94 protein-coding genes and 3 pseudogenes (1 of these 97 only partly in view) are annotated in these 99,818 nt (G+C 75.1%); 50 read left to right on the forward strand and 47 right to left on the reverse strand.

Features of this window, described 5'->3' with window-relative positions; genetic code table 11:
• Positions 1 to 515 carry the 3' end of a hypothetical protein gene (locus ACFY0X_RS16285; protein ID WP_387754654.1) on the forward strand. It extends 1,015 nt beyond the left edge of the window, so only the last 515 of its 1,530 coding nucleotides appear in the window; its start codon lies off the left edge, out of view; its stop codon occupies positions 513 to 515.
• 120 nt (positions 516 to 635) lie between these two features.
• Here ACFY0X_RS16285 and ACFY0X_RS16290 read toward each other — a convergent pair whose 3' ends face one another.
• The 4 genes from ACFY0X_RS16290 to ACFY0X_RS16305 all read right to left on the reverse strand — a co-directional run bounded on the left by ACFY0X_RS16290 (position 636) and on the right by ACFY0X_RS16305 (position 3,966).
• Entirely contained in the window at positions 636 to 1,478 is an 843-nt protein-coding gene (locus ACFY0X_RS16290) for an alpha/beta fold hydrolase (protein WP_387754657.1), read from the reverse strand.
• Positions 1,475 to 2,116 carry a dihydrofolate reductase family protein gene (locus tag ACFY0X_RS16295; protein ID WP_387754659.1) on the reverse strand — a complete coding sequence of 214 codons (642 nt, stop codon included), beginning with the start codon at positions 2,114 to 2,116 and terminating at the stop codon, positions 1,475 to 1,477. Before ACFY0X_RS16295 ends, ACFY0X_RS16290 begins: the two co-directional genes overlap by 4 nt.
• A gap of 144 nt (positions 2,117 to 2,260) precedes the next feature.
• A complete protein-coding gene (locus tag ACFY0X_RS16300) occupies positions 2,261 to 2,902 on the reverse strand; it encodes a hypothetical protein (protein WP_387754662.1) in 642 nt (213 codons plus the stop codon).
• 338 nt (positions 2,903 to 3,240) lie between these two features.
• Complete coding sequence (locus ACFY0X_RS16305) at positions 3,241 to 3,966, reverse strand: SMI1/KNR4 family protein (protein ID WP_387754665.1); 726 nt, start codon at positions 3,964 to 3,966, stop codon at positions 3,241 to 3,243.
• A 239-nt stretch (positions 3,967 to 4,205) separates the two neighbouring features.
• On the opposite strand from ACFY0X_RS16305, the gene ACFY0X_RS16310 reads away from it, so the two are divergent.
• The 4 genes and pseudogenes from ACFY0X_RS16310 (at position 4,206) to ACFY0X_RS16325 (ending at position 6,486) form a co-directional block, all read left to right on the forward strand.
• Entirely contained in the window at positions 4,206 to 4,433 is a 228-nt protein-coding gene (locus ACFY0X_RS16310) for a hypothetical protein (RefSeq protein ID WP_387754668.1), read from the forward strand.
• Between the two features lie 324 nt (positions 4,434 to 4,757).
• Complete coding sequence (locus ACFY0X_RS16315) at positions 4,758 to 5,471, forward strand: hypothetical protein (RefSeq protein ID WP_387754670.1); 714 nt, start codon at positions 4,758 to 4,760, stop codon at positions 5,469 to 5,471.
• Positions 5,472 to 5,640: 169 nt separating this feature from the next.
• Positions 5,641 to 5,848: pseudogene (locus ACFY0X_RS16320) on the forward strand (IS5/IS1182 family transposase); the annotation flags it as partial.
• Between the two features lie 119 nt (positions 5,849 to 5,967).
• Complete coding sequence (locus ACFY0X_RS16325) at positions 5,968 to 6,486, forward strand: hypothetical protein (protein ID WP_387754673.1); 519 nt, start codon at positions 5,968 to 5,970, stop codon at positions 6,484 to 6,486.
• Between the two features lie 279 nt (positions 6,487 to 6,765).
• Here ACFY0X_RS16325 and ACFY0X_RS16330 read toward each other — a convergent pair whose 3' ends face one another.
• Positions 6,766 to 7,956, reverse strand: coding sequence for a putative peptide maturation dehydrogenase (locus tag ACFY0X_RS16330; protein ID WP_387754676.1), 1,191 nt, complete (start codon positions 7,954 to 7,956; stop codon positions 6,766 to 6,768).
• Positions 7,957 to 8,093: 137 nt separating this feature from the next.
• On the opposite strand from ACFY0X_RS16330, the gene ACFY0X_RS16335 reads away from it, so the two are divergent.
• Entirely contained in the window at positions 8,094 to 8,426 is a 333-nt protein-coding gene (locus tag ACFY0X_RS16335; protein ID WP_387754678.1) for an NHLP-related RiPP peptide, read from the forward strand.
• A 133-nt stretch (positions 8,427 to 8,559) separates the two neighbouring features.
• On the opposite strand, the gene pntB is transcribed toward ACFY0X_RS16335, so the two are convergent.
• The 3 genes from pntB to ACFY0X_RS16350 form a co-directional block, all read right to left on the reverse strand.
• Positions 8,560 to 10,020, reverse strand: a complete 1,461-nt coding sequence (pntB, locus tag ACFY0X_RS16340) for a Re/Si-specific NAD(P)(+) transhydrogenase subunit beta (protein WP_387754681.1) — start codon at positions 10,018 to 10,020, stop codon at positions 8,560 to 8,562.
• Positions 10,021 to 10,024: 4 nt separating this feature from the next.
• Complete coding sequence (locus ACFY0X_RS16345) at positions 10,025 to 11,629, reverse strand: Re/Si-specific NAD(P)(+) transhydrogenase subunit alpha (RefSeq protein WP_387754684.1); 1,605 nt, start codon at positions 11,627 to 11,629, stop codon at positions 10,025 to 10,027.
• 424 nt (positions 11,630 to 12,053) lie between these two features.
• A complete protein-coding gene (locus tag ACFY0X_RS16350; protein ID WP_387754687.1) occupies positions 12,054 to 12,689 on the reverse strand; it encodes a TetR-like C-terminal domain-containing protein in 636 nt (211 codons plus the stop codon).
• 101 nt (positions 12,690 to 12,790) lie between these two features.
• Between ACFY0X_RS16350 and ACFY0X_RS16355 the strand changes: the two genes are divergently transcribed.
• Positions 12,791 to 14,008, forward strand: coding sequence for an alpha/beta fold hydrolase (locus ACFY0X_RS16355; protein WP_387754690.1), 1,218 nt, complete (start codon positions 12,791 to 12,793; stop codon positions 14,006 to 14,008).
• A gap of 72 nt (positions 14,009 to 14,080) precedes the next feature.
• Here the strand turns inward: ACFY0X_RS16355 and ACFY0X_RS16360 are convergent, their stop codons facing one another.
• The 3 genes from ACFY0X_RS16360 to ACFY0X_RS16370 all read right to left on the reverse strand — a co-directional run bounded on the left by ACFY0X_RS16360 (position 14,081) and on the right by ACFY0X_RS16370 (position 16,406).
• On the reverse strand, positions 14,081 to 14,824 hold the full coding sequence (locus ACFY0X_RS16360) for a DUF4232 domain-containing protein (protein WP_387754693.1): 744 nt from the start codon (positions 14,822 to 14,824) through the stop codon (positions 14,081 to 14,083).
• Positions 14,825 to 15,054: 230 nt separating this feature from the next.
• Positions 15,055 to 16,083, reverse strand: coding sequence for a glycosyltransferase (locus ACFY0X_RS16365; RefSeq protein ID WP_387754696.1), 1,029 nt, complete (start codon positions 16,081 to 16,083; stop codon positions 15,055 to 15,057).
• A gap of 179 nt (positions 16,084 to 16,262) precedes the next feature.
• Positions 16,263 to 16,406, reverse strand: a complete 144-nt coding sequence (locus tag ACFY0X_RS16370) for a hypothetical protein (protein ID WP_387754699.1) — start codon at positions 16,404 to 16,406, stop codon at positions 16,263 to 16,265.
• A 250-nt stretch (positions 16,407 to 16,656) separates the two neighbouring features.
• Between ACFY0X_RS16370 and ACFY0X_RS16375 the strand changes: the two genes are divergently transcribed.
• The 5 genes from ACFY0X_RS16375 (at position 16,657) to ACFY0X_RS16395 (ending at position 21,332) form a co-directional block, all read left to right on the forward strand.
• On the forward strand, positions 16,657 to 16,788 hold the full coding sequence (locus tag ACFY0X_RS16375) for a hypothetical protein (RefSeq protein WP_387754702.1): 132 nt from the start codon (positions 16,657 to 16,659) through the stop codon (positions 16,786 to 16,788).
• Positions 16,789 to 16,792: 4 nt separating this feature from the next.
• On the forward strand, positions 16,793 to 17,356 hold the full coding sequence (locus ACFY0X_RS16380) for a hypothetical protein (protein ID WP_387754705.1): 564 nt from the start codon (positions 16,793 to 16,795) through the stop codon (positions 17,354 to 17,356).
• Between the two features lie 458 nt (positions 17,357 to 17,814).
• Positions 17,815 to 18,429, forward strand: a complete 615-nt coding sequence (locus tag ACFY0X_RS16385) for a DNA-binding protein (RefSeq protein WP_387754708.1) — start codon at positions 17,815 to 17,817, stop codon at positions 18,427 to 18,429.
• 1,116 nt (positions 18,430 to 19,545) lie between these two features.
• The gene (locus ACFY0X_RS16390; protein WP_387754711.1) at positions 19,546 to 20,607 is read left to right on the forward strand and encodes a hypothetical protein; all 1,062 of its coding nucleotides are present in this window, start codon (positions 19,546 to 19,548) and stop codon (positions 20,605 to 20,607) included.
• Positions 20,604 to 21,332: a helix-turn-helix domain containing protein gene (locus ACFY0X_RS16395; RefSeq protein WP_387754714.1), complete on the forward strand. Its 729-nt coding sequence runs from the start codon at positions 20,604 to 20,606 to the stop codon at positions 21,330 to 21,332. Before ACFY0X_RS16390 ends, ACFY0X_RS16395 begins: the two co-directional genes overlap by 4 nt.
• Before the next feature lie 265 nt (positions 21,333 to 21,597).
• Here the strand turns inward: ACFY0X_RS16395 and ACFY0X_RS16400 are convergent, their stop codons facing one another.
• Together ACFY0X_RS16400 and ACFY0X_RS16405 are read right to left on the reverse strand one after the other, a co-directional pair.
• Positions 21,598 to 22,563: an SDR family NAD(P)-dependent oxidoreductase gene (locus tag ACFY0X_RS16400; RefSeq protein WP_387754717.1), complete on the reverse strand. Its 966-nt coding sequence runs from the start codon at positions 22,561 to 22,563 to the stop codon at positions 21,598 to 21,600.
• A gap of 50 nt (positions 22,564 to 22,613) precedes the next feature.
• Entirely contained in the window at positions 22,614 to 23,798 is a 1,185-nt protein-coding gene (locus ACFY0X_RS16405; RefSeq protein ID WP_387754720.1) for a zinc-dependent alcohol dehydrogenase, read from the reverse strand.
• A gap of 163 nt (positions 23,799 to 23,961) precedes the next feature.
• Here ACFY0X_RS16405 and ACFY0X_RS16410 point away from each other — a divergent pair, with 163 nt between their 5' ends.
• Entirely contained in the window at positions 23,962 to 24,459 is a 498-nt protein-coding gene (locus ACFY0X_RS16410; RefSeq protein WP_387754723.1) for a phosphoribosyltransferase, read from the forward strand.
• Positions 24,460 to 24,547: 88 nt separating this feature from the next.
• On the opposite strand, the gene ACFY0X_RS16415 is transcribed toward ACFY0X_RS16410, so the two are convergent.
• From ACFY0X_RS16415 to ACFY0X_RS16425, 3 genes are all read right to left on the reverse strand, one after another.
• Positions 24,548 to 26,245, reverse strand: a complete 1,698-nt coding sequence (locus tag ACFY0X_RS16415) for an Imm49 family immunity protein (RefSeq protein WP_387754726.1) — start codon at positions 26,243 to 26,245, stop codon at positions 24,548 to 24,550.
• 132 nt (positions 26,246 to 26,377) lie between these two features.
• A complete protein-coding gene (locus ACFY0X_RS16420) occupies positions 26,378 to 27,061 on the reverse strand; it encodes a response regulator (protein ID WP_387754729.1) in 684 nt (227 codons plus the stop codon).
• Positions 27,058 to 28,320, reverse strand: a complete 1,263-nt coding sequence (locus ACFY0X_RS16425) for a sensor histidine kinase (protein ID WP_387754732.1) — start codon at positions 28,318 to 28,320, stop codon at positions 27,058 to 27,060. The genes ACFY0X_RS16420 and ACFY0X_RS16425 overlap by 4 nt, the downstream gene beginning before the upstream one ends.
• A 261-nt stretch (positions 28,321 to 28,581) precedes the next feature.
• Here ACFY0X_RS16425 and ACFY0X_RS16430 point away from each other — a divergent pair, with 261 nt between their 5' ends.
• Entirely contained in the window at positions 28,582 to 30,771 is a 2,190-nt protein-coding gene (locus ACFY0X_RS16430; RefSeq protein WP_387754734.1) for an MMPL family transporter, read from the forward strand.
• A 128-nt stretch (positions 30,772 to 30,899) separates the two neighbouring features.
• Here ACFY0X_RS16430 and ACFY0X_RS16435 read toward each other — a convergent pair.
• Positions 30,900 to 32,188 (reverse strand): annotated as a pseudogene (locus ACFY0X_RS16435) (PP2C family protein-serine/threonine phosphatase).
• A gap of 352 nt (positions 32,189 to 32,540) precedes the next feature.
• Between ACFY0X_RS16435 and ACFY0X_RS16440 the strand changes: the two are divergent.
• Positions 32,541 to 33,185 carry a LysE family translocator gene (locus ACFY0X_RS16440; RefSeq protein WP_387754737.1) on the forward strand — a complete coding sequence of 215 codons (645 nt, stop codon included), beginning with the start codon at positions 32,541 to 32,543 and terminating at the stop codon, positions 33,183 to 33,185.
• A gap of 37 nt (positions 33,186 to 33,222) precedes the next feature.
• Here the strand turns inward: ACFY0X_RS16440 and ACFY0X_RS16445 are convergent, their stop codons facing one another.
• Positions 33,223 to 34,179 carry a GlxA family transcriptional regulator gene (locus tag ACFY0X_RS16445; protein ID WP_387754740.1) on the reverse strand — a complete coding sequence of 319 codons (957 nt, stop codon included), beginning with the start codon at positions 34,177 to 34,179 and terminating at the stop codon, positions 33,223 to 33,225.
• 93 nt (positions 34,180 to 34,272) lie between these two features.
• Between ACFY0X_RS16445 and ACFY0X_RS16450 the strand changes: the two genes are divergently transcribed.
• Positions 34,273 to 34,866 carry an MBL fold metallo-hydrolase gene (locus ACFY0X_RS16450; protein WP_387754743.1) on the forward strand — a complete coding sequence of 198 codons (594 nt, stop codon included), beginning with the start codon at positions 34,273 to 34,275 and terminating at the stop codon, positions 34,864 to 34,866.
• Positions 34,867 to 34,954: 88 nt separating this feature from the next.
• On the opposite strand, the gene ACFY0X_RS16455 is transcribed toward ACFY0X_RS16450, so the two are convergent.
• A complete protein-coding gene (locus tag ACFY0X_RS16455; protein WP_387754746.1) occupies positions 34,955 to 36,190 on the reverse strand; it encodes a cytochrome P450 in 1,236 nt (411 codons plus the stop codon).
• A gap of 198 nt (positions 36,191 to 36,388) precedes the next feature.
• Here ACFY0X_RS16455 and ACFY0X_RS16460 point away from each other — a divergent pair, with 198 nt between their 5' ends.
• The 3 genes from ACFY0X_RS16460 to ACFY0X_RS16470 all read left to right on the forward strand — a co-directional run bounded on the left by ACFY0X_RS16460 (position 36,389) and on the right by ACFY0X_RS16470 (position 38,696).
• Positions 36,389 to 37,279: an SDR family NAD(P)-dependent oxidoreductase gene (locus ACFY0X_RS16460; RefSeq protein ID WP_387754749.1), complete on the forward strand. Its 891-nt coding sequence runs from the start codon at positions 36,389 to 36,391 to the stop codon at positions 37,277 to 37,279.
• A 63-nt stretch (positions 37,280 to 37,342) separates the two neighbouring features.
• The gene (locus ACFY0X_RS16465) at positions 37,343 to 37,921 is read left to right on the forward strand and encodes a TetR/AcrR family transcriptional regulator (protein WP_387754752.1); all 579 of its coding nucleotides are present in this window, start codon (positions 37,343 to 37,345) and stop codon (positions 37,919 to 37,921) included.
• A gap of 124 nt (positions 37,922 to 38,045) precedes the next feature.
• Positions 38,046 to 38,696 (forward strand): hypothetical protein, encoded by a 651-nt coding sequence (locus ACFY0X_RS16470; RefSeq protein ID WP_387754755.1) that lies wholly within the window; start codon positions 38,046 to 38,048, stop codon positions 38,694 to 38,696.
• An 82-nt stretch (positions 38,697 to 38,778) separates the two neighbouring features.
• On the opposite strand, the gene ACFY0X_RS16475 is transcribed toward ACFY0X_RS16470, so the two are convergent.
• The 3 genes from ACFY0X_RS16475 to ACFY0X_RS16485 form a co-directional block, all read right to left on the reverse strand.
• Positions 38,779 to 39,345 (reverse strand): hypothetical protein, encoded by a 567-nt coding sequence (locus ACFY0X_RS16475; RefSeq protein ID WP_387754757.1) that lies wholly within the window; start codon positions 39,343 to 39,345, stop codon positions 38,779 to 38,781.
• Positions 39,346 to 39,550: 205 nt separating this feature from the next.
• On the reverse strand, positions 39,551 to 40,006 hold the full coding sequence (locus tag ACFY0X_RS16480) for a DUF6098 family protein (protein WP_387754759.1): 456 nt from the start codon (positions 40,004 to 40,006) through the stop codon (positions 39,551 to 39,553).
• A 79-nt stretch (positions 40,007 to 40,085) separates the two neighbouring features.
• The gene (locus ACFY0X_RS16485) at positions 40,086 to 40,502 is read right to left on the reverse strand and encodes a CBS domain-containing protein (protein ID WP_387754761.1); all 417 of its coding nucleotides are present in this window, start codon (positions 40,500 to 40,502) and stop codon (positions 40,086 to 40,088) included.
• A 284-nt stretch (positions 40,503 to 40,786) separates the two neighbouring features.
• Between ACFY0X_RS16485 and ACFY0X_RS16490 the strand changes: the two genes are divergently transcribed.
• The 4 genes from ACFY0X_RS16490 to ACFY0X_RS16505 all read left to right on the forward strand — a co-directional run bounded on the left by ACFY0X_RS16490 (position 40,787) and on the right by ACFY0X_RS16505 (position 42,671).
• Positions 40,787 to 41,290 carry a metallophosphoesterase family protein gene (locus ACFY0X_RS16490; protein ID WP_387754764.1) on the forward strand — a complete coding sequence of 168 codons (504 nt, stop codon included), beginning with the start codon at positions 40,787 to 40,789 and terminating at the stop codon, positions 41,288 to 41,290.
• 324 nt (positions 41,291 to 41,614) lie between these two features.
• Positions 41,615 to 41,986, forward strand: a complete 372-nt coding sequence (locus ACFY0X_RS16495; protein ID WP_387754918.1) for a phage holin family protein — start codon at positions 41,615 to 41,617, stop codon at positions 41,984 to 41,986.
• Positions 41,983 to 42,399: a DUF3618 domain-containing protein gene (locus tag ACFY0X_RS16500; protein ID WP_387754767.1), complete on the forward strand. Its 417-nt coding sequence runs from the start codon at positions 41,983 to 41,985 to the stop codon at positions 42,397 to 42,399. The genes ACFY0X_RS16495 and ACFY0X_RS16500 overlap by 4 nt, the downstream gene beginning before the upstream one ends.
• A 5-nt stretch (positions 42,400 to 42,404) precedes the next feature.
• Entirely contained in the window at positions 42,405 to 42,671 is a 267-nt protein-coding gene (locus tag ACFY0X_RS16505) for a DUF4235 domain-containing protein (protein ID WP_387754770.1), read from the forward strand.
• Between the two features lie 98 nt (positions 42,672 to 42,769).
• Here the strand turns inward: ACFY0X_RS16505 and ACFY0X_RS16510 are convergent, their stop codons facing one another.
• Positions 42,770 to 43,618, reverse strand: a complete 849-nt coding sequence (locus ACFY0X_RS16510; RefSeq protein ID WP_387754773.1) for an excalibur calcium-binding domain-containing protein — start codon at positions 43,616 to 43,618, stop codon at positions 42,770 to 42,772.
• 97 nt (positions 43,619 to 43,715) lie between these two features.
• Between ACFY0X_RS16510 and ACFY0X_RS16515 the strand changes: the two genes are divergently transcribed.
• The 4 genes from ACFY0X_RS16515 to ACFY0X_RS16530 all read left to right on the forward strand — a co-directional run bounded on the left by ACFY0X_RS16515 (position 43,716) and on the right by ACFY0X_RS16530 (position 47,439).
• The gene (locus tag ACFY0X_RS16515) at positions 43,716 to 44,366 is read left to right on the forward strand and encodes an HAD family hydrolase (RefSeq protein WP_387754776.1); all 651 of its coding nucleotides are present in this window, start codon (positions 43,716 to 43,718) and stop codon (positions 44,364 to 44,366) included.
• 144 nt (positions 44,367 to 44,510) lie between these two features.
• Positions 44,511 to 45,437, forward strand: a complete 927-nt coding sequence (locus ACFY0X_RS16520; RefSeq protein WP_387754779.1) for an NADP-dependent oxidoreductase — start codon at positions 44,511 to 44,513, stop codon at positions 45,435 to 45,437.
• 207 nt (positions 45,438 to 45,644) lie between these two features.
• Positions 45,645 to 46,583, forward strand: a complete 939-nt coding sequence (locus tag ACFY0X_RS16525; RefSeq protein WP_387754782.1) for a cupin domain-containing protein — start codon at positions 45,645 to 45,647, stop codon at positions 46,581 to 46,583.
• A gap of 364 nt (positions 46,584 to 46,947) precedes the next feature.
• Positions 46,948 to 47,439, forward strand: a complete 492-nt coding sequence (locus ACFY0X_RS16530) for a hypothetical protein (protein ID WP_387754785.1) — start codon at positions 46,948 to 46,950, stop codon at positions 47,437 to 47,439.
• Between the two features lie 131 nt (positions 47,440 to 47,570).
• Here ACFY0X_RS16530 and ACFY0X_RS16535 read toward each other — a convergent pair whose 3' ends face one another.
• The 6 genes from ACFY0X_RS16535 to ACFY0X_RS16560 form a co-directional block, all read right to left on the reverse strand.
• Positions 47,571 to 47,894, reverse strand: a complete 324-nt coding sequence (locus tag ACFY0X_RS16535) for an STAS domain-containing protein (protein ID WP_387754787.1) — start codon at positions 47,892 to 47,894, stop codon at positions 47,571 to 47,573.
• A complete protein-coding gene (locus ACFY0X_RS16540) occupies positions 47,891 to 49,213 on the reverse strand; it encodes a PP2C family protein-serine/threonine phosphatase (RefSeq protein WP_387754790.1) in 1,323 nt (440 codons plus the stop codon). Before ACFY0X_RS16540 ends, ACFY0X_RS16535 begins: the two co-directional genes overlap by 4 nt.
• Positions 49,213 to 50,016, reverse strand: a complete 804-nt coding sequence (locus tag ACFY0X_RS16545; protein WP_387754792.1) for an alpha/beta fold hydrolase — start codon at positions 50,014 to 50,016, stop codon at positions 49,213 to 49,215. The genes ACFY0X_RS16540 and ACFY0X_RS16545 overlap by 1 nt, the downstream gene beginning before the upstream one ends.
• A 119-nt stretch (positions 50,017 to 50,135) precedes the next feature.
• Complete coding sequence (locus tag ACFY0X_RS16550) at positions 50,136 to 51,008, reverse strand: phosphatase PAP2 family protein (protein WP_387754795.1); 873 nt, start codon at positions 51,006 to 51,008, stop codon at positions 50,136 to 50,138.
• On the reverse strand, positions 50,998 to 51,990 hold the full coding sequence (locus ACFY0X_RS16555) for a YihY/virulence factor BrkB family protein (protein WP_387754798.1): 993 nt from the start codon (positions 51,988 to 51,990) through the stop codon (positions 50,998 to 51,000). The genes ACFY0X_RS16550 and ACFY0X_RS16555 overlap by 11 nt, the downstream gene beginning before the upstream one ends.
• Positions 51,990 to 53,681: a diacylglycerol kinase family protein gene (locus ACFY0X_RS16560; RefSeq protein ID WP_387754800.1), complete on the reverse strand. Its 1,692-nt coding sequence runs from the start codon at positions 53,679 to 53,681 to the stop codon at positions 51,990 to 51,992. The genes ACFY0X_RS16555 and ACFY0X_RS16560 overlap by 1 nt, the downstream gene beginning before the upstream one ends.
• 624 nt (positions 53,682 to 54,305) lie before the next feature.
• Between ACFY0X_RS16560 and ACFY0X_RS16565 the strand changes: the two genes are divergently transcribed.
• On the forward strand, positions 54,306 to 56,225 hold the full coding sequence (locus ACFY0X_RS16565; RefSeq protein ID WP_387754803.1) for a DUF4157 domain-containing protein: 1,920 nt from the start codon (positions 54,306 to 54,308) through the stop codon (positions 56,223 to 56,225).
• 29 nt (positions 56,226 to 56,254) lie between these two features.
• Here the strand turns inward: ACFY0X_RS16565 and ACFY0X_RS16570 are convergent, their stop codons facing one another.
• The 4 genes from ACFY0X_RS16570 to ACFY0X_RS16585 form a co-directional block, all read right to left on the reverse strand.
• The gene (locus ACFY0X_RS16570) at positions 56,255 to 59,104 is read right to left on the reverse strand and encodes a M48 family metalloprotease (protein ID WP_387754921.1); all 2,850 of its coding nucleotides are present in this window, start codon (positions 59,102 to 59,104) and stop codon (positions 56,255 to 56,257) included.
• Between the two features lie 96 nt (positions 59,105 to 59,200).
• Positions 59,201 to 59,749, reverse strand: coding sequence for a hypothetical protein (locus ACFY0X_RS16575; protein WP_387754806.1), 549 nt, complete (start codon positions 59,747 to 59,749; stop codon positions 59,201 to 59,203).
• Positions 59,750 to 59,953: 204 nt separating this feature from the next.
• Positions 59,954 to 60,604, reverse strand: a complete 651-nt coding sequence (locus ACFY0X_RS16580) for a response regulator (RefSeq protein WP_387754809.1) — start codon at positions 60,602 to 60,604, stop codon at positions 59,954 to 59,956.
• A complete protein-coding gene (locus tag ACFY0X_RS16585; protein ID WP_387754811.1) occupies positions 60,592 to 61,827 on the reverse strand; it encodes a sensor histidine kinase in 1,236 nt (411 codons plus the stop codon). Before ACFY0X_RS16585 ends, ACFY0X_RS16580 begins: the two co-directional genes overlap by 13 nt.
• A 382-nt stretch (positions 61,828 to 62,209) precedes the next feature.
• On the opposite strand from ACFY0X_RS16585, the gene ACFY0X_RS16590 reads away from it, so the two are divergent.
• The 3 genes from ACFY0X_RS16590 (at position 62,210) to ACFY0X_RS16600 (ending at position 65,070) form a co-directional block, all read left to right on the forward strand.
• Positions 62,210 to 63,130, forward strand: coding sequence for a DUF5995 family protein (locus tag ACFY0X_RS16590; RefSeq protein ID WP_387754814.1), 921 nt, complete (start codon positions 62,210 to 62,212; stop codon positions 63,128 to 63,130).
• Positions 63,131 to 63,171: 41 nt separating this feature from the next.
• Positions 63,172 to 64,119 carry a GlxA family transcriptional regulator gene (locus ACFY0X_RS16595; RefSeq protein WP_387754817.1) on the forward strand — a complete coding sequence of 316 codons (948 nt, stop codon included), beginning with the start codon at positions 63,172 to 63,174 and terminating at the stop codon, positions 64,117 to 64,119.
• Positions 64,120 to 64,293: 174 nt separating this feature from the next.
• Positions 64,294 to 65,070 carry a DJ-1/PfpI family protein gene (locus ACFY0X_RS16600; RefSeq protein ID WP_387754820.1) on the forward strand — a complete coding sequence of 259 codons (777 nt, stop codon included), beginning with the start codon at positions 64,294 to 64,296 and terminating at the stop codon, positions 65,068 to 65,070.
• 36 nt (positions 65,071 to 65,106) lie between these two features.
• Here the strand turns inward: ACFY0X_RS16600 and ACFY0X_RS16605 are convergent, their stop codons facing one another.
• The 3 genes from ACFY0X_RS16605 to ACFY0X_RS16615 are packed head-to-tail and all read right to left on the reverse strand — an operon-like array spanning position 65,107 to position 67,874.
• On the reverse strand, positions 65,107 to 65,862 hold the full coding sequence (locus ACFY0X_RS16605) for an HAD-IA family hydrolase (protein ID WP_387754822.1): 756 nt from the start codon (positions 65,860 to 65,862) through the stop codon (positions 65,107 to 65,109).
• A gap of 10 nt (positions 65,863 to 65,872) precedes the next feature.
• Positions 65,873 to 66,865 carry a YdcF family protein gene (locus ACFY0X_RS16610; RefSeq protein ID WP_387754825.1) on the reverse strand — a complete coding sequence of 331 codons (993 nt, stop codon included), beginning with the start codon at positions 66,863 to 66,865 and terminating at the stop codon, positions 65,873 to 65,875.
• A 13-nt stretch (positions 66,866 to 66,878) separates the two neighbouring features.
• Positions 66,879 to 67,874, reverse strand: coding sequence for an NAD-dependent epimerase/dehydratase family protein (locus tag ACFY0X_RS16615; protein WP_387754828.1), 996 nt, complete (start codon positions 67,872 to 67,874; stop codon positions 66,879 to 66,881).
• A gap of 124 nt (positions 67,875 to 67,998) precedes the next feature.
• Between ACFY0X_RS16615 and ACFY0X_RS16620 the strand changes: the two genes are divergently transcribed.
• The 5 genes from ACFY0X_RS16620 (at position 67,999) to ACFY0X_RS16640 (ending at position 73,632) form a co-directional block, all read left to right on the forward strand.
• Positions 67,999 to 69,192, forward strand: a complete 1,194-nt coding sequence (locus ACFY0X_RS16620; RefSeq protein WP_387754830.1) for an MFS transporter — start codon at positions 67,999 to 68,001, stop codon at positions 69,190 to 69,192.
• 1,019 nt (positions 69,193 to 70,211) lie between these two features.
• Positions 70,212 to 70,493 (forward strand): MerR family transcriptional regulator, encoded by a 282-nt coding sequence (locus ACFY0X_RS16625; protein ID WP_387754923.1) that lies wholly within the window; start codon positions 70,212 to 70,214, stop codon positions 70,491 to 70,493.
• A 427-nt stretch (positions 70,494 to 70,920) separates the two neighbouring features.
• Positions 70,921 to 71,919: an ArsR/SmtB family transcription factor gene (locus ACFY0X_RS16630; protein ID WP_387754832.1), complete on the forward strand. Its 999-nt coding sequence runs from the start codon at positions 70,921 to 70,923 to the stop codon at positions 71,917 to 71,919.
• Between the two features lie 397 nt (positions 71,920 to 72,316).
• On the forward strand, positions 72,317 to 73,291 hold the full coding sequence (locus tag ACFY0X_RS16635) for a Mur ligase family protein (RefSeq protein ID WP_387754835.1): 975 nt from the start codon (positions 72,317 to 72,319) through the stop codon (positions 73,289 to 73,291).
• Positions 73,249 to 73,632 (forward strand): glutamate ligase domain-containing protein, encoded by a 384-nt coding sequence (locus tag ACFY0X_RS16640; RefSeq protein WP_387754925.1) that lies wholly within the window; start codon positions 73,249 to 73,251, stop codon positions 73,630 to 73,632. The genes ACFY0X_RS16635 and ACFY0X_RS16640 overlap by 43 nt, the downstream gene beginning before the upstream one ends.
• Positions 73,633 to 73,841: 209 nt before the next feature.
• Here ACFY0X_RS16640 and ACFY0X_RS16645 read toward each other — a convergent pair whose 3' ends face one another.
• The 3 genes from ACFY0X_RS16645 to ACFY0X_RS16655 form a co-directional block, all read right to left on the reverse strand.
• Positions 73,842 to 74,666, reverse strand: a complete 825-nt coding sequence (locus ACFY0X_RS16645) for a TIGR04222 domain-containing membrane protein (RefSeq protein ID WP_387754838.1) — start codon at positions 74,664 to 74,666, stop codon at positions 73,842 to 73,844.
• A gap of 217 nt (positions 74,667 to 74,883) precedes the next feature.
• A complete protein-coding gene (locus ACFY0X_RS16650) occupies positions 74,884 to 75,276 on the reverse strand; it encodes a hypothetical protein (protein ID WP_387754840.1) in 393 nt (130 codons plus the stop codon).
• The gene (locus ACFY0X_RS16655) at positions 75,273 to 75,566 is read right to left on the reverse strand and encodes a hypothetical protein (protein ID WP_387754843.1); all 294 of its coding nucleotides are present in this window, start codon (positions 75,564 to 75,566) and stop codon (positions 75,273 to 75,275) included. Before ACFY0X_RS16655 ends, ACFY0X_RS16650 begins: the two co-directional genes overlap by 4 nt.
• A gap of 525 nt (positions 75,567 to 76,091) precedes the next feature.
• On the opposite strand from ACFY0X_RS16655, the gene ACFY0X_RS16660 reads away from it, so the two are divergent.
• Both ACFY0X_RS16660 and ACFY0X_RS16665 read left to right on the forward strand, forming a co-directional pair.
• Positions 76,092 to 76,229 carry a hypothetical protein gene (locus ACFY0X_RS16660; protein WP_387754846.1) on the forward strand — a complete coding sequence of 46 codons (138 nt, stop codon included), beginning with the start codon at positions 76,092 to 76,094 and terminating at the stop codon, positions 76,227 to 76,229.
• Between the two features lie 4 nt (positions 76,230 to 76,233).
• Positions 76,234 to 76,917, forward strand: coding sequence for a GPP34 family phosphoprotein (locus ACFY0X_RS16665; protein WP_387754849.1), 684 nt, complete (start codon positions 76,234 to 76,236; stop codon positions 76,915 to 76,917).
• A gap of 153 nt (positions 76,918 to 77,070) precedes the next feature.
• Here the strand turns inward: ACFY0X_RS16665 and ACFY0X_RS16670 are convergent, their stop codons facing one another.
• Together ACFY0X_RS16670 and ACFY0X_RS16675 are read right to left on the reverse strand one after the other, a co-directional pair.
• Positions 77,071 to 77,763, reverse strand: coding sequence for a response regulator (locus ACFY0X_RS16670; RefSeq protein ID WP_387754852.1), 693 nt, complete (start codon positions 77,761 to 77,763; stop codon positions 77,071 to 77,073).
• Positions 77,760 to 78,980 (reverse strand): sensor histidine kinase, encoded by a 1,221-nt coding sequence (locus ACFY0X_RS16675; protein ID WP_387754854.1) that lies wholly within the window; start codon positions 78,978 to 78,980, stop codon positions 77,760 to 77,762. The genes ACFY0X_RS16670 and ACFY0X_RS16675 overlap by 4 nt, the downstream gene beginning before the upstream one ends.
• A gap of 271 nt (positions 78,981 to 79,251) precedes the next feature.
• On the opposite strand from ACFY0X_RS16675, the gene ACFY0X_RS16680 reads away from it, so the two are divergent.
• Positions 79,252 to 80,517 carry an alpha/beta hydrolase family protein gene (locus tag ACFY0X_RS16680; RefSeq protein ID WP_387754857.1) on the forward strand — a complete coding sequence of 422 codons (1,266 nt, stop codon included), beginning with the start codon at positions 79,252 to 79,254 and terminating at the stop codon, positions 80,515 to 80,517.
• A 176-nt stretch (positions 80,518 to 80,693) separates the two neighbouring features.
• Here the strand turns inward: ACFY0X_RS16680 and ACFY0X_RS16685 are convergent, their stop codons facing one another.
• Positions 80,694 to 80,915: a DUF6458 family protein gene (locus ACFY0X_RS16685; protein WP_387754860.1), complete on the reverse strand. Its 222-nt coding sequence runs from the start codon at positions 80,913 to 80,915 to the stop codon at positions 80,694 to 80,696.
• Between the two features lie 231 nt (positions 80,916 to 81,146).
• Positions 81,147 to 81,818 carry a TetR/AcrR family transcriptional regulator gene (locus tag ACFY0X_RS16690; protein WP_387754863.1) on the reverse strand — a complete coding sequence of 224 codons (672 nt, stop codon included), beginning with the start codon at positions 81,816 to 81,818 and terminating at the stop codon, positions 81,147 to 81,149.
• 361 nt (positions 81,819 to 82,179) lie between these two features.
• On the opposite strand from ACFY0X_RS16690, the gene ACFY0X_RS16695 reads away from it, so the two are divergent.
• On the forward strand, positions 82,180 to 82,752 hold the full coding sequence (locus tag ACFY0X_RS16695) for a dihydrofolate reductase family protein (protein ID WP_387754866.1): 573 nt from the start codon (positions 82,180 to 82,182) through the stop codon (positions 82,750 to 82,752).
• Positions 82,753 to 82,811: 59 nt separating this feature from the next.
• Here the strand turns inward: ACFY0X_RS16695 and ACFY0X_RS16700 are convergent, their stop codons facing one another.
• On the reverse strand, positions 82,812 to 84,290 hold the full coding sequence (locus ACFY0X_RS16700; RefSeq protein WP_387754869.1) for an alpha/beta fold hydrolase: 1,479 nt from the start codon (positions 84,288 to 84,290) through the stop codon (positions 82,812 to 82,814).
• Between the two features lie 545 nt (positions 84,291 to 84,835).
• Between ACFY0X_RS16700 and ACFY0X_RS16705 the strand changes: the two genes are divergently transcribed.
• Complete coding sequence (locus tag ACFY0X_RS16705) at positions 84,836 to 85,846, forward strand: aldo/keto reductase (RefSeq protein WP_387754871.1); 1,011 nt, start codon at positions 84,836 to 84,838, stop codon at positions 85,844 to 85,846.
• Positions 85,847 to 86,211: 365 nt separating this feature from the next.
• Positions 86,212 to 86,640 (forward strand): hypothetical protein, encoded by a 429-nt coding sequence (locus ACFY0X_RS16710; protein ID WP_387754874.1) that lies wholly within the window; start codon positions 86,212 to 86,214, stop codon positions 86,638 to 86,640.
• Positions 86,641 to 87,076: 436 nt separating this feature from the next.
• On the opposite strand, the gene bla is transcribed toward ACFY0X_RS16710, so the two are convergent.
• The gene (bla, locus tag ACFY0X_RS16715; protein ID WP_387754877.1) at positions 87,077 to 88,036 is read right to left on the reverse strand and encodes a class A beta-lactamase; all 960 of its coding nucleotides are present in this window, start codon (positions 88,034 to 88,036) and stop codon (positions 87,077 to 87,079) included.
• A 164-nt stretch (positions 88,037 to 88,200) separates the two neighbouring features.
• Here bla and ACFY0X_RS16720 point away from each other — a divergent pair, with 164 nt between their 5' ends.
• The 6 genes from ACFY0X_RS16720 to ACFY0X_RS16745 all read left to right on the forward strand — a co-directional run bounded on the left by ACFY0X_RS16720 (position 88,201) and on the right by ACFY0X_RS16745 (position 94,852).
• The gene (locus ACFY0X_RS16720; protein ID WP_387754880.1) at positions 88,201 to 89,148 is read left to right on the forward strand and encodes a LysR family transcriptional regulator; all 948 of its coding nucleotides are present in this window, start codon (positions 88,201 to 88,203) and stop codon (positions 89,146 to 89,148) included.
• Positions 89,145 to 90,113 carry a serine hydrolase gene (locus ACFY0X_RS16725; RefSeq protein WP_387754883.1) on the forward strand — a complete coding sequence of 323 codons (969 nt, stop codon included), beginning with the start codon at positions 89,145 to 89,147 and terminating at the stop codon, positions 90,111 to 90,113. Before ACFY0X_RS16720 ends, ACFY0X_RS16725 begins: the two co-directional genes overlap by 4 nt.
• 346 nt (positions 90,114 to 90,459) lie before the next feature.
• Positions 90,460 to 91,818 (forward strand): discoidin domain-containing protein, encoded by a 1,359-nt coding sequence (locus ACFY0X_RS16730; protein ID WP_387754885.1) that lies wholly within the window; start codon positions 90,460 to 90,462, stop codon positions 91,816 to 91,818.
• 2 nt (positions 91,819 to 91,820) lie between these two features.
• Entirely contained in the window at positions 91,821 to 93,176 is a 1,356-nt protein-coding gene (locus tag ACFY0X_RS16735) for an MFS transporter (RefSeq protein WP_387754928.1), read from the forward strand.
• Entirely contained in the window at positions 93,173 to 94,147 is a 975-nt protein-coding gene (locus ACFY0X_RS16740; protein WP_387754888.1) for a hypothetical protein, read from the forward strand. The genes ACFY0X_RS16735 and ACFY0X_RS16740 overlap by 4 nt, the downstream gene beginning before the upstream one ends.
• 321 nt (positions 94,148 to 94,468) lie before the next feature.
• Positions 94,469 to 94,852 (forward strand): hypothetical protein, encoded by a 384-nt coding sequence (locus tag ACFY0X_RS16745; protein WP_387754890.1) that lies wholly within the window; start codon positions 94,469 to 94,471, stop codon positions 94,850 to 94,852.
• 229 nt (positions 94,853 to 95,081) lie between these two features.
• On the opposite strand, the gene ACFY0X_RS16750 is transcribed toward ACFY0X_RS16745, so the two are convergent.
• Entirely contained in the window at positions 95,082 to 97,754 is a 2,673-nt protein-coding gene (locus ACFY0X_RS16750; protein WP_387754893.1) for a tetratricopeptide repeat protein, read from the reverse strand.
• An 83-nt stretch (positions 97,755 to 97,837) separates the two neighbouring features.
• On the reverse strand, positions 97,838 to 98,287 hold the full coding sequence (locus ACFY0X_RS16755) for a hypothetical protein (RefSeq protein ID WP_387754895.1): 450 nt from the start codon (positions 98,285 to 98,287) through the stop codon (positions 97,838 to 97,840).
• Between the two features lie 157 nt (positions 98,288 to 98,444).
• On the opposite strand from ACFY0X_RS16755, the pseudogene ACFY0X_RS16760 reads away from it, so the two are divergent.
• Together ACFY0X_RS16760 and ACFY0X_RS16765 are read left to right on the forward strand one after the other, a co-directional pair.
• Positions 98,445 to 98,522: pseudogene (locus ACFY0X_RS16760) on the forward strand (IS5/IS1182 family transposase); the annotation flags it as partial.
• Positions 98,523 to 98,827: 305 nt separating this feature from the next.
• Positions 98,828 to 99,727 (forward strand): aminoglycoside phosphotransferase family protein, encoded by a 900-nt coding sequence (locus tag ACFY0X_RS16765; protein WP_387754898.1) that lies wholly within the window; start codon positions 98,828 to 98,830, stop codon positions 99,725 to 99,727.
• Positions 99,728 to 99,818 lie beyond the last annotated feature (91 nt).

The following is a 99,818-nucleotide window of genomic DNA, read 5'->3' on the forward strand; positions in this document are numbered from 1 at the left end:
ACCCCGACGCCGGGGACGACCGGGACCTGCCGGCCCGCCGGAGGCTGGCCCACCTCGCCGACCTCCCCGCCGACGACCGCCACCGGCCGCTGCTCGCCGGCGCCGCCGACCTGCTCGCGGCCGAACCCGACCTCGCGGACGTCAGGTCGGCCGCGCTGCGCCGGCTGGTGGACCCCGCGGCCGGGCCGCAGGCGCTGGCGGCCGCGCTGGGCGCGCTCGCCGACGCCCACCGGGACCGGCCCGCGGCGGCCGCGCTCACCGCGGTGGCGCTGCGGCGCGAGCACGCCACGGGCCCGCTGCCGCCGCCCGGGACACCCGAGGCGCTGGCGCGGACCGCCCGCCGGGACGGGGACACCGGGCCGGCCGCCGGCCTGTTCGCGACGGCACTGACGGAGGCGTTCGGGGAGCGCCTGGGCTGGCCCCCGGAGTGGCGGGCCCTGCTGCGCGAACTGCGCGGCCACCCCTCGGCGGACGTCCGCGAGCGGGCCCTCGCGGCCGTCACGCACCGGGAATGACCCGGGGACGAGCCGAGGACTGACCCGGGGAACGACCCGGGGCCGGGCACCGGGCCCGCCTGGTACCCGCCGTCCGCCGCCCCGCTCCCGCTGCCCGGGCGGGGGGGGGGGGCGGGGCAGCTAGCCGAGCGTGAGCATCGCCTCGGCGACCTCGCCGACCGCCGCGTCGGGGATCGCCGTGGCGGCCTCGGCGAGGACGAGCAGCCGTGCCCCGGGGATCTCGCGTGCGAGCGCCTCGCCGTTGCCGACCGGGAAGAACGGGTCGCGGCGGCCGTGGACGACGAGCGTGGGCACCGCGATCCCGGGCAGGCGCTCGCGCCAGCGCGGTGCGCAGTCGAGCCTGGAGAACACCGCGCCCAGCTGGTTGGCCGTCTGGACCGGGGGAGCGGTGCCGGGGGTGCGGTCCCAGACGCGGGCGGCGGTCGCGCGCGCGGCGGCGGGGTCGTCGCTGCGGATCTCCGCGCCGGCGGCGGCGAACTCCGCGACCGCCTCGCGGTCGCTCCAGTCGGGCATCGGGCGGGCGAACAGCCGGCTCATCGTCGCCCGGTCGTGGTCGGGGAGGTCGTCGTCGGGCGGGCCGGGGGCGACCGGGCGGGTGCTGACCAGGGTGAGCGCCGAGAACGCGTCCGGACGGTCGAGCACGGCCACCTGGGCGACCATCCCGCCGACGCCGATCCCCGCGAGGTGCGCGGGCCCGCCGCCGAGCGCCTCGGCGAGGGCCGCCGCGTCGGCGGCGAGGTCGCGCAGGGTGTAGCCGGGGGCTCCCGGATCCACCGTGGTCGACTCCCCGCTGTCGCGCAGGTCGTAGCGCACCGCCCGGCGCCCGCCGGCGGCGAGGCGCTCGCAGAGCGCGTCGGGCCAGGAGAGCATCGTCGGCCCGCCCGCGAGCAGGACCAGCGGTGCGCCGAGGTCACCGAACGACTCCACGCCCAGCACGATCCCGCCGGCGTTGACGGTCGTCACCGGGCGTCGTCGTGCCCGAGACCGCGGTCGGGGGCGCTCATGTCGCCCGTCCGGGGCGTGCCGTCGGCGAGCCCGTAGCGCAGGTACACGGTGCCCGTGGGGCCGGCCGCCGGCGGTTGGAGGAGCGTGAGGTTCGTGGGCACCGCGCCGCCGTCGAACACCTGCTTCCCGACGCCGAGCACGATCGGGTGCACCCACAGGTCGAGGCGGTCGAAGAGCTTCTCCCGCAGGAGGGTCTGCACCAGGTCCAGGCTGCCGACGACCTTGATGTTCCGGTGCCGGTCGCGGATCCCGCGCACGGCGTCCGCCAGGTCCGGGCCGAGCAGCGTGGACCCGGCCCACGGGAGGTCGGGCGTGCCGCGGGAGGCCACGTACTTCGGGACGCGGTTGAAGAGCTCGGCGATCTCGCCGTCCTTCTGGTGCGGCCAGTAGGCGGCGAAGATGTCGTACGTCCGCCGGCCGAGCAGCAGGGCGTCGGTGCCCTCGTACGCGGCGAGGATCTGTGCCCCGGTGGCCTCGTCGATCAGGGGCGCCTGCCAGCCGCCGTACGGGAACCCCTCCGGGTCCTCGTCGGGGCCGCCGGGCGCCTGCCCGACGAGGTCGAGGGTCGCGAACAGCTCGATGTGGATGAGGCCCATGTCTGCACTCCCGATGAGTTTGGTCGTCCCGGTCGAGATGTAGACCCGCCGGGGCCGGAAAACTCATCGCCACGCCGACACCCGGTTTCCGAACCCGCCGATCGCCCCGCCCGCCCCGCTCGGCCTCCTCGGCCCCCCGTCCCGTCAGAGCCCCACCCGGAGCCGGAGCTGGAGCCGGCAGCCTCCGGGGCGGTCGTCGGTGTCGATGCCGATCGTCGCCGGGCCGCGGTCGGTCTCCGCCCACCGGTACCCGGTGTTCCGGCACTGGGCGGGGTCGCCGTCCGCGTCGTACTGGATGTCGAGGGCGACGTACGTCTGCCTGATCTGCGGCACGGCGAAGGTGAGGCTGCAGCCGCCCGGCCGGTTGTCGGTGTCGATCCGGACGGCGGGGCCGAAGGTCCGGGAGTCCCTGCGGATCGGCATGCCGAAGGTGCCCTGGTTGCCGCACTGCGCCGGGTCCCCGCCGGCGGTGGCCTGGAGGGCGTAGGTGAGGGACACGCCCTCCAGCTCGTCGTCGGGGTCGTGGACGCCGAACGCCAGCTGGCAGCCGCCCGGACGGCTGTCGGTGTCGAAACGGATGACGTCGGTCCAGGCCCCCTCCGCGACCCACTGATCACCCGTCCTCCCGCCGCACTGCCCTGACACTCCGTCGGGGTTGAACCGGATGCCGAGCTCGGCGGGCCGGAACTGCCGGGTCTGCGCCTGCGCCGGCACGGGGGCCACCGTCGCCGCGACCGCCGTGGCGGCCGCCCCGAGCACCGCCAACCCGCGCGCGATTCTCCTCATTGCAGCGATTCCCTCTCGTCCCGAGTCATCCGTACCGGAAGCACCCACGGTGCCACGGGCGTGGACACGCCAACCGAAGCCCGCCGCCCGACATGCCCCGCGCCACCCGAAAGCGCCAACGGCGCCCGAAGGCATGCCCGGCCGGGTCCGGCGGCAGGTGACCAGCGCCGCCCCCGGGCCGGGGAGGGGCCGGTCCCGGCCGGCTGGAGCGCCCGGGGTGCGTGGAGGCCCGCTCCGCAGAGGACTCGGGCCCGCTGTGGCCGGTACCCGGGAGCCGTACGCCTCGACTCAGGTGGCGATGACGACGAGCGCGGCGGCCGCCGGCAGGAGGAGAACCGTCAACGCCGGTGCGCCGGTGCGCCGGGGCGCCCGTCGGGCCCGGAGGTGGCGGCGACCCACGAGACGAGGGGACCGCCGGGGAGAGGACGACCGCCGGCCCGGAAGATCCCGTCACGGGCGAGCCGGACCAGGGCCGGGGTGCCCATCTCGTCGAACCACGCCGGGGGCCGCGCGGAGGTGAAGGCCCCGGCCATCGCCTCGAACCAGGCCGCGAACGAAGGGAAGTCGGGCACGGCGTCGGCCTGCTCCACCCACGCGCCGTCCGCGGCGTAGCGTGCCCGCGGCTCGTCCTGATGGTGGTAGTAGACCGGGTACTCGCCGTCTGCGCCGGGCTTCGTGACGTCGAAACACCAGACCGCCTCGTCACCGGCCCCGGCGAACCCGACCAGGTGATCGGTCGACAGGTCCCGCCCGGGCTCGCGACCGACCCCCTCGGGCAGGTGCACCAGCTCGGCGTTCAGTTCGACGAGCTCCTCCTCGTCCACGAGCACGAACTCGCGCTCGTCCTCGTCCTCCTCCCGACGGCAGTGCAGCCGGTTGTGCTCCGCCAGCAGCGCCCGGTAGCCCGGTGGAACCGACCAGGCGACGGTACCGAAGCGCGGCTCCAGGAGGGTTTCCCGCGCCCGCACCGCATCGCGCGAGGCGGGGCCGGACCCGTCGAGATCGAGCAGTCCCGCCGAGGCGGCCCGGCGCAGGTCCGGGAGGGCGTCGCGAGGTATGGCCATTGTCCGAACTCCTGTATGTCCTCGGGCGCTTTCGGGCGCGGCCAGCATAGGGCTTGCGGGCGCCCGCGCCGGGCTTGGCGCTGCCCTGAGGGCGGTCGACGGCCGGTCCTGAACCACGACCGGCCGCGGCGCGGTGGCGCCGGCCGGGACGGCGGCGAGCGGGTCGGCGCCGGCAGTTCCCGCTCGTCGCGACGCTTCTGCTGCCGCTCTGCCGGATCCTCTACCGGTACTTCGCCCTGGTGCGCGCGGTCGCGGTCGACCAGTGCACGCCGCAGGGTGCGTGCAGGCGGGACCGGGGCCCGCGGTACGACGCCGCCCACGGCCTGACGGGCGTACAGGTGGCGCTCATCGCGGCCGCCTGGGCCCTGCCGCGCCGACCGCGCTGGGCTCCGTGGCGCTTCGTCGCCTCCGCCGTGAGCGTGATGTGCGGCCTGGTGTGCAGCGCGGTGATCCAGGACTTCGGCTGAGGCCGGGTGGCGCCCCGGCGTCGCACTCCGGGCGATTCCGGACGATCGTCCCTCAGGGGAGTTCAGGAAGGCGCGCGGGCCCCGGCGGGGACCTGCGGATGCGGGTCACTCCCCGGTAGCGGCGCCGTCGGGCAGCACCAGCGCCGTCGTGGCGGTCGGGGGCCGGCCGGGCGCGCCGGCCGGGGGTGCCGATCGGCAGGGCGCGGGGGCCGGTGCGAGGGCGAATCCCTGCCGATCGGCACATGTGCGCGAGGGGGCTCGGCGCGCAGGATCGGGGACATCAGAACGGCGGCCACCGGGGCCGTCGGAGGAAGGGAAGCCACCGTGTTCCGCACTCGTACCCGCAACCGTGCCACCGCCCGCGTCGCCCGCACGGCCCGTGCCGCCCGCGTCGCCAGGGCCTCCGTCGCCGGCGGGCTGGTCCTGGCGGCGCTCACGGGCGTCGCCCCGGCCTCCGCCTCCGCCACCGGCGCCGGCGCCGCGTCCGCCGACGCCGTCGCGTCCGACCACCGGGACGGGCGACCCGCGCGTCCGGCGAGCGTCAGCGGCAGTGCCCGGATCTCGTACGCCTTCTCCCCGGACGACGAGATCTGGTTCACCGTCGATGCCCAGGCGGCGCCGTACACCCACCCCCTCCCGGGCACCAACGCGCCCGACGGACTGCCCACCGACGCCCGGGGCACGGTCCGCTACTCCCATCGCGTGGCCGCCACCGGGGAGGTCCGCAGCGCGGAGGCCGAGGTGGACTGCCTGAGCACCGGAGGCCCGGTCGCCACGCTGACCGCCGTGATCTCCACCTCGGACACCGGCAACGCCAAGGAGCGGATCGGTCTGAGCGTCCACCAGGGCAGCGGCCGTGAGGGCGGTCGCCTCGGGTTCTCCTGGGGCGTGGCCAACCTGGACGTGGGGCAGGACGGGAAGCCCTACCAGCCGGTGGTGGGCACCTGCATGGCGCCGGCCCCGTTCGCTCCGGTCATACGCGGCGGCTTCACCGTCCACCACGCCGAGTTGGGGCCCTCGACGCCGGCCGCCCAGTAGCGGGCCCCGCCGCGCCGAGCCCTGCCGCACGCGCTTCTGGCAGCGGCCGACGACTCCGGCGACATCGGCTGGACCGTGTCGGTGGACTCCACCGTCTGCCGAGCCAACCAGCACGCCGCCGGAGGCAGGAAAAGGGGCTCCGGATCTGGCTGAGCGCGACGACCATGCGCTCGGCCGTTCCCGGGGTGGCCTGAGTACGAAAGTCCTTCTCGCCAGCGACAGCCACGCACGGCCCTTGGTCCTCCGTGCCACGGCGGGACAGGCGGGTGACGCGCCGGCCTTCGAGGCGGTCATGGCCGGCATCAGAGTTCCGCGAAGCGGTCTGGGACGGCCGAGGGACTCGGCCGGATGCTGTGCTGGCGGACAGGGCGCATTCGTTCAGCGCCGCTCTTCACCTCGCCGCCGTCCTTCCCTGGGCGCGAGGAGCAAGAAGCGAGCATGAACGGACCTGAGAGAATCCATGGCGCATGCATCCGGGTTGTAGGAGGAGTCGTTCATGTGGCTGGAGCGCGAGGTGGTCCCGGATGAAGACCGGGAGCAGTGGGCCTGGACTCCGCTCGAAGGCGTAGGGCCCTTGAGGTTCGGACAGACCGTTGAGGAAGTCGCTGCCGCACTGCAGGAGCCGATCAGCGGTCGCGACCCGCGTAAGCAGTGGGTTCCCTTCTCCAGCCGGGGCGTCGACACCTACTACCGATCGGAAGACCGGACGCTGGCCGCAGTCGCAATCGATGCCTGCTACGGACCTCAGATCACCTTCGGCGAGGTTCGGCTGGTGGGCCGGCTGCCGTCGGAGCTGACGCCGTGGCTGGAAGCAGGCGCAGATACCCACGAAGGCAGGCTGCGTTTCGGTCTGAACGGGGAGGCCGGACTTCCCGGCCTCGGCCTGGTCATGCGTTGCCAACAGAACGGCGATTTCAACCGCACCCGCCCCGTGATGGTGGCACCCGAGTGGGCTGACATGAGTGTGGACAGTTGGGAAGGCCCCCTACCCAGCAGGGAATGGCTTGTGCACTGACATCGCCGCCCACAAGCCCAGCCGCATCCTGCTTGTGCAGAGACACCGAACCGACCCAAGAGACAGGCCCTAGCCGCCGCCCACCGCACCCCCGGGCCGCCCACCACACCCTGGGGCCGGGTCGGCCCCAGGACGGAACGAGGAAGGAGTCTGCCGTTCGGCGCACCCGCAACACCGCGCTGCGCCGCGTCGGGGCCACAGCCCGGCCGGACGTCAAGATCCGCAAGCTCCGCACGGCGCCGGAGGCCGCTGCCGCCCGGCAGGGGCGGGCGCCCGGACTCAGCCCTCCTCGGCCGCGTCCGCCGTCCGCAGCCAGACCTCCTCGGCCGGGTCGAATTCGCTGGTGGTCATCCGCTGCGCGCGCCAGCCGAAGCCGCAGACCGCCAGCGGGCCTTCGGCCAGCGGGTCCAGGCCGAAGCCGCGCTCGATGTCGATCTCGTTGATCGCCGACGTCACGAACGCGCCGAGGCCGAGTTCGGTCGCGCTCAGGTACAGGGTCTGGGACAGGTGCCCGCTGTCGAGCACCAGGGCGCGGTAGGCCTTGGCGTGCTGACGGTACTTCCAGAAGCTGCGGGCGTACCGCGGCGCCAGGACCGCCAGCACGGCCGCGTCGGAGAACCAGTGCTGACCGGCCAGGGCGCGGCGCGCGAACCGCTCCAGCGGTTCGTCCGGGGAGGGCAGGCGCTCCAGCGCGTGCTCGACCGCGTGGTAGTGGTACAGCCCGGGCGCGAGGCCCTCGACGTTCTGCACGATCAGGTAGGCCTCGGTCGGGTGCAGACCGCCTCCGGAAGGCGTGTGCTTCTTCAGGAACACGGTGTCCTCGCCGACGCGCACCTGCGCCTGCGCGGCGAACACGCGTTGCAGCATGTGCGCGCACAACGCCAGCGGCAACGCCCGCTCGCCGTCGAAGTTGCGGCAGGTCGCACGCCGCGCCAGCATCGCGTCGAACCCGTTGCCTTCGACGCGCGGCAACGGCACCCGCTCCGGCGCGTCCCCGCGTTCGAGCGCGTGGGTGGGCGGCGGGCCGAGCTTGCGCCGCAGGTCGGCGGCGGTGGTCAGCTCGTTGGCTTCCATGCTGCTGACGCTGTCCATGCCCTCCCACCGTGCGAGCCGGTGCACCATCGCCGCGGGCGGCCACCAGTGACCGGCCCGCAGGGCCTCGTCGCGTTCCCGATGGGCGGCATGGCGCTCGTCGTCGGAGATCACCAGGCCGCTGTCGACCAGCCCGGCCACCAGGGCCGACTCCCCGGTGTCCAGCGAGTCGGTCCCGCACCATTCGCCGGGGCTCAGCCGGCCGAGCAACTCGCGCTGCGCCGCGCCGACTTCGACCTCCGCATCGAGATGCGCGGCCAGCGCCAACCAGCGCCTGGTGCGGCTCAGGCCGGTACCGCCGGTCAGCAGCGAGCCCAGGTCGAAGTCCACGTCCTCGCGAGGCTCCAGGAACAGCACGGCACAACGGCGAATTCGCATCGGGATCCGTTCGGCGGACAGCGGACAGCGGACAGCGGACGGTTCCGGAGCACGGCGGATCCGTAGCACGGGGCCCGGTATCGACAGTGCCGCGGAAAGCCCCCGTGCCGCACGGCAGTTGGCTATGGTTTTGTACCATGCGGACTCAGGTACTGGGGAACGAGAAGTTGCACCTTCCGGCCGACGTCGTCGATCGTCTGCTCGATCTGCTGAGCACCGACGACCGCTTCCGCCGGCTGTTCACGCACAACCGTCACGCGGCGCTGGTCGAGGCCGGTTGCGCACTGTCCGAAGAACAGCTGCGGGCGGCATCGCCGCTCAGCTGTCTGACCGTGGACCGGCTGGCCGACAAGGAGGCCATCGCCGGGGCCCGCGAGGAACTGCGCGCGCACCTGCTGGCCGACGCGGCGTACAGCAACCCGCATGCCCTCGAATCCGGGGAGATGCACGCCGTACTGCGCCGGACCTGACGCGACGCCGGCCCCGAACGCCGCGCGGGACCCCCGGCCCGGCGCCGGCCCCGAACGCCGCGCGGGACCCCCGGCCCGGCGGCGGCCCGACCAGGCCGCCGACGGGCCGGGGCCCGTCACGCCGCCCCCGGCGCTACACCCCGGCCCGGTCGGACGGGACGCCGCTGTGCCCGTCCGGACGGCCGCCGTCCAGGGCGCGCAGGATCGACTCGACGCTCTGCCTGGCGTCCCCGAAGAGCATCGCGCTGTTCTCCCGGAAGAACAGCGGGTTCTGCACCCCCGCGTAGCCGGAGGCCATCGAGCGCTTGAACACGATCACCTGCTCCGCCTCCCAGACCCGCAGCACCGGCATGCCCGCGATCGGGCTGGCCGGGTCGTCGGTGGCGGACGGGTTGACGGTGTCGTTGGCGCCGATGACGAGGACCACGGTGGTCGCGGCGAAGTCGTCGTTGATCTCGTCCATCTCCAGGACGATGTCGTACGGCACCTTCGCCTCGGCCAGCAGCACGTTCATGTGGCCGGGCAGCCGCCCGGCGACCGGGTGGACGCCGAAGCGCACCTCGACACCGCGCTCGCGCAGCCGGCGGGTGAGGTCCGCGACCGGGTGCTGCGCCTGCGCCACCGCCATGCCGTAGCCGGGGGTGATGACCACCGACTTGGCCTGCGCGAGCTGCCGGGCCGCCTCCTCGGCGTGGATCTCGCGGTGCTCGCCCTGCTCCCCGCCGCCGCCCGAGGGCGCCTCGATGCCGAAGCCGCCGGCGATGACGGAGAGGAAGGACCGGTTCATCGCCCGGCACATGATGTACGACAGGTAGGCGCCTGAGGAGCCGACCAGCGCGCCGGTGACGATGAGCAGGTCGTTGTCGAGCAGGAACCCGGCGGCCGCGGCGGCCCAGCCGGAGTAGCTGTTGAGCATGGAGACGACGACGGGCATGTCGCCGCCGCCGATCGAGACGACCAGGTGCCAGCCGAGCGCGAGCGCGAGCACGGTCACCGCGATCACCGGGCCCAGGCCCGGGTCGGCGGTGAACCAGACCGCCAGCGCCGCGAACGCCCCCAGCGCGCCGACGTTCAGCGCGTTCTTGCCGGGCAGCACCAGCGGGCGCGAGGCGATCCGGCCGGACAGCTTGAGGAAGGCGACGACCGAGCCGGTGAAGGTGACCGCACCGATGAAGACGCCGATGGCCACCTCGGCGTGGTGGATGCCCGACAGGTCGGCCGGCACGGCGGTTCGGGCCGACCCGTGCGCCTCGACCTCCAGGTAGCTGTTCCAGCCCACCAGCACCGCGGCGAGCCCGACGAAGCTGTGCAGGACGGCGATGAGTTCCGGCATCTGCGTCATCTCGACCCGCCGCGCCCGCCACAGGCCGATCGCACCGCCCAGCGCCATGGCGAGGACGATCAGGGCGACGGCGCCGGCGCTGATGCTCCGCGCCGCCACCACGACGGTGGCGACCAGGGCGAGCGCCATGCCGGCGATGCCGTACCCCACACCGGCGCGGGAGGTGCGGTGCTGGGAGAGCCCGGCCAGGCTGAGGATGAACAGCAGGGCGGCGACCAGGTCCGCGGCGTGGGCCGCGGTGGTGGAGGTCATCGGCTCAGCGCCTTTCGGGGGAGGAGGAGAACATGCTCAGCATGCGGCGGGTGACGGCGAAGCCGCCGAAGACGTTCACGCTCGTCAGCAGGACGGCCGTGGAGGAGAGCACGGTGACGAGCGTGCTCCCGTGCCCGGCCTGCAGCAGGGCGCCGACCACCACGATCCCGGAGATCGCGTTGGTGACCGACATCAGAGGCGTGTGCAGGGCATGGTGGACCTTGCCGATCACGTAGTAGCCGATCACCACGGCGAGCGCGAACACCGTGAAGTTCCGGGCCAGTTGGGTCGGGGCGAAGCCGACCAGCAGGAACATCGCCAGCATCCCGGCGCCGATCAGGCCGAACCGGGCGGGTGGGGTGAGCCGGGAGCGCCGGGGCTCCGCCGCGGCCGCCGCGCCGGCCGCCGCGCAGGCCTGCGGCGCCGTCGCGGGTGCGGCGGAGACGGCCACGGGCGGCGGCGGCCAGGTGACCTCGCCGGCGCGGACCACCGTCACCGCCCGCTGCACCACGTCCTCGAAGTCCAGCACCAGCCGCCCGTCCCGCCCCGGCGTCAGCAGCTTCAACAGGTTGACCAGGTTGGTGCCGAACAGCTGCGAGGCCTGGGCCGGCAGCCGGGAGGCGAGGTCGGTGTAGCCGATGATGGTGACGCCGTTGGCGGTGACCACCGCGCGGCCGGCCACCGTGCCCTCGACGTTGCCGCCCTGCGCGGCGGCCATGTCGACGATCACGCTGCCGGGCTTCATCGCCGCCACGTCCGCCGCGGTGAGCAGGCGAGGGGCGGGGCGGCCGGGGATCAGGGCGGTGGTGACGACGATGTCCACGTCCTGGGCCTGCGCGCGGTAGAGCGCGGCCGCCGCCCGGTCGTAGTCGGCCGAGGTCGCCCTGGCGTAGCCGTCGGCGCCCGTCTCCTGGGCCACCTCCACCGCCAGGTACTCGCCGCCCAGCGACCTGACCTGGTCGGCGACCTCGGGCCGCGGATCGGTCGCGCGGACGATCGCCCCCAGACTGGAGGCGGCCCCGATCGCGGCGAGGCCGGCCACACCGGCCCCGGCCACCAGGACCTTCGCCGGCGGGACCTTGCCGGCCGCCGTCACCTGGCCGGTGAAGAACCGGCCGAACACGTGCGCCGCCTCGATCACCGCCCGGTACCCGGCGATGTTCGCCATCGAGCTGAGCACGTCCATCGACTGCGCCCGCGAGATCCGCGGCACCGCGTCCAGCGCCAGCGCGGTCACCGGGCGCCGCGCCAGCGCCGCCAGCAGCTCGGGCCGCTGGGCCGGGGCGAGCAGGCCGATCAGGGTGGCGCCGTCGCGCAGCCGGGCGAGCTCCGCGGCCGACGGCGCGTTGACCTTCAGCACGACGTCGGCCGCCCAGGCGTCCGCGATCTCCGCGCCGGCTCCGGCGATCTTTGCGCCGGCCCCGGCGTAGGCCTCGTCGGTGAACCCGGAGGCCGCGCCCGCGCCGGACTCGACGACGACCCGGTAGCCGAGGGCGAGGATCCCCCGGACCGTCGACGGCGTCGCGGCGACGCGGGTCTCCCCGGCGGCCGACTCGGCGACCACGCCGACGAGCCGCGGGGGGTGGTGCGTGGAGTGCTGTGCAGACATCACTCGTGCCTCTCTCCTCGAAGGAGCCGATGACGGCGGATCCGCGCCCGGGGGAGCCTCGCTGCCCTCGGGGGCAGGAACCTACCCGCCGCGGCGCCGCCCGGCACCGGGGCGCCACTGTGATGTGCTCCACCGGTTCGCGCCGACACGCCGACACGCCGACACGCCGACGCGCCGACGCGGCGACGCGGCGCCGGCCGGGCCCCGGGAGCCGGGGAGGAATCCGGCTGCGGATCCGCCGACGTGTGCGTGCCCCGGGTGCCCCGCCTGCCCTGCCCCGCCTGCCCGCGTGCCCCGCCGGGCTGCTCACGGCGGGGCACGCGGATTCCGGTGACCGCTGGTCGGCTTCCCGCAGCACCGCCGTCCGGCGCGTCCCCCGCCGGCGGCGCGACGAGGCGCGACGAGGCGCGGCGCCGGCCCGCCGTCAGGCGGCGAAGGCGGCGAGGAGCTTGTCGGTGAGCCGGTCGAGGTAGTCGGGGCCGGTGGGCGTGCGGACGACCGCGAGGCGCCAGTACAGGGGGCCGACGAGGAAGTCGAGCGCGAACTCGCGGTCCACGTCGGCGGGGAGCTCGCCGCGGTCGACCGCGCGCTCCAACAGGCGGGCGGCCTTGTGCCGGCGGGTGTCGCGGACGGCGGTCGTCAGCACCTGGGCCAGCTCGGGGTTGCGGCCGCTCTCGGCGAGCAGGTCGGGGATGATCCTCGACGGGAGCCGGTGGCGCAGGGCCCCGTCGATCTCGGTGAGGAAGGCGAGGACGTCGCCGCGCAGGGTGCCGGTGTCCTTGATCTCGGAGGCGTCCACGGCCACCGAGCGGACCAGGTCGAGGGTCATGTCGAGCTTGGACGGCCAGCGGCGGTAGATGGCGGCCTTGCCGGCCCCGGCCCGCTTGGCGACCGTCTCCAGGGAGAGCCGGGCGTAGCCGACCGCGGCGAGTTCCTCGAAGAACGCGGCCGAGATCGCCTCGGTCACGGAGTCCTGGAGCACCGGCCCGCCGGGCGTGCGGCGCGCGGGCTGCTCGGAGGGGCCGGGGGTCGCGGGCGGGGGCGCGGGTGTGCGGGACATTCCCCGAAACTACACCAGACGGAACGCTTGCGTCTCGGCTAGACACGGCTACCCTTTAGTCGAGACGGAACGGTTCCGTCTCGACAATGTCGGGAGCACCCATGCGATTCCTCTTCGAGGACGAGTCGTTCTCCTTCGAAACGCTCCGGGCCGCCGGATTCGCCACCTACGGCGGCGCCGACCTGGGCGAGGTCATCGCCACCGCCCGCACCATCGGCGAGGGCGACGAGGAGGCCTGGCTGCGCGAGTGGAAGGCCACCGCCGAGCGCGTCCACCGCATCGGCAGCCGCGCCCTGGCGGCCGGGCACCGGGTCAGCGCCCGCGAAGCCCTGCTGCGCGCGTCGAACTACTACCGCACCGCCGAGTTCTACCGCCGCGACGACCCCGCGAACGACCCCGAGGCCAAGCGCCTCTCCGCGCTCTCCCGGGAGACCTTCGCCACCGCGGCGGCCCTGATGGACACCCCGGTCGAGGCCGTGCGCATCCCCTACGGGGACACCACCCTGCCCGGCTACCTCTTCCTCGTCGACGACTCCGGCACCCCGCGCCCCACCGTCCTGTTCACCAGCGGCTTCGACTCCACGCTGGAGGAGGCGTACTTCGCCGTCGCCGCGGCCGCGCTGCGCCGCGGTTACAACGTCCTCGCCTACGACGGCCCGGGCCAGGGCGCGGCGCTGCGCGAGCAGCGGCTGGTCTTCCGTCCGGACTGGGAGGCCGTGGTGACCCCGGTGGTCGACCACGCGCTGACCCGCCCCGAGATCGCCGCCGACCAGCTGGTCCTGTTCGGCTACAGCCTCGGCGGCTACCTGGCCGCCCGCGCCGCCGCCCACGAACACCGCCTGGCCGCCCTGGTGCTGGACGACGGCCTGTACAGCTTCGGCCAGGCCCAGGACCGGTTCCTGCCGCCGTTCCTGCGCGAGTGGGTCGAGGCCGGCCGGGACGACCTCGTCGAGCCCGTCATGCGCCTGTTCATGCAGGCGAGCACCCAGCTGCGTTGGGCCCTGCGCAACGGGGTGTGGACGTTCGGCGCCGCATCGGTGGCGGACTACCTCCGCCGCGCCGCCGACTACACCCTCGACGGCGTCGCCCACCTCATCGACTGCCCCACCCTCGTCCTGGACGCCGAGAACGACCAGTTCTTCCGCGGCCAGCCCCAGCAGGTCCGGGCCGCGCTGACCTGCCCCCACACCCTCGTCACCCTGACCGACGCCGAAGGCGCGGGCGAGCACTGCCACATGGGCGCCATGTCCCGCTTCCACCAGACGGTCTTCGACTGGCTGGACACCACCCTGGCCCGGGCGGCCGCGCCCGCCGGCTGACGGCCGGGGCAGCGGCCCTCCTCCCGGCCGTCACGCCCGGGGGAGACGGTGCCGACGCGCGGCGATCGGGGCCTACTTGCCCGCGCTGGCCATGGAGGCGACCGCTTCGGCGACGGTGGAACGGTAGACGCCCATCTGCGGGTTGAGGACGTGGGCCCCCTTGGGCAGCGGGAAGTTGCGGGTGTTGGCCAGGGGCATGTTGGTGCCGTCGCCGTCGACCAGGACGTTGATCTCGTCGATGCCGGGGGTGGTGCCGGTGGTGGCGCCGCTCGGGTCGAGGTCGATCACCACGTAGGCGCTGTGGCCCGCCGCCACGGGGAAGCGCAGCGTGCCGGCGGCGAGGACCGGCTTGACGTTCTGGCTCCGGTCGCGGGCCGCGGAGTTGCCCAGGTCGACGCCCGGGCTGGAGCTCAGGCTGCAGACGCCGGTGCCGGTGTTGCGGACCTCGATCACCCACTGGCTCGCGGTCCCGGCGCGGGCCGTGGCCTGGACGGTGAGGTGCTCGATGTCGCACGGACGGGCGTCGGTGCCGGCCTCCCCGCCGCCGGGCCGGGTGGCGCCCGACGGGTTCGCGGCGGGCGGGGTCTTGGCCGGGCGGGTGGCGGTCTGCGAGGCGCCGCCGCCCGCGGTCGGCGTGCTCACCGCCGGCCCACCGGAGGCCGCCGCGGACGGCGCGGCGGACGCCGAGGTGGCCGCCGGAGCCGGAGGGGCGCCGGCCGTGTCGGAGTTCTCGGGCCCGCACGCGGTCAGCGCCAGGCCCGCCCCGACGACCAGGGCGGCGGAGGCGAACAGCGGACGACGGTTGCGGACGGACATGGTGACTCCTCGAAAGCGGTGTGCACTGGTGTGCTCGACAGATCAAAGGACTTCAGGAAGGGGGCAGTTGGTGGCACCGTCGGCGTCACAATCACCAGGACATGACAGGGACGGGACCGTGACATTCGACCGGGTGCGGCACGGTTGACAGCCGCCCGGCCCCGGCGGCGAGGCCTCCCGGCGCCTCCCGCACCACGCACCCCCGGCACCCACCCGGTTCACGCCCCGGTTCACGCGCAGGCCAGCAGTTCCGCGAGGTCCACCGGTGGCAGCCGGGACAGTTCGGCGTCGGCGGCGGCCATGGCGGCGGTGTGGCGGGGGTCGCCGAGGAGGGCCGTGACGGCGTCGGCGAGTTCGGCGCGCCTCGCGGTGGGCTCCAGCGCGAGGCCGAGGCCGTGCCGGGCGAAGGCGGCGGTGTTGCCGGGCTGGTCGGCGAGAACGCCCAGGCCCAGGACGGGCGTCGCGCCCTGCACCGCGTCGAGCAGGGAGGCCCGTCCGCCGTGGGTGACGAACAGGTCCACGCGGCGCAGCAGCGCGGGCTGCGGGACGTGCTCGACGACCGCGATGCGGGGGTCCGTGCTCGGCAGGTCCCGCGCGAGGGCTCCGGCGGACACGATCGCGTCGCAGCCGGTCGCGGACAGGGCCGCCATGACCTCCCGGTAGACGTCTCCCACGACACCGCGCAGACCGGGCATCGCGGTGGTCAGGGTGCCCAGGCTCACGTAGACGAGCGGACGGGAGGAGGGGAGGCCGTCCAGCCCGGGGCCGGCGGTCCGGAACGCCGCGACGGTGCGCCCGACCGCGCGGGCCGACGGCGGGGCAGTCCCGTAGAACCAGTGGACCGGTGCGGGGGTGACCATCGGCGGCAGGACGGGGGCGTCCTGCCCGTACCGCTTGTGGAGGGAGGTCAGCGCGGGCGCGACGTCGGTGTCCCAGAGGTCCAGGAGCACCGGGCCCAGACCGTTGTCCGCCGCCCACACCGGCAGCCGCAGGACCGCCGCCGCGAGGTGGGCGCCGAGATCGCTGCACTCGGCGACCACCAGGGCGGGCCGCGCCCTCGTCCACGCGGCGATCAGGTCGCGGGCCTTCGCCTCGGCCCGCTCCGGCCACAGCCGGCCGAAGACGTGGCGGTTGAAGGACGCGTTGCCCGACTTCCTCCAGATCCCGCTCGCCACCCGCTGGACGGCGGGATCGCAGGTCCAGTCGGTGCCCGCCCGGTGGAACCCCACCCCGCGCGGCCGGGCCTCGCGGCGGAACATCGGCGGGGCGTACAGCGCGACGTCGTGGCCCTGCGCGAGGGCCGGGCCGATGACGTAGTCCAGCGCCGAGACGTGCGACGGTACCGGCTCGGCGGTGACGCTATCCGTAAGGCCATGGAGACTCCAAGTGGTGCGTTGCGGGCGGTCCCGGGGGTCCGAGGCCGCCGCGTCACGGGGCGTCAGGCGCCGGCACGGGAGGACGGCGGCCTGCGCGACAGACCCGGGCCGTCCGGGTCGTCCGGACTGCCGAGGACGAGGACCTGGAAGGCCGCTCCGGCGTAGACGACCAGGAGCCGGGCGATCCTGCGGGGTGTGCTGCGCATGGTGGTGACCTGCTTTCGTCGGAGTGCGTTCGACGGACGGCGGTCGGCTCCTCGGGCGGCGCGGGATCCGCCAGGAGACGCGGCGGCCCCAAGCGGCGGGCCGGTCGCCGATCGGACGACCGAAGCCTGCACGCCGATCCGTCCCAGCCGCCACACCTCGCCCCACGACAGGGAAGGTGGGACGCCGAACAGAGGCCTGACCAGCGCGGACGGGACGAGCCTGGAACGCCGGAATGGGACGCCGAAGGCCGTGGGACGGAGACCCGCGGGCCCGGCCCGCCCGCCGGGCCCCGGTCCCGAACGCCGCAGCACGGCGGCCCACCGGCACGCCTACGAACGGGCGCAGGTCACCACCGCCGGCACCACGGGCTGGTACGTGTGACGGCATGACCCTCTCCCGCCGCTCCCGGCGCCGCGCCGCCACCCTCCTGCTGGCCCTGTCCGCCGTGATCCCGCTGCTCACCGGAGCCTCCGCCGGCGCCGACCGGGCCGAGCCCACGACCGACGCCACCTGCGTGCTGAACTCCCACGGCGTCTTCGCCTCCGCCGTCGCCCCGGGGGGCGTCGACCTGCACCTGCCCAACACGCTCGTCCTGACCGGCACGCTCTCCTGCGTGGACGCCGCAGGCACGCCCTCGGCGAGCGGCACCTTCGAACGGGTCGTCACCATGCCGGCCACCGAGTGCACCGGCGACGAACACGGGGACACCGCGACCACGAACGTCCACTGGACCGACCAGACCGATTCCACCTTCAGGTTCGACAAGATCGACGTGGTGAAGGTGAACGGCACCGCCTCGCTGGTCATCACCGGCGCCGTCACGGCCGACAGCGCGCGCTTCGCCGACGACACCATCAACGCCGTGGGCACCGGCACCGGCGCCGGATGCGGCACCCCGGCCGGCCAGACCGTCGTCGACTCGACCATCGTGCTCCGCCTCACCCACTGACCACCCAGCCCGCCGGCAGCGGCCCGCCGGGAAGACGGCGCCCTCGACGCATCCGGCGCCGGTGGGGCGTTGTTCGGCCTGGCGGCGGACGGTGAAGGCCCCGCGCGGACAGCCCGTGCCGGGGCCGCAGCCGATGCTCTCGCTCCAGCATCGGCTCTGCGCGGTCGGGCCCCGCACCGGCGTCCACCCGAACCGCAGCGCTCCACCCCCACAGCACCCGGCCAGCCGGTGCGTGCTGTGCCGCTCAGCCGGGTCCGGTGCCTCCCGGCGGCGCGGCTGACGCCCGTTCACCGTGGCCGTGGTGCCGGTCCCGCCACAGACCCTGACGGACCAGGGCGGACCACCTCCCCGCATGCTTGTGCGACGTACTGAAAAGGCATGGACAGTGTCGGTGGGGAGGCGTAGAGTCGCCTGGCGTTTCAAGTCAGGTGAATAGGCGTGGAGGTCCGGGTGTGTTCGTGACGACCGGTCAAGCCGGGACGGCCCTGGGGTGCTCGATCCCGACGGTGAAGAAGCTGATGGCCACCGGCGTGGTCCCGGGCGTGCGCGAGACGGGCCGGCAGGTGTTCCCGCTGGCCGCGCTCCAGCGGCTGCAGGCCCTCCCGGCCGCCGACCTGACCGGGCTCGGCACCGGCGAGGTGGCGGTGCTGCGCTCGGACGCCCCGGCCAGAGTCGAGGAGCCGGACCGCGAGTGGATCGGCTTCGGCACGGCGCTCGACGGGACGCAGCTGCTGGCCGCGCTGTCCGGCTGGTGGCGGTGCGACCCGGCGCGGGTCGCCGCCGGCGGGGTGCTGCCGGTGACGGTGGCCGGGTTCGTCGTCGCGGTGCTGACCGGCCTGGCCGAGTGGGAGGCCGACGGCACCGTCGGCACCACCGGGCGACACCGCTTCCCCAGGGCCCGCCTGGCCGGCTACCTGACCGACCTCACCGCCCCCGTCAACGCCGCCACCCCCACCGACCCCGAGGACGCCCGCCTGGCGGGCCTGCTGCTCGGCACCCGCCTGCCGTCGGTGTCCGGTGGCCCGATCGCCTACGTCACCACCGACCCGACCACCGACGACGCGGGGGAGTGAGCCCGATGGACCGCAAGACGTACACCACCGAGCTCGCCGGCCTGCGCGAGCTGCGCACCGAGATCACCTCCGCCGAGAAGACGGTCGCGGCCGCGCAGAAGGAGCTGGACAAGCTCACCGCCCGGCGTGCGCGCCGCGTGGCCGGGCTCGCGGGGTACGAGGGCGCGAAGGCCGACGCCGTCGCGAAGGCCTCCGGCCTGTCGGTCGGCGACGTGGTACGGATCGCCCCGCTGCTGGACCCGACCCCGGCCGCCGTCCGGGCCGCCAGGGCCGACGACCAGTCCGCCGGACCCGGGCCCGAGCCCGTCCCCGTCCAGCCGCAGCCGCAGGCGCCGGAGGCCGCGCCGGCCGCCGAGCCCCCGCCCGCGCGCGCCCCGGTGCTGACCCGCCCCGCCACCGTCGCCGAGCCGCCGGCCCCCGCCGCCACCGAGGACCAGTCCACCGCCGAGCGGACCGCCCCGGCCTCGGCCGGGGCGCGCGAGCTGCCCACCCTCCCCGAAGGCCCGGCCGGTGCCCGGTTCGAGGCCGTGACCACCGGCCTGGTCTCCAAGCGCCCCAACTTCACCCAGCAGGCCCGCTCCACGGTGTTCCTGGACGCCGTGACCGGCGACCTCGCGGTGCGCGACCGCGTGGTGCGCCTCGACCTCGGCGCCCGTACGCCCGGCGAGGTCCTGGACGCCGTCCTGCACGCCGCGCCCGGCACCGAGCGGATCTACATCACCGCCGGCGCCCCCTGGCACCACGGCGCCGAGCGGTACTCCACGCTCAAGGACGCCGTCGCCGCCTGGCTGAACACCCCCTCCGAACGCTGGACCACCGCCGTCGGCTCCGGCCGCGACAAGCTCGCCGGCCACTTCCTCCACCAGCGCCAGCCCGTCGGCCGCTACGCCCCCGCCGCCGCCCCGGACGGCGCCAGCACCGAGATCCGCTCCATGGGGGAGTGGTTCGACCCGGACGGCGCCGACGTCGTCACCTGCCGCCAGGCGTTCACCCTGCTGTGGCAGGCGCTGCGCCGCCACTGGGACGACGCCGTCCTGATGGGCTCGCCGTCGCAGACGGGCCGGGACGTGGTCGCGCACCGTCCCGACCACCGGCAAGTGGGCCGGCGGCTACCCGGTGCTGTCCGAGGAACTGCGCGGCCTGCTGCACGCCACCGGAGGCCAGGGCCGCACCGAGCTGATCTCGCCCCCGCGCGTGCCGGAGCAGCTGCCCGCGCTGGTGGAGTACGACCGCACCTTCGCCTACGCCAAGCACCTGTGGAAGTCCCCGGTCGGCACCCCGCGCCGCGTCACCGCCGCCGCGTTCGCCGCGATGACCGAGCAGGAGCAGACGAAGGCGCTGATGTCCTGCTCCCACTGGAACGTCAGGGTCACCGTCCCGCAGGGCTGGAACCACGTCGGCCTGCTCCCCGCCCCGGTCGCCGGCGACCGCGCCTGGACCTACCCGTCCGAGCCCGGCGCCACGTTCACCACCTGGGCGGGCGGCGCCGAGGTCCACCTCGCCCTCGCCAACCACCTCGCGCCGTGGCGGATCGAGGTCCTCGGCGGCCTGCTCTGGGAGGACGGCAAGCCGCTCGACGAGTGGGGCAAACGCCTCAGGTCGGCCTGGGCCGACCTGACCAACCTCTCCCGCGTGCACGGCGACGAACGCCAGCGGCAGGCGGCCTACCTCGCGTCCCGCGCGGTCCGCGCGGTGCTGCTGTTCGGCCTCGGCGGCTTCGCCCAGCGCCCGCGCCTGGTCTCCGGCACCACCCCGCTGGGCGAGGCGATCCCGGCCGGGGTGGAGATCCTCGGCCAGGACGACCAGGTCGTCACCTGGCAGCGGCAGTCCGGGTTCTCCCGCGACCCGTACGCCCACCCCGAATGGCCCGCCTACGTGTGGTCGGGGGCCCGGGCGGCGCTGCTGCACACCCAGTACCGGCAGGGCAAGGAGATCGTCGGCACCGCCGGGGCCCTCCACGCCCGACCCGGCACCGTCGTCTACTTCGGCACCGACGGCATCGCCCTGACCGAGCGCCAACCCTGGCCCTACCGCGGCGAGGTGGGCGACTACCTCCTCAAGGGCCACCTCACCGGCCCCGTCGAGCACCCCGCCAGCCAGGAGCGGTACCTCGAACTGCGCGCCCTGGGCCGCGCCGAACTCGCCGCCGAGCGGGCGGCCGGAGGTGAGCAGCGGTGAGCCCGGCCGACCCGCAGCACCCCAACGAGGCCGCGAGGCTGACCCAGCAGCTGATCGACCAGGGCTTCACCAGACGGCAGGTGGCCAGGATCCTCGGCCGCGACGCCTCGCTCGTCTCCCAGTTCTTCACCAAGGGCAAGGGCGCGGCGTTCGTGACCGCGCTGCGCCAGGTCGTCCGGGCGGTGCGGGGCGGTGAACGCGACACCGAGGTGCTCGGCGTCGTCGCCCGGGAGAACGTGGAGCGCCGTCGCACCAAGGCCGGGCAGAAGGCCCGGGTGCGGGGCAAGGACGTGATCGGCGCCCCCGGCGGGAGCATGGCCGGCCGCGCCGGGAAGCAGGCCATCAAGTCCGGGGCCGGGCACCTGGCCGGCGTCATCCACGCGGCGGCGGCCGCCGACGGCCGGGTCGCGCTGACCGTGCGGATGCTCTCGCGCCACTTCACCCTGGCGGCCGGGTCGAAGGAGGACTCGCCCGGCGTCCGGCGCGGGGTGGTGCCCCGCGCGGACGGCACCGAGGAACGCGTCTACGGCTCCGCCGCCACCGGCGGCTTCCCCGCCGCCGAGTGGTCGCGGCGGGTCGCCGACTCGCACGGCGACGTGGCGCACGCCGTGCGGGCCTGGCTGGTGGGGACCGGCCGGGCCACCGAGGACGCCGAGATCGTCTACCTGGAGGTCCGCACCTGGACCCCCACCGGCCACCAGGGCTCCGACGTGCTCATCCGCTGACCCCGCGGCACCGTCTCAGGCGCCGGCGGAGGGCCGCGCCGGCCACCTACTCCGACGCCGACGCCTCGGCCGGGTGCGTCCAGAAGAGCGTGGACCTATCCGCCTACAAGGGCCGGACGGTGAAGCTGGAGTCCGCCCCGCCGAGGACCCCTGCCTGGCGACCGTCTTCCCGCTCGACGACGTCGCCATCGGCTGACCGCACCTCACCGCCGGCACTCCTGCGGCCGGATGCCCGCCAGGGCGCTCCGGCCGCAGGGGCCGGCGGTCAGGGCCCGGTGTGCGGGCGGGGCTGGGCGAACCGGTGCGCGGCCCGGTCGCCGAGGGCGGTGGCCCAGGAGGGCAGGGCGCTCTGGCCGGCCGCGTCGGCGCCGGGGACACCGTGACGCGGGGCGTCGCCGGCGGAGGGCAGGGCGCGGGCGGCGAGTGCGAGCAGGCGGGCGGTGGTGGCGGGGGCCAGGCCCTGCGCCCGGACGCCGATCTTCGCCGCGGGGGTGAGGACCAGCTCGGGGCGCCGGCGGGCGGCGGCCCGGACGATCGCCCGGGCGGCGCGCTCGGCGTCCATCGAGAGCAGCGGCGCGCTGGCCGCGGCGGCGAACCACCCGTACTCGGCCCCGGGGCGGCCGTGGAAGCGCGCGGCGGTGTGCGAGCCGGTGCGCATCAGTCCCGGCAGGACGGTGGTGACGCTGACGCCCGTCCCGGCGAGTTCGGCGCGCAGCCCCTGGGAGAAGCCCGCCGCGGCGAACTTGGCGGCCACGTAGGGCAGCAGGTGCGGTGCGGGGATCCGGCCGCCGACCGAGGAGACCGTCACCACCGTCCCGTCGCCGCCGGCCCGCAGGTCGGGGAGCGTGGCCAGGGTCAGGCGCAGCGGCGCGAAGTACATGGTGTCCATGGCCTGGCGGAAGTCCTCCTCGCGCAGCGCGTCCAGCGGGCCGACCTGGATGATCCCGGCGTTGTTGACGAGGACGTCGAGGGGGCCGAACCGCTCGTGCACGGCGTCGAGGAGCCTGCGCGGGGCGTCGGGGCGGGTGATGTCGCAGCTGAGGGAGGCGACGTCGGCCCCCTCGTCGCGCAGCCGCCGCTCGGCGCGGCCGAGAGCGTCGGGGTCGCGGGCGCAGAGCATCACGCGGGCGCCGTGGCGGGCCAGTTCCCGGGCCACGAGCAGGCCGAGCCCGCGGGAGGAGCCGGTGACCAGGGCGGTGCGGCCGGCGAAGCGGTGTCGTGGTGCGGTCATGGCGGAGGCCTCCCGGGTGTGGGCCGTGCCGGGGAGCACGGGCGGTGCGCTCAGGGCTTGAAGAGCACCTTGACGGCGCCGTCCCGCTTCTTCTGGAACATCTCGTACGCCCCGGGGGCGTCGGCGAGCGGGACGTGGTGGGTGGCGAAGGCGTCGACGCCCAGCGGGTCGTCGTCGGTGAGCAGCGGAAGGATGTCGCCGACCCAGCGGTGGACGTTGGCCTGGCCCATGCGCAGCTGGATCTGCTTGTCGAACATCGTGAGCAGGGGCAGCGGGTCGGTCTGGCCGCCGTAGACGCCCGAGAGGGAGATGGTGCCGCCGCGCCGGACGATGTCGATGGCCAGGTGCAGGGCGTGGAGCCGGTCGACGCCGACGTGTTCCATCAGCTTGGCGGCCATGGCGCTGGGGAGCAGGTCGGTGACGCGGGCGGCGAGCTTGGCGCCGGGCGAGCCGTGGGCCTCCATCCCGACCGCGTCGACGACCGCGTCGGGGCCGCGCCCCTGGGTGAGGTCGCGGACGGCGTCGGGCAGGTCCTTGCCGTGCTCGCGCAGGTCGAGGACGTGCACGCCCCGGTTCCGCGCGCGTTCGAGGCGTTCGGGTACGAGGTCGACGCCGATCACCTGCCCCGCGCCCCGGTGCAGGGCGATGCGGCAGCTCATGTCGCCGATCGGCCCGAGCCCCAGGACGACGAGGCTGCCGCCGTCGGGGACGGCGGCGTACTCGACGGCCTGCCAGGCGGTGGGCAGGACGTCGGAGAGGAAGACGAAGCGGTCGTCGGCGGGGCCGTGCGGCACCTTGATCGGCAGGTCGTCGCCGAACGGGACGCGCAGCAGCTCGGCCTGCCCGCCGGGGACCTGCCCGTAGAGCTTGGTGTAGCCGAACAGCGAGGCGCCGCTGCCGTACTCCCGCACCTGGGTGGTCTCGCACTGCGAGTGCAGGCCCTGCCGGCAGGTGTGGCAGGTGCCGCAGGAGACGTTGAAGGGGATCACCACCCGGTCGCCGGCGCGCAGGGCGGTCACCTCCGGGCCGGTCTCCTCGACGACGCCCATGGGTTCGTGCCCGAGGATGTCGCCTTCGTCGAGGAAGGGGCCGAGGACCTCGTAGAGGTGGAGGTCGGACCCGCACAGTCCGCTGCTGGTCACCCTGACGAGCACGTCGGTGGGGTCCTGGAGCACCGGGTCGGGGACGGTGTCGACTCGTACGTCCCGCCTGCCGTGCCAGGTCAAGGCCTTCATCGTCACTCCTCGTGGCGCCGGTCCGGTTCTCACCGCTCCCGGGCGTCTCTCCGCTGCCCGGTGCGCGAAACGGGCCCGGCGCCCCGAGCCGCCCGCGAACCGCGCGGCGCCCCCAGCGCGCCGGTACTCGCGGCCCGGCCGGCGGCCGTGGACACTGATCGCCGTGACTGATGCGCGCGAGACCCTGGATTACCAGACCTTCGGACGGGCGATGCGCGAACTCGCGCAGACGATCGCCGACGACGGCTACGAGCCCGACCTCGTCCTGAGCATCGCCCGCGGCGGGGTGTTCGTCGCGGGCGGTCTGGCGTACGCGCTGGACTGCAAGAACATCCACCTGGTGAACGTCGAGTTCTACACGGGCGTGGGCACCACCCTGGAGATGCCCATCATGCTGGCGCCCGTTCCCGCCGCGATCGACTTCACCGACAAGAAGGTCCTGATCGCCGACGACGTCGCCGACACGGGCAAGACGCTCAGGCTCGTGCACGACTTCTGCCTCGACCACGTCGCCGAGGTCCGCTCCGCCGTCATCTACGAGAAGTCGCACTCCCTGGTGAAGTGCGAGTACGTGTGGAAGCGGACCGACGACTGGATCGAGTTCCCGTGGTCGGTGGACGGACCGGTCGTCCGGCGCGGTGGCCAGGTGCTCGACGCCTGACCGGGCTCCGCACCCCCGGCGTCGGGGCGTGGTCCCCGTCCGGACCACCCCCCCCGCCCGGGCACCCCGCCGGCCGCCCCCCGGACGGTCAGGACGCGGCCACCGGCTCCCCGCCACCCCCTCGGGCCCGCCCGGCCGCCTGGAGCAGGCGCGGCGGCAGGTAGGGCGAGCGGACGTGGACGGCCCAGCCGCGGCTGCGGCGGGCGTGGCAGGCGAGGCCGAGGATGTGGAGGCTGAGCGGGGCACCGGGGTCGGTGGCCCGGTCGGCGACGCGGTGGTGGTCGCGGTGGGCCTCCAGGGCGTCCAGCAGGGCGAGGTTGAAGCTGGTCTCGTCGCCCCGGACCAGCTGCGAGAAGAGGACGACCGGGGGCGGCAGGAAGCTGCGGTCCCCGGCTCGTTCCACCTCCTTCAGGGCCCGCTCGGTGGCCGGGAGCGGGTCGGCCCCGCGCAGGTGGTCGTGCAGGGCGGTGCGGTACGAGGCGAACGGGGAGCGGTCTTCGGCGGCGATCGCCGGACCGGCCAGGACGAGCGGCTCCAGGTCCTCGGGACTGCCGGTGACCAGGGCGTAGGACAGGGCCGTCTCCCAGAAGGCCGGGCCGAAGTCCCTGTCCCGCAGGGCGGGGAAGCGCAGCCTGCGCCCGTCGATCGTCACCTCCGCCTCGGTGCCCGGCTCGGCGAGGGCGACCCGGAACACGGCGGCCCCCAGCTGGGAGCCGAGCCGCAGGTGGGCGAGCAGGGCGTCGGTGGCGTCGGCGGACTGCGAGGCGCGTGCCGACAGGAGGTAGCCCTGGTAGCGCAGGGCGCCCGTGAGCTCCCACGCGTCCAGCGGCTCGCCCTCCTTCGGCGTGAGGGCCTCCAGGGTGCGCCGCTCGAACCGCGCCGCGCTGTCCGCACTGAGCGGCCGGGCCGGCACCGGCCGGTCGAGGTCGACGGGACCGGCGGCGAGCCGGGCCACGGCGTCGGGGCGCGGGTCGCGGCCCAGACCCCGCACGCGCGGGCCGGGCGTCTCGAAGCCGGTGACCAGGGCGTGGGGGAGGTAGTCGGTGTCGACCGCCGGGGACCAGCCGTGGGTGCGGTACGCGAGGGCGGCCAGGGCGATCGGGACGAGCGGCAGCAGGCTCGCGGGCCCGCGGCCGTGGTGGCCGTCCTGGAGGAGCGCGAGGAGGGCGGCGTCGAAGGCACCGCGGTCCGCGTCGGCCAGGGCGCGCAGCGCGCGGAGGCCGGGCTGCGATGCGGGGGAGGTGGCGGGGAAGTCGGCCTCCTCCTCGAAGAAGTGGGCGACGAAGCCGTCGACGAGTTCGAGGGCCGGGGTGAGCGGCTCGTCGGGCATCAACTGCCGGGCCCAGCTGAAGGCCTCGCCGTGGGGGGAGACCTTGTCGGCGACGATCGCCAGGCAGAAGGCGTCGAGCCACTCCCCGGCGGTGACCCGGTGGCGGGGGTCGCGGTCCTGCCCGTACTCGGGGTCGTAGGACATCCCGAAGTTCGGGTAGTCGAGGAAGACGCTGAAGCGGTCGCGCGGGTAGTAGGCGGCGAAGGAGACGGCGCCGGCGGCGGCCTCGGCGGCGTCCTTGAGGACGGCTTCGGCCTCGGGGCAGTCCAGGGCGGGCCGGGTGGTGGACAGGGCCCCGAGGTAGTCCAGGTAGGAGTCGGTGATCAGCTGCCACTCGGTCGTGGTCATCAGACCGGCGCGGGAGTAGGAGTGCACCTGTCGCCCGATCCGGTCCACGAAGCCCTCGCCGGCCTGCGCCACCCGCTCCGCGTCCACCTGATGGCGTTCGATCCGCACGGTCCTGCCCCCTTGATCATCGACTCGGACCCAGGGTAGGCGGCGGGTCGGACACCCCGGTCCGCCGGGTCCTCCTAGCCCCGTCCCGCCCGACCCGTCCGTCCCGCCCCGTCCGTCCCGCCCGACCCTCCGTCAGGCCTGGCCGCCGCCTCCCGAACGGGCGGTGACCAGGCCGGACTCATACGCCGCGATGACCGCCTGGGCGCGGTCGCGCACGTCGAGCTTGCCGAAGAGGCTGGTGATGTGGTTCTTCACCGTGGAGTGGCTGATGTCCAGGGCCCGGGTGATCGCGGCGTTGTCCAGGCCGGCGGCCATCAGCCGCCACACCTCCACCTCCCGGGGCGTGAGCCCGTCCGTCCCGGCGCGGGGCGGCGCGGCGGCGACGGGCGTGCGGACGTAGGCGGAGATCAGCCGGGTCAGCAGGCGCGGGGCGACCACCGCCTCCCCGGTGTGGACGGTGCGGATCGCCGCGGCGAGGTCCTCCGGCGAGACGTCCTTGGGCAGGAACCCGTACGCGCCGGCGCGCAGCGCGGCCACCACGTACTCGTCCATGTCGAAGGTGCTCAGTGCCAGGACCCGGCACCCGGGCAGGACGCGGGCCAGCTCCCCGGTCGCGGCGACCCCGTCCAGGACGGGCATCCGGATGTCCATCACCACGACGTCGGGGTGCAGCCGCCCGGCGAGCGCGACGGCCTGCGCGCCGTCCTCCGCCTCGCCCACCACCTCGAAGGCCGGGTCGGGGGAGAGGATCAGCGACAGGCCGCGCCGCACCAGCGGCTGGTCGTCCACGATCAGGACCCTGATCCCGGGCGTCACCGGTACACCGCCTCCGCGCGCAGCCCGCCGCCGACGCGCTCGACGTGCTCCCCGCTCTGGACGGCCGCCTCGGCCGTCTCCTCCGCCGCCAGCGGCAGCTCGGCCAGCACGGCGAAGCCGCCCTGCGGCCGCGGCCCCGCCTCCAGGGTGCCGCCGTGCAGGGCGACCCGCTCGCGCATGCCGATCAGGCCGTACCCGCCGCGCACCGGTTCGTGCCCCGCGTCCTGGGACGGCCCGCCCCGGCCGTCGTCGCGCACCTCGACGGTGATCCCGTCCGTACGGTAGGTCAGCAGGACGCAGGCGCTGGCCGGTCCGGCGTACTTGCGCGCGTTGGTCAGGCCCTCCTGGACGATCCGGAACACCGTCAGGCCGAGGGTCGGCGGCAGCGGGCGGCTCGGCCCGCGCACGCCGAGCGTGGTCGGCAGCCCGGCCCGGCGGGACTCCTCCACCAGGCGGGCGAGGTCGTCCGCCCCGGGCTGGGGCGAGGCCGGGGCGGCGTCCGGTTCGTCGCCGGCCCGCAGGACGTCCAGCAGCTGGCGCATCTCGCGCAGGGCCAGCCGCCCGGAGGACTCCAGGGTCACCAGGGCCTCCCGCACCACCTCCGGGTTCGCCAGGTTGGCGCGGGCGCCGCCGGCCATCAGCTGCATGGTGGTGATGTGGTGGGCCACGATGTCGTGCAACTCCCGGGCGATGCGGCGGCGTTCGTCGGCCACCGCGCGGTCGGCCAGCAGCCGGCGGTTGGCCGCCACCTCGCGCTGCCAGCGGGAGACCACGAGGCCGGCCCCGGCCACGAGCGCGGTGGACGCGACGGCCGCGATGGCCGCCTCCGCGGACGGCACCGGGAAGCCGCTCTGGCCCAGCATCGTCACCAGCGCCGTCGCCGCGGCCGCGCCCGCGGCGACCGGCCAGGAGCGGTTGCGGGCGACCGAGTACACCGCCACCGTCAGGACGGCACCGAAGTGGATGCCCATCGGGGCCGACAGGTCGATCGCGTACTGGAACACCAGGACGGCGGCGAGCGCCCGCACCGGGTGGCTCCGCCGGGCGAGCAGCGGCACGCCCGCCAGCACGAGCAGGACGAAGCCCGGCACGCCGACGCCGCGGGCGCCCGCCACCTCGCTGACCAGCAGGTGGGCGAGCAGGTCCAGCGTGCCGACCCCGACGGCCACCAGCGCGTCCGCCTGGGTCCACGGCAGGCCCTCCGCGCGGCCGCGCGGCACCTCGCCCTCGGCCGCACCGGGGTGTTGACGCCCGTCCATCCTCTTCCCTCCCGGCCGACCAGCGTTGACGCCTCATTCTGGCACCGGCCCGACCGGCCCCGGATGGTCCCTCCGGCCGAGGGCGGGCGCACGGACCAGGAGCACGGTCCCGGGTCCGGCCCGCAGGGGGGAGCGGGGGCCCCGGCCCGGATCGTCCGCTGCCCGGACGCCCGGCCTCCCCTTCGCCTGATGGGCTGGAAGCCTGCCGGGAACCCCCGGCGACCAGGTTCGACGTTCGCGTCCACCACCCGGAGGGCTACCGTGATCCGCGCACTGACCGGATTCTCCACCAGACACGCCTGGAAGGTCATCGCCCTGTGGGCGGTGCTGGGCCTGGCACTGGCCGCGCTGAGCCCGACACTGCTCGGCCGGGTCACCCAGTCCCAGACCGGTGACTTCCTGCCGAAGAGCTACGACTCGGCCGCCGCCCTGCGGATCGCCGAGGAGCAGTTCGGGGTGAAGCCCGACGCCACCACGCTCACGGTGCTGGTCGCCCGCAACGACGGCAAGGCGCTCACCGACGGCGACCGGCGGCGGATCGAGACCGAGGCGGCGGAGCTCGGCCAACGCCGGGTCACCATGCCCAGGGACAAGGACGAGCCGGCGTTCCTCAAGCCCGACCGCTCGCAGACCCCCCGGATCGCGCCGGCGATGACGGCGCCCGACCGGAGCTTCGAGCTGCTGTCCGTCGAACTGACCGGCAGCGCCGTGGACGAGGGCGTCCAGGAGGTCTACCGGACCTTCCGGGACTCCGCCCGCGCGGAGTTCGCCGCCGCCGGGATGCGCACCGGATTCACCGGCGCACTGGCCGAGGCCGCCGACAGCGCGGACGACAACCGGGTCGCCGCGCGGATCGGCAGCAGCCTGGTCACCGTGCTGATCGTCCTGCTCAACGTGCTGGTGTTCCGCAGCGTGCTCGCGGCCGTGCTGCCGCTGCTCGCGGTCGCCCTGATCGGCGGCGTGGCGGCCGGAGCGGTGGCACTCGCCGCGACGCTCACCGGCCTGCGGCTGGACGCCTCCACCCCGGGCCTGATCTCCGTGGTGCTGCTCGGCATCGGCGTCGACTACCTGCTGTTCCTGCTCTTCCGGTTCCGCGAGCACCTGCGCGCCCGGCCCGACCAGCCCGCCCGTGCGGCGGCCGCCGAGGTCTCCGGCCGGGTCGGCACCGCGATCACCTCGGCCGCGCTGACCATCGTGGCCGCCTTCGCCACCCTGGGCGTGGCGAGCTTCGGGCAGTTCCGCTCGCTCGGCCCGGCGATCGCCGTCGCCGTCCTGGTCATGCTGCTGGGCAGTCTCACCCTGATGCCGGCCCTGCTCGCCGCCTGCGGCCGCAGGATGTTCTGGCCCTCCCGCAGCCTGGCCCGGCAGCCGCGGGCGGGCGCGGCCGCCCGCTACGGCGCCTTCGTCGCCCGCCGTCCGGTGGCCCTGCTGCTCGGCTCCGTCGCGCTGCTCGGCGCCCTCGCCGCCGGGATGACCGGGCTCCGGATGGACTACGGCCAGGGCGGCGACTCCGGGACGGCGGCCGCGGCCACCGCCAAGGAGATCGCCCGCGCCCTGCCGGCCGGCGTCTCCGACCCGACCACCGTCTACGTCACCGCGAACGACGGCGGCACCCTCGACCCCGCCCGGCTCGACGGCCTCTCCCGCGCCCTCGCCGGGACCGAGGGCGTCGGCCAGGTCGGCGCCACCGTCCTGAACGACAACCACCGCGCCGCCCGGATCGACCTCTTCCTCACCGCCGACCCGCAGAGCGCACGGGCCCGCGACCTGGCCTCCGGCCCGGTCCGCGCCGCCGTCGCCGCCCACACGCCCGCCGGGACGAGCGCCCACGTCGGCGGCACGGCGGCGATCTTCGCCGACATCTCCGTCGCCGTCGACCACGACCTGACGATCGTCTTCCCGGTCGCCGCCGTCCTCATCGCCCTGATCCTGCTGCTCCTGCTGCGCAGCCTGCTCGCCCCGGTGGTGCTGATGCTCGCCGTCGGCCTCGGCTTCGCCGCCACCCTCGGCGCCGCCACCCTGCTGTTCCAGCACGTGCTGGACGAACCCGGCGTCAACTTCACCCTCCCCCTGGTGCTGTTCCTGTTCGTCGTCGCGCTGGGCACCGACTACAACATCCTCATCACCGACCGGATCCGCGAGGAGATGCACCACCCCGGCCCGGCCCGCAGCGCCGTGGCCCGCGCCGTCCGCCACACCACGCCCGCCGTCGCCACCGCCGGCCTGGTGCTGGCCGGCTCCTTCGCCACCCTCGCCACCACCCCCGGCAGCGCCCAGATCGCCTTCGCGCTGACGCTCGGCATCCTGCTCTCCGCCGTCGTCCTCTCGCTCGCCCTGGTCCCGGCCCTGGCCACCCTCCTCGGCCGCGCCCTGTGGTGGCCCCTGCGCCCCACCCGCCACCACACCCCCGCCGCCCCCACCCCGCCCCCCACCCGCGCCCTCGTCCCCTGACCACCCGCCCCTGCGGCCCGCCGCTCCCGCCCGCCCCTCCCACCCGCCCCTCCTGACCGCCCGTACACCGCCGCCCGGCCCAACCGCCGGGCGGCGGTGACGACGACGGCCGCCTCCGCGGCACCTGCTCAGCCGCCGTGCGCGGGGATGCGGACGGCGAGGATCGCCATGTCGTCGTGGCCGTCGCTGGGATGGCGGTCGGCGAGGGTGCGGACGAGGTCGTCCAGGGGCTGGTGGGCGTGGGCCGCGGCGAGGTCGGCGAGGGCGTCCAGACGTTCGTCGATCGGGTGATCGGGGTGTTCGACGAGACCGTCGGAGAACAGCAGGACGGTGGCGCCCGCAGGCAGCGGGCGGGTGTGGTCCGGGCGGTGGACGTCGGGGTCGACGCCGAGCGGGATCCCGGGCTCGGCGCGCAGGTACCGGGCGGTGCCGTCGGGCGCGAGGACGAGGGGCGGCAGATGGCCGGCACTGCTCCAGTGCAGTGCCCAGCCGTCGCCGACGGGCTCGATCCGGGCCAGGCACGCGGTGGTGACCGGGAGGTCGGTGATGGCGTGGACGGTGTGGTCGAGCTGGGTGAGCACGGAGCTGGGCGGGGTCCTGCGGTCGTAGAGCAGCGCGCGGAGCATGTTGCGGGCCTGGGCCATCGCGGCCGCGGCGTGCAGGTCGTGGCCGACGACGTCGCCGATGACCGCCGCGCACGCCCGGTCCGGCAGGACGACGGCGTCGTACCAGTCGCCGCCGACGCTCGCCGGCTCGGCGGCGGTGCGGTAGACCGCGGCCCCGGAGAACGGGGCGAGGTCCGGCAGGGTGGGCAGCAGCAGGCGCTGGAACTGCTCCGCGCTGTCCCGCATGTACCCGAACAGGCGGGCGTTCTCGATGGCGATGCCCGCGGCTCCCGCGAGCGCGCGCACCACCTCCTCGTCCCCCTGGTCGAACGGCCGGCCGTCGCGCCGCTCGGAGAGGTACAGGTCGCCGTAGATCTCGCCGCGCACGGTGACCGCGACACCCAGCAGGGTCCGCATGGGCGGGTGGCCGGGCGGGAACCCGACCGACGCCGGATGGGAGGGGATGTCGTCCACCCGCAGCGGCTCGGGGTGGTGGATGAGGTGGCCGAGGACGCCGCGGCCGTGGGGGAAGTCGATGCCCGCGAGGGCGGAACGCTCCTCCTCCGTGAGACCGGCGGTGATGAACTGCTCCAGGCAGTCACCGGAGGGGCGAGCACACCGAGCGCGCCGTAGCGCGCGCCGGCCAGGTCCATCGCGGTGGTGACGATCCGGTGCAGCACCGCCGGCAGGTCGAGGTCGCCTCCGATGGCCAGCACCGCCGACAACAGGCCCTGCAACCGGTCCTTCGCCCGCGCCAGCTCGCGCAACCGCCGGGCGGCGCCCTCCAACTGCTGGTCCAGGTCCAGCCGCAGCCCCGGCCCGTCACCCCCGTCCGGCGGTCCAGCGGACTCCGCGCCGCTGCTCACCACGCTGCTCCCGCGATCTCGATCACCAGCCCACGGTAACCACGCCGCACTCCTGCGGCCCGGAGCACACGCACAGCGCACACCGGCCGAGCGACGCCGTGGGGGAGGCGGCCGCACGGGTGATGCCGTCGATCCGCTGGAGCCAGGGGGTGCACGAGGGCACCGGCCGGCGGGCCCGTATCCTGACCCGGACGACGCGGGCACGGCTCGGCCGTCGCCGTTGCCGCCGCCCCGGCGCAGCCGGGCGCCGCCCCACCCCGGGTACCAGAACTCCCGGCGAACGTCAGGGAGTCGACCAGTGATCAGCATGGCCGCGGTAGGGGGAGTGGCCCTGGTCGAACTGGGCATGGCCCTGACTCCCGGACCGAACATGATCCACCTCACCTCGCGCGCGATCACCCAGGGCCGCCGAGCGGGGCTGGTCAGCCTGAGCGGGACCGCCGTGGGATTCCTGTGCTACCTGCTGGCCGCCGCCGCGGGCCTGTCCGCGCTGTTCGCCGCCGTGCCGCCGGCGTTCACGGTGGTCAAGCTCGCCGGGGCCGCCTACCTGGCCTACCTGGCGTGGGGCATGCTCAAGCCCGGAGGCCGCTCGCCCTTCGCACCGGCCCACGACCTGCCCGCGCTCTCCGACGCCCGACTGTTCTCCACGGGCCTCCTGACCAACCTGCTCAACCCCAAGATCGCCCTCATGTACGCCGCCCTCCTGCCCCCGTTCATGGATCCGCAGGCGGGCCCGCACTGGGCGCAACTGCTCCAGCTCGGCGGCGTGCAGATCGTCGTCGGGCTCTCCGTCAACGCCCTGATCATGCTGGGCGCGGCCCGGGTGTCGGGATTCCTGGCCGCCCGCCCCCGCCTGATGACCACCCAGCGATTCGCGGCGGGCGGCCTGCTCGGCGTCTTCGCGCTGCGCACCGCCCTGTCCCGTACGACCGTCTCGGGCTGAGCCCTTCCCCTGCGCCGGAGACGCCGCCGGCGGTCCGCTACGTCGTGGCGGAGAAGGCGCGGCGGTAGGAGCGGGGCGGGACTCCGCGGCGCCGCACGAAGTGCTCGCGCAGGACGGCGGCGCTGCCGTAGCCGACCCGGCGGGCGATCTCCTCGACGGGGAGGTCTGTGGTCTCCAGGAGGTCCTCGGCCCTGCTCAGCCGCAGGCTCCGCAGCCAGGCGTGCGGGGTGGTGCCGGTCGCGGCGGTGAAGCGGCGGGCGAAGGAGCGTTGGCTCATCAGGGCGCGGCGGGCCAGTTCCGTGACGGGCAGCGGCTCGTGGAGGTGCTCGCGGGCCCAGGCGAGTACGTCGGCGAGCCGCTCGTCGTGGCCGTCCTCGGGGGCGGGCGCGGTCAGGTACTGGGCCTGCCCGCCGTCGCGGTGGGAGGGCAGCACCATGTCCCGGGCGACGGCGTTGGCCAGCGCGGCGCCGTGCTCCCGCCGCAGCAGGTGGAGGCACAGGTCGAAGCCCGCGGCGGCTCCCGCGCCCGTGGCGATGCTCCCCTCGTCGACGTAGAGCGCGTCGGGTACCACGGTGACCCCGGGGTGGCGGTCGGCGAGCAGGTCGGCGAACCGCCAGTGCGTGGTGGCCCGCCGGCCGTCGAGCAGTCCGGCGGCGGCGAGCGCGAACGTGCCGACGCAGTGGGCCGCGACCACGGAACCGCGCCCGTGCGCGGTCCTCAGCGCGTCGAGCACGGCGGGGGCCGGTGGCGTGCGGAAACCGGCCCAGGGCAGGGCGATGACCAGATCGGCGTCGGCGAGCCGGTCCGGTCCGTGCGCGACGGACAGCGGCACGCCGCAGTCCGCGGGCACCGGGCCGGGCCGGTCGGCGCACAGGGTGAGGTCGAAACCGGGCAGCGCCGCTCCGTGGGGGCCGAAGACCTCGGTGACGATGCCGACGGCGAGCATGCCGACGCCGGGAGGGACGTACGCGGCGACGGTCTTGAAGGGCGGCATGGGCGCAGTGTGGCACACGGTTGGCACGAATCCTGCGATCACTGGCAGATCTGCCACTCGTTGATGATCATCAGGCGCGGAAGGCTTGGGGCCATGACAGACGCACCGCTCGGCCGCAGCGCCGTGTACCAGGTCCTGACCACCGGCTACGTGGGCTCCACCGGCCCCGGAGTCGCCGCGACCGTCTCCTACGTGTCCGACGCGGGACGGCACGTGATCTTCGACCCGGGCATGGTGGCGAGCCGCGACGACATCCTCGTCCCGCTCGCGGAGCTGGGGCTCGGCCCCGAGGACATCACCGACGTGGTGCTCAGCCACCACCACCCGGACAACACCATGAACGCCGGCCTCTTCGCCCGCGCCCGGGTGCACGACCACAAGGTGGAGTACCTGGACGACCAGTGGACGAACCGGGACGCGGAGGGCTACGAGCTCACCCCGTCGCTGCGGCTGATCCGCACCCCGGGCCACAGCCCCGAGGACATCACGCTGCTCGCGGGCACGGACTCGGGCGTGGTGGCCTTCGCCGGCGACCTGTGGTGGCACGCGGACGGCCCGGCGGACGACCCGGTGGCCCCCGACCGGGAGGTGCTGCGCGCGTCCCGGCTGCGGGTGCTGGCCGCCGCGGACCTGATCGTGCCCGGCCACGGCGCCCCGTTCAAGGGCGACGACACCACCCCGCGCTAGCGGTCCCGTCAGGTGGTCGGTGGCCTGTACCCGGAGGCCGGCCACCTGACGCGACCGCGCGCGGGCGCCGCGGGCGCCGCGCGGCCGTTCAGGCCGGGGCGATGACGAAGCCGCTGCGGGGGCGGGCGATCACCCGGCTCAGCGGGATGCCGAGGTCCTGGTCGGGGACCGTGTAGTCGAGGCGGGCCAGCCGTGGGGCGAGGGACTCCAGCAGCCCGACCACGACGCCCTCGCCCGGGCAGCGGTGGCCGGTCGCGGCGTCGCCTCCGCCCTGGGGGATCAGCTCCTGCGGGTCGGCGGGCCGGTCGAGGAAGCGCTGGGGGCGGAAGCGGTAGGGGTCGCCCCACAGGTCGGCGTCGTGGTTCTGCCCGTAGAGGTCGAGCAGGACCAGGGTGTCGGCCGGGATCTGCTCGCCCGCGAAGACCAGGCCGGCGGCCGCCTTGCCGCCGACGAACGGGGCGAAGGGGTAGAAGCGGCGCACCTCCTGGGCGAAGGCGGTCGCGAAGGCGCCGTCGCCCTCGGCCAGCGGTCCGCGGTGCTCGGGCCAGCGGTGCAGGGCGTGGGCCGTGAAAGCGGTGAACCAGCAGACGGCGGTGGTGGGCCGCAGGATGTTCAGCAGCTCCACCGCCGCGACCCGCGCGGGCAGCGGTTCGCCGTCGGCGTCCCGGTGCGCGGCCACGACGTGGACGGCGCTACCCGCCGGCACGCGCAGCGAGCCGTCGCGGACGGCTTCGACCAGCTCGGCGAGCGAGCGCTCCCGGCGCCGGCGGGCCAGCCGGGCCCGCCAGTGCCGCGGGCCCGGGGTGGAGAAGCCGTCCACCATGGCGACCAGGTCGCGGGCGAACGGCGCCACCTCGTCGTCGTGCAGCGTGAGACCGGCCCAGCGGGCGACGCCCGCGGCCAGCACCTCGGCCGCCGCGTCCAGCACGACGACCCGGCCGCGATCGCGCCAGGCCGGTACCGCGGCGTCCCAGGCCGCGCCCACGTCCTGGACCAGTCGGCCCCGCCGCTGCGGATCGGCGAGCAGGCCGAGGAACATCGCCTTGCGCAGCTGGTGCTCCGGCCCGTCGAGGCCGTGGACGGCGCCTTGGCCGAAGAGGGTGCTGAGTACCGGTTCCGGCAGCGCGCCGGCGCGCCGGATGTGGCGCTCGTCGTAGAAGAACCGCACCGCCTCGGGGCCGTGCAGGACGACGGCGGGCCGCCCGAGCAGCCGGGTGCGCAGCACCGGGCCCGGCCGGCGGCGCCGCTCGTCGGGTAGCCACGCGTAGCCGTGCAGCAGCAGCGACAGGGTGCTGTCGCTCCGGGGGAAGGTTCCTTGGTCCATGGGGCGTCGGCTGCCCTGGGGGCGCGAGGTGAAACCGGGACGCCGGGGCGCCGGAGTGTCGCCTGGGACGGCCGGCCCGGACCGGGCGCGCGCCCTGCGGGGGACCGGCCGACCCCACAACCGGATAGTTCATCCGTTCCTGTGCTACCGTTCCGACAAGCGGATGACTTATCCGTATTTCTTCGGGGTGGAGGGCACATGCGGAAGACAGCCGTCGTCACGGCCGGTACGGCCGGTATCGGCCTGGAGACGGCGCTGGGACTGGCCGCCGCCGGGTACGCGGTCACCGTGGTCGGCCGCGACGCCGACCGGGGCGCGCGGGCGGTCGCCCGGATCGACGCGACGGACCCGGCGCACCGCAGCCGGTTCCTGTCCGCCGACCTCGGCTCGCTCGACGACGTCCGCGCGCTCGCCGACCGGATCACCGCCGACCACGCCGCCTGCGGCGACCCGCTGACCGTTCTCGTCAACAACATCGGCGCGATGTTCCCCGAGCGGCTGACCCTGGACGGCGTCGAGGCCTCGTTCGTCGTCAACCACCTCTCGCCGTACCTGCTGACCGAACGGCTGCTCCCCACCCTGACCGCCGGCGCGCCGAGCAGGATCGTGAACGTGACCTCGGGAGCGGTCGCCCTCGCCAAGCGGCGGTTCGACGCCGTCGAGCCGCCCGGCGGCTACTACGGCTTCCACTGGTACGGCCGCGCCAAGCTCGCCAACCTCGCCTACACCCTCGACCTGGCCGCGCGCCTGGACGGTACGGGCGTCTCGGTCTTCGCCGCCGACCCCGGCGGCGCCGCGACCGACATGACCAGCGGCACCATGACCGACCCGAAGATCGTCTCGCCGGCCCTGCGGCTGCTGTGGCCCCTGGTGCGCCGCAGGTTCGAACGCTCGACCTCGGGCCCGGCCTCGGCGGCCGCCAGGCCCTCGATCGCCGCGGCCACGGACGAGACCCTGACCGGCCGGACCGGCCTCCTCATCGGCGCCCAGGCCCGCCCGGTCGCGCCGCCGCGCGCGGCGGCCGACCCCCGCCTCGCCGAGGCCGTACGCCGCCTCAGCGAACGGCACGCGCCGGTCACGACCACCTGACCGCCTCCGCCGGGGCGCCGGCGGAGGGATCATCCGGATGGGCCATCCGGTTAGCATGTCCCCATGACGACGCCCCTGCGCAAGGACGCGGCCCGCAACTGGGACCGCATCGTCTCCGTCGCCCGTGCCCTGGTCGACCAGGGCGAGCCGCTGCAGCTCAACGACGTCGCCCGCCGTGCCGGACTCGGCGTGGGCACCGTCTACCGGCACTTCGCCACGCCCGAGGCCCTCCTGGAGACCGTCGCCACCCCCTGCCTGGAAGCCCTGGCCGCCCACGGGGAGCGGGCCCTGGCCGACAGCGACCCCCGGCGCGCTCTCGAGGGCTTCCTGCTCCACACCGTCGAAGCCCAGGTCGGCGACGCCTCCCTGGCCCCGGTCACCGCCGCACCCGCGGACACCCTTCCCCGCACCACGGAACTCAAGGCGTCGCTCCGAGCGGCCGGCACCGCCCTCCTCGACCGGGCCCGCGAGGCCGGAGCGGTCCGCGCCGACCTCACCCCGGCCGACCTCGTCCCGCTCATGTGCGGCATCGCCCACGCCGTCGACGTCCACGGAGGCACGCCCGCCGACCGGATCGACACCGCCCGCCGCTACCTGGCCACCGTGCTCGGGGGCCTGCGCGCCGCACCGGCGAACGCCTGAACCGCCCCCGCCCCCGCACGGCCGCCCACCTCCCGCGCGCCCTTCGCACCGGAACCGGCGACCCGGACCCGGGCGTCCGACCTCCCGGGGCGCCGTCGTCCGCCGCCGGGAGGGGTTTCGGATCGTGAGGATCGTGCTGTGGGCCGTCGTCGGGGTGCTGTTCGCGCTGCTACCGCTCGCCCACTGGCTGCTGCGCGCCCGTCCCACGCCGCTGAGGGCACCCGTCGCCGCCGTACTGGTGCTCTGGCTGGGGCTGGTGCTCGCGGTGGCGTCCGACCTGCTGCACCCGCGCAGTGAGGCCGAGCTCTACCTGCTCTACACGCCGCTCGCCGAACTGGCCGTCCTGCTCGGCCTGCGGCTGGAGCGGCGGATCGCCGGGCCGGGTACGGACCGCCCGACCGGCTGGTCCCGGGCGGCGGGCATCGCCTTCCACGGCCAGCTGGCCCTCGTCCTCACCGCCACCCCGCTGCTGGCGCTCGCGGCCTTCCACGAGGCGGACCTCCCGTCCGCGAAGGCCCTGCCGCAGCCGCCGCCCGGCTACACCCTCCTCGACACCGACAAGGGCTGCGGCAACGGCAGCGGCGCCTCCTGCTGGCGCACGCTCTACCTCACGGGCCCGCCCGACGTGCCGACGGCGGAGGCCGCCGACCGGCTCCGGCCCCGGCAGCGGTGCGAGACGAACGGCTGGCTGATCGACCGCCGCGACCTGTGCACCCAGGTGAGCACCGACGGCGCCGCGATCGTCTACCGGGTCCACCTCAGCGGCGGCCTCTAGCCGTTCCGTGAGGGCGGGGACGCGGCCCGGCCCGGCGGGTGCCACCGGCCGGGCCGGGTCCATGAACCGGGGGCCCGGCCGATCAGGTCCAGGGCAGCTGGCCGGCGGCCCGCCGCAGGGTGCCGCGGAGCTGTTCCATCGGGCGCTGCTGTTCGCCGTGCAGGGCGTTGAGGACCACGAGCGCGCCGGTGAACGCCGGGACGGCCCACTGGACGCAGCGCAGCTGGCGGCGGGCGCGCTCCAGGTCGACGGGGTGGTGGGCGGCCTTGTCGCGTTCGCGGGGGTCGGGGGAGGTCGCCAGGCGGACCTTCGCGCCGAGGACCCCGGCCCAGGCGGTGGTGGCGAGGGCGGCCGCGGTGCAGGCGGTCTTGGCGACCGTGGAGGCGGCCAGGCCCTGCTGGAGCGGGACGCGTGCGGCGTTGACGGCCAGCAGGCCGCCGGTGCCGACCATGTGGACGCCGATGGCCACGAGGTTCACCGGAGCCCAGCGGGTCCAGCCGGTGGAGGCGATCCGGTCGGCGCCCTCCCGGGAGCCGCCTTCCGCGGCCGCCGCCTCGTTGAGGGCCACGGCACCCATCAGCGCCCCGCCGAACCACGCCGCCAGCCCCAGGTCGTGCATGCTGCGCAGGACGGTGTTCCGTTCCGACATCCCTGCCTCCTCGCTCGGGTGCCGGAGAGGCCGGCACCCGCCTCACGCTTCCCGGACCGGCAGGGCGCCACCATCGGGGCTGCGCTGTTGGAGGGCAACCCCCAGCCCGGGCGGACAGCGGACAGCGGACGGCGGGCAGCGGACGGCGGACGGCCTACGGTTGTGGCGGAGGCGCTCCCCGGGCTTCCGGTGGCGGTTGGCGGTGTCACGGCCGGCCGCCGCGGCGCAGCGGCCCCCAGGGGCCGGGCTGGCGCGTGACCTCGTGCTCGGCCTGGGCGATGACGTCGGGGCTGATGCGGGCGAGCGGACGGGCGTCGGTGAGCAGCGGCTCGTTGTCCGGTCCGCGGCCGGTCTCCGTGCCGGTGAGGATCCAGGGATGGACACCGGGGGCCTTGTCGCGTCGCAGGTGGCAGTAGTCGTACAGGCGGCGGGCGACCCACAGGCGCAGCGGGCGGTCCTGCCACCAGTCCTCGACGGCGAGCGGGGTGACGGACAGCCCTGGCAGCGGGACGCCGGTGAGGTCGTCGAGGCTGCGGCTGCCGTCGGTGAGGTCGGTGTCGGGGCCGCGGGACCAGCGCACGTACAGCCGGTCGGGGTGGGTGCGCAGGAGGTCGGCGAGGGCGTCGAGGGTGGTGATGTCGGGGTGGGGGTAGCGCGGCATGGTCGTGGGCCCGCCGGGGGAGGGCCGGCCGGCCCCGGGGAGGGGTGGGCTGGCCGGCCGGTGGGCGGCGGCGGGTCGGTCAGTCGGTGGAGATGGCCTCGAGGAGGTCCCCGGCCTTGGCGTCGGGCAGGGCGCGGGCGACGTCGGCCAGGGCGACGATGCCCACCAGCCGGTGGCCGTCGATGACGGGCAGCCGGCGCACCTGGTGGGAGCCCATGGTGCGCAGGATCTCGTTGGCGTCGTCGTCGGCGCCGATGGTGACGGCCTCGCCCTGCGCGAGTTCGCCGGCCTTCACCTGGGCGGGGTCCTTGCCGGCCCCGAGGACCTTGACGACGATGTCGCGGTCGGTGAGGACGCCCTTGAGCCGGTCGTCGGTGCCGCAGATCGGCAGGGCGCCGACGCCCAGCTCGGTCATCTTCTTCGCGGCCTCCAGGACGGTCTCCTGCTCGCCGATGCACTCGGCGCCCTCGGTCATGATCTCGCGGGCCGTGGTCATGGTGTTCTCCTCTCGTCACACGGGTCTCCGGACGCACCTCGCCGGACAGCGCGGGGCCCGCGGCCCCGCGGCGGCGCTGTCGGTGCCGTCCGCCCTCTCGCCAGCTCGGCTGCCCACCGGAGCCCGGGTCATGCCTCCCGGCCCTGCCTTCCCGGCAGCTGCCGCCCGCCCTGCCGCCGGACACCCGGGAAACGGCCGGAACGGGCCGCGCCCGGCCCCGGCCGGTGACCGGACTCCGACTACGCTCGTCCCTGTCCGCCCGACCCGAACCGGAGCCCGGAACCGTGCGACTGCTCGTCACCTCCGACACCCACGTGCCCACCCGGGCGCGGGCCCTGCCGGACCTGTTCCTGCGCGCCGTCAACGAGGCCGACGTGGTGTTCCACGCCGGGGACTGGGTCGACACCGCCACGCTCGACCTGTTCGAGGCCCGGGCCCGGCGGCTGGTCGCCGTCCACGGCAACAACGACGGACCGCAGCTGCGCGAACGGCTGCCGGAAGTGGCCCGGGTCGAAGTGGAGGGCCTGCGCTTCGTGGTCGTGCACGAGACCGGCCCCGCCCGGGGACGTGAACAGCGGTGCCGCTCACGGTTCCCCGACGCGGACGTCCTGGTCTTCGGCCACAGCCACATCCCGTGGGACAGCCGGGGCCCGGGCGGACTGCGGCTGCTCAACCCCGGCTCGCCGACCGACCGGCGCCGCCAGCCCTTCGCCACCTACCTCACCGCCCGGGCCCACGACGGCCACCTCACCGAGGTGCGCCTCCACCGGCTGCCGCCGCGCTCCTGACCTGCCGGGACGGCCGTGACGCCGAAGCCGTCGGCCGGCCCGGCCGCGCCCGCTGCTCGCGGGGCGGCCGGCGCCCGCCGGACGGCGCTCGACGAGCAGGCCCGCGTCAGCCCGGACCACGAGGAGCCGGATGCGCGGCCGGACGACCGGCCTGAACCCGCCCGGCCGGGGTAGGCGCGCCCTCGACGGGCGGTCGGGCGCACGGCGCGGCCGGTCGACCGGCAGAGCAGGAGTGCACAGGGACAGGAGGTGACCGCTGTGTCGAGCACGCGGCTGTACCGCGCCGGGCCCGCCCCCGGAGTGGACGGATCGGGCCAGGAGCCGGTGGGTGAGCTGGTGAAGCGGGCCTCGCAGCAGCTGACCGAGCTGGTGCGGGACGAACTGCGCCTGGCGCAGGCGGAGATGAAGGAGAAGGGCCGGTGCTACGGCAAGGGCGGAGGCCTGTTCGGCGGCGCCGGGCTGGCCGGGTTCCTGATGGCGCAGGCGCTGGTCGCCACGGTGATCGCCGCACTGGCGGTCGCGCTGCCGGTCTGGGCGGCCGGGCTGATCGTCACCGCCGCGCTGGGTCTGGTCGCCGCAGTGCTGGCCGTGAGCGGGAAGAAGCAGGTCGACCGGGCCGGGCCGGCCCTGCCCGAGCGGACCGTCGAGAACGTGAAGGCCGACGTGGCCGAGATCAAGGAGAGGGCACACCGATGACCCAGCCGCCGTACGACGAATCCATCGCCTCCAGCCCGGAGGAGCTGCGTGAACAGGTCGAGCGGACCCGGGCCGAGCTCGGAGGGACGATCCAGGCGCTCGCGGCGAGGACCGACGTCCGGGCGCGCGCCCAGGAGAAGGCCGCCGAGGTCAAGGAGCAGGCCGCCCACAAGGCCGGGGAGCTGAAGGCGAAGGCCGCCGAACTGGCCCACCAGGCGCAGGACCGGCTGCCCGATCCGGTCAGGCACAAGGCCGCCGAGGCCGGTCACCTGTGGGAGGAGAAGGTGCCCGAGCCGGTGCGGGAGAAGGCCGCCCGGGGGGCGCGGCTGGCGCGGGCCAACCGCACGGTGCTGGTGGCGGCGGCGGGGGCGGCCGCCGTGGTGTGGCTGGTCTGCCGCCGCCGGAGGGGGTGAGCCGGGTGAAGGCCTCGAAGATCGCCTACAAGCCGGTCGGGCTCGTCCTCGGCGCCCTCAGCGGCATGGCCGCGGGAGTGCTGTTCAAGCAGGCGTGGAAGGCGCTCGGCCACGACGAGGACGCCCCGGACGCCACCGACGAAGCCCGCTCCTGGCGGGAGGTGCTGCTCGCGGCCACGCTCCAGGGCGCGATCTTCGCCGGGGTCAAGGCGGCCGTCGACCGCACCGGCGCCACCGCCGTACGCCGGATGACCGGAACCTGGCCCGGCTGAGCAGCAGCCGCTGGACGTCGGACGGCAGGTGTGCACGGCTCCCGCTGGTGCACACCTGGCCCCGGCGGCACCGGAGGAGCCGCCGGGGGCGGGGCGGGTCACTCGCAGGCGGTGCCGTCGCCGTCGCGGTCGAGCCCGGCGCGGTAGCCGGGCTCGCCCCGGTGCAGCGGGGCTGCGCCGGCGGCCTTCGCCGCGCTGCAGTTGGCGTAGTACGCATCGCCGCCGCCCCCGCCGGAGGACGAGCTCGACCCGCCGCTGGAGGAGGTGCCCCCGCTGCTGCCGCCGGTCGATCCGCCCGTCGATCCGCCGGACGAGCTGCTGCCGCCCGTCGATCCGCCGGACGAGCTGCTGCCGCCCGTCGATCCGCCGGACGAGCTGCTGCCGCCGGAGGAACCGTGGGCGGGACGGGTCTCGCAGGCGGTGCCGTCGCCGTCGGAGTCCAGGCCCGCGCGGTAGCCGGCGTCGCCCCGGTGCAGCGGTGCCGCGCCGCCCGCCCACGCGGCCGCGCAGTCCGCGAAGTACACGTCGGCCTTCGGCGGGGCGGCCTCCGAAGGGGCGGACGGCTGCGCCGGCACGGGCGTCTGGGTCGGCGTGGGAGTCGGGGTCGCGGTGGCCGTGGCGGTCGGGGTCGGAGCCGCGGTCGCGGTGCCCGGCGAGGCCGAAGCCGAGGCAGAGGGGGAGGGGGCGGTTGCCGTGGCCGCGGCGACCGGACGGGCGGTGTCCGGCTTCTTCGGGTCGGCGACCACGGCCGCGAACCAGATCAGGCAGTAGAGGCCGCCGACCACGCTGACGGCCACCTTCGCCGGACGCCGCCACGGCGAGGTCCACAGCAGGACCAGGCCCACCGGCGGCAGGAAGACGAGGGCGAGGACGATCACCGCGGGTCTGCGCCACCACGGGCGGGCGCCCGCGCGCGCGGGTGAAGGCGGAGGGAAAGAGCTGGTCATCGGTGAATCAAATCATCGTCCCTGCGCGGCTCGTACCAGAATTCATCACGTTTCAACTACATCTGCGGCACCCCGTCCGGAGTAATAAGGTGCAGGGGTGATCGAACTGGTGATCTTCGACTGTGACGGCGTGCTGATCGACAGCGAGCCGATCGGCGTCGAGGTGGACAAGGTGGCGATGGCGGCGCTCGGGCTGCCGATGGGCGAGCAGGAGATCGTCGAGCGGTTCGTCGGGCTGTCGCAGGGTGCGAAGACGGCGGCGCTGGAGGAACTGCTCGGGCGGGAGCTGCCCGCCGACTGGTGGGAGGAGTACCGGCCGCTGCACACCCGGCTGACCGAGGAGCGGCTGGGCCCGGTGGACGGGATCGTCGAGGCGCTGGAGCGGATCGACCTGCCCGGGTGCGTGGCCTCCAACAGCAGTCACCGCTGGCTGCGGCGGGGGCTGGGCCTGACCGGGCTGTACGAGCGGTTCGCCGGGCGGATCTTCAGCGGCGCGGAGGACGTGCCGCGCGGAAAGCCCGCGCCGGACCTGTTCCTGCACGCGGCCCGCACGCTGGGCGCCGACCCGGCCCGCTGCGTGGTGGTGGAGGACAGCCCGCACGGCCTGAGCGCGGCGAACGCGGCCGGCATCCCCGCCTTCGGCTACACCGGCGGCGTCAACTCCGCCGACCGCCTGGCCGGCCCGGGCCGGATCCTGTTCGGCGACATGCGCGAACTGCCCGGCCTGCTCGCCGCGCACGCCCACTGACCCGACCGGGGCGCTCGGCGGGCGAGACGATCGGACATCTTCTGAAGACTGAAGGATATTCAGCGGCTCGTTCGATCTTCCTAGGGTTGAGGACATCAGGAGCCGGGCCGACAGGGACCGGACCGAGCGAGAGGCAGTCCTCCCATGCGCGCAGTCATCCAGAAGTCCTTCGGCGGCCCCGAGGTCCTGGAGGTGGTCGAGACCGAGCGGCCCGCCCCGCTCGGCGGCGAGGTCCTCGTCCGGGTCCACGCCAGTGGCGTCAACCCGGTGGACGTGGCGGTCCGTTCGGGCGCCTACCCGCTGCTCGGCGAGCCGCCGTACGGGGTCGGCTGGGACATCTCCGGTGTCGTCGAGGAGGCCGGTCCCGGGGCCCGGTTCAAGCCCGGTGACGAGGTCTTCGGGATGCCGTTCTTCCCCCGCGCCGCCACCGGCTACGCCGACTACGTCGCCGTCCCCTCGCGGCAGGTGGCCCGCAAGCCCGCCACGCTCGACCACGTGCAGGCCGCCGCGCTCCCGCTGGCCGCGCTCACCGCCTGGCAGGGCCTGGTCGACGCGGCCGGGCTGACCGAGGGTCAGCGCGTCCTGATCCACCGCGCGGCCGGCGGAGTCGGCCACTTCGCCGTCCAGATCGCCAAGGCCCGCGGCGCCCACGTCATCGCGCTGGCGAGCGGGGCCAAGCACGAGTTCGTGCGCGGCCTGGGCGCGGACGAGGTGATCGACTACCGGACCACCGACTACACCGAGGCGGTCGCCGACGTCGACGTCGTCTTCGACTCCTCCTCCGAGGGCACCCGGGCCCTGGAGGTGCTGAAGCCGGGCGGCGCCCTGGTCAGCATCATGGAGCACTGGAACACGGAGCTCGCCGCGAAGATCGAGGAGGCCGGCCGGCGCTTCGCGGGCGTCTCCGTCGAGCCCGACTACGCCTCGCTGGAGGCCATCGCCGCTTTGGTCGACGAGGGCCGGATCCGCCCGCACATCGCCGGGACCTTCCCGCTCGCGGAGGCCGGCAAGGCGCACGAGCTGGTCGGCTCGGGCCGGGTGCAGGGCAAGGTCGTGCTGACCGTCGTCTGAGCCGCCATGGGGACGGACGCGGCGCCGGGCCTCCGCCCGATCGGGGGACGGGCGGATGCCGGGCGCTGCGGGCGGGGGCGGGAGGGAAGCCGGCGCGCGTCGGGCCGGCGGCCGCCGGTAACCGCGCCGGGAGCCGGTGGCGGCAGCCCCTAGGGTGGGGGCGAAACCGCGGCGGACCGTGGACGGACGGAGAACGGGGGAAGGTCGTTGGACATCCTGACCGAGGCGCTGAGCTCGATGCGGACGGGGCTGCCCACATCGGTGCGCACCGAGGGCCGGGCCCCCTGGGGCCTGCGCCTGCCGCCGGTCGCCGGAGCCGGCTTCCACGTGGTGCTGCACGGCACCTGCTGGCTGATCCCGCTGGGCTGCGCGTCCAGCACCGAGCCGATCGCGCTCAACCCGGGGGACGTGGTCTTCCTGCGGGACGGCAGCGGCCACATCCTGGCCGACCACCCGTCCACCCCGGCCGAGCCCGAGCGGCCCGACCAGTACCGCCCGACCGGGCCGATCGGCACCGTGACGCTCGGCGGCGACGGCGCCCGCACCAGCCTGCTGTGCGGCAACTACCACCTGGACAAGGGCCGTCCGCACCCGCTGGTCCGCCAGCTGCCCGAGGTCGTCCACCTGACCACCGGGCACGGCCGGCACCCCGAGCTGAGCGCCGCCGTCCAGCTGCTCGGGGCGGAGCTGGAGAACCCGCGCCTCGGGTCGACCGGCATCGTCCCGGCCCTGATCGACTCGCTGCTGCTCTACATCCTGCGGGCCTGGCTCGACGACCGGCCCACGGCGGCCGCGGCCGGGTGGGCGGCCGCGCTGGGCGACTCCGCGGTCGCGCCGGCCCTGGCCGCCATCCACGAGGACCCGGCGACCCCGTGGACGGTGGAGTCGCTGGCCCGACGGGTGGGCCTGTCCCGGGCGGCCTTCGCCCGGCGGTTCACCACGATGGTGGGCGAGCCGCCGATGGCCTACCTGACCCGGTGGCGCCTGACCACCGCGGCCCGGCTGCTGCGCGAGTCGCAGGCCCCGCTGACCGCGGTGGCCGCCCAGGCCGGGTACGGCTCCGAGTACGCGTTCGCGAAGGCGTTCAAGCGCGAGTTCGGCCAGGCGCCGGGCGGCTACCGCCGCGAGCTCAGGGCCGCCGCCTGAGCCGCGGACGCCCGCACCCGACCACGGCGGCGTTGGTGAACGTGCCTGCGCCGTAAGGGACTTGGACCGGTATCTGGACCGGAACCGGCGCGGGCCCCCCGTGCGGTACGGGGCCCGACGCCTGCGGCGGGCCCGGTGGCCGTTGGGTCCGGGGGCGGGTGGGCCGGATGCCGGGTGGTGCCCCGGAGGGGCGGTCGGCTCCGTCTGGAGGCCCGGTGGAGGTTTCGGATGGGGGGCGCGGCGGTCTGCTGTACTCCCTGTCGTCGGGCCTGACCGGGCCCGACACGACGATCCGAGGGCTGGTCACCCGGGGTGCGACGAGGTTCCGGGTGGCGAGGGCCACCGAGGGAAAGCAGGCGGCAGCATGCGAGGTATCACTGTGGGGGCCGGTCGCGGACGGGCGAGGCTCGCTGTCATCGCGGCGGGGGCGGCGGCCGTGGTGGTGGGCGGGCTGGTCTCGGCGCAAGGCGCTTCGGCGGGCACCGTGCACCCCACCGGCTACACCTGCCGCAGTGACCAGACGGGCAGCTACGCCGCTGTGGCGTTCGGGGTCTCGCTCGACTCCTGCGCGCTCGGGAACGGGTACAACGGGGTCGCGGCCCGGGTGGGGGTCCACAACTCCAACGGCACCCTGGTCGACGTGTGCGCCCACGCGGTGGACCTGGCGACCGGAGCGTGGGCCTACGACTACCAGTGCAAGGGCTGGAGCGGGGCATCCGGCACCCTGGACTTCCCGTACCACAGCCTGCCGACGGGCAAGTACGTCATCTCGGTCGGTTTCTGGGCCAACAACCCCAGCGGTGGCCTGACGTACTACGGGGACGTGCAGAGCCCCCAGATCAACGTGACGCCGTGACCCGTGCCTGAGCATCCCCCGGGGCCGACGGAAGGCGCCCGGCCCCGGGGGCATCGGGATCATGATGCACGCCCGCCGACCGGGCCCGCGGGGCGCGCCGGTGGGCCTGCCCGGCCCGGTGCGGGCCCGGCTCAGCCGGTGCCGTCCGCGTGGATGGTGAAGACCCGGTCGAGACCGACGAGGGCGAGCACGCGCAGCGTCCTGGCCGGTACGGCGCTCAGGGCGAGGTCCGCGCCGACGGCGTGGGCGAGACGGAGGGCCGCCAGGAGGGCGGTGATGCCGCTGGAGTCGCAGAAGTCGAGACCGGCCAGGTCGATGACCAGGCGCTGGCCCTCGTCCAGGGTGAGTTCGTCGAGGTGTCGGCGCAGCTCGGGGGCGTGCTCGTAGTCGAGGTCGCCGGTCACCCGCAGGACGGGGCCGGCGGCGGCGTCGTGCCGGTTGACGGTCAGGCTCATGGCGTGGAATGGGTCGAGGGGGCGGGAGCGGGGCGGGCGGCGGGGACGCCCAGGGCCAGCAGGGCGGTGTCGTCGTCCAGGCCGTCGCCGAAACCCTTGAGCAGGATGGTCAGGGCGTCGATCATCTCGCCGGGGGAGGCGGGTGCGTGGTCGGCGGCGAAGGCGAGCAGGGCGTCGTCGCCGAAGAGGCTCTCGCGGGTGGGGCCGGTGCGGGCCTCGGTGAGTCCGTCGGTGTACAGCAGGAGGCAGTCCCCGGGACCGAGGACCGTCCTGGCGGTGGTGAACGGGGCCTCGGGCAGGATGCCGACCAACAGGCCCCCGGGGGTGGGGAGGAACGCGCTGCTGCCGTCGGCGCGCAGGACCAGGCTCGGCGGGTGTCCGCCGGAGGCGACCCGCACGCTCACCCGGCCGTCGTCGCCCTCGCGTTCCAGGAGGCCGAAGACGGCGGTGCAGTAGCGCGGGTCGCCGGCCGCGGCGTAGTGCTCGTGCAGGACCGCGTTCAGGGTGGACAGCGCGGCGGCGGGCTCCGGGTCGTGGAGGGCCGCGGCCCGCAGCGTGTAGCGGGTCAGCGAGGTGAGGGAGGCCGCCTCGGGCCCCTTGCCGCACACGTCGCCGAGGAAGAACGCCCACCGTCCCCCGCCGACGGGGAAGAGGTCGTAGAAGTCGCCGCCGAGCCGGTCGGGGGAGGCGGTGTGGTAGTACACGGCCGCCTCCAGCCCCGGGACGGCGGGCAGCGAGGAGGGGACGAGCGACCTCTGCAGGGTGGCGAGGGCCTCGGCCAGCCGTTGCCGGTCGTGCTGTGCCTGCCGCAGGGCGGCCTCGGCGGCGGCGCGGGCCTGCTCGGCCTCCTCGCGCCGACGCAGGAGCTCGGCCTCGTAGGCCCGCCGGTCGGAGGCGTCGGTGACGGTGGTGCGGATCAGCAGCGGCTCCCCGCCGCTGCCGTGCCTGATCACGGAGGACACCAGCACCGGCAGCCGGCCGGCGTTCCGGTGCTGCGCCCCCATCTCCAGGGCGATCCCGCGCACTTCGCCCTGCATGCGCAGCAGCGGCGCGAAGTGCGTCTCGTGGTAGAGCTTCCCGCCCACGGTGAGCAGGTCGGTGAAGCGCATCCGGCCCACCACCGCGGCGCGTTCCAGGCCCAGCCAGCCCAGCAGCGTGGCGTTGATCCGGGCGATGGTGCCGTCCATCAGAGTCGACAGGTAGCCGCAGGGCGCCTGCTCGTACAGGTCCTCGGCGCTGTCCTCGAGCAGCGCGGTGAACGCGGCGCGGGTGCTCGCGCTGTCGTCGAAGGGGCCCGGCTCCTCGCCGACCCTGCACATCACCGCAACCCTGCGAGGAACTCGAGGACGGCGTCGGCGGTGGCCTCGGGTGCGCTGAGCTGCGGGCAGTGGCCGGTGGCCTCGAGGGTGACCAGCCGGGAGGAGGGGACGGCGGCGTGCACGTACGCGCCGACCTCGCGGGGCGCGATCACGTCCTGGGAGCATTCCAGCACCAGCGTGGGGACCGTCACCCGCTTCAGGTCCTCGCGGCTGTCGGACAGGAAGGTGGTGCGGGCGAAGACCCGCGCGATGTCCGGGTCCGTGGCGCAGAAGCTGTTCGTCAGTTCCTGTCCGAGCTCCGGCCGCTCCGGGTTGCCCATGATGACGGGGGCCATGGTGGAGGACCAGCCCAGGTAGTTCGACTCCAGCGCGGCCAGGAGCTCCTCGATGTCCTCTGCGCTGAACCCGCCGCGGTACCCCTCGTCGTCGACGTAGCAGGGCGAGGGGGCGACCATCACCAGCGCACCGATCCGTTCCGGCACCGACTCCGCCGCCAGCACCCCCACCATCGCGCTCACCGAATGCCCCACGAACACCGCGTCGCGCAGGTCCAGCTCGCGGCAGACCTCCACCACGTCCTGCGCGTAGCCGTGGAGCGAGGAGTACCGCTGCGCGCTCCACGACGCCAGGTCCGATCCGCCGCACCCCACGTAGTCGAACAGCACCACCCGGTACCGCTGCGCCAGGGCGGGCACGACCAGGCGCCACATGTTCTGGTCGCACCCGAACCCGTGCGCCAGCACGACGGCGCGCCCGCCGACAGGTCCGACGGACGTCACGTTGTTCCTGCGGCGAGGGTCCATGCGGCCATCCTCGCATCAGGTCCGCGCCCGCCGGCCACCGCGCCCTCCGCCCCGGGCCCCGGCCGTCGGGGCGGCCCGCCGGCCGGCCTCCTGCGCGGTCCGGCGCTGCCCGGTCGCGGTTACGGCCGCGGATCGCGGGCCGGTCGCGGCCGGAGTTCGTCCTCCGCGGCGGGTTCCGGCCCCGCGGCGAGCTCGGGCTCCAGCCCCTCCGGGAGCCCCGCGGTCCGGAGTCCGCTCTCCCGCCGCCAGGCCTCGAACGCCCAGGCGGTCGAGGCGACCAGCGCGAGTCCGAGCAGCCAGCCGCCGAGGACGTCGCTGGCCCAGTGCACGCCGAGCGCGATCCGGGTCAGGCCCGTCCCGAGCACCGTCACGGCGGCGAGCGTCCAGGCCGCCGGGCGGGCCCGTCGGGGCACGACCGGGAGCAGTACGAGCAGCAGGATCGCGCAGGAGGCCATCGCGGTCATGGCGTGCCCCGACGGGAACGAGAAGCCGGGCGCGTGCGCGACCGGCTCCGGGAGGCGGGGCCGGACGCGGGCCACCGAGACCTTGACCAGCAGGCCGGTCAGGCCGGCGGCCGCCTCGGTGAGCCCCGCCCACAGGGCCAGCCGCCAGGCCCGGCGCACCAGCAACCAGCCGACGGCGCCCGCCACCAGCAGACGCATCGTGACCGGGTCCCAGATCCAGTCGCTCAGCACCCGGGTCGTCTCCAGCAGGAGCGGGTGGTGCCGGACGGCCTCGTTCAGCCGTACCGCGGCGCCGGCGTCCAGCTCCCGCAGCGGCCCCCAGCCGGCCTCGACCAGGACCAGCAGGACGGCGGTCGGCACCGCCGCCACGGCGAACGCCAGGACGGCCACGACCAAGCGTTCGGCGAAGCGCCGGTCGGCCCGGCGCCGGGTGGACCGCCGTCGGGTGAAACGGCGCCGGGAGAGCCGGCGCAGCGCCGGCAGCGGGGTGCGGGCGGGGCTCGGGTGCGGCCTGCGGTCAGCTGTCATCGCCCCTCGCCTGCCCAGGACCTGCGGAATCATCCTCGGGATCCGGCAGGACGGGCTCGTCGATGCCGGCCCGGTCGGCCTCCAGCTGCGCGGCGAAGGCGATCCCGAGGAACAGCGCGATCGCCGTCAGGTACGCCCACACCAGGAGCGAGATGATCACGCTGAGCGGTCCGTAGACCGCGTCGATCGAGTTGCTCAGCCGCAGGTACAGGCCGAACAGGGCGGTCAGCCCCACCCACAGCACCAGGTACACGGCGGCGCCGAAGGCCAGCCAGGTGTGACCGGGCTGTTCGCGGCGCGGGGCCCGGTGGAAGACGACGCTCGCGGACAGCAGGGCGAGCACGATGCCGACCGGCCATCGCAGGACCGCCCAGGCGAGGGCCTGCCGGTGGGCCCCCGGTCCGCCCGCCTCGACGACCGCGGCCGCGATCTCCCGGCCCGCCACCAGCAGGACGAAGCCGAGGCCGAGCGGCAGGCCGGCCAGCACGGCCATCAGCAGTCCGCGGCCGTACTTGCGGTGGAAGGGCCGGTCGCGTTCGATGCCGTAGATCCGGTTGGCTCCGCGTTCGATCTGGCACATCGCGGTGGTGACGTTGACGAGGGAGAACAGGGCGCCGCCCCACAGGGCGACGCTCCCGCCGCCCCCCGCGCGTTCGCGGCTGCGCCGCAGGACCTGGTCGACCAGGTCCGAGCTCGGGCCCGCGGTGAGCCGGGCGATGGTCAGCTCGGTGACCCGCCCGAGCCACTGGGTGTGCAGGACGGAGGAGAGGCCGACCACGGCGATCGCGAACGGCACCAGGGCGAGCACCGTCTGGAAGGCGAGGGCCCGGGCGTGACTGAAGCCGTCCGCGAAGCGGAACCGGAGGAAGGCGTCCCTGAGCAGCTGCCACCGACCGTACTCGCGCAGGGTCGTGACCGCCTCGTCGGCGGAGAGCTCCTCGGGCTCGCGGTCGCGGCGGTCGACGCGGGTCGCGGTACCCATCAGGCGCTCCGTTCGGCCGGGACGGGCTCGGTCCCGGCCCGTCGGGGGGCGTCGCCCTGCGGTGCGGCGACCGGGGACCCGGCCGGCGGGGGCCCGCCGTGCCGGGATCCGCCACCCGACGGTGTGTGGACCAGGAGGGCGGCGGGCCGGACGGACAGCCGCAGGGTGCGGCCCGGCGGCAGCGACTCCCCGTCGAGCTCGCGGGGCTGGTCGCGGTCGGCGGTGAGGTGGATCCGCCGGGCCTGGAAGTGTTCGAACGGCGCCGTCCCGCCCCCCGGGGCGACCCTCCCGGTGAGCAGCCGCGCCGCCGCTGCGGGCCAGCCGGCGAGGCCACGCGGGTGGACGAGCACGAGGTCGAGCAGGCCGTCGTCCGGCCGGGCGTCGGGCAGCAGCCGGATCCCGCCCTGGAGCGCGCCGACGTTGCCGATCACGGCCATCGCGGCCCGCCGGTGGATGGGGCGGCCGTCGTCCAGGGTGACGGTGAGCCGCATCCGGCGGTCGCCGAGGTGGCGGACCAGCGGGGGCAGGTAGGCGGGCCAGCCGAGGCGGTCCTTCGCGCCGCGGCTGGTGTCGGCCATCGTCGCGGCGTCGAGGCCGATGCCGGCCATGGCGCTGACCACCGTCGGGGGGACGCCGTCCCCGTCGGCCACGGCCAGGTCGATCCGGCGGGGGCCGCCGCCGAGGGCGTCCGACAGGGCCCGCGCCGGGTCCGAGGGCAGGCCCAGGTTGCGCGCGAGCAGGTTGCCGGTGCCGCAGGGGGCGATCGCCAGGGCGACGCCCGTCCCGGCGAGGGCGTGCGAGCAGGCCGTCACCGTGCCGTCTCCGCCGCAGGCCACCACCAGGTCGGCCCCGGCGGCCACGGCGTCCGCCGCGGCGCCCCGGCCGGGGTCGTCCACGCTGGTGGCGGTTCTGGTCGGGGCCGCCCAGCCGTGCTCGGCGAGGACGCGTTCGATCCGCCCGAGGGTGTCGTCGTCGACCAGTACGGGGTTGTGGACCACGACCGCCCGGCCGGCGACCGCCCGGCCGGCGACCGCCCGGCCGGCGGGCGCGCGGTCGGCGGGCGCGCGGTCGGCCCCGGCGGGCGGCGTGCTCCGCCCGCGGTCGGCGAGAAAGGCCCGCCACATGATCCAGAGCGTGGCGCCACCGTTCGCCAGCCCGGCCAGGACGTCGGTCGGGTGGTGCATGCCGCGGTACAGCCGGCTGAACGCGACCAGCACCGGCAGCAGCGCCGCCAGGACGCAGAGCAGCGGCCGCAGCCGCCCCCGCACGCGCGACGCGGCGAGGACGGCCAGCGCACCGTACAGCGCGACCGCCGCGCCGACGTGGCCGGACGGGAAGCTGGAAGTCGGCGGCGCGGCGTCGAGGTGCGGTGCGGTCGGCCGGGGCCGGTCCACGCACAGGGTGACCAGCAGGAAGACGGCGGACTGGGCGGCGACCGCGCCACCGAGGAAGGCCGCCTCCCGCCACCGCCGCCGGGAGCCGACCAGCAGCGCCAGCACCGCGACGCCCGCCACGGCCACCACGGTCCCGGTGCCGGCGAGGATCGAGAGCCACGCGGTGACGGTGTCGAGGGCGGGCCCGCGGCCCGCCGCGAGCCGGTCGGTGAGGCCGTTCTCCTCCGGCCGCCAGAGGTGCAGTGGCGGGTGGGTGACCGCGTGGCCGACCAGGACCATGAGCACCGTCTGGGTCACCAGTGCCGGTGCGATCGTTCGGAACGGTTGCCGTACCCCTGTCGTCACGTGCCCCGTCTGCCCGGACCCCGCCGTTTCATGGCCGGGCCGCCGACTTCCGGACGTTCTGAACCCGCTTCATCCGGTGAACCGGACATCACGGGGCCCGCGAGATCAAACGCCCTCTGAGACGCGGGCGCCCGCACCCGAGCACGGTGGCGCTGGTGAACGCGCCTGCGCCGTAAGGGACTTGGCCCGGAATCTGCGCAGCAGCAGCAGCCGGTGGCCCGGGCCCCGGCCGGCCCGGCCCGCGCCGGGTCAGGCGGCGGCGCCCAGGGCCTCCCGGAGGCGGGCGGCGTAGGCCCGGGGGTGGGTGGTGTTCCCGTTGTGGCCGCCGGGCAGTTCCAGCACCTCGGTGCCGAGGAGGTCGGCGAGGGCCAGCGCGCACTGGACGTCGAAGACCTCGCGGGGCGTGGTCAGCCCGACGGCCGGGAGGATGCGCGTGCCGGTCCCGCGCGCGGGCCGGCGGACCGGGCGCGCGGGACGGACGGGCTGCCCTCCCTCTGCCCTCCCGGCCCTACCGCCCGGCCGGGCGGCGCGCTAGATGTGGACCGCCCCGAGCGCGTTCGGACAGAGGAGCCCCTCATGCGAGCACACGACCCCGACCACCAGGACGCGCGCACCCCCGCGCCGCCGGCCGGCCGCAGGGCCGACAGCGCCGCCCGCGAACAGGCTCCCGCGTCGTTCCCCAGCGGGCTGGTCGGCCTGCAGCGCAGTGTCGGCAACGCCGCGGTCGTGCGGATGCTGCGCCGCACCGGACACGTCCCACCGGCCGGGCAGCACCACGAACACGACGACGGCCGCGGCCACCCCACCCGGCAGCGGGCCGGCGCCCGCCCCGGGGCGGCGGTGCAGCGCTCGGCTGTGGCGGACGTCCTGCGCTCCGCGGGCCGCCCCCTCGACGACACCACCCGCACCGACATGGAGAACCGCTTCGGCGCCGACTTCACCGACGTCCGCATCCACGACGGCCCCGCCGCCCGACGCTCCGCCGCCGAAGTCGGCGCCCGCGCCTACACCTCCGGCAGCCACGTGGTGATCGGCGAGGGCGGAGGCGACCGGCACACCCTGGCCCACGAACTCACCCACGTCGTCCAGCAGCGCCGGGGCCCGGTCGCCGGCACCGACAACGGGTCCGGCCTGAGGGTGTCCGACCCCTCCGACCGCTTCGAACGCGAAGCCGAGGCGAACGCGCGCCGCATCACGGCCGGGCCCTCCCGCGCCCCCGGGGCCGCGGAGACGTCGTACCGGGCCTCGTCCTCTCCGGCCGGGACGACGGCCGTGCAGCGCTACGCGACGGTGGACGCGGAGATCGGTGACTTCTTGAAAGCCCGCATGTCCGAAAGCGGAAAGTATGTCCTGCTCGGCATGGACGGGGACAACTGGTCCAATGTGATATGGGTCAGGGAGGATGTCGCGGACACTCCGAAAGGCTGCCGCCGGAGCAACGTCCCGCCCATCGAATACGGCGGAAGCCGGTACTTCGAATACGTGCCGGACGGACTCTTCCTGGCGGACTGCGCCCACACGGCCGAAGAGGTCATGCACGGGAGGGCCCTGAAGTACGCGGAAACCGACGAGGAGGCGGCCGAGGCGCCGGTCGTCAGCAAGTTCCGCGGCGTCACCGACGACACCGGAGGCGACCTGCTGTTCGGCGAGGGGAACGAGGAGAACATCGCCGCGGCGAAGAAGTACGCCGGCCGGCGGCAAGGAGGGATGACCCAGGCCCCGAACCACCTGGAGAGCCCGGAGGCGGGCCAGGCGTTCGTCACCGTGGAAACGTCACTGGACGAGGAGGGGAATCCGAACAACGCCTCCGGATGGCCGTTCCACGTGGCGGCCGTGGTGGCCGTGGACGGCGGTGACCGCATCACTCTCGAACAGACCGCCAGCGAACGCGACGCCAAACCCGGCGACGGCCGCCAGGGGATATTCGACATGTACGGCGTCGCCGACAAAAAGACCAGTTTCCACGCCCGCGGCAGAAAGGACAACAACTTCTCGAACAAGGCGGTCACCGCGGTCATCGCCGGGCGCGAGGGGATCGCCCTTCCTGCTGACGAAAGGATCCGCACACTCGAGGCGGCGGCGAAAACCGACCACGGCGTAGCGGACGGGCTGATCAAGGACGCCGAGAAAGGGAAATCCCCGGAGTCCCTGGCGAGCGCCTGGGAAGCCAAGAGGGACGCCTGGGAGTCCACGGAGAGGGTCTGGCAGCAAAGGGCCAAGGACTGGCAGATCCGCAGTGCGGGCCTGCGGGGCGCCCAGAAGAGGGAGGCCGAACAGGAGGCTTCCCGGTGCAAGGAAAGCGCCGTGGCGGCCCAGGAGATGGGCGAGCTCATCGAGGCGGCGGTCAAGAAGGTCAGGAACGGCAAGAAGTATGCGACCTGCATCAGCGCAGTGAAATCCAAGGACCGCGACCAGACCACCAGGGAAGCCAAGGAAGGATCCCTTGTGCCGCAGCCCTTCCACGACGAGTCGTCCGACATGGAGATCGACCAGTGAGCGTGGGGGAGCGGTGCCGGGCCCGGGTCTCAGGCGGGGCGGTCGCAGACCGCCGCGACGCCCTTCGCGGGCGGGCGGGTGGTGCCCCGGTAGCCGCCCGCGCGCAGGACCCCGTCGATCCCGGCGTTGACCGATTCCGCGCAGCGGCGGGCCGCCTGCAGGCCGAGCAGCGCGCTCCTCAGCCCCTTGATGTCATGGGCGGTCAGCGCCTGCGCGCAGCGTCGGCTGCCGTCGTCCGCCTTGGTGGTCACCGCGTGCCAGTCGGCCCGTAGGCGGGGGTCGGCGGGCACGCGGAACCAGCCCGTCTCGAACCAGGCGGCCTTGCCCCACTGGGCGCAGACCGGCCGCAGGCGGCGGTCCAGTGCGTCCCAGTCGTCGTCGGCGGCCCGGGCGTCCCGGATCGCGGCGTTCAGTCGGCTGTCGTACGAGAGCGCCATGCCGATGAGGTCCTTGCCGCCGAGGCGGTACCAGGCCCGGATCTGCCGCAGGCGGGTGGCCTGCGGGACCGGTGGGTCCGGGAGCCCCCAGAAGTTCACCAGGTTGCGCTGGGAGGCGACCTCGTCGACGGTGAAGCCCAGCCGGTACCTCCACCGGGCGCCGTCCGCCGCGGTGCCCGCGACCGCCACGGCGCACAGCAGGAACACCGCGAGGCGCCGTGCCCGCCGTCCCCGGGCCCCCGCTCCGCCGGTCTCGACGCCGGGGCGGACGGACGGGGCGTCAGGACGCCGGCCACGCCGGACGGCCGTCACGGCGACCGCGCCGAGCGCGACGACGACCGCGACCAGCCCGGACAGGATGAGGGCGTTGTTCAGCACGAACGTGAACGGGAACAGTGGCCTCGACCAGGCCGGCCGCCAGGCGCAGCCGTCCGCGAGGACGTCGAGCGGGGTGACGCAGCCGTCCACGGAGACGAGCAGCGTCACCGCGGCGAACCCCAGCAGGGTCGCCGTCTCGGCGGCGATCAGGGCGCCCACCAGCCGGTAGCGCCGGTCCGCCGTGCTCGCCACGGCGGCGGCCAGGCCCGCGGGCAGGCACAGCGCCAGTACCAGGGCGCCCGCGTACCGCAGGGCGTAGAGCCCGCCGCGCGCGTCCGGCACCGGCTGCCCGGTGTGGATCCAGGCCTGGACGCCGACGACGGCCAGACCCGCCAGGACTCCACCCGCCAGGCCCGGCAGCAGGACCCCGAGCAGGGGCGCCACGGGGCCGTCCGGCCGGGGCATACGCTCCGGCAGCCACCGCGGAGCCCGGCCCGCCGCCCCCGACGCCCAGGCGAGCAGCGGCACGGCCCACAGGACGACGACGGCCAGCGAACCCATCGGCGTGTCGGCGATGTTCGACAGCTGCGGAAGCACCGTGGCGAGACCGGGAACCCGGGTCAGGTCCCCGGTCGGGGCCGCGGAGGGAAGCCAGCCCAGGACGCCCTGGGCGACGGCCTTCGCGCTGGGATCGTCCCTGTTCAGGGCCGTGGCCCCGGCGAGCATCCACCAGGTGAGCCACGACGTCATGGCGAGGCAGCCTGCGGCCAGGCAGAGCGTGAGCGCCGGGCGCGGGGTCCGGCCCCGCGAGGTGCGGGTCCACAGGTGCGCGCACTGGGTGGTCCACCACCCGAAGGCCGCCCCCGCCGCCACCGGCACCAGCAGGACCGCCGGCCGCTGCGGCTGCCAGGCCCAGCCCGCGCCCCAGCCGCTGAGGACCAGGCCCGCCGACATCCCGGCGCCCAGCCACGCCCCGGCCCACGCCCCGCAGGGCACCCGGGTCCCGGTCAGCACGGCGTACACCACGGCCCGCCACAGGGCGACGACGATCACGCCGGTCACCAGGGCGCCGGGAACCACGACCAGGACCGTCATCAGGTTGTTGGTGAAGTTCACGCGGTACGGCGCGATCTGCCGGAGCACCTGCTGCACGGCCAGGACGGGCACGGTGCCGATCAGGAACAGCGGCAGCACCGCGGTGCGGAACAGCGGCGCCGGATCGACCAGGGCCCCCTGGCGCAGGCCCCACCGCGGATGGGTGCGCCACAGTTCGAGGAACGCGTCGAGCGCCCGGCGTACCGCGCTCGGGGGCGGCGCGGCGGTGACGGTCCAGCCGTGCGGGTCCGCGCCCCAGCGCACCGCGGCCAGGTCGGCGTAGACCTCCCGGCTGCGCAGCGCGTCGGAGCGGGCGAGGTACAGCAGCACCACCACCACGACGGCCAGCGCCACGGCCCGGTTCAGCTGCGGCACGCCGCCGTTCGCCACCACGCCGTAGCCCACGTAGCCCAGGCAGAGCACGTACGGCAGCAGCACCAGCGTGAGGAAGACCCGCCACAGGGCGACCGTCAGGTACGTCAGGGTGACGTCCCGGTTGGCGATGTGGGCGAGCTCGTGCAGCAGCACCGCCCGGACCCGCTGCGGATCGCGGTGCCGCACGGCGAGCAGGCCGCCGTGCAGGCAGACGACCGGGCGGCCGGTGCGCCCGAAGACCACCGCGCTGACGGAGGCGGCCGCGGGGTCGACCACCACCCGGGGCACCGGCGCCACGCCCGTGGCCCTGCACGATTCGGTGAACAGGGCGAGCAGTTCGCCGTCCGGATCGACCGCGTCCAGCGGCAGGACGCGGCTGCGCCTGGTCCTCCAGCGCGGCAGCGCGGCGAAGAGCAGGGCGGCCACCACCAGCAGGAGCAGCGGCCAGGCCGCCACCTGCCACCACGGCGGCGCGGGAGCCCAGAGGGAGAGGCAGAGACGGGAGGCGGTGATCTGCCCGGAGATGCTGAGCGAGGTGTTCCAGTAGCTGCCGTCGGTGGGGTCCACGCCGGCGGCGAGGGAGCACCCGGTCTCGTCCCCGTCGGCCAGGACCTTCACCACTTCGAGGATCATGGCGCCGCCGGCGGTGAGCATCAGGAGCAACAGGACGACGAACCGGGGGCCCGTGCCCGCGCCGAGGACCCGCTCGTCGACCCGCGGCCGCCCGGGCGGCGCCCCGCCCGCGCCCACCTAGCCCTGCCCGGCCCCGGCGGCACCTGCGGGAGGCTCCGGTTCCGGCGCGGCGGGCGCGTCCAGCCCGCGGGACAGGGCCAGCCGGGCCACGACCGCGTCGGCGACCTCCTCGGCGCGCTCGGGCACCAGACCGCGCTGCTCGCACGCCGCCAGGACCAGGGCCCGCACCTCGACCAGCTGCTCCCGGCTCAGCGGCCGGATCTCGGCCACGGGGGCCCGCCGCCGCAGCACCCGCCGCAGCAGGCCCGCCGCCCCGCGCGAGGCGCGGTCCACCGTCGCGGCGACCATCCGCTGCGCCACCTCGTCGAGCACCAGCCACACGGCGGGCGTCACCAGGGCGGCGACCTCCCCGATGCCGAACCCCAGCGGCTCGCGCCGGCCTGCGCCGCGGCTCAACCGCCGCACCACCGTGGCGTCGTCGAAGCGGCGGAGCCCCTCCACCAGGAACAGCTCGTCCGGTGCGAGGTCCTCCACGACCGACCGCACCACGTCACGCACCAGTACGGCCGGCCGGCCGTCGCCGGTCAGGTCGGTTTCGGATCCCACGCGTCCCCCAGAGCCCCGAGAATCCAGCCGGCCCGCACCGGGACCGGAATGCCGGACCGTCCACTGTGGCACGGAATGTGACGGTCCGGCAGAACTTTTCGCGAGCCTGCGCCATTCGCCCGCCACCAGGAGAACGCCGTCCTCGGGCTGCCGTCCGGGCCAGAGTCGAAGACCCGGGCGGTAGGGGTGCGGGCGGCGGGTCGGTCAGGTCGGGGAAGCGCCGAGGAACCTCAGGACGGCGAGGACGCGCCGGTGGTCGGCGTCGGCTGCGGGCAGGTCGAGTTTGGCGAGGATGTTGTTGATGTGCTTGGCCACCGCGCTGTCGCTGACGACCAGGGCCTCGGCGATCCCGGTGTTGGAGCGTCCCTCGGCCATCAGGGCGAGCACCTCCCGTTCGCGTGGCGTCAGCCGGTCGAGCGGGTCACTGCGGCGGCGCACGAGCAGCTGGGCGACCACCTGCGGATCCAGTGCCGTGCCCCCGGCTGCCACCCGCCGGACGGAGGCCGCGAACTCCTCCACGTCGGCGACGCGCTGCTTGAGCAGGTAGCCGACGCCGCTGGTGTTGGTCGCCAGCAGGTCGGCCGCGTACCGCTCCTCGACGTACTGCGAGAGCAGTACCACCGCGCTCTGCGGCCATCGCCGACGGATCGTCAGCGCGGCGCGCACGCCTTCGTCGGTGAAGCCGGGCGGCATGCGGACGTCGACCAGGGCCAGCTCGGGCCGGTGTTCCTCGACGGCCGCGAGCAGGGCTTCGGCGTCGCCGACTTCGGCGGCGACCTCGAAGCCGGCCATTTCCAGGACCTTGACGAGCCCGACACGCAGCAGCAGCGAGTCCTCTGCGATCACAGCCCGCACGGCAGCTCCACGGCGATGGTGGTCGGGCCCCCGAGCGGGCTGCTGAGGTGGAGGACGCCGTCGACGGAACCGACCCGTTTGGCCAGCCCGCTCAGTCCGCTGCCGGTGGAGGCGTCGGCGCCGCCGATCCCGTCGTCGGTGATGTTCACGCGCAGCATTCTCCCGATCTGCTTGACGGCGACGTCCACGCGGGTGGCGCCGGCGTGCTTGGTGACGTTGGTGAGCGCCTCGGAGACCACGAAGTAGGCGACCGACTCCACGGTGGGCGCCGCTCGCTCGTCGAGGTCGACACGCAGCCGTACCGGGACCGGCACCCGGGCGGCCAGCCCGGACAGCGCCGCGTCCAGCCCGCGGTCCTCGAGGACGGCCGGATGCAGGCCGCGCACCAGGTCGTTGAGTTCGGCGATGGCCTCCTTCGCCTCGCGGTGCGCCTCGGCGATCATGGCGCGGGCCTCGTCCGGCAGGTCGGTCAGGGTGGCCTTGGCCAGGCCCAGGGTGACCGCGAGGGAGACCAGGCGCTGCTGGGTGCCGTCGTGCAGGTCGCGTTCGATGCGGCGGCGTTCGGCATCGACGGCGTCGATCAGCTCGGTGCGGCTCTCCGACAGGTGCTCGACACGCTGCTGAAGCCGCTGGGAGCGGCTGGTCCCGAGCAGCGCGAGCGCGATCCGGGTCTCGGCGCGGGTCACCGGCCCGGTCAGCCAGGGTGCGGCGCACAGCAGCAGCACGCCGGCCGCGGTGTAGTACACCGCCTGGGTCGCGTCGACATGGTCCAGGCGAACCCGGACCGGCAGCATCCGGGCCCACCCGCTGACGGTGACGCCGGCCAGGCCCGCGACCCACGCGGCGAGCACCCCCAGCTCCACCACGGCCAGCAGCGGACCGACGAGCAGGTGGTATCCGGCCTGCCGCCAGGTCTGGCCCGCGGACAGCCACCGCAGAGCGCGCCTCGGCCACCCCTGCCCGCGCGCGGCCGGCAGCCGGAGGACCTCCACTCCCAGCAGCACCCGGTAACGGCGTCGCTGCACGGCGGTGAGCGCGAGCACACCGAGCAGGATCAGCACGACCGGGAGCGGGAGCACCGGCCACGCCCCCGACGTCGCGGCACTCGCCGTCCAGCTCCACAACGGCACCAGCGCAAGGTGCGGCGGAATCCCGACCGCCAGGAAACCGGTGTCCCGCCGGATCCGGACAACTCTGCGCCGCAGCGCCCGGGGAATCGTCATGGCCAGACCGTAAAGCGCCAGGTGAGGGCTGTGCCATGCCCCGTGCACCCGGATCGATGGTGAAACTGGCACCACCCTGGGAACGGCACCCGGCATCACTGGCTGTGATCGCTGAGCGGCTCAGGCTGAAGGGCGTGCAGGAAACCACCGGACTGTTGCCGGAGCCGGACGCCGAGCGCGGCACAGCCATCAGCCTGACCGGCGGCACCAGACCACGGGACTCGCGCAGAGCCACGGAGCGGTCTCCACCCCGGCAGGTTACGGAACGTCATGAGCGGGCACCCATCAGTCACTTGGGGTGGGTGCGACGACTCAAGGACTTCACCCGCCCGACCGATTCCCTCGGTAACGCCTCCACCGCCGGAAAGCATGAGGAGAGGTCATGGGCCGTCGGCCACGCGGGGTCCGGACGTTCGCCGCCATCGCCATGGCGGGCGCCATCGCCCTGAGCGGCGCCGCCACCTCCGCCGCCACCTCGGCGGCCGCCCCGGCCGCGGCCCCGGCCCGGGCCCTGGTGTGCCAGGGCCCGGTCATCGGTTGTGTGCAGGACGCGCGCCGCACCCTGGAGGCGGTCCGGGACGAGCTGGGATGCGACCACCGCGCGCCCTTCCCCACCGTCTACGTCCACATCGAGCGCACGCTGGAGGCGGCGGTCGCCCAGGGCGGATCCTTCGACGAGCCGTCCTGGCTCGCCGGCAGCCTCAACACCGGCTTCGTCAACCTGTACCTCGACGCCTACGAGGCCGACCGCGCCGGACGTCCCGTCCCGGCCGCCTGGCAGGCGGCGTTCACGGCGGCGCGCACAGCCGATGTCAACGCCGGGCAGGACGTCCTCCTGGGGGCCAACGCGCACATCCAGCGGGACATGCCGTACGTCCTCGCCGCCCTCGGGCTCACCGCTCCCGCAGGGGGCACGCGCAAGCCCGACTACGACCGCTTCCAGACGGTCCTGGACCGCGCCTACGGCCCCGCCGTCCAAGACGTCGCCGACCGCTACGACGTGATCGTCGCCCTCGCCGACGACCGCTGGAACCCCATCGCCGGCCTCACCGCCCGCGCACTGTTCCGCACCTGGCGCGCCCAGGCGTGGGAGTACGCCCGTCAGCTCGCCGACGCCCCCGACCAGGCCGCCCGCGACCGCGTCGCCCACACGATCGAGACGAACGCCGAGCAGTGGGCCCAGCTCCTGGGCACCGTCACGGTCCCCGGCTACCGGACGATCCGCGACGACTACTGCCTGACACATACCGGTGGCGCACTCGCGCCGACCGCAACCGTGGGGAGCCCCCACCCCGACAAGTGAGCCCTGCCCCGCACGGCCACACGGGCGGTAGGGTGCCGGTCATGCACGTGGTCGCCGTCCTCGCAGCCGACGGGGTGTCGGTGCTCGACCTGGCGATCCCCTGCCAAGTGTTCGCGCTCGCCCGGGAGCCCCACGGCGGCCCCGCCTACGAGGTGCGGGTCTGCGGGCGGCGGACGGTCACCGCGTCCGCGGGCGAGACGGAGCCCTTCGGGGTCGTCGCTCCGTACGACCTGACGGACGCGCTCGACGCCGACACGGTCATGGTCCCCGGCCTTCCGGCACAACCGGCACCCGACCCCCAACTCCTGGACGTGCTGCGCGAAGCGGCGGCCCGCGGTGCGCGGATCGCCTCCATCTGCACCGGCGCCTTCACCCTCGCCCATGCCGGGCTGCTGGCCGGACGGCGCGCCACCACGCACTGGCGGTTCGCCGACCAGCTGGCCGCCGCGTTCCCCGACGTCCGGGTCGACCCGGCCGTCCTCTTCGTCGACGAGGGCGCCGTGCTGACCTCCGCGGGAATCGCCGCCGGTCTCGACCTGTGCCTGCACATGGTGCGCCGTGACCGGGGCGCCGCCGCGGCGGCCGACGTCGCCCGGATGGTGGTGATGCCTCCGCAGCGCTCCGGCGGGCAGGCGCAGTTCATCGCCCACCCCGGTCCCGTGCGGGAGGACGGCAGCCTGGGCCCGACCCTCCAGTGGATGCGGGACAACCTGCACCGCCCGCTGAGCGTGGCCGACATCGCGGCGCACGCCGCCCTCAGCAGGCGCAGCCTCGCACGGCACTTCCGCGCCCAGGTCGGCACCACCCCGCTGCGGTGGCTGCTGGACCAACGCCTCCAACGCGCGCGCGAGATGCTGGAGACCAGCGACGTGCCCGTGGCCCGGATAGCGCGCGAGGCCGGCTTCGGCTCCATCGAGACGCTGCGCCACCACTTCGCCAGGCACCTCGGCACCACGCCGACGTCCTACCGGGCCGCGTTCCTCGTCTGAACCCTCCGGACGGTCCTCCCTCCCTCCCTCCGTCTCCGCCCGGCCCCCTCCGTCCCCGTCCCCGTCCCCGGTGGCCGGATCTTGCGCCACCACGGCACTGCCGCCCCTCTCCCGGCCACCGCGGGCGCGACCAGACTGGCGGCACCGACCCACCCACTCCCCGGAGGGACTCCCATGGACAGGCGCCACCTGCTGCGCAGCGGCACGGCCGCCGCTGCCGGCCTCGGACTCATCGCCGCCACGCACCGCACGGCAGCCGCTTCCGCACCCGCTTCCGCGCCCGGTTCCCCGCGCGTGCCCGCAGCGGCCACCGCGCCCGAGCCCCCGGCCCCGGACGCCGACGGGTCGAAGCGGCCGCTGCGCGTCCACACCGTCCTCTACGACGGCGTGGAGGAGCAGGACTTCGCCGGGCCGGTCGAGGCCTTCGGCGTGCTCGGCCACGACGGCCGGATCGAGCAGACCTTCGTCACCGCCGAGGGGCCGCGCACCGTCCGCACCGCGGCCGGACTGGAGGTCACGGTCCGCGCACCCTGGTCCCCGCGCTCCGCGGACGTGATCGTGGTGCCCGGCGGCGGGCTCGGCGAGGACTCCGCACTCGCCCGGCAGATCCGGCTGGGCGTCCTGCCGCGGGCCCTGGCGGCCGCCCGCCGGCCCGGCCTCACCCTGGCGGGGGTCTGCTCCGGCACGTTGCTGCTCTGCGCCGCCGGGCTCACCACCGGCCGCCCCTGCACCACCCACCACGCCGCCAAGCAGGAACTGCTCGCGCGCGGCGGCCGGGTCGTCGACGGCCGCGTCGTCGACGACGGCGACCTCGTCACCTGCGGCGGTGTCACCTCCGGCATCGACCTGGCCGTCTGGCTCGTCGAGCGCCACTTCGGTCCGCAGGCCGCGATCCTCGTCGAGACGGTCCTGGAGCACGAACGCCGCGGAACCGTCTGGCGCGAGCGCTGAACACACCCGCCGTCCGCGCCCACGGCGCCGGATGGTTTACGGGAGCGGATCGGGGTCAGAAGAGGACCGGCGGGTGAGAGCACGGGTCCGGACGGTGGACATCCCCCCTTCACCGTCCGGGCCCGCGTCGTCGACCGGCCCGGCCACAGGCGCGTGCAGCAGCACCGTCCCCGCGGACACCTCGGCCCGGACCTGCGTCAGGTCCGCCACCGTCGCCGCGAGCATCCCGTCGGGCAGACCGCCCAGGCCGTCGCCCAGGCCGACGCAGCGCATCCCGGCCGCCCGGGCCGCTTCGACCCCGGCCCGGGCGTCCTCGAAGACCACGCACCTGCCGGGCGGAGCGCCCAGCGCCGCCGCGCCCTTGAGGTAGCCCTCCGGGTCCGGCTTGCCCCGCTCGAAGTCCTCGGCGGCGAGCAGGACGCCCGGCTCCGGCAGCCCGGCCGCCGCCAGCCGCCCCCGGGCGACCGCCCGCGTCCCCGAGGTGACGATGCCCCAGCGGCCGGGCGGCAGCGAGGCCAGCAGCGCCGCCGCCCCGGGGACGGGCCGGATCCCCTCGAAGTCGCGCTCCTCCAGTGCGGCGATGACGCCCGCCTCGTGGACCGCGTCCAGGTGCGGGGCGACCAGGCGGATCAGGTCGACGTCCCGCCGCCCGTAGGACCTCGCCACCGCCTCGTCGTCGTCCAGGCCGTGTCCCACGGCCCACGCGCGCAGGATCCGTTCGATCAGCGGCAGCGAGTCGACCAGCACGCCGTCGAGGTCGAACAGAACGCGGTCGCAGGCGATCCCGCTCATGCGGTGTCACTCATCCTTCCGTACCGGGGGTGTCGAGGTGCCAGACCTCTCCGGGGCCGCCGGCCCCCGCCCGCCGCAGCGGCAGCGGGAGCCGGTCGCGCCCGAAGAGGAGCGTCGAGGCGATCGTCCTGCCGAGGGCGCCCTCGTCGTGCCGCCGCAGCCGCGCCGACTCCTCGGGCGGCAGGTCGGGGTGGGACACCTCGACGACCCGGCAGGGGAGCTCCGCGAGGCTCGCGAGGTACCGGATCCGGGGCGCGTGGTAGTCGGAGGTCACCAGCAGGACTTCCTCCATGCCGTGCTGCCGCGCCAGTTCGCGCGTGAACAGGACGTCGTCGTAGCTGTGCCGGGTCTCCAGCCGGGCGAGCACCGGCGGCCGCCCGCCCGGCCGCGCGGCCAGCCAGGTCTCGCAGTGCCGCCAGTGCGGTCGGTCCGTGGTGTTGAACTGCGCGCCGAAGCCCCCGGTGAGGACCAGGTGCGTCCCCGGGGCGTCCAGCAGTTCCACGGCGCGCCGGGTGCGGGCCCGCGCGATGCCGCTCAGCACGCCGTCGGCGTCGTTGGGCGCCGCGAGGACGACCACCGCGCGCCGCCCGCTCTCCCTCCGGGGGGCCGGCGGCTCGACGGGGGCAGGCCCGGCGGCACGTGCGTCCAGCGCCGCCAGGTACGCCCGGAAGAGCGGACCGTCCGCGCAGGCCCGCAGAGCCGTCAGTTGGGACCAGTCGGCCGAGAGCCCCACCCCGCCCGACATGGTCAGGGAGGTGCCGGTGGCGGCGCCCGCGCGGAACCGCGCCAGCAGCTCGCCCGGCAGCCGGATCCGGAGCCGGGCGGCCGGGGAATCGCCCCACCACCGGCCCAGCAGGTCGTCGGCACCGAAGACCAGCCCGAAGGCCGTACCGGCGGCGGGCCCGCCGCCCGTCACGGTCACCTGGACCGCGAGCCGGGCCCGCCGGTCGTCCGGTGGGCAGAACGGCAACGTACCGTCCACGGCTTCGAACAGCGGGTCCACGGTGCCTCCGGACTCAGGAGTCGGCGAACTGACGGTAGTACAGGACCGTCCGTTCCAGGTCCGCCGCCCTGAACTCGGGGTGCCAGCCCAGCACGTCCCAGCCCTCGCCCTTCGCGACCAGGTCGGCGCTGCGCGTCTCGCCCTTGCGCATCGGCAGGTACTCGATGCCCGCCCGGGAGCCCGTGACCTCCAGGACCATCCGGGCGACCTCGTTCACCGTGAAGGAGACACCGGTGCCGCCGTCGAAGACCTCGCGGCCACCGAAGCCGAGCGCCTCGACGAGCATCCGCCCGAGGTCCGCCGAGTACACCAGGTCGACGGTCTGCTCGCCGTCCCCCCAGACCGGGATCGGCCGCCCGCTCCACGCCCGCACGGCGAAGGTGGGCACGATCTTCTGCACCCCGTAGTGCTTCTGCCCCTCGCCGAAGGCGTTGAAGGCGCGCACGTGGCTGACCGGCACGTCGAAGTTCGCGTGCCACGCGTAGGAGAGGTTCTGCGCGCACTGCTTGGTGGTCTGGTAGACGTTCTGCCACACCTGCGGCATGGTGATGCCGACGAATCCCGCACCGTTCGCGCGGCACGCCTCCAGCACGCGGTAGGTGCCCTTGATGTTGACGTCGATGGCGTCCTCGACGGACGAGAAGAGCTCCTCGGTGCCGAGGATCCCCGCCAGGTGGATCACTCCGTCGACGCCCGCGAGCGCGGGCCCGAGTTTGTCCTCCAGCAGATCCACCCCCGAACTGCGGTCGACGGAAACGGCCTCGTGGCCCTGTTCCCGCAGATACCGAACGGCATATCGGCCGATGAACCCGTCGCCCCCGGTCACCGCATAGCGCATGTCATTCCTCCGCCCTCGACATGGAAAAGCACGGGTGCCTCGCATTATCTTTATGGCAGACGGCGGGCGGCCCGGAAAGGGGACACGAGGCCGCCGACCCGTCACACAAAAGGGACGTTTCGACCGGAAGGCAGACGGATGAGGTGGGCGGATCGTCCCGGTTGGCCCCATCGACCTCCGTACGGCCCGTGACGCACATCACGGGCGGCGTCCGTTTGACGTCACGCACCCCCAGCCGCCACCAGACCCGCTGGGATTCCCCCGCACCATCCGCCCCAGACCGGCAGGAGCCACCGTGCGCGCAGGTGCCAAAAGGGCCGAAGGATATGTTCCGGCCCTTTTCCTCCTCTTCCTCGTGGGAATTTCCCAATCCAGTACGGGGCCGCTGCTCCCCCTCTTCGAAAAGCATTACACGTCCGGCGCGGCGAACGTCCCGTACCTGATCACCGCCTATTTCGCGGGCTGCCTGGCGGCCATGGTGATCGCCTCGGCCGTCCGGTCCGCCGGCCGCCGGGTGCTCCCGGCCGCCACCCTCGGCTACGCCGCGGGCTGCGCCGGGATCTTCCTCTCCGGGAACCTCGCCGTCGGCCTCGCCGGCTGCGTGCTCGCGGGGTTCGGGGCGGGCAACGTCGTCCTCACGGTGAACGACGTCTTCGCCCGTCAGGACGACGGCGTGGGGATGGTCAACCTCCTCAACGGGGTGTTCGCCCTGGGCACCGTCGTCGGCCCCCTGCTGGCCGGAGCCTGCCTGGAGTGGGGCCGGCCCTACGGGTTCCTCGTGGTGGCCGTGGGCGCCGCCCTCTGCCTGCGGGTGTCCAGGGTCGCCGCGTGGAGGACCCGCGAGGAGGGCCCCGACGACCGGGCCCGGGCCCTCGGCAGGAACGCGCTGGCGGGCTTCCTGCTGCTCTACCTGGGATACGGAGGGCTGGAGACCGGGATCGGCGCCTGGGCCGCCAAGGACATCCAGAGCCAGGGGCACACCGCGGCCGCGGCGGCCGTCATCGTCGCGGTCTTCTGGGGCGCCACCGCCGTCTCGAAGTTCGGCGCGGCGGCCCTGGCCCGCAGGGCCACCACGGCGGGCCTGGTCATCACCGGCCTCTCCGGCACCAGCGCCGCCCTCGTCGTCGCGTCCCTGCCGCACGGCGCGGTCGCCGGGTACCTGCTCGCCGGACTGGCGCTGGGACCGGTCTTCCCCACCGGCCTCGCCTGGCTCGCCCAACGCGGCGGGGACCGCCGGTCGGTGGGGCTGGCCATCTCCTCGTCGATGACCGGCAGCATCCTCTTCCCGGCGGCGATCGGCTGGTTCGTGGCGTACGACGTGCGGGCCATCCCGTGGGGGCTCGCCCTCGTCGGGGCCTGCGCCGCGCTCGCGGCCGTCGCGGCCCACCGCACCGCCACCGTCGCCCGCCCCGCGGCGGCCGGCGCCGACGCGGCGCCGGCCGCCCGTCAGGCCGGCGATCGCCTCCGACAAGGCGATCGCCTCCGATAAGTCGGCGACGTCGTCCAGGAGCACGGCCTTCCGTCCCGGCTCGGCCGCGCGGCTGCCCGCCGTTCCGGCGCCGGCACCCGCTCTTTCCCCTGACCCGGACCACGCGGCGGAGGTCGTGGATCCGTCGTTCCCGGGGGCGCGGCGGTGACCGGCCGACCCGTCACGGTGGCCGTGCCCGAGGGGTACCGGGTGGGCCCCTGGCGCGTGGGCCCGCTGCTGGACGCGCCGGGCGTCACCGGACGGCGCCGGCCGACAGCCGTCGCCCGGTCGTCGATGTCGCCGACCGCATCCCCTGCTGTCCGACCTGCTGTCCGACGCGGACCCGGACGACGCCCTCACCCCGCTGCGCCCGGCGCTCGACGGGGGCCTCGCCGCCGCCGCGCAGCGGCGGGAAATTACCTCACTCGCCAGCGCTCCAAAATCTATGCGCGCCGGAGTAGACATTGCTCGCGGGCGGGTCTAACGTTTCTGTCGTAGACAGCAGTCGGCGATACCGGCCAGACACGAACTGGCCGGAGTTGTTGGACAGAAGTTCGCGGTTCGGTCCGGCAGCGGAGTCCCGGAGCCAGGCAGGTGCAGGACGGCGACGGGACTGGCTGCCGGACCGGGTGGCCCGGAGGTACCAGGGGCCGCCACCAGCAGTACGCAGTCGAGTGAGTGCAGTACCAGCAGTACGAAGAATGACAGTGACCCAGAGGATGAATGGAGGGCGCAGGCGCCATCGGGATCGCCCGGCCCGCGAACGCTCGCCCGGGCGGACACCGCAGACCCCAACGCAAGGACGGTGGTTTCCGGTCACGCATACGCGATCCCCGCACACCCCTCCCCCGGGGCAGTGCGGAAGTAACAGGACCGGCCCAGGCCGGTAGATGGTGTTGTTCCCTTCGGGGCCCCGGAGCCGATACGGCCCCGGGGCCCCTCGACGCGTTCTCCTCGAGAACCAGAGAGGTGCAGTGACTACAACGGCCAGCCCCGACACGCCCGACAAGCTCGACGACGACGACTACCCCGCCTACACCATGGGGCGCGCCGCCGAGATGACCGGCACCACCCCCGGCTTCCTACGAGCCCTCGGTGAACACCGCCTCATCACCCCCCTGCGCTCCGAGGGCGGACACCGCCGGTACTCCCGCTACCAGCTACGGATCGCCATGCGCGCCCGCGACCTCGTCGGCCAGGGCACCCCCATCGAAGCCGCCTGCCGCATCGTCGTCCTCGAAGACCAGCTCGAAGAAGCCCTGCGCATCAACGAACAACTCCGCGGCTCCCAGCGCGCCCAGGAGCCCCCTGCGGACAACTGACCTGCCGTCCGGGCCCACAGCCGCAGGCGGATCCGGGGCGGCCCGTGCTCGGGCCGCCCCTTCGCCGTTCCTGGCCACCCGGTGCTGAGCGCCGACGGCGCGGCGGGCTGTCCGGTTCATGGCCCGGTACGTGACCGGCTCCACCTCGTCCTCGGGCCGCGGGGCACGCGCACCGGGCGGGAGCCGGGCGGGCACCGGCCGGGCACGGTCCGCCGGGCGACACCGGGCGTTCGGTTCGACGAACGCCCGGTCGAGGATCGTGCTCCGGCCCCCACTCCCCTCGTGGTGGGGGCCGGAGCGGGCCTCGGTCGCGCCGACGAGAGAGAGCTTGCAACGGGGACGGCTGGACGGCCATGCATTAGCCTCTGGGCCTAATAGTCACCAACGCGGCAGGTCAGGACCGCTGCGGGGAACCGGAGGAAGGCTCGTGATCGCACTGAGGTTCGGGGTCGCGGACCTCGCGAGGACCCGGTTCGTCATATCCCCGCTCGACCACCTGATGGCCGGCGCGGCCCGGTCGGGCGCGCACCAGGGCAGCGGGTCGCGCAGCGAGCGCTGGTGGCGGGACATCCGCCGCCACGTGCCCCAGCGGGCCGTGCGCTTCCTCGAGGTGGTCAACGCGAGCCCGGTCGGCGTTCCCGACTTCATGGTGGCGGACCTCGACGCCGTCCGCCGGCAACTGACCGACGAGCTCGACGCGCTCCTCTCCGTCCCGCAGCAGGCTGTGGAGGAGGGAGTCGCCATGTTCGGCAGCGGCCCCGAAGTCCCGGACGCCCTGGCCCGGTTGCGCGAGGACGGCAGCCGGGGCCTGCGCGAGGTCAGCGACGGTGCCTGGGCGCTGTTCCGGACCTGCCTCGCCCCGGACTGGCCTGACATCCGCCGCGCCCTGGAGGCCGACATCGCCGTCCGGGCCCGCACCGCCGCCCGCTCCGGGATCGGCGAAATGCTCGACTCGCTCCACCCGAAGGCCGTCTGGCGGGACGAGGGAGTGCTGGAGTGCACCCTCGGCGACCTGGAGGGCTCCTTCGAACTCGGCGGCCGGGGCCTGGAACTGCGGCCCAACTACTTCGTCCAGCGGAGCATCAGCCTGCTGGCCGGGCCGGACCGCCAGAGCCTGCTGCTGCACCCGATCGCCGCCCCGACCGCCGAGCCCGCGGCCCGGACACCGGCCGCCGACGGCCTCGCCGCCGTGCTCGGCCCCGCCCGGGCCCGCGTCCTGCGCGCCATCGCCGGCAGCGCCTGCTCCACCACCGAGCTCGCCCAGCGGCTCGGCGTCACCCCGCCCTCCGCCTCCGCCCACGCCGCCGCCCTGCGCACGGCCGGCCTGATCGCCACCCGCCGTGAGGGCAAGCAGGTCCGCCACACCCTCACCGACGTCGGCCACGACCTCCTCCTCGACAACCCGCCGCCGCTGCCCCCGGCCTGAGCGCCGGTCGATCGCGGCTCGGACGGACCGTGGGGTGGCACCCTCGCGACAGGGGCCCATGAGGCTGCTCCGACAGGACGCGGTGTCGGCTCATCCGGCCGGTACGGTCCGCCCGGCCGGTCCGCGGTGCTCACCGGTCTTGCCGTTGCGCCCTCCCGGCCGGCCGGCGCCCGGGGCCGCCGGCTGTCTCCCTTCGCCGGGGTCCGGCCGGGGGGGTGACGGCCCGCCAGCTGTCCGCAGGCCGCCGTCCGGCCCGCCGCCCGCCGCCCGCCGGCCCGTCCCGGACCGGCCCCGCCGTCCCGGGACGGCAGCGGTTCGTTGCCCCCGGTCACCCGAACGAGCGGCACCGCCACCACCATCGGCCGTCCGTGCCGCCCCGGTGACAGCATGGCGCCTCATGGACTACCAGCAGTGCACGGACCACCTCGCCCGGCTGTTCCGGATCCCGGCGGCGGAGCGCGACGCGCGGCGCGACCACCTGCCCGCGCTGCTGGAGGCGCTCGGCCGCCCGCAGGACGGGCTGCGCGGGGCGATGGTGGTCGGGACCAACGGCAAGGGTTCCACCGCGGCCTTCGCCGTCGCGGCCCTGTCCGCGGCCGGGCAGCGGGTGGGCAGCATGCCGAGCCCGCACCTGCAGGAGGCGCGTGAGCGGGTCCGGGTCGACGGCAGGCCGGTCAGCCGCGCCGAGTACGCGGCGGCCTACGCCGAGGTGCTGGCGGCGACCGAGGAACACGGCCTGCCGCTGTCCGCCGCCAGCATGTGCGCCGCGGTCGCGACCGTGCACTTCCGCCGGGCCGGCGTCACCCGGGTGGTGGCCGAGGCCGCCCTCGGCGGACGCAGAGCGGCCGTCCGGGAGCTGGGCCTGGACGTCAAGGTGATCACCGGCGTCGGACTGGACCACACCGACGCGCTCGGCGACACCCTGGCCCGGATCGCCGCGGCCAAGGCCGGCGCGGTGTGCGACGGCGACCACGTCGTCCTCGGACACCTGCACCCCCAGGCGCAGACAGCCGTAGAGGAAGAACTGGCCGCGCGCACCGGCCTGACGCTCTGGCAGCTCGACCGGCAGATCCACTGCACCGCCCGCCCCGACACCACGAGCGGCACCGCCCTGCTCGACGTCGCGACCCCGCGCGGCGAGCACCGCGCCCTGCCCTGCCCCCTGCCCGGCACCCACCAGCACCACAACCTCGCCCTCGGCCTCGCCACCGCGGCCGCGCTGCCACCCCGACGGACGAACTCCTGCGCCCGGCCCTGGCCGCCCCCCGCTGGCCCGGCCGGCTCGAACTGCTCACCGACGCCCGGCTCGACGGCTGGCACGGCCGGGTCCTGCTCGACGGAGCCCACAACCCGCAGGCCATCGCCACCGTGACACCCGAGATCGAATCCATCGCCGGCACCACCCGCCCCCCGCGGGCCGCCGTCGTCTTCGCCGCGATGCACGACAAGGACGCGGCAGCGATGCTCGCCCGGCTGCCCGAACCGTGGCCGCTGGTCCTCACCCGCACCGACGCACCCGACGCCACCGACCCCGCCACCCTGCTCGACCGACTGCCCCCTGACCGGCGTACGGACGCCGTCACCGCCCCCGACACCGCCACCGCGCTGCGCCGGGCCGCCGCCCTGGTCGGCCACGGCGCACTGGTCGTGGTGCTGGGATCGCTCCGGCTGGTGGGCGAGGCCCGCACCGCGCTCGGCCTGCCCCCGGCCTGACAGCGCCGGACGGCGCCGGCCGGTCGGTCGCGGCCCCGGCATGGTCGGCTTCCTGCTCGGCTGCGTCCAGTGCCGGGTTCGCGGCTTCCCGTTCGGGGTGGGCCGCTCGACGGTTCGACCGCCACTCCCGTCCGGTCGCCGGAGGCCCGGCCGTGGGCCGGTGGCGGTGGCGGTGGGGGAACCGTCGACCCGAGGGGTCGGCGTCAGCGTCACAGGCCGCCCAGACCCGGTGGGTCCTCGAAGGGCGATGGGGGCGGCGGGGGCGGCGGGCTGATCGCCTTGTCCAATGCGCGGAGCCTGCCGTGGAATTCGCCCCGGGTGGCCTTGCCGAGGATTTCGGCGTCCTCGTCGCCGAGCGGGTCGTGGATGCGGGGACGCCACGGCTGGTGGCGCTCCCGGTGGGCGGCCAGGGCCGCGCGGCCCGCCTCCGTGGTTCCGCCGGACCGGCGGTGCACGTCCGTGGCGGCCCACCAGCCCGCCACGACGAGCAGGAAGGTGCCCACTCCCGGGACCAGGGGGCTGGGGAAGCCGCGCGCGGCGACCATCCAGACGGACGCGACGCCGAGGCCGAGGGAGGCCAGGCGGATCACGGTCAGCTGGTCGGCGGCCAGTTCGGCCGCCCGGCGGCGGCCCGGGTGGTCGACCAGGCCCTGGTCGCCGAGCCGCCGGCCGACGGCGGTGACGCCCGCAGAGCGCCGCAGCCGCTCCATCCGCCGCCACGCACGGCGCCGCGGCACCCGCCCGAACACCCGCACGACCTCCGCTTCCACCGCGTCCCGCGCGACCGGGTCCACCACGGTGAGCACCCCGTCCGCCGCCGACACCCGGCGGCGGAGCACCATCGAGGCCAGCACCGTCTGCGCCAGCGACCCGGCCCCCCGGTGCAGGTAGGCGACCTCGTAGACCGTCAGTTCCTCCTCCGGCGCCCGCGGGACCACCAGCGCGTCCACGTACGCGCGGTACGCCCGCCGCAACCGCACGGCGCCGATCGCCGTCAGCGCGAAGGCCGCCGCCAGCACCACGATCCACCCCACGACAGCCCCCTCCCCGCACCCGCCAGGCGCACCCCGGCTTGATGCCCGGGCCGGCCGCCCGTCAAGCAGAGCCCGACGAGCCCGCCCGGCCCCCGACCGCGCGCCCGCCGCGGGTCCGCGCGCCCGCCGCGGGTCCGCGCGCACCCGCGTCCGCCGCGGGTCCGCGCGCACCCGCGTCCGCGGGCAGGCCGTCCCCCAACCCGTCCGATGACGGCCCCTACGGCTCCAGCCGGGGGTCGTCGATGCCGACCGTGACGATCCCGGGCGGGTACAGCTCCGGATCGGCCGTCAGGATCAGGTGTTGCTGCGGACGCGCCGGGGTGGGCAGGCTCACGGCAATGGCGTGGGCCACGCCCTGGCCGCCGTAGCCGTCACCGACCATCCTCGCCACCACCACCGCGGTCGACGCGTCCAGGGGCTCGAACTCGAGCGACGGCAGCGCCAGGACCGCGTGCGCCGCGCCCTCGTCCTTGACCTCGGCCTCGATCAGGCACAGGACCGGCACCAGCAGGTGCTGGAACGGGCTCTGCAGAGCGGAATCCACGATCCGGTGCAGGCGCGGGTGACCGGCGGCCAGCGCGGACAGCGCGCTGGAATCCAGAATGATCACGCGCTGCGCCACCTCGGAGCGACCTTGGCACGCGCGTCCGCCGCGGCGATGTCGTAGACCCGCTGCAACAGGTTCGGGCCCTCGTCCAGCTCCGGGTCCGTGAGGGTCATCCCGAAGTGCTCCCGCAGCAGCCGGCGGCCCTCGGCCACCCGCTCCGCGATCTGCTCCGGGGTGGGCTGGGCCTCCACCAGCCGGGCCACCTGGGCGCCGATCGTGGTGCCGCCGGCCGCCGCGAGCGCGGCCAGCCGGTCACGCGTCTCAGCGGAGACCTTGATCGTCGTATCAGCCATGCCCTCAATGGTATACCGGTGGTGCACCATTGGTATACCGATGGCCTGGCCTGGGCTCCCCGCCGGCAATCGACACGGCGGAGCCCGACCGTGTAGCTGCCGGCGAGCGCGATCCCAGGCCGCCGACCACCGGCGAAGGCCTCTCCCACCGGGGGCAAGGCGCTCGGCACCGGGACGTCGGCGCCCCGCCCGCAGGCGGTGCGGATCCGCGCCCTGGCCTGTTCCTGGGCGTCACCAACCGGGACACCGGCGGCAGCCCTGCCGGGCCGGCCTTCTACCGCAGAAGCCGCGGTGGGGGAGGGGTTTCGGGGAACCGCCCCGCCGGACACCCCCGGGCCGGGAGACTCGGCACGGTGACGACGAAGAACCCGGCAGGCCGCGAACTCGCCCGGATCCTGCCCGGCGACCCGGGGTGGGTCCGGCGCGCCGCGTACCTCTCGGAAGTCCTCGGCCTGGCCGCCCGCGCAGCTGACGGCCCTCGGGCTCTCCTGCACCCGGGCCCACGAGGCCATCGCCGCCGAGGAGGTGGCCCTGCCCTTCGACCCGCGTTCCGTCGAGGAGTACCTTGCGATCACCGATACCGGGATCTTGGTGCACTCCCCGCCGGAGGACGACACCCAGGCCCGGCGCCTCGCCGAGGCGCTGACTGCTGGAGGGGATTGACGAGATGAACGGGCACGTCACGCTCGCCGAGGAGGTCCTGCTGCTCACGCTGGAGGACGAGTCCGGGGCGGTGAAGGAGAGCGCCGGGGCGGCCTGCGCGATCCCGGGCGCGCTGCTGGCCGAGCTCGCGCTGGCCGGGCGGGTCGCCCTGGAGGACGGCACGGTCACCGTCGTCCCGGGCGGGGAGCCCACCGGGGAGCCGCTGCTGGACGGGCGCCTCGAGCGGCTGGCCGAGTGGGCCCGGGGGCGTCGCACCGCGAAGGCGTCCGAGTGGCTCACCCAGGACCGCGCCACCGCCCCGGCCGACACCCTGGAGCGCCTGGTCGAGCGCGGTCTGGTGACCGAGGAGCGCCGCAGGGTGCTCGGCGTCTTCCCCGTCCGCCGCTACCCGGAGGCGGACGGCCGCGTGGAGCGCGCCCTGCGCGAGCGGCTGGCCGCCGTCGTCCTGCACGGCGCCGAGCCGGACGCGCGCACCGGCGCCCTGATCGCGCTGCTGCACGCCGCCGGGCTGTACCGGTCCGCCTTCCCGGAGGTGCCGCGCAAGGAGGTCGAGCCGCGCTTCGCCGAGATCGCCGAGGGCGAGTGGGCGGGGGAGGCCGTGCGGGAGGCGATCAGGAACACCCGGGCGGTGCTCGCGGCCGTCATCGCCGTGACGGCGGCGACGGCCGCGACCACAGCCGTGATGTGACCGGCGCCAACCGGGCGGTGCGGCCGCCGTCGGCGAAGCGCGTCCGGCGCCGTCCGGTGGGACACCGGGTCGTCGTTCTCCTGCGGTCCTCCGCTCACGGGCGGATCGGCCGCACCCGCGGCCAGTCGCCCACTCCCGCCGGACCGCCCGCGCCTACCCCGGCCCGACCAGCCCGCACTCGTACGCGAAGATCACCGCCTGCACCCGGTCCCGCAGACCCAGCTTGGCCATGACCCGGCCGAGATGCTTCTTCACCGTGGGCTCCGCGAGACCGAGGGTGGCGGCGAGTTCCGTGTTGGTCAGGCCGCGGGCGGCCCCCAGCAGGACCTCCCGCTCGCGCGCGGTCAGCACGCGCAGCCGCTGCGCGTCGCCCCCGCCGCCGTCGCCCCCGTCGCCCCCGCCGTCGTCCCCGGCGGCGGGGAGCCGGTGTGCGAAGCGGTCCAGCAGCCGCCGGGTCACCCGGGGGGAGACCACGGCGTCCCCCCGGGCCACGTCGCGGACCGCCCCCAGCAGCTCCTGCGGCCGGCTGTTCTTCGACAGGAAACCGGACGCCCCGGCCCGCAGCGCGTCGAAGGCGTACGCGTCCAGGTCGAAGGTCGTGAGCACCAGCACCCGCGTCCCGGGCACCTCGCGCAGCAGCCGCCGGGTCGCCTCGATGCCGTCGGTGCCCGGCATCCGCACGTCCATCAGCACCACGTCCGGCCGCAGCCGCCGCGCCAGCTCCACCGCCGCCGCCCCGTCGGCCGCCTCCCCGACCGGCTCCATGTCCGGCTCGGCCCGCAGGATCAGACCGAACGCCAGCCGCAGCAGCTCCTCGTCGTCCACCAGCAGCACCCGGACGTTCACGACGCGCCCCCGGGATCCAGCCGTACGAAGACCCGCCAGCCGCCGTCCGGCCGCGGGCCCGACTCCAGCACCCCGCCGAAGGCCGCGGCGCGCTCCCGCATCCCCGCGAGCCCCCGCCCGGACGCGGCAGATCCGGGGCGCCCGGCGGATCCCGGCCGCCCGGCCCCTGCGGCCCGCCCGTCGTCGGTCACCTCGACCGTGACCGCCTCCGGCGCGCAGGACACCCGCACCTCGGCGCGCGCCCCCTGCGGCGCGTGGCGCAGCGCGTTGGTCAGCGACTCCTGGACGAGCCGGTGCACCGTCAACTGCGCCGCGGCCGGCACCCGGGCGGCCTCGCCGTCCACCCGCAGCCGGGTCACGAGGCCCGCCGCCTCCATCCGCTCGCACAGCTCCCCGAGCTGCCCGATCCCCGGCGGCGACCGCCGGTCGTCCCCGGGCCGCGCGTCGGGATCGTCCCCGGGCCCGGCGTCCGTACCGGCGTCCTGGAGCAGGTCCAGCGCCCGCCGCATGTCGGTCAGCGCCTGCCGCCCGGTCTCCGCGATCCGGGCCGTCACGGCGCAGGCGTCGGCCGGGCGCGCGTGCCCCAGCGCGTCGGCCAGCGCCACCACCACCGACAGGCCGTGCGTCACGCTGTCGTGCAACTCCCGCGCGATCCGGGCGCGTTCCTCCTCCACCGCCCGGCGCTCCCGCTCGTCGCGGTCCCGTTCCAGCCGCACCAGCCGCTGCGCCCGCGCGGCCCGCCGGATCCGGGCGTTCGCCCCGAGCAGCGCGCTCGCGGCGACCGCCGCCGTCATCGCGGCGGCCGAGGCGAGGAACCGGCCCTCCGGCGCCCAGCGCGCCGCCGCCAGCACCGCCCCGGCCACCGCCACCAGAGCCGCCGCCCACGCCGACCGGTACGGCGCCCGCGCGGTCACCGTCCCCAGGGCGACCAACAACGCCGCGTCGGCCGGCAGTTGGACACCCAGCAGCCACTGCGCGAGCGCCGCGGCGGCGATCACCCCGAACGCGGCCCGGGGCGCCCGCCGCCGCCACACCAGCGGCAGCACCAGAGCGGTCTGCAGCGCGAAGCCCGTACCGTCCGCCACCCGTCCCGGCCCGAGTGTCACCAGGAACAGGGCCGCCGCGAGCGCGGCGTCCGCGACCACGGGCGGCACCCGCTCCGGAAGCCAGGCGAGGGCGCCCGGCGGGCCCGTCCGTACCGCGCCGGTCTCGGCCATCGTGTCCGTCCTCGCGTCCGCGTCCTCCGGCGTCCTCGCCGGAGCCCCACGGTAGGGCCCCGCGCCCGCCGAGGCGTCCGCCCACCGGCGGAGACCGGCGGAGACCGGGGGAGACCCCGGAACACCGGGGGTTCCTCCGAGCGGAGGAGAGAACGCGCCCCGGGGCGACCCGCGCCCACCCGCGGGATCGTCCCCCGGCAGGGCGCCGGGCACCGCCGGCGGCGAAACCCTGGTGGCGACCCCGCATCCGTACCGCCCGAGGAGCCCGCCCATGCCCCCCACCCGCCGCGCCCTGCTCGGCACGCTCGGCGCCGCCGCGCTCGCCACCCTGACCGCCGCCCCCGCCTTCGCCGCGGGAAACCGCCCGGCCGCCCCGGCCGGGGGACACGGCCCCGCGCCCGCCCCCGGCACCCCCGTCCCGCTGCGCCTGCCCGCGCCCACCGGGCCCTGGCCCGTGGGCACCGTCGCGCTGCACCTGGTCGACGACAGCCGCCCCGACCCCCTCCTGCCCGCCAAGCCCTACCGGGAGCTCATGGCCGGCCTCTGGTACCCGGCGGAACCCGGCACCGGGCACCCGACGGCCCCCTGGCTGCCCCCGGCCGCGGCGGCCGACTGGGACGCGCACGGCGCACCGGCCCTCGGTGTCCCCGCCGGCGCCGCCGACTGGCGGGGGATCAGGACCCACGCCCGCGCCGGCGCGCCCGTCGCCCGCCGCGCCGGCCGGCTGCCCGTGGTGCTGTTCTCCTCCGGCGACGGCGGCTCGCGCGCCCTCGGCACCACCCTGGTCGAGGAGCTGGCGAGCCGCGGCCACCTCGTCGTCGCCCTCGATTCCACGTACGAGGCCGAACAGGTCGAGTTCCCCGGCGGCCGGGTCGAACGCGCCCTCCCGCTCCCCGACGACCTCACCCCGGAGGTCGTCGCCGCCCTCCTCGCCGGGCACTCCCGGGCCCGCCTCGCCGACGCCCGCTTCGTCCTCGGCGCACTCGACCGGCTCGCCCGCGGGGACCGACCCGACACCGGGACCGACCCGCTCCCGGACGGGCTCGCCGAAGCCGCCGACCCGGCCAGGACCGGCGTGCTCGGGCAGTCCCTCGGCGGCTCCGTCGCCGCCCAGCTCGCCCACGACGAGCCCGGCGTCCGCGCGGCGGCCGACCTCGACGGCGCCCTCCTGGGCCCCGTCGCCGACAGCGGCCTCGCCAAGCCCTTCCTGCTGATGGCCTCCGGTACGAAGACCCTGCGCACCGAACCGAGCTGGGCCTCCTGCTGGGCGGCGTCCACCGGCCCCCGGCACGCCCTGCGGCTGCGGAACGCCGCCCACGGCTCGTACACCGACCTCCAGGTCCTCCTGCCCCAGCTCGTCCGCCGCCTCCCGGTCCCCGACGCGGCCGCACTCATCGGCACCGTCGACCCCCGGCGCTCCCTGGCCGCCCAGCGCACCGCCGTCGCCGCCTTCTTCGCGCGGTACCTGACGGGGCGGCCCACCGGCTTCCTCGACCGGCCCGGCGACGACTGGCCGGAGCTGGAGGTGCTGCGCTGAACCGGCCCGCCCGGCACCCCTTGGGGCGCCGGGCGGCACGGCGTCCGGCCGGCGCCGGTCAGCTGGGGGACGACACCCCACATCGACCCGCGGACCCGCTCGAACGCGGAACCCGACCGTACGCGGAACCCGACCGTACGCGGGCTCTGGCCGACGTCGCGGAGTCCGGCCGACTCCTACTCGTAGTAGCGGCGCTCCTCGACCGGTTCGTCGCTCTCGACCCGGCGGACCACGCGCCGGCGGCGGAACACGTTCACATAGGTGATCAGTCCCAGAAGCCCGGCGGCCATGAGGATCCAGCCCACCAGGTGCAGGTTGACGCCGTTCACGTGCCAGTCGGTTGCGAAGGCCATGATGGCGCCGAGGGCGAACAGGACGATGCAGCCACCGATACCCATGCCGTCTCACTCCTCGTCGGTCGGTCTGCTCCTCGGGTTCCCTGAATCCGGACTTGAATGTCGGCGGCTTCCTGCGGGCTGCCCGGGGACCGTCGTCGGGGGCTGCGGGAAGGGGTGGGGCAGGACGTCCGGCCGGCACGCCCCGGCGCCGCAGTGCGGCGGGCAGGGCCTTCGGCATACGGCTTCCGCGAGCCCTGATCCGCCGTCACACCTCCGAGCGGCCTGGTGGGGTCAGATACCGCGTTCGAGCATGTCGATGACGTGCTGACCGGCTTCGTGGGCCTGGACGGGGTGGAGACCGCGCAGGGGGCCGTCGATGAGGAGGGCGGCGAGTCCGTGGACGGCCGACCAGGCGAGGAACTCGGCTCCGGGGCGGCGGTCTTCGGGCAGCAGACCATGTTCCACGAGGCCGTCGAGGGCTTCGCCGAGCAGTTCGAAGGGGGTCTTGCCGGTGATGCCCGCGGCGGTGTCGGCGGCGGCGTGGGTCATGTCGCCGGGGACGTGGAAGGCCGTGCGGAACAGGCCGGGTTCCTCCTGGGCGAAGCGGAGGTAGCCGGTGCCGACGGCGCGGAAGCGGGCCCGGGCGGCGGCCACCGGGTCCTCGGCGGGCGGCAGGGCGTCCTGTTCGGCCTCCATGGTGCGGGCGACCCGGGCCATGGCGGCCTGGGAGACGGCGTGCAGCAGCGCGTCGCGGTCGGCGAAGTGGCGGTAGGCGGCGTTGGGGACGACCCCGGCCTGCCGGGTGGCGGCGCGCAGGACGACGGCCTCCGGGCCGCCCTGGCGGGCGAGTTCGAGGGCGGCCTCGATCAGCGCGTTGCGCAGGTCGCCGTGGCGGTAGGTGTCCCGCTTGGACTTCGTGTCCCTGGTAGCCGCCATGGCCGCCGCCTCCAATGTGGACAGCATCCACTTAGCTCGTCTAGGCTCTCGCATGATCACTCGGGGGGCGCGGATCACCGCATCCCCCAGATGTGGACATCGTACACAAGGGCGGTCGACGGCCGCCCCGGTACTTGTCGTCAAGGGGGACCCGCTGCTCATGGGCCTGGCCGAGACCAGGACCTTCGACTCCCACGTCGTCCTGCTCCGTCACGAACGGACTGGCTGGGCCGGCTCGCGCGAGCAGCCCGGCGGGCGGCGACCGATGACTTTCCCCGCGCTCAGCAGTCAGAGAACACAGCCGGCGCACCGCAGAACCGGGCGTGACCCGGGCGAGCACCGACTCGACCCCTTTCTACCCAGGCACGAGATACCGAGGAACCTCAAGATGCGTACCCTGATCAGCACCGCGTTCATCTCGCTCGACGGCGTCGTGGAGGGCCCCGGCGGCGAACCCGGCTACCGCAACTCCGGCTGGACCTTCAAGGACGTCGAGTTCCTCCCCGAGGCGTTCGAGATCAAGGGCCGGGAGCAGGAGGAGGCCACCGCGATGCTGCTCGGCCGCACCAGCTACCAGGCGTTCAGCCAGGTGTGGCCGGACATGGCGGACTTCGCCCGCTACAGGACGCTGCCGAAGTACGTCGTCTCCACCACCCTCGCCGACGGCGACCTGGTGTCGAACTGGGGCGAGACCACGATCCTGCGCTCCCTCGACGAGGTCGCCGCGCTGAAGGAGACCGAGGGCGGCCCGATCATCGTCCACGGCAGCGCCAGCCTCAACCACGCCCTCTCGGACGCCGGCCTGATCGACCGCTACCACCTGCTCGTCTTCCCGCTGCTGCTCGGCGCGGGCAAGCGCCTGTTCAGCACCACCGACAAGGACACCCAGAAGCTGAAGCTGGTCGAGCACGAGGCGTACGCCAACGGCCTGCAGAAGAACGTCTTCGACGTCGTCCGCTGACAGGCATGGTGCGCATCGTCGACACCACCACCTGGAGCCGCCTGCGGACCGAGGCGTAGTCAGCCGCCGCAGGTCACGTCCCTCGCGGGCAGCCGGCCCGTGGTCAGGTACCGGGTGACGTCGACGTCCGCGCAGGACGGGCCGGCCACCACCACGCCGTGGCCCCCGCCGCCGGCGACCGTGATCATCCGCGCACCGTGCAGCGCCCGGCGCATGCCCTGCGCCATGGCGAGCGTGGCCCGCAGGTCCCACTGGTTCTGCACGATCAGCGCGCCGACGCCGTTGTTCACCACGGTGGCCGCCTCGCGGGGCGGCGACTTCCAGAAGGCGCACGGCTGGATGCCCGCCCCCAGGTCGCCGGCCAGCGGGTGGGCGGTACGGTCGCGGATCGCGTCCCGGCGGTACTGCTCGGGGTCGCGCGGCCAGTCGCGGGCGTCGCCGCAGAACAGGGCCCACGTGGCGGCGGTCCGGTTGTTCTCCTGCTCCTCCGTGCCGGAGGGCACCGGCGTGGTCGGCGCGGCCGGTCCGCCCTCGGAGGCGGCCTTCAGCGCGGCGATCCAGGGGGTGACGGTGGCGACGTGGGAGAAACCGGCGTACCCGGTGCGGATGTCTCCGCCGCTCAGCGCCCCGTTCGTGGTCGGGACGGGCGTGCGGTCGGCGCGGGCGACGAGGTCCCAGTACGTCTTCCGGACCTCGGCGGGGGTCGCGCCCAGCCCGTACGCGGCGTGGCGGGCGGCGGCCCACTCCGTCCACCGGGTGAAGGCCGCTTCGGCCCCCGCCGCGGCGCCGCGGAGCGTCCCCCGCCAGGCGAGCGCCGGGTCGAGCGCGCTGTCCAACACGAAGCGGTCGGAGCGCTGGGGGAACATCTGAGCGTAGACGGAGCCCAGGTAGGTGCCGTACGAGTACCCGAAGTAGGAGATCCTGCGCTCGCCCAGTGCCGCCCGGACGACGTCCATGTCCCGCGCGGTGTTGCGGGTGGTGATGTGCGGCAGCACGTCCCCCGCCTTGGCCCAGCACTTGTCGGCCACCGTCCGGGCCCGGTCCACGTCCCGGGCGAAGGTGTCCGCCGCGTAAGGGTGCAGGATGCTCCGCTCGTCGGCCGTCAGGCCGCACGTGACCGGCGAACTCCGGCCGACCCCGCGCGGGTCGAACCCGATGAGGTCGAACCGCTCCCGCACCTCCGGCGCCAGCAAGGGCTCCATCTCCACGGGGAGGGTCAGTCCCTGGACCCCCGGCCCGCCCGGATTCATCAGCAGTACGCCGTGGCGCGCCTTCGCGCTGCCCGCCTTGATCCGCGAGACCGCGACGTCGATCCTCCGGCCCCCGGGGTCGGCGTAGTCCAACGGCACCTGGACGGTGGCGCACTCGAACGCGGCCGGCTGCCCCGCGTCGCAGCGCTCCCAGCGGAGCCGCTGCTGCGCGTACCCCTGGAGCGGGTCCTGCGCCGCGGACGCCGTCGCGGGGGCGAGCGCCGCGACCACGGCCGTCGCGGCACCGACCGTCAGCGCGGGAATCGTGCGTCCGTCTCGCAGCACCATGCCAGTCCTCCGTGCAGAATCGTGTCTCGGAACCGCCTCCAGTCTCCGTTCCGCCCCGGGCCGCACCCGTACGGCGCCGGGATGGGCCCATGATCCGACCTGAGGCGTACGGCGGGGCCTGCCGTAGGGGCGGAGGCCCATGTCCGGTCTCCCACCGTTCGAGGTGAACCGCCCACCGGCCGCCCGCCGTTGCCCCGCGGGCGGGATCGGGCCTCGACGACCGACGACCAGGCGCGCCGGCGCGTGCTGCGCGCCGGGGCGGTGTCGAACACCGCGGTCCGGCAGGCGCTGGGCGATCTCGCGCCGCATGGCCTGGTCGCCTCGGACGGCAACTCCAGGGACCGTCGCAAGTCGTGGCGGCTGGAGGGCACGGCCGGGCGGGAGGCAGCCGGACGGTGCCGGGGCTGCCCCGTGCCGACATGGGTTCCACGGCCCGGGGCGCCGGCCGTACTGGTGTCCGGCACGCGGTGGCGGTCGACGAGTCCGTGCTCGCCGGACCGAGACGACTTGCGGTAGAGCGCACTCCAATTCGTAGGTTCGGAAGCATGCGATACGTCAAACTCGGAACGACCGGGCTGGAAGTCTCCGCCATCACCCTCGGCTGCATGAGCTTCGGGGAGCCGGACCGGGGCGGCGAGCCCTGGTCGCTGGGCGCGGACGCCAGCCGGGACATCATCAAGCAGGCCCTCGAGAGCGGCGTCAACTTCCTCGACACGGCCAACGGGTACAGCGCCGGGAGCAGCGAGGAGATCGTCGGCCAGGCGGTCAAGGACTTCGCCCGGCGCGAGGAGGTCGTTCTCGCCACCAAGGTCTGGATGCGGATGCGCCCCGGCCCGAACGGCGCCGGGCTGTCCCGCAAGGCGATCTTCGCCGAGCTCGACGCCTCCCTGGAGCGGCTGGGGACCGACTACATCGACCTGTACCAGATCCACCGCTGGGACTACGACACCCCGATCGAGGAAACCCTGGAGGCGCTGCACGACGCGGTCAAGTCAGGGAAGGTCCGCTACATCGGAGCCTCCTCCATGTACGCCTGGCAGTTCACCAAGGCCCTGTACCTGGCCGACCTGAACGGCTGGACCCGGTTCGTGTCGATGCAGGACCACTACAACCTCATCCACCGGGAAGCGGAGCGGGAGATGCTCCCGCTCTGCGCCGACCAGGGCATCGGCGTGATCCCGTGGAGCCCGCTGGCGCGGGGCAGGCTGACGCGGGCCCGGGACACCGCCACGGCGCGTGCCGGGACCGACGAGGGCGGCAGGATCCTCTACCGCGACGGGGACCAGGCAGTGGCCGAGCGCGTCCACGAGATCGCGGGCAGGCGGGGCCTGTCCCCGGCCCAGGTCGCCCTGGCCTGGGTCATGCGCCACCCGGCGGTGACCTCGCCCGTCGTCGGGGTCACCAAGCCGGCCCAGCTGGCCGACGCGCTCGCCGCGGTGGACGTCGAACTCGACGACGACGAGGCCGCCTACCTGGAGGAGCCCTACCAGCCGCACGAGGTCGCCTACCTGGAGGAGTCCTTCTACAAGTCGCGCCCTGCGGCGGGCTCCCGGTAGTCCGGATCCTCGCCGCGGTGTCGACCGTGACCGGGGCGCCGTTGGCGCCGGACGCACCCTCCCCTGGAACTCCGGCGTCGTCGAAGGCCACGGGAACGGGATGCGGGGAGGAGAACGCGCGGCTCGTACCAGTCGGCCCCGACGTGGCTGTCCCCGGCTCGGGTGGCTCGCCGCGCCTCAGTCAACGCCGCGTCAGGCGTGCCTGTCCGGTGATCCGGGAGAAGCGGCCCAGCACTTTCCGCCGCGCCACGGTACCTCGCACGACCGAGGATCCCCGGCGGGCAGGGGCTTGTTAGCGTCGGATCCAGTCAGGCAGGAGCGGCACGGCTGTTCGTGCTCCGGCTCCATTCGTCCAAGGGGGAAGTATGAAACGACGTCTTGTCGGGGGTCTGCGGCGTACGGGGGCAGTGGCGGCGCTCGCCGCTGTCGCGCTGGTCGGCTCGGCCGGAGCCGCTTCGGCGGCCACCGGCGGAGCGTACGCGTCCGGGACGGGGGTCTTCGGGTCCGCGAACTGGGAGTGGACGAAGAGCGGGTGGAAGAACGGCAACGCCGCGGTGCGGGACACCGCGTGCGACGGGGAGCCGGTGTTCATCCACTTCCAGGTCCGCACCAGCTCTTCGACCTACACCACGCCGAAGCGGTGGAACCAGCAGGGCTGCGGGGAGACGTCGTCCTGGGCCGGTCTCACCTATGACGCGGGCTACTACGTCACCAGCGTGCGGGTGGTGACCTGCGTCGACACCGGCACCCCCCGCTGCTACTACAGCGACTGGCAGGACAACCCGCTCACCTAGGACGCGCCGGCGGCCCCCGACCCCGTGGCGGAGCCGGGGGCCGCCGTGACCCTTCAGCACCTGGAGACGGCCGGTCCGTCCGTCGGCCGCGGGAACTCGACGGGAGGAGCGCCGGGCACCGGGGTGTGTCCGAACAGGCAGGAGGGGCTGCCTCCGGGGCTCTGGCAGGGCCTGCCGCCCCAGCCGGAAGGGCCGGGCCTCACTCAACTTCTACCGCACGGCGACCCGAAGGCCCGCCGCCGAATAGCCGCCGCCCCGGTCGCGCGGGTGCCGGCGGCGGCCGAGGCGGTGCCCGGCAAGGCGCTCGGCGCGGCCCCGGCGGTGAGACCGAGGACGGCGAGCCGGGCGAGGCGGCGCCGAGTGGAGTCGGCGTCCGCGGCGGTCCGGCGGGTGGGCCGGACCACCGCGGTCGGGGCTCCTGGTCGCTCGGGGAGGGTCAGCCGAGGGCGCCGACGACGGCCTTCGTCGCCTCGGCGATCAGGGCGTCGTCGGAGGTGGCGTCCGCCTTGCCGCGGTCGGACAGGACGGCGATCACGATCGGGCTGCGCCCGCCCGACGGCCACGCCACGGCGACGTCGTTGCGGGTGCCGTAACCCGCGGCGCCGGTCTTGTCGCCGATCCTCCAGTCGGCGGGCACCCCCGCGCGGACGTACGGGCCGCCGGTCGTGTTGCCGACCAGCCAGTCCGTCAGCAGCGCGCGCCGGCCCTCCGCGAGGGCGTCGCCGAGCACGTAGCGGCGCAGGTCGGCGGCGAGGACGCGCGGCGTGCTGGTGTCGCGGGTGTCGCCCGGGGTCGCCTCGTTGAGGGTGGGTTCAGTGCGGTCGACGCTGGTGGTCGAGTCGCCCAGGTCGCGCAGGGACCGCTGGACGGCCGCCGGGCCGCCGAGTTCGGCGGCGACGAGGTTGGCCGCGGTGTTGTCGCTGTACTGGATGGAGGCGGCGGCCAGGTCACGCAGCTTCATGCCGGTCGCCACGTGCTGGGAGGTGATCGGTGCCCACGCCAGCACGTCCTCCTGGCGGTAGGGGACGACCTTGTCCAGGTCCGCGTCGGAGGCCTTGCGCAGCAGGGCCCCGGCGGCGAGCGACTTGATCGTGGACGCGAACGCGAACCGCTCGTCGGCCCGGTGGGCGACCTCCCGGCCGCTGCCGGTGTCCACCGCGAACACGCCGAGCCGGGCGCCGAACCGCTGCTCCAGCGCCGCGAAGGAGTCCTCCGCCGAGCTGGTCGCGGGTGCGCCCGCCACCGCCGCGCCCGGGGCCGTCGCACCGGGGGCCGCCGTACCGGGCGCCGCGGCCGTCGAGGCGCTGCTCGCCCGGCCGCACCCCCCGATCAGCGCGGCCACGAGCAGGGCCACCGCGGGCAGCGCGGTGCGGGTGCGGCGGAGGTCGGACTTCATCGGTGGTCTCCCCTGGGGTTCGTGCTGTCGCGGCCGCGCCCTCGCGGTGGTTCCCGCATCGTTCGCGGCCGCTCGATCGCCCTCAGCTAAACAGGCCGCCGGCCTCCCGGTCCAAGACCCCGATCGTGAAGGGAGCAATAGGAGAACGCCTATGATGGCTGGCCATGGACCTGCTGGGGCACCTGCGCCACTTCCGAGCCGTCGCCGAGGAACGGCACTTCGGCCGCGCCGCCGAGCGCCTGCGGATCGCCCAGCCCTCCCTCTCCCAGCGGATCCAGCGCCTCGAACGCGAACTCGGTGTGACCCTGTTCGACCGCGGCCCGCGCGGCGTCGACCTCACCCCGGCGGGCCGGCTGCTGCTCGCCGAAGCCGAGGAGACCCTGGACAGCGCCGCCCGCCTCCTCGCCACCGCCGCCGACCTGCGCAGCGGACGGGCCGGGACCCTGCGCGCGGCCGTTCCGCCCGAACTCGGGCCGGCCGTCCTGGCCGCGCTGCTCACCGCCTTCGAGACCGCCTCCCCGGGCACCCGGCTCGACCTGCGGGAGGTGCCGGTCGCGGCCGTGGTGCGCGAACTCGCCCAGCACACCGTCGACGTCGCCGTCGTCCGGCACCCCTGCCCGGCCGACGGACTGGCCTTCGGCCCCGTCCTGCACCAGCCGCTCGGCGCGTTGCTCGCCGCCGGCAGTCCGTACGCCGACCGCCCGGAGCTGGCGGTGGCCGACCTGACCGGCCTGCGCTTGGTCCTCTTCCCCCGCGCCACGGCCCCGGCCCTGTACGACGAGGTCCTCACCGCGCTGACCAGGCACGGCTGCACCCCCGGGGCCGTCGTCGACCCGCCGGGACCGGACCTGGCGGGCGCGCTCGTGCTCACCGGCAGCGCCATCGCCCTGGTGCCGCGGACCACACCCCCGCCGGGTACGGTCTGGCGCCCGCTCACCGGCACCCCGCTGACCTGGCGGACCTCCACGGCCTGGCCGGCCGGGCGGGGCGGGCCCGCCGTCCGGCTGTTCGCCGAGGCCGCCCACCAGGCGCTGACCGGCCCCGGCGGCCTCCTGCCCCAGCCGCCCAACCGTTCGCTCTACCCCCGGCCCGCAATGGAGTTCCCGCTATGACCAGCGATCGCACCGGAGCCGGCCGCACCGGAGCCGGCCGGACGAGTGCCGACCGCACGGCCGCCGACCGGGGCCCGTACGGCCGCGCCGCGCGCACCCGCATCGCCGCCGCCTTCGCCGACGCGGGCGTCACCGGCTGGCTGCACGCACGCGACCTCGACACCGGCGCCGAGATCGGCCTCGGCGCCGACACCGCCGTCAGCACTGCCAGCGTCCACAAGGTCTGCCTGCTCGTGACGCTGTACCGCGAGGCCGCCGCCGGACGGATCGACCTGACCCGGCAGGTCGACGTCCCCGCCGCCGGCCGCACCCCCGGGGGGACCGGCCTCGCCGCCATGCTCGACGCCGCCCGCCTCTCCCTGCGCGACCTCGCCTACCTCACCGCCGCCGTCAGCGACAACACCGCCGCCGACACCCTGTGGGACCGGATCGGCCTCGACACCGTCAACCGCACCATGGCCGACCTCGGCCTGAACCGCACCGTCGCCGTCCACAAGCTCCGCGACCTCGCCGCCGCCCTCGCCGAGGACACCGGCCCCGACTCCCCGGTCGACCCGGCCGTCGTCGCCCGCCTCAGGGTCCTCGACCCCGCCTTCACCAACCACAGCACCCCCCGCGACATGACCACCCTGCTCGCCGCCCTCTGGCACGGCGAGGCCTGCCCCGGCGACCACGGAGCCGCCCTGCGACGCCTCCTCGGCCTCCAGGTCTGGCCGCACCGCCTGGCCTCCGGCTTCCCCTACGACGACGTCCGCGTCCACGGCAAGACCGGCACCCTGCCCACGCTGCGCCACGAGGTCGGCGTCGTCGAATACCCCGACGGCGGCCGCTACGCCCTCGCCGTCTTCACCCGCGCCGCCGCCACCACCATCACCCTGCCCGCCGCCGACGCCGCCATCGGAACCACCGCCCGCCTCGCCGTCGACGCCCTCCGGGCGCGGGCGGCGAGCGGCGCGACGGGCTGACCCGGGCCGACAACCCGACGCCCCGTCCTCGACCTCACCCTGGCGCGCCCGCCGCCCCGACCGCACGGCCCTGCCCCCGGTCGCCGCCCCGGGGCGCGCGTAGGCCGGTGCCCGTCGATCCGCGCGGGATTTCGGCGCCCGGACTATTGTCAGGAAACTTTACTTTTCACTAGGCTCTCGGCGGCGGCTTGGCGCGGCGCCCCCCGAGCGGGGCGTGACGTGCTCAGCGAGAGCTCTGACCCGGCCGCCGTGGTGGTGAGGCAACCACCGCTCGACCGGCGGGGATCGCGTGCGGGCCCCGCCGGAGTCCAGCTCTCGCCGTCGTTCTAGGTCAGGGAGTTCAGGGATGCGTCCCCAAGTCTCGGTAAGGCCTGTTCACATCGGAGTGTTCGCCGCGGTGCTCGTGCTGGTCGGCGGACTGTTGCTCGGCTGGTCCGGGCGGGCGGGAGCGGCGGCCGATCCGCTGCTCTCGCGGGGCAAGGCCGCCACGGCCTCGTCCACGGAGGGCTCGTCCTACGCGGCGGGCAAGGCGTTCGACGGGAACACCGGTACCCGGTGGGCGAGCGAGGAGGGGAAGGACCCGCAGTGGCTGCGGGTCGACCTCGGGGCGAACGCCACCGTCTCGCGGATCAAGCTCTCCTGGGAGGCCGCGTACGCGAAGGCGTACCGGCTGGAGGTGTCGGCGGACGGGGCGACCTGGACCACCGTCGCCGAGGAGAAGGCCGGCAACGGCGGCACGGACGACTGGACCGGGCTGACCGGCAAGGGCCGGTACGTCCGGATGTACGGCACGGCCCGCGGCACGTCCTACGGGTACTCGCTGTACGAGATGGAGGTCTACGGGGCCACGGACACCACGCCCTCGCCGACCGCCACGCCGTCGCCGACCGGGACCACCCCGGGCGGGGCGTTCACCGTCGTCGCGGCCGGTGACATCGCGGCCCAGTGCACCGCCTCGGACAGCGCCTGCGCGCACCCGAAGACCGCCGCCCTCGCCCAGAGGATCGACCCGAAGTTCTACCTGACGATGGGTGACCACCAGTACGACGACGCCCGGCTGTCGGACTTCCGCGCCTACTACGACAAGAGCTGGGGCGCGTTCAAGGCGAAGACCCACCCCGTCCCCGGCAACCACGAGACCTACGACCCGGCCGGCTCGCTCTCCGGGTACAAGGCGTACTTCGGCAGCATCGCCTACCCGCAGGGCAAGAGCTGGTACAGCTTCGACGAGGGGAACTGGCACTTCGTCGCCCTCGACTCCAACGCCTTCGACCAGAGCGCCCAGATCGACTGGCTCAAGGCCGACCTCGCGGCCAACACCCGCAAGTGCGTCGCCGCCTACTGGCACCACCCGCTGTACTCCTCCGGCGGGCACGGCAACGACCCGGTCTCCCGGCCGGTGTGGCGGATCCTCTACGACGCCCGGGCGGACCTGGTGCTCAACGGGCACGACCACCACTACGAGCGGTTCGCCCCGCAGGACCCGGACGGGAAGGCCACCGCCGACGGGATCGTCGAGATCGTCGGCGGGATGGGCGGCGCCGAGCCGTACCCGATCGAGCAGGTGCAGCCGAACAGCCAGAAGCGGATCAGCGGCGACTACGGCGTGCTGAAGCTGGACTTCACCGACTCCGGGTACGGCTGGAGCTTCGTCGGGACGGACGGCAAGGCCAAGGACACCAGCCCGACCTACAGCTGCCACTGATGATGTACCTGGCCACCACGGGCCGTCGTCCGGACGCGCCGCCCCGCCCCGCCGGGGTGGGGCGGCGCGTCCCGGGCACGGTCGTCGCGCTCGGTGCGGTCAGCCTGGTCACGGACGTCTCCTCGGAGATGGTCACCGCCGTGCTGCCGCTCTACCTGGTCCTGGGCCTCGGCCTCTCACCCCTCCAGTTCGGCTTCCTCGACGGACTGTTCAACGGAGCCACGGCACTGGTCCGGCTCCTCGGCGGGCGGCTCGCCGATCGCGGCTCCGGCCGGCACCGGACCGTCGCGGGGGCGGGCTACCTGCTGTCGGCGCTCTCCCGGCTGGGCCTGCTGATGGCCGGCGGGGCCGCCGGCGGGATCGCCGCCGCGCTGGCCGCGGACCGGCTCGGCAAGGGCGTGCGCACCGCACCCCGGGACGCGATGATCACGCTCAGCGCACCGCCGGAGACCCTCGGCCGGGCGTTCGGCGTGCACCGGGCGATGGACACGACCGGGGCGCTGCTCGGCCCGCTGGTCGCCTTCGTGGTGCTGTGGGTGACGGCGGACGCGTACGACGCGGTGTTCGTGGTCAGCTTCGCCACCGGCCTGCTCGGTGTGGTGGTGCTGGGCCTCTTCGTCCCGGCCGACCCGTCGGCACCGCCGCCGCGCGCCGCATCGACCCGCCCGGCCCCGGCCGCGCTCCCGTCCGCGGTCCTGTCCGCAGAGCCGACCGCCGCCCCGACCGCTGACGGGTCCGCCGCCCCGGCCGCGGGGCCGAACGCCGTACCCGCCCCGGCCGGCCGGGCGGCCCGGCCGACCTCCGACCCCGCCTTCCGGCGGGTGGTCGCGGCCGCCGCGCTGCTGGGCGCCGCGACCGTCGGCGACTCCTTCCTCTACCTCCTGCTCCAGCGCGGCCTCGACCTGTCGGCCGCGCTCTTCCCCCTGCTGCCGCTCGGCGCGGCGGCCTGCTACCTGCTGCTGGCCGTCCCCGCCGGGCGGATCGCGGACCGCGCCGGCCGGCGGATCCCGTTCCTGCTCGGCCACGGCGCGCTGCTCGCCGCCTACCTGACGCTCCTGGCCCCCTCGGGCCTGCCGACCGCCGTGCTGGTCCTGGTCCTCCTCGGCGTCTTCTACGCCGCCACCGACGGCGTGCTGATGGCGCTGGCCGCGCCCGCGCTCCCGGCCGCCGGCCGGGCGAGCGGCCTCGCCGTCCTGCAGACCGGACAGGCCCTGGCCCGCCTGGTCGGCGCGGCCGGGTTCGGCGCGGCCTGGACGTGGTGGGGGCCGCGCCCGGCCCTCGTCGCGGCCGCCCTCGCCCTGGCCACCGCACTCACCGCCGCCTGGCGGATCCTCCCGGGAAGGAAGGCGCGCCGATGAAGTCGCGAACGGTCCTGCTGGTCCTCGCCGCCCTCGTCCTCCTGGGCGGCTCCCTCGGCTACGTGGTGCACGCCCGCCAACGCGACGGCGGACCGCAACTCGTCGCCGCGGACGCCTCGTTCACGCTCGACCAGCCCGGTCTCTACTACCGCGACACCGCCACCGGTCGCGTCGCCCGCAGCCCGGGCGGCGAGCCCGGCGGCCCGTCCTGCGCCCGCTTCTACGCCGCGGGGGACCGCGCCCTGTGCCTGCGCGCCCTGCCGGGCACCCCCGCCCGGACCCAGGCCGTGGTCTACGACCGGCGGTTCACCGAGCTCCGGTCGGTGATCGTCCCCGGGATCCCCAACCGGGCCCGGGTCTCGCCCTCCGGCCAGGTGCTCTCCTGGACCACCTTCGCCGTCGGCGACTCCTACGCGGCGGACCGCTTCTCCACCCGCACCTCGATCCTCGACCTGCGCACCGGCTACCTGATCAAGTCCGTCGAGGAGATCCCGCTGACGATCGGCGGCACCCGCTACCACGCCGCCGACGTCAACTACTGGGGCGTCAACTTCGCCGCCGACGACAACCGCTTCTACGCCACCGTCTCCACCGCCGGCCGCACCCACCTCGTCGAGGGCGACCTCAAGGCCTGGTCGGCCCGCACCCTGCGGGAGAACGTGGAATGCCCCTCGCTCTCCCCGGACGGCACCCGGATCGCCTTCAAGAAGAAGGTCTCCGCCGATCCCGTCGCGCCCTGGCGCCTCCACGTCCTCGACCTGGCCGACCTCCACGAACACCCGCTGGCCGAGACCCGCAGCGTCGACGACCAGGCCGCCTGGCTCGACGACGCCACCCTCGCCTACGCCCTTCCGGCCCGGGCGGGCGAGGCCCCCGACGTCTGGGCCACCCCCGCCGACGGCACCGGCACGCCCCGCCTCCTCCTCCCCGGTGCCTCCTCCCCGGTCACCGTCCCGCCCCCGCCGGCCTGACGCCCGCGGGCCCGCCGCCCGCCGCACCGGCCCGGGACGGTGCGGCCGCGGGCGGCTTCTGGAACGGCGGGCCCTGGCGGTCCCGGCCCGGCGATCGGATCTCCAGCGCGAGGTCCGGGCCCCGCACCTCCTCGGGGGCATCAGCAGGAGCAACTCCAGGACCAATTCGTCGACTTCGTCCTCGTCGTCGTGCGAATCCGTCATTCGGCGCCTCGTACCGTCCGCTCATTTACCTTTGCAGTCAAAGGTGTTTTACTGGCAAAGCCAACCGCCCCTCACGGTACGGACGTACGGACGTACCCACGCGAACGGAGCTGCCCCGTGCCGCACTTCACCGTGCACATCCGCGAGGAAGCCCTCGACGGCACCGTCGAACCGAAGCTGATCGCCGCCCTGACCGACGCCGTCGGATCCGTCTTCGGCCCCGGCTTCGCCCGCCTGGTCGGGGTCGACCTGATCGGCCTCCCGGCCCACCGCCGGGGCGTCGGCGGCCTGCCGACCGACCTCGACAACCCGATCGTCACCCTCAGCATGCGCGAGGCCGCCTACCACCTCGCGGAGGTGCCCGACGCCCCCGCCCGCCTGGTGACCGCCACCACCGACGCCCTGGCCGCCGTCCTCGGCGAGCACATCCGTGCCCAGACCATCGTCACCATCGCCGGAACTCCGGCGGGCCGCACCGGAGTTGCCGGAGCCGTCGCCTGACGTGCGGCCCCGGGCGGGTGGCCGGCCCGGGGCCGCACAGGGCTCGGTCGGCCTCGGCGGTGTCGAGCGGCCCGGGTAGGCGCAGCGGGGGAGGTCGTCCCGGGCCGGCCGAGCGCGACGAACCGCCCTGCCGGCTGGCGATCACCCGACCGAGATCCTCGTTCGATCGACGCGCCCCACGATCGGTACGACAACGGCTTCTCGGTGGTGCGCCCGGTGTGGGCGGATCTCAGGCCGTGCGGGCCTCGGCGAGGTAGTCGGCCAGGATGCGGCTGGCCCAGTGGTCGGTGCCGAAGACGGCGGTGAGGCCGGTGAGGGCCGACTCGTAGAGCGGGACGGCTCGGTCGAGATCGCCGGCCAGCTGGTACAGCCGGGCCAGACTTCCGCCGCTGATCAGGGTGTCGGGGTGGTCGGCGCCCAGTCGGCGGGTGCGCTGCTCCAGGACGGTGGTGAACAGTTCCTCGGAGCGGTCGAACGCACCCGTGTCCCGCAGGGCCGTGGCCAGGTTGTGACGGTAGGTCATGGTCGCGATGCCCTCCGGCCCGGAGAGCTCTTCCTGGGCGGCGAGGGCCTCCTCCAGCAGCGGCACGGCGCCGGGTGCGTCCCCGGCCCGCATGAGACAGATCGCGTAGCCGGAGAGGGCGGACAGGGTGTCGGGGTGCCGGCTGCCCAGGACCTCCCGGTGCTGTTGAAGGGTGGTCGCGAACAGCTCGGCGGCGGTCGTGAGGTCGCCGGTCCAGTCGTAGGCAGAGGCCAGCAGCTTGCGGTTCGTCAGGGTGTCGGCGTGCAGCTCGCCCAGGATCTGCTCGCGCTGGACCAGGGTCCTGCGGCAGAGCTCCAGGCCCGCCTCCGGCTCTCCCGTCTTGAGGAGCAGGTAGGCGAGGTTGCCCTGGCTCCGCAGGGTGTCGGGGTGGTCCTCGCCGAGGATCCGCACGCGCTTCTCCGCGACCTCCCGGTAGATCCGGGAGGCCTCCTCCAGTTGTCCGGCGGCCTCCAGGGCGTAGCCGAGATTGCCGAGGCAGTTCAGCGTTTGCGGGTGGTCCGCCCCCACCTGCCGGACCATGTCGGCCAGCGCCTCGCGGTAGGTGGCGACGGCCTCTGCGGATCGCCCCGCGCCCTCGTAGGCCCCGGCCAGGTTGTTCCGGATGGTGGCGGCATTGAGCCGCAGGGGTGCCGAGTGCTGCTCCCAGTGGACCAGGCCGCCGTGCTCGTGGCGGAGCAGGTCCTGGTAGATCTCGATCGCCCGGTCGAACTGGTGGCGGTTCTCGTAGACGGTGGCCAACCTGTTCCGCAGCGTGAGGGTCCGGGGGTGATCGGGGCCGAGATGTGCGGTGCTGTCGGCCGCCGCCGCGGCGAACCCGTCTTCCGCCCGCTGCAGTCGGCCGCGCGTCAGATGGACCTCCGCGAGGCTCGCCCGGATGTGCAGGGTGACGAGGTCTCCGTCGCCCAGTACCCGGGTGGCCCGTTCCACGAGCTCTTCCAGGAGGTCGGTCGCGGGTTCGAGCCGGCCCGCCGCCATGAGCGAGGTGACGACCGAGCCGCAGGCGTTCAGGGTGAACGGATGGTCGGTGCCGAAGCCGTCGGCGGTCTGCCGAGCGTAGGCCTCGAAGAGCGGGAGGGCCCGGACGGTCTGGCCGCGCTCATCGAGGTGCAGCGCGGTGTCGGCGAAGAGCCGGCCCAGTCCGGGGTGGTGGATGCCGGGGTCGGTGGTGGAGAGTGCGGTCGCATGTGCTGCGAGCCGGGCGAGTTGGACGGTGTCGGGATCCTCCTCCGGCCCGTTGGGGTACACGGCCGCGAGCAGGAGGCGTTCGGCGGCCTCCCGTCCGCGCGGTGCGGGAGGCGGCCCGTCCGCGGTGGCCCGCGCGGCTGCTTCGCGGGTGGCCCGGTCGCGCAGCACCTTCTGCACCAGCCGGTGGACGGCCACCTCCTCCAGGGAGAGGGTGGCCATGCTGTAAGCGTGCAGCAGACCGAGCGCCGTCTTCACCCGGATCGGACCGGCGGTGAGGCCGGCCAGCAGTTCCCGGGGGAGACCGTCGGGGTCGAGCCAGGCCAGGGTGTGGAGCAGCTCGACGGAGAGCGGGTTGCTCTCGGCCAGCGCGGTCAGGGTCAGGGCCCAGACGCCGGCGACGGTCTGCTCGTCGTCGGCGTGGTCAAGGGCGGCCTCGTCCAGGAACTCGTGGAGGCTGCTTCGGTAGTCTCCGACGCTGGTCACCGTCTGGTTCATGTAGGCGCCGGCCTGTTCCAAGGCGAGTGGAAGGTCGCCGAGTTCTCCGGCGAGCCGGCCGGCGTGCCACTCCTCCTCCGGGGAGGTGAGCGGTACCCAGGAGCCGATCAGTGCCACGGAGTCGGTGCGGGGGAGGACACCGAGGCCGACGGACCGTACCTGGCCCTGCCAGCCGGTGGCGTACCGGCTGGTGATCAGATGGTGTCCGCGCGGGAGCCTGCCCAGGACGTTCCCCAGCAGGGCCGGTTCCTCCACGTTGTTGTGGACCAGGAGCCATCTGTCGTGCTGTTGCAGCCAGGCCGTGGCCCAGGCGGCCCGGGCGGACAGTGACGGCTCCGTGCCCGTCCAGTGCGGACTCAGCCGCTCGGCGATCGCGGCGAGGGCCGCCTCGGTAGCCCCGGGGACGGCGGCGTCGATCCACCAGATCAGGTCGTACGACTCGCGGTGCAGGTGGGCGTACTGCAGGGCCAGCTCGGTCTTGCCGACCCCGCCCAGGCCGTGCAGGACCACGGCCGCGGTGCCGGTGCTCCGGGCCAACGCGGCCCGCACCTCGGCCAGCTCGGCCGTCCGGCCGGTGAAGGTGTGCTTCGGGGCGCGAAGGGACACCACGCCACGGGCCTCGGTGTCGGCGGCGTCGCGCACCGCGCTGGCGGGCAGCACTGTGGTCCGGATGGTCACCGGACCGTGGATGCTGCCGCCGGCGGCTACCGACGCGATGCCCTCGGCGTGGACCGAAAGGGAGCCGGACGGGTGAGGGCTCGTCACGCGGTGTCGGCCGGCGCGGCGGTGGGTGAGGCGGGCGTGGTGGTGACGTCGGTGGTCACCGAGCCGTAGATGCTGCCGCCGGCCGCCACCGAGCCGGCGCCGCTGGCCTCCACCCTGGTGACGCCTTGGGGGTTCGCGGTGGGCAGCAGGGCGGCCAACTCGGCCAGCAGTTCCGGATCGGAGCGCAGGGCACGCCGGATCTGGTGGCGCAGGGCGCCCATGGCGTCCTCGTCGCCCGGCCGGGTGGCATCGTCCAGGCAGGCCTCCAGCTCGGCTCGCTGCTGCATGTCCCTGCGGCGCCAGACCGAGTTGATGATGCGCTGCCCCAGACCCACGGTCGCGTCGGCCGCGGCCTCCTCGGCCCGGGTCAGGACCGCGCCGCCGTAGGCGGCCGCTGCGGAGGTGATGGCCGGACCGGCCACTGTCATGAACGCATCGAGTTCCATGATCCCCAACTCCCCTTGACCGCACCGGATTTGGGCGATCAAGGCCAAGTCTACGGAGCGCCGGGGCAGGGTGACGGGGAAAGGGCCGGATCTGCCGTACGCCCCGGAGCCGGCCACGCTGGTCGCTCGGTGCGATCTCAGTTCGGATCGCCGCGAGCAGGTCGTTGCAGCCCCCGACGGCACACCCCTGTGGTTCTCCCGCGCCCTGCCGGGCCGCACCCACGACCTGACCGCGCCACGCCGCCGCCGTAGCAGTAGCTGCTGGGGTGGTAGCCGGAGACCACCCACCCGGATCGGCCCTGGGCTCCGCCGAGGACTCGTCCGGCCGGTGCCGGCCGCTCGCTGGTCCGGGGGTGGCGGCGGCGTTCCGTGATCAGGGCCGGGAGAGGGTCACGCTGGTAGGTCGGCTTCGAGAGCCGGCGCGCGGAACCCTGTGGCGGATGAGGTCGGCGGGGAAAACCGGTCGACAGGAGACCTGCGACGCACTGTGATGGCCCCAACTGCCTTGCCGCCCGGGCGGGCCGACTCCAGGAGCTGCTCGTGGCAACCGGGAGAACCGCGGACATCCGCCCCGCGATCGATGCCGCACTGGTCAGGCGCCTGGTCGATACGCAGTTCCCGCAGTGGGCGGGTCTGCCGTTGGAGTTGCTCGACCCGGCCGGCTCGGACCATGTGATCTACCGGTTGGGCGAGGAGCTGTCCGTCCGGCTGCCCCGCCATGCCGGCGCCATCGGGCAGGCGCGGAAGGAGTTCGAGTGGCTGCCGCGGCTCGCCCCGCACCTGCCACTGGCCGTCCCCGTGCCAGTGGGGGTGGGGGAGCCCGGTTTCGGCTATCCGTGGCCGTGGGCGGTGTCCCGCTGGCTGGACGGCGAGGTGGCGACCGTCGAGGCACTGGCCGATTCGTCCGAGGCCGCCGTCCAACTGGCCGGGTTCCTGACCGCTCTCCAGCGGTTCGAGCCCGGGGAGATCCGGGTCCTGGGCGACCGCGAGGAGCTCACCGCCCGGCCGCTGGCCGCACGGGACCGCGCGACGCGGGCCGCCATCGCGGAGGTCGACGGCTCCTTCGACGCCGCAGCCATGACCGAGCTGTGGGAAGCGGCGACCAGCGCCCCCGGACGGGACGGTCCCGCGGTCTGGTTCCACGGCGACTTCCACACCGGCAACCTGCTGACCGTCGACGGGCGCCTCAGCGCGGTCATCGACTTCGGCGGGCTCGGCATCGGCGACCCGGCCTGCGACCTGGTGATCGCCTTCACCCTGATGTCGGCCGGGCCGCGGGCCGCCTTCCGCGCCGCGCTCGGAGTGGACGACGCCACCTGGATCCGGGGCCGCGGCTGGGCGCTGGCCACGGCCTTGAACGCCTACACCCACTACGCCGCCGCCAACCCCCGGGTCGCCGCGCAGACCACCCGTCAGATCACCGAGGCCCTCATCGGCTAGACGAGTAGTTCCGAAGTGGGCTGGGTTTGCCGGTTCTGCTCCGGGCATGCAGGAAGGGTGTCCAGCATCGGGTTGTGACGACCGAAGAGCT

The organism is Kitasatospora sp. NPDC001547 (genome assembly GCF_042894165.1).
GTDB lineage: Bacteria > Actinomycetota > Actinomycetes > Streptomycetales > Streptomycetaceae > Kitasatospora.

Bases quoted from the DNA above. Each gene is read 5' to 3' on its own strand.
- ACFY0X_RS16295 (WP_387754659.1), bottom strand. From the start codon at position 2,116: ATGGGCCTCATCCACATCGAGCTGTTCGCGACCCTCGACCTCGTCGGG.
- ACFY0X_RS16300 (WP_387754662.1), bottom strand. From the start codon at position 2,902: ATGAGGAGAATCGCGCGCGGGTTGGCGGTGCTCGGGGCGGCCGCCACG.
- ACFY0X_RS16305 (WP_387754665.1), bottom strand. From the start codon at position 3,966: ATGGCCATACCTCGCGACGCCCTCCCGGACCTGCGCCGGGCCGCCTCG.
- ACFY0X_RS16325 (WP_387754673.1), top strand. From the start codon at position 5,968: ATGTGGCTGGAGCGCGAGGTGGTCCCGGATGAAGACCGGGAGCAGTGG.
- ACFY0X_RS16330 (WP_387754676.1), bottom strand. From the start codon at position 7,956: ATGCGAATTCGCCGTTGTGCCGTGCTGTTCCTGGAGCCTCGCGAGGAC.
- ACFY0X_RS16335 (WP_387754678.1), top strand. From the start codon at position 8,094: ATGCGGACTCAGGTACTGGGGAACGAGAAGTTGCACCTTCCGGCCGAC.
- pntB (WP_387754681.1), bottom strand. From the start codon at position 10,020: ATGACCTCCACCACCGCGGCCCACGCCGCGGACCTGGTCGCCGCCCTG.
- ACFY0X_RS16345 (WP_387754684.1), bottom strand. From the start codon at position 11,629: ATGTCTGCACAGCACTCCACGCACCACCCCCCGCGGCTCGTCGGCGTG.
- ACFY0X_RS16350 (WP_387754687.1), bottom strand. From the start codon at position 12,689: ATGTCCCGCACACCCGCGCCCCCGCCCGCGACCCCCGGCCCCTCCGAG.
- ACFY0X_RS16355 (WP_387754690.1), top strand. From the start codon at position 12,791: ATGCGATTCCTCTTCGAGGACGAGTCGTTCTCCTTCGAAACGCTCCGG.
- ACFY0X_RS16360 (WP_387754693.1), bottom strand. From the start codon at position 14,824: ATGTCCGTCCGCAACCGTCGTCCGCTGTTCGCCTCCGCCGCCCTGGTC.
- ACFY0X_RS16365 (WP_387754696.1), bottom strand. From the start codon at position 16,083: ATGTTCCGCCGCGAGGCCCGGCCGCGCGGGGTGGGGTTCCACCGGGCG.
- ACFY0X_RS16370 (WP_387754699.1), bottom strand. From the start codon at position 16,406: ATGCGCAGCACACCCCGCAGGATCGCCCGGCTCCTGGTCGTCTACGCC.
- ACFY0X_RS16380 (WP_387754705.1), top strand. From the start codon at position 16,793: ATGACCCTCTCCCGCCGCTCCCGGCGCCGCGCCGCCACCCTCCTGCTG.
- ACFY0X_RS16400 (WP_387754717.1), bottom strand. From the start codon at position 22,563: ATGACCGCACCACGACACCGCTTCGCCGGCCGCACCGCCCTGGTCACC.
- ACFY0X_RS16405 (WP_387754720.1), bottom strand. From the start codon at position 23,798: ATGAAGGCCTTGACCTGGCACGGCAGGCGGGACGTACGAGTCGACACC.
- ACFY0X_RS16425 (WP_387754732.1), bottom strand. From the start codon at position 28,320: ATGGACGGGCGTCAACACCCCGGTGCGGCCGAGGGCGAGGTGCCGCGC.
- ACFY0X_RS16445 (WP_387754740.1), bottom strand. From the start codon at position 34,179: ATGCCGCCCTTCAAGACCGTCGCCGCGTACGTCCCTCCCGGCGTCGGC.
- ACFY0X_RS16450 (WP_387754743.1), top strand. From the start codon at position 34,273: ATGACAGACGCACCGCTCGGCCGCAGCGCCGTGTACCAGGTCCTGACC.
- ACFY0X_RS16455 (WP_387754746.1), bottom strand. From the start codon at position 36,190: ATGGACCAAGGAACCTTCCCCCGGAGCGACAGCACCCTGTCGCTGCTG.
- ACFY0X_RS16460 (WP_387754749.1), top strand. From the start codon at position 36,389: ATGCGGAAGACAGCCGTCGTCACGGCCGGTACGGCCGGTATCGGCCTG.
- ACFY0X_RS16465 (WP_387754752.1), top strand. From the start codon at position 37,343: ATGACGACGCCCCTGCGCAAGGACGCGGCCCGCAACTGGGACCGCATC.
- ACFY0X_RS16475 (WP_387754757.1), bottom strand. From the start codon at position 39,345: ATGTCGGAACGGAACACCGTCCTGCGCAGCATGCACGACCTGGGGCTG.
- ACFY0X_RS16480 (WP_387754759.1), bottom strand. From the start codon at position 40,006: ATGCCGCGCTACCCCCACCCCGACATCACCACCCTCGACGCCCTCGCC.
- ACFY0X_RS16485 (WP_387754761.1), bottom strand. From the start codon at position 40,502: ATGACCACGGCCCGCGAGATCATGACCGAGGGCGCCGAGTGCATCGGC.
- ACFY0X_RS16500 (WP_387754767.1), top strand. From the start codon at position 41,983: ATGACCCAGCCGCCGTACGACGAATCCATCGCCTCCAGCCCGGAGGAG.
- ACFY0X_RS16510 (WP_387754773.1), bottom strand. From the start codon at position 43,618: ATGACCAGCTCTTTCCCTCCGCCTTCACCCGCGCGCGCGGGCGCCCGC.
- ACFY0X_RS16520 (WP_387754779.1), top strand. From the start codon at position 44,511: ATGCGCGCAGTCATCCAGAAGTCCTTCGGCGGCCCCGAGGTCCTGGAG.
- ACFY0X_RS16530 (WP_387754785.1), top strand. From the start codon at position 46,948: ATGCGAGGTATCACTGTGGGGGCCGGTCGCGGACGGGCGAGGCTCGCT.
- ACFY0X_RS16535 (WP_387754787.1), bottom strand. From the start codon at position 47,894: ATGAGCCTGACCGTCAACCGGCACGACGCCGCCGCCGGCCCCGTCCTG.
- ACFY0X_RS16540 (WP_387754790.1), bottom strand. From the start codon at position 49,213: ATGTGCAGGGTCGGCGAGGAGCCGGGCCCCTTCGACGACAGCGCGAGC.
- ACFY0X_RS16545 (WP_387754792.1), bottom strand. From the start codon at position 50,016: ATGGACCCTCGCCGCAGGAACAACGTGACGTCCGTCGGACCTGTCGGC.
- ACFY0X_RS16550 (WP_387754795.1), bottom strand. From the start codon at position 51,008: ATGACAGCTGACCGCAGGCCGCACCCGAGCCCCGCCCGCACCCCGCTG.
- ACFY0X_RS16555 (WP_387754798.1), bottom strand. From the start codon at position 51,990: ATGGGTACCGCGACCCGCGTCGACCGCCGCGACCGCGAGCCCGAGGAG.
- ACFY0X_RS16565 (WP_387754803.1), top strand. From the start codon at position 54,306: ATGCGAGCACACGACCCCGACCACCAGGACGCGCGCACCCCCGCGCCG.
- ACFY0X_RS16570 (WP_387754921.1), bottom strand. From the start codon at position 59,104: ATGCTCACCGCCGGCGGCGCCATGATCCTCGAAGTGGTGAAGGTCCTG.
- ACFY0X_RS16585 (WP_387754811.1), bottom strand. From the start codon at position 61,827: ATGACGATTCCCCGGGCGCTGCGGCGCAGAGTTGTCCGGATCCGGCGG.
- ACFY0X_RS16590 (WP_387754814.1), top strand. From the start codon at position 62,210: ATGGGCCGTCGGCCACGCGGGGTCCGGACGTTCGCCGCCATCGCCATG.
- ACFY0X_RS16595 (WP_387754817.1), top strand. From the start codon at position 63,172: ATGCACGTGGTCGCCGTCCTCGCAGCCGACGGGGTGTCGGTGCTCGAC.
- ACFY0X_RS16600 (WP_387754820.1), top strand. From the start codon at position 64,294: ATGGACAGGCGCCACCTGCTGCGCAGCGGCACGGCCGCCGCTGCCGGC.
- ACFY0X_RS16605 (WP_387754822.1), bottom strand. From the start codon at position 65,862: ATGAGCGGGATCGCCTGCGACCGCGTTCTGTTCGACCTCGACGGCGTG.
- ACFY0X_RS16615 (WP_387754828.1), bottom strand. From the start codon at position 67,874: ATGGGGCCAACCGGGACGATCCGCCCACCTCATCCGTCTGCCTTCCGG.
- ACFY0X_RS16625 (WP_387754923.1), top strand. From the start codon at position 70,212: ATGGGGCGCGCCGCCGAGATGACCGGCACCACCCCCGGCTTCCTACGA.
- ACFY0X_RS16635 (WP_387754835.1), top strand. From the start codon at position 72,317: ATGGACTACCAGCAGTGCACGGACCACCTCGCCCGGCTGTTCCGGATC.
- ACFY0X_RS16655 (WP_387754843.1), bottom strand. From the start codon at position 75,566: ATGGCTGATACGACGATCAAGGTCTCCGCTGAGACGCGTGACCGGCTG.
- ACFY0X_RS16665 (WP_387754849.1), top strand. From the start codon at position 76,234: ATGAACGGGCACGTCACGCTCGCCGAGGAGGTCCTGCTGCTCACGCTG.
- ACFY0X_RS16675 (WP_387754854.1), bottom strand. From the start codon at position 78,980: ATGGCCGAGACCGGCGCGGTACGGACGGGCCCGCCGGGCGCCCTCGCC.
- ACFY0X_RS16680 (WP_387754857.1), top strand. From the start codon at position 79,252: ATGCCCCCCACCCGCCGCGCCCTGCTCGGCACGCTCGGCGCCGCCGCG.
- ACFY0X_RS16685 (WP_387754860.1), bottom strand. From the start codon at position 80,915: ATGGGTATCGGTGGCTGCATCGTCCTGTTCGCCCTCGGCGCCATCATG.
- ACFY0X_RS16690 (WP_387754863.1), bottom strand. From the start codon at position 81,818: ATGCTGTCCACATTGGAGGCGGCGGCCATGGCGGCTACCAGGGACACG.
- ACFY0X_RS16695 (WP_387754866.1), top strand. From the start codon at position 82,180: ATGCGTACCCTGATCAGCACCGCGTTCATCTCGCTCGACGGCGTCGTG.
- ACFY0X_RS16700 (WP_387754869.1), bottom strand. From the start codon at position 84,290: ATGGTGCTGCGAGACGGACGCACGATTCCCGCGCTGACGGTCGGTGCC.
- ACFY0X_RS16705 (WP_387754871.1), top strand. From the start codon at position 84,836: ATGCGATACGTCAAACTCGGAACGACCGGGCTGGAAGTCTCCGCCATC.
- ACFY0X_RS16710 (WP_387754874.1), top strand. From the start codon at position 86,212: ATGAAACGACGTCTTGTCGGGGGTCTGCGGCGTACGGGGGCAGTGGCG.
- bla (WP_387754877.1), bottom strand. From the start codon at position 88,036: ATGAAGTCCGACCTCCGCCGCACCCGCACCGCGCTGCCCGCGGTGGCC.
- ACFY0X_RS16720 (WP_387754880.1), top strand. From the start codon at position 88,201: ATGGACCTGCTGGGGCACCTGCGCCACTTCCGAGCCGTCGCCGAGGAA.
- ACFY0X_RS16725 (WP_387754883.1), top strand. From the start codon at position 89,145: ATGACCAGCGATCGCACCGGAGCCGGCCGCACCGGAGCCGGCCGGACG.
- ACFY0X_RS16730 (WP_387754885.1), top strand. From the start codon at position 90,460: ATGCGTCCCCAAGTCTCGGTAAGGCCTGTTCACATCGGAGTGTTCGCC.
- ACFY0X_RS16735 (WP_387754928.1), top strand. From the start codon at position 91,821: ATGTACCTGGCCACCACGGGCCGTCGTCCGGACGCGCCGCCCCGCCCC.
- ACFY0X_RS16740 (WP_387754888.1), top strand. From the start codon at position 93,173: ATGAAGTCGCGAACGGTCCTGCTGGTCCTCGCCGCCCTCGTCCTCCTG.
- ACFY0X_RS16755 (WP_387754895.1), bottom strand. From the start codon at position 98,287: ATGGAACTCGATGCGTTCATGACAGTGGCCGGTCCGGCCATCACCTCC.